Source organism: Saezia sanguinis, assembly GCF_963921665.1.
GTDB classification, from domain to species: domain Bacteria; phylum Pseudomonadota; class Gammaproteobacteria; order Burkholderiales; family Burkholderiaceae_C; genus Saezia; species Saezia sanguinis.
In genome coordinates this window covers 1-115343 of sequence record NZ_CAWUGC010000014.1, presented here as the reverse complement: position 1 = coordinate 115343, position 115343 = coordinate 1, and the positions used below count along the sequence as shown (strand labels likewise).

The 115343-nt window shown below is 53.3% G+C and carries 106 protein-coding genes and 2 tRNA genes (1 of these 108 running past the window's edge); 68 read left to right on the top strand and 40 right to left on the bottom strand.

The genetic code is table 11. The features are described from left to right. A protein-coding gene (locus AACY98_RS08950) for a YifB family Mg chelatase-like AAA ATPase (RefSeq protein WP_339804217.1) crosses the window boundary here: on the bottom strand, positions 1–1116 show its 5' portion. The gene continues 429 nt to the left of window position 1, outside the view; the window shows 1116 of its 1545 coding nt (coding positions 1–1116); it begins with the start codon at positions 1114–1116; its stop codon lies off the left edge, out of view. 311 nt (positions 1117–1427) lie between these two features. Here AACY98_RS08950 and glnK point away from each other — a divergent pair, with 311 nt between their 5' ends. Next, entirely contained in the window at positions 1428–1766 is a 339-nt protein-coding gene (glnK, locus tag AACY98_RS08945) for a P-II family nitrogen regulator (RefSeq protein ID WP_339804464.1), read from the top strand. Between the two features lie 20 nt (positions 1767–1786). Beyond that, positions 1787–3091, top strand: coding sequence for an ammonium transporter (locus tag AACY98_RS08940; RefSeq protein ID WP_339804462.1), 1305 nt, complete (start codon positions 1787–1789; stop codon positions 3089–3091). A 113-nt stretch (positions 3092–3204) separates the two neighbouring features. Here the strand turns inward: AACY98_RS08940 and AACY98_RS08935 are convergent, their stop codons facing one another. Together AACY98_RS08935 and AACY98_RS08930 are read right to left on the bottom strand one after the other, a co-directional pair. Beyond that, positions 3205–4047 (bottom strand): carbon-nitrogen hydrolase family protein, encoded by an 843-nt coding sequence (locus tag AACY98_RS08935; protein ID WP_339804214.1) that lies wholly within the window; start codon positions 4045–4047, stop codon positions 3205–3207. Between the two features lie 121 nt (positions 4048–4168). After that, complete coding sequence (locus AACY98_RS08930) at positions 4169–8329, bottom strand: YhdP family protein (protein ID WP_339804212.1); 4161 nt, start codon at positions 8327–8329, stop codon at positions 4169–4171. 175 nt (positions 8330–8504) lie between these two features. Between AACY98_RS08930 and AACY98_RS08925 the strand changes: the two genes are divergently transcribed. From AACY98_RS08925 to folE2, 3 genes are all read left to right on the top strand, one after another. Beyond that, positions 8505–9263 (top strand): replication initiation protein, encoded by a 759-nt coding sequence (locus AACY98_RS08925; protein ID WP_339804209.1) that lies wholly within the window; start codon positions 8505–8507, stop codon positions 9261–9263. 247 nt (positions 9264–9510) lie between these two features. Then, positions 9511–12351 carry a bifunctional [glutamate--ammonia ligase]-adenylyl-L-tyrosine phosphorylase/[glutamate--ammonia-ligase] adenylyltransferase gene (glnE, locus tag AACY98_RS08920; RefSeq protein WP_339804206.1) on the top strand — a complete coding sequence of 947 codons (2841 nt, stop codon included), beginning with the start codon at positions 9511–9513 and terminating at the stop codon, positions 12349–12351. A 212-nt stretch (positions 12352–12563) separates the two neighbouring features. Further along, on the top strand, positions 12564–13391 hold the full coding sequence (gene folE2, locus AACY98_RS08915; RefSeq protein ID WP_404948028.1) for a GTP cyclohydrolase FolE2: 828 nt from the start codon (positions 12564–12566) through the stop codon (positions 13389–13391). A 273-nt stretch (positions 13392–13664) separates the two neighbouring features. On the opposite strand, the gene corA is transcribed toward folE2, so the two are convergent. After that, on the bottom strand, positions 13665–14651 hold the full coding sequence (gene corA, locus AACY98_RS08910) for a magnesium/cobalt transporter CorA (protein WP_339804201.1): 987 nt from the start codon (positions 14649–14651) through the stop codon (positions 13665–13667). 312 nt (positions 14652–14963) lie between these two features. Between corA and hpf the strand changes: the two genes are divergently transcribed. The 3 genes from hpf to hprK all read left to right on the top strand — a co-directional run bounded on the left by hpf (position 14964) and on the right by hprK (position 17068). After that, a complete protein-coding gene (hpf, locus tag AACY98_RS08905) occupies positions 14964–15302 on the top strand; it encodes a ribosome hibernation-promoting factor, HPF/YfiA family (RefSeq protein ID WP_126978791.1) in 339 nt (112 codons plus the stop codon). Between the two features lie 281 nt (positions 15303–15583). Continuing rightward, positions 15584–16054, top strand: a complete 471-nt coding sequence (gene ptsN, locus AACY98_RS08900) for a PTS IIA-like nitrogen regulatory protein PtsN (protein WP_126978793.1) — start codon at positions 15584–15586, stop codon at positions 16052–16054. Positions 16055–16099: 45 nt separating this feature from the next. Continuing rightward, positions 16100–17068 (top strand): HPr(Ser) kinase/phosphatase, encoded by a 969-nt coding sequence (gene hprK, locus AACY98_RS08895; RefSeq protein WP_126978795.1) that lies wholly within the window; start codon positions 16100–16102, stop codon positions 17066–17068. A 44-nt stretch (positions 17069–17112) separates the two neighbouring features. On the opposite strand, the gene fur is transcribed toward hprK, so the two are convergent. Further along, on the bottom strand, positions 17113–17541 hold the full coding sequence (gene fur / locus AACY98_RS08890; protein WP_126978797.1) for a ferric iron uptake transcriptional regulator: 429 nt from the start codon (positions 17539–17541) through the stop codon (positions 17113–17115). Between the two features lie 173 nt (positions 17542–17714). On the opposite strand from fur, the gene AACY98_RS08885 reads away from it, so the two are divergent. From AACY98_RS08885 to AACY98_RS08820, 14 genes are all read left to right on the top strand, one after another. Beyond that, on the top strand, positions 17715–18314 hold the full coding sequence (locus AACY98_RS08885) for an outer membrane protein assembly factor BamE (protein WP_126978799.1): 600 nt from the start codon (positions 17715–17717) through the stop codon (positions 18312–18314). 75 nt (positions 18315–18389) lie between these two features. After that, positions 18390–19214 carry a 4-hydroxy-tetrahydrodipicolinate reductase gene (gene dapB, locus AACY98_RS08880; RefSeq protein WP_339804195.1) on the top strand — a complete coding sequence of 275 codons (825 nt, stop codon included), beginning with the start codon at positions 18390–18392 and terminating at the stop codon, positions 19212–19214. A 104-nt stretch (positions 19215–19318) separates the two neighbouring features. Continuing rightward, on the top strand, positions 19319–21979 hold the full coding sequence (gene leuS, locus AACY98_RS08875) for a leucine--tRNA ligase (RefSeq protein ID WP_339804192.1): 2661 nt from the start codon (positions 19319–19321) through the stop codon (positions 21977–21979). A gap of 47 nt (positions 21980–22026) precedes the next feature. Beyond that, on the top strand, positions 22027–22521 hold the full coding sequence (gene lptE, locus AACY98_RS08870; protein ID WP_339804190.1) for an LPS assembly lipoprotein LptE: 495 nt from the start codon (positions 22027–22029) through the stop codon (positions 22519–22521). Positions 22522–22539: 18 nt separating this feature from the next. Further along, positions 22540–23658, top strand: coding sequence for a DNA polymerase III subunit delta (gene holA / locus AACY98_RS08865; RefSeq protein ID WP_339804187.1), 1119 nt, complete (start codon positions 22540–22542; stop codon positions 23656–23658). Positions 23659–23775: 117 nt separating this feature from the next. After that, positions 23776–24324, top strand: coding sequence for an ATP synthase subunit I (locus AACY98_RS08860; RefSeq protein ID WP_162615256.1), 549 nt, complete (start codon positions 23776–23778; stop codon positions 24322–24324). Beyond that, positions 24314–25216: a F0F1 ATP synthase subunit A gene (gene atpB, locus AACY98_RS08855; protein ID WP_126978811.1), complete on the top strand. Its 903-nt coding sequence runs from the start codon at positions 24314–24316 to the stop codon at positions 25214–25216. Before AACY98_RS08860 ends, atpB begins: the two co-directional genes overlap by 11 nt. A 77-nt stretch (positions 25217–25293) precedes the next feature. Continuing rightward, positions 25294–25542, top strand: a complete 249-nt coding sequence (atpE, locus tag AACY98_RS08850; RefSeq protein ID WP_126978813.1) for a F0F1 ATP synthase subunit C — start codon at positions 25294–25296, stop codon at positions 25540–25542. Positions 25543–25626: 84 nt separating this feature from the next. Further along, positions 25627–26097: a F0F1 ATP synthase subunit B gene (locus AACY98_RS08845; RefSeq protein ID WP_126978815.1), complete on the top strand. Its 471-nt coding sequence runs from the start codon at positions 25627–25629 to the stop codon at positions 26095–26097. 15 nt (positions 26098–26112) lie between these two features. After that, positions 26113–26655, top strand: coding sequence for a F0F1 ATP synthase subunit delta (locus AACY98_RS08840; RefSeq protein WP_339804183.1), 543 nt, complete (start codon positions 26113–26115; stop codon positions 26653–26655). Positions 26656–26689: 34 nt separating this feature from the next. Further along, positions 26690–28243: a F0F1 ATP synthase subunit alpha gene (gene atpA, locus AACY98_RS08835; protein WP_126978819.1), complete on the top strand. Its 1554-nt coding sequence runs from the start codon at positions 26690–26692 to the stop codon at positions 28241–28243. A gap of 48 nt (positions 28244–28291) precedes the next feature. After that, on the top strand, positions 28292–29173 hold the full coding sequence (gene atpG, locus AACY98_RS08830) for a F0F1 ATP synthase subunit gamma (protein ID WP_126978821.1): 882 nt from the start codon (positions 28292–28294) through the stop codon (positions 29171–29173). Positions 29174–29202: 29 nt separating this feature from the next. Beyond that, positions 29203–30603, top strand: coding sequence for a F0F1 ATP synthase subunit beta (atpD, locus tag AACY98_RS08825; RefSeq protein ID WP_126978823.1), 1401 nt, complete (start codon positions 29203–29205; stop codon positions 30601–30603). 102 nt (positions 30604–30705) lie between these two features. Next, complete coding sequence (locus AACY98_RS08820; protein ID WP_126978825.1) at positions 30706–31131, top strand: F0F1 ATP synthase subunit epsilon; 426 nt, start codon at positions 30706–30708, stop codon at positions 31129–31131. Between the two features lie 185 nt (positions 31132–31316). Here AACY98_RS08820 and AACY98_RS08815 read toward each other — a convergent pair whose 3' ends face one another. From AACY98_RS08815 to AACY98_RS08805, 3 genes are all read right to left on the bottom strand, one after another. Next, on the bottom strand, positions 31317–31553 hold the full coding sequence (locus AACY98_RS08815) for a hypothetical protein (protein WP_126978827.1): 237 nt from the start codon (positions 31551–31553) through the stop codon (positions 31317–31319). Between the two features lie 289 nt (positions 31554–31842). Further along, positions 31843–31918 (bottom strand) — tRNA-Arg (locus AACY98_RS08810). Between the two features lie 151 nt (positions 31919–32069). Beyond that, positions 32070–32714 (bottom strand): TetR family transcriptional regulator, encoded by a 645-nt coding sequence (locus AACY98_RS08805; RefSeq protein ID WP_339804177.1) that lies wholly within the window; start codon positions 32712–32714, stop codon positions 32070–32072. Positions 32715–32984: 270 nt separating this feature from the next. On the opposite strand from AACY98_RS08805, the gene AACY98_RS08800 reads away from it, so the two are divergent. From AACY98_RS08800 to AACY98_RS08790, 3 genes are read left to right on the top strand one after another with little or no spacing between them, the layout of a single operon-like run. Next, positions 32985–34340 (top strand): efflux RND transporter periplasmic adaptor subunit, encoded by a 1356-nt coding sequence (locus tag AACY98_RS08800; protein WP_339804175.1) that lies wholly within the window; start codon positions 32985–32987, stop codon positions 34338–34340. A 12-nt stretch (positions 34341–34352) separates the two neighbouring features. Further along, positions 34353–37703, top strand: a complete 3351-nt coding sequence (locus AACY98_RS08795; RefSeq protein WP_239442051.1) for an efflux RND transporter permease subunit — start codon at positions 34353–34355, stop codon at positions 37701–37703. A gap of 28 nt (positions 37704–37731) precedes the next feature. Further along, the gene (locus tag AACY98_RS08790) at positions 37732–39300 is read left to right on the top strand and encodes an efflux transporter outer membrane subunit (protein ID WP_275427134.1); all 1569 of its coding nucleotides are present in this window, start codon (positions 37732–37734) and stop codon (positions 39298–39300) included. Positions 39301–39363: 63 nt separating this feature from the next. Here the strand turns inward: AACY98_RS08790 and ptsP are convergent, their stop codons facing one another. Then, positions 39364–41124, bottom strand: coding sequence for a phosphoenolpyruvate--protein phosphotransferase (ptsP, locus tag AACY98_RS08785; protein WP_339804165.1), 1761 nt, complete (start codon positions 41122–41124; stop codon positions 39364–39366). 398 nt (positions 41125–41522) lie between these two features. Between ptsP and uvrA the strand changes: the two genes are divergently transcribed. Both uvrA and AACY98_RS08775 read left to right on the top strand, forming a co-directional pair. After that, on the top strand, positions 41523–44417 hold the full coding sequence (uvrA, locus tag AACY98_RS08780) for an excinuclease ABC subunit UvrA (RefSeq protein ID WP_339804162.1): 2895 nt from the start codon (positions 41523–41525) through the stop codon (positions 44415–44417). Between the two features lie 97 nt (positions 44418–44514). Next, positions 44515–45660 (top strand): 2Fe-2S iron-sulfur cluster-binding protein, encoded by a 1146-nt coding sequence (locus AACY98_RS08775; protein ID WP_339804159.1) that lies wholly within the window; start codon positions 44515–44517, stop codon positions 45658–45660. Between the two features lie 39 nt (positions 45661–45699). On the opposite strand, the gene pyrF is transcribed toward AACY98_RS08775, so the two are convergent. The 4 genes from pyrF to tsaB all read right to left on the bottom strand — a co-directional run bounded on the left by pyrF (position 45700) and on the right by tsaB (position 48739). After that, a complete protein-coding gene (gene pyrF / locus AACY98_RS08770; protein WP_339804157.1) occupies positions 45700–46548 on the bottom strand; it encodes an orotidine-5'-phosphate decarboxylase in 849 nt (282 codons plus the stop codon). 102 nt (positions 46549–46650) lie between these two features. Continuing rightward, a complete protein-coding gene (locus AACY98_RS08765; RefSeq protein ID WP_339804154.1) occupies positions 46651–47538 on the bottom strand; it encodes a uracil-DNA glycosylase in 888 nt (295 codons plus the stop codon). Further along, positions 47532–47975, bottom strand: coding sequence for a ribosomal protein S18-alanine N-acetyltransferase (gene rimI, locus AACY98_RS08760; protein WP_339804151.1), 444 nt, complete (start codon positions 47973–47975; stop codon positions 47532–47534). The genes AACY98_RS08765 and rimI overlap by 7 nt, the downstream gene beginning before the upstream one ends. A gap of 92 nt (positions 47976–48067) precedes the next feature. Continuing rightward, positions 48068–48739 carry a tRNA (adenosine(37)-N6)-threonylcarbamoyltransferase complex dimerization subunit type 1 TsaB gene (tsaB, locus tag AACY98_RS08755; RefSeq protein ID WP_339804148.1) on the bottom strand — a complete coding sequence of 224 codons (672 nt, stop codon included), beginning with the start codon at positions 48737–48739 and terminating at the stop codon, positions 48068–48070. 158 nt (positions 48740–48897) lie between these two features. On the opposite strand from tsaB, the gene dacB reads away from it, so the two are divergent. Together dacB and AACY98_RS08745 are read left to right on the top strand one after the other, a co-directional pair. Further along, entirely contained in the window at positions 48898–50385 is a 1488-nt protein-coding gene (dacB, locus tag AACY98_RS08750; protein ID WP_339804145.1) for a D-alanyl-D-alanine carboxypeptidase/D-alanyl-D-alanine endopeptidase, read from the top strand. Positions 50386–50443: 58 nt separating this feature from the next. Further along, complete coding sequence (locus AACY98_RS08745) at positions 50444–50704, top strand: DUF4404 family protein (protein WP_339804143.1); 261 nt, start codon at positions 50444–50446, stop codon at positions 50702–50704. Positions 50705–50707: 3 nt separating this feature from the next. Here AACY98_RS08745 and queF read toward each other — a convergent pair whose 3' ends face one another. Together queF and AACY98_RS08735 are read right to left on the bottom strand one after the other, a co-directional pair. After that, a complete protein-coding gene (gene queF / locus AACY98_RS08740) occupies positions 50708–51547 on the bottom strand; it encodes an NADPH-dependent 7-cyano-7-deazaguanine reductase QueF (protein ID WP_339804140.1) in 840 nt (279 codons plus the stop codon). A 150-nt stretch (positions 51548–51697) separates the two neighbouring features. Next, positions 51698–53698: a carbon starvation CstA family protein gene (locus AACY98_RS08735; protein ID WP_339804137.1), complete on the bottom strand. Its 2001-nt coding sequence runs from the start codon at positions 53696–53698 to the stop codon at positions 51698–51700. Positions 53699–54063: 365 nt separating this feature from the next. On the opposite strand from AACY98_RS08735, the gene AACY98_RS08730 reads away from it, so the two are divergent. After that, a complete protein-coding gene (locus AACY98_RS08730) occupies positions 54064–54567 on the top strand; it encodes a pyridoxamine 5'-phosphate oxidase family protein (protein ID WP_339804135.1) in 504 nt (167 codons plus the stop codon). Positions 54568–54626: 59 nt separating this feature from the next. On the opposite strand, the gene ychF is transcribed toward AACY98_RS08730, so the two are convergent. From ychF to alr, 5 genes are all read right to left on the bottom strand, one after another. Further along, entirely contained in the window at positions 54627–55709 is a 1083-nt protein-coding gene (gene ychF / locus AACY98_RS08725; protein ID WP_339804133.1) for a redox-regulated ATPase YchF, read from the bottom strand. A 92-nt stretch (positions 55710–55801) separates the two neighbouring features. Further along, positions 55802–57169, bottom strand: a complete 1368-nt coding sequence (gene radA, locus AACY98_RS08720) for a DNA repair protein RadA (protein WP_339804130.1) — start codon at positions 57167–57169, stop codon at positions 55802–55804. A 36-nt stretch (positions 57170–57205) separates the two neighbouring features. After that, positions 57206–57586, bottom strand: coding sequence for a hypothetical protein (locus AACY98_RS08715; RefSeq protein WP_339804127.1), 381 nt, complete (start codon positions 57584–57586; stop codon positions 57206–57208). Between the two features lie 107 nt (positions 57587–57693). Continuing rightward, positions 57694–58149 carry an acyl-CoA thioesterase gene (locus AACY98_RS08710; protein WP_339804125.1) on the bottom strand — a complete coding sequence of 152 codons (456 nt, stop codon included), beginning with the start codon at positions 58147–58149 and terminating at the stop codon, positions 57694–57696. 108 nt (positions 58150–58257) lie between these two features. Further along, the gene (gene alr / locus AACY98_RS08705) at positions 58258–59346 is read right to left on the bottom strand and encodes an alanine racemase (protein WP_339804122.1); all 1089 of its coding nucleotides are present in this window, start codon (positions 59344–59346) and stop codon (positions 58258–58260) included. A gap of 272 nt (positions 59347–59618) precedes the next feature. Here alr and lplT point away from each other — a divergent pair, with 272 nt between their 5' ends. From lplT to nsrR, 6 genes are all read left to right on the top strand, one after another. Beyond that, the gene (gene lplT, locus AACY98_RS08700; RefSeq protein WP_339804119.1) at positions 59619–60914 is read left to right on the top strand and encodes a lysophospholipid transporter LplT; all 1296 of its coding nucleotides are present in this window, start codon (positions 59619–59621) and stop codon (positions 60912–60914) included. Between the two features lie 156 nt (positions 60915–61070). Further along, the gene (locus AACY98_RS08695) at positions 61071–61568 is read left to right on the top strand and encodes a glutathione peroxidase (RefSeq protein WP_339804117.1); all 498 of its coding nucleotides are present in this window, start codon (positions 61071–61073) and stop codon (positions 61566–61568) included. A gap of 72 nt (positions 61569–61640) precedes the next feature. After that, complete coding sequence (locus tag AACY98_RS08690) at positions 61641–62837, top strand: amino acid aminotransferase (protein ID WP_339804114.1); 1197 nt, start codon at positions 61641–61643, stop codon at positions 62835–62837. A gap of 247 nt (positions 62838–63084) precedes the next feature. Further along, positions 63085–64755, top strand: a complete 1671-nt coding sequence (gene hcp, locus AACY98_RS08685; RefSeq protein ID WP_339804111.1) for a hydroxylamine reductase — start codon at positions 63085–63087, stop codon at positions 64753–64755. A 65-nt stretch (positions 64756–64820) separates the two neighbouring features. Continuing rightward, entirely contained in the window at positions 64821–65870 is a 1050-nt protein-coding gene (locus AACY98_RS08680; protein ID WP_339804109.1) for a hybrid-cluster NAD(P)-dependent oxidoreductase, read from the top strand. Positions 65871–66015: 145 nt separating this feature from the next. Beyond that, complete coding sequence (nsrR, locus tag AACY98_RS08675; protein ID WP_339804106.1) at positions 66016–66504, top strand: nitric oxide-sensing transcriptional repressor NsrR; 489 nt, start codon at positions 66016–66018, stop codon at positions 66502–66504. A gap of 29 nt (positions 66505–66533) precedes the next feature. Here the strand turns inward: nsrR and AACY98_RS08670 are convergent, their stop codons facing one another. Further along, positions 66534–68264, bottom strand: a complete 1731-nt coding sequence (locus AACY98_RS08670; RefSeq protein ID WP_339804104.1) for an AMP-binding protein — start codon at positions 68262–68264, stop codon at positions 66534–66536. 170 nt (positions 68265–68434) lie between these two features. Here AACY98_RS08670 and AACY98_RS08665 point away from each other — a divergent pair, with 170 nt between their 5' ends. The 7 genes from AACY98_RS08665 to AACY98_RS08635 all read left to right on the top strand — a co-directional run bounded on the left by AACY98_RS08665 (position 68435) and on the right by AACY98_RS08635 (position 75235). Next, complete coding sequence (locus tag AACY98_RS08665) at positions 68435–68947, top strand: NUDIX hydrolase (protein WP_126978876.1); 513 nt, start codon at positions 68435–68437, stop codon at positions 68945–68947. 65 nt (positions 68948–69012) lie between these two features. Then, positions 69013–70143 (top strand): tRNA 2-thiouridine(34) synthase MnmA, encoded by a 1131-nt coding sequence (gene mnmA / locus AACY98_RS08660; RefSeq protein WP_339804101.1) that lies wholly within the window; start codon positions 69013–69015, stop codon positions 70141–70143. A gap of 514 nt (positions 70144–70657) precedes the next feature. After that, entirely contained in the window at positions 70658–71872 is a 1215-nt protein-coding gene (locus AACY98_RS08655; protein ID WP_239442057.1) for an amino acid ABC transporter substrate-binding protein, read from the top strand. Between the two features lie 28 nt (positions 71873–71900). Next, positions 71901–72764 carry a branched-chain amino acid ABC transporter permease gene (locus AACY98_RS08650; protein WP_126978880.1) on the top strand — a complete coding sequence of 288 codons (864 nt, stop codon included), beginning with the start codon at positions 71901–71903 and terminating at the stop codon, positions 72762–72764. Beyond that, positions 72761–73777 (top strand): branched-chain amino acid ABC transporter permease, encoded by a 1017-nt coding sequence (locus tag AACY98_RS08645; RefSeq protein WP_126978882.1) that lies wholly within the window; start codon positions 72761–72763, stop codon positions 73775–73777. Before AACY98_RS08650 ends, AACY98_RS08645 begins: the two co-directional genes overlap by 4 nt. Then, positions 73774–74526: an ABC transporter ATP-binding protein gene (locus AACY98_RS08640; protein ID WP_126978884.1), complete on the top strand. Its 753-nt coding sequence runs from the start codon at positions 73774–73776 to the stop codon at positions 74524–74526. Before AACY98_RS08645 ends, AACY98_RS08640 begins: the two co-directional genes overlap by 4 nt. Then, entirely contained in the window at positions 74504–75235 is a 732-nt protein-coding gene (locus tag AACY98_RS08635; RefSeq protein ID WP_339804094.1) for an ABC transporter ATP-binding protein, read from the top strand. The genes AACY98_RS08640 and AACY98_RS08635 overlap by 23 nt, the downstream gene beginning before the upstream one ends. Positions 75236–75338: 103 nt before the next feature. Here the strand turns inward: AACY98_RS08635 and minE are convergent, their stop codons facing one another. The 9 genes from minE to AACY98_RS08590 all read right to left on the bottom strand — a co-directional run bounded on the left by minE (position 75339) and on the right by AACY98_RS08590 (position 83017). Continuing rightward, positions 75339–75617 (bottom strand): cell division topological specificity factor MinE, encoded by a 279-nt coding sequence (gene minE, locus AACY98_RS08630; protein ID WP_126978888.1) that lies wholly within the window; start codon positions 75615–75617, stop codon positions 75339–75341. A 6-nt stretch (positions 75618–75623) separates the two neighbouring features. Then, complete coding sequence (gene minD / locus AACY98_RS08625; protein WP_126978890.1) at positions 75624–76436, bottom strand: septum site-determining protein MinD; 813 nt, start codon at positions 76434–76436, stop codon at positions 75624–75626. A 208-nt stretch (positions 76437–76644) separates the two neighbouring features. After that, positions 76645–77373 (bottom strand): septum site-determining protein MinC, encoded by a 729-nt coding sequence (gene minC, locus AACY98_RS08620; RefSeq protein WP_339804089.1) that lies wholly within the window; start codon positions 77371–77373, stop codon positions 76645–76647. A 101-nt stretch (positions 77374–77474) separates the two neighbouring features. Continuing rightward, a complete protein-coding gene (locus tag AACY98_RS08615) occupies positions 77475–78035 on the bottom strand; it encodes a phosphatidylglycerophosphatase A family protein (RefSeq protein ID WP_423817560.1) in 561 nt (186 codons plus the stop codon). 187 nt (positions 78036–78222) lie between these two features. After that, positions 78223–79203, bottom strand: a complete 981-nt coding sequence (gene thiL, locus AACY98_RS08610; RefSeq protein WP_339804082.1) for a thiamine-phosphate kinase — start codon at positions 79201–79203, stop codon at positions 78223–78225. Positions 79204–79269: 66 nt separating this feature from the next. Further along, entirely contained in the window at positions 79270–80226 is a 957-nt protein-coding gene (locus AACY98_RS08605; RefSeq protein ID WP_339804080.1) for a Ppx/GppA family phosphatase, read from the bottom strand. A gap of 80 nt (positions 80227–80306) precedes the next feature. Beyond that, positions 80307–81590 carry a sensor histidine kinase gene (locus AACY98_RS08600; protein WP_339804077.1) on the bottom strand — a complete coding sequence of 428 codons (1284 nt, stop codon included), beginning with the start codon at positions 81588–81590 and terminating at the stop codon, positions 80307–80309. Between the two features lie 19 nt (positions 81591–81609). Continuing rightward, the gene (locus AACY98_RS08595; RefSeq protein ID WP_204250829.1) at positions 81610–82305 is read right to left on the bottom strand and encodes a response regulator; all 696 of its coding nucleotides are present in this window, start codon (positions 82303–82305) and stop codon (positions 81610–81612) included. Between the two features lie 79 nt (positions 82306–82384). Continuing rightward, the gene (locus AACY98_RS08590) at positions 82385–83017 is read right to left on the bottom strand and encodes a Spy/CpxP family protein refolding chaperone (RefSeq protein ID WP_126978902.1); all 633 of its coding nucleotides are present in this window, start codon (positions 83015–83017) and stop codon (positions 82385–82387) included. 218 nt (positions 83018–83235) lie between these two features. On the opposite strand from AACY98_RS08590, the gene AACY98_RS08585 reads away from it, so the two are divergent. The 17 genes from AACY98_RS08585 (at position 83236) to tatC (ending at position 95749) form a co-directional block, all read left to right on the top strand. Further along, on the top strand, positions 83236–84183 hold the full coding sequence (locus AACY98_RS08585; RefSeq protein WP_339804073.1) for an ABC transporter ATP-binding protein: 948 nt from the start codon (positions 83236–83238) through the stop codon (positions 84181–84183). Continuing rightward, positions 84180–84941: an ABC transporter permease gene (locus AACY98_RS08580; RefSeq protein ID WP_126978906.1), complete on the top strand. Its 762-nt coding sequence runs from the start codon at positions 84180–84182 to the stop codon at positions 84939–84941. Before AACY98_RS08585 ends, AACY98_RS08580 begins: the two co-directional genes overlap by 4 nt. Further along, positions 84938–85189 carry a BolA family protein gene (locus AACY98_RS08575; protein ID WP_126978908.1) on the top strand — a complete coding sequence of 84 codons (252 nt, stop codon included), beginning with the start codon at positions 84938–84940 and terminating at the stop codon, positions 85187–85189. The genes AACY98_RS08580 and AACY98_RS08575 overlap by 4 nt, the downstream gene beginning before the upstream one ends. Before the next feature lie 93 nt (positions 85190–85282). Beyond that, positions 85283–86557 (top strand): UDP-N-acetylglucosamine 1-carboxyvinyltransferase, encoded by a 1275-nt coding sequence (gene murA, locus AACY98_RS08570; protein ID WP_339804068.1) that lies wholly within the window; start codon positions 85283–85285, stop codon positions 86555–86557. Next, entirely contained in the window at positions 86557–87216 is a 660-nt protein-coding gene (gene hisG / locus AACY98_RS08565) for an ATP phosphoribosyltransferase (protein WP_339804459.1), read from the top strand. Before murA ends, hisG begins: the two co-directional genes overlap by 1 nt. Further along, positions 87213–88538, top strand: coding sequence for a histidinol dehydrogenase (gene hisD / locus AACY98_RS08560; protein ID WP_339804065.1), 1326 nt, complete (start codon positions 87213–87215; stop codon positions 88536–88538). The genes hisG and hisD overlap by 4 nt, the downstream gene beginning before the upstream one ends. Positions 88539–88766: 228 nt before the next feature. Next, positions 88767–89357, top strand: a complete 591-nt coding sequence (gene hisB / locus AACY98_RS08555; protein WP_339804062.1) for an imidazoleglycerol-phosphate dehydratase HisB — start codon at positions 88767–88769, stop codon at positions 89355–89357. A gap of 74 nt (positions 89358–89431) precedes the next feature. After that, positions 89432–90079, top strand: coding sequence for an imidazole glycerol phosphate synthase subunit HisH (gene hisH / locus AACY98_RS08550; protein WP_339804059.1), 648 nt, complete (start codon positions 89432–89434; stop codon positions 90077–90079). Positions 90080–90126: 47 nt separating this feature from the next. Then, a complete protein-coding gene (gene hisA / locus AACY98_RS08545; protein ID WP_339804056.1) occupies positions 90127–90888 on the top strand; it encodes a 1-(5-phosphoribosyl)-5-[(5-phosphoribosylamino)methylideneamino]imidazole-4-carboxamide isomerase in 762 nt (253 codons plus the stop codon). A 61-nt stretch (positions 90889–90949) separates the two neighbouring features. Further along, positions 90950–91729 carry an imidazole glycerol phosphate synthase subunit HisF gene (hisF, locus tag AACY98_RS08540; RefSeq protein ID WP_339804053.1) on the top strand — a complete coding sequence of 260 codons (780 nt, stop codon included), beginning with the start codon at positions 90950–90952 and terminating at the stop codon, positions 91727–91729. Between the two features lie 99 nt (positions 91730–91828). After that, complete coding sequence (gene hisI, locus AACY98_RS08535) at positions 91829–92245, top strand: phosphoribosyl-AMP cyclohydrolase (RefSeq protein ID WP_339804051.1); 417 nt, start codon at positions 91829–91831, stop codon at positions 92243–92245. A gap of 1 nt (position 92246) precedes the next feature. Continuing rightward, positions 92247–92702, top strand: coding sequence for a DIP1984 family protein (locus tag AACY98_RS08530; protein WP_126978924.1), 456 nt, complete (start codon positions 92247–92249; stop codon positions 92700–92702). Between the two features lie 284 nt (positions 92703–92986). Continuing rightward, positions 92987–93343 (top strand): phosphoribosyl-ATP diphosphatase, encoded by a 357-nt coding sequence (locus tag AACY98_RS08525; protein WP_126978926.1) that lies wholly within the window; start codon positions 92987–92989, stop codon positions 93341–93343. Between the two features lie 105 nt (positions 93344–93448). Further along, a complete protein-coding gene (locus AACY98_RS08520; protein ID WP_339804046.1) occupies positions 93449–93817 on the top strand; it encodes a histidine triad nucleotide-binding protein in 369 nt (122 codons plus the stop codon). A gap of 98 nt (positions 93818–93915) precedes the next feature. Continuing rightward, positions 93916–94179 (top strand): Sec-independent protein translocase subunit TatA, encoded by a 264-nt coding sequence (tatA, locus tag AACY98_RS08515; protein WP_339804045.1) that lies wholly within the window; start codon positions 93916–93918, stop codon positions 94177–94179. A gap of 64 nt (positions 94180–94243) precedes the next feature. Continuing rightward, positions 94244–94825: a Sec-independent protein translocase protein TatB gene (gene tatB / locus AACY98_RS08510; protein ID WP_339804042.1), complete on the top strand. Its 582-nt coding sequence runs from the start codon at positions 94244–94246 to the stop codon at positions 94823–94825. Between the two features lie 114 nt (positions 94826–94939). After that, positions 94940–95749 carry a twin-arginine translocase subunit TatC gene (tatC, locus tag AACY98_RS08505; protein ID WP_339804039.1) on the top strand — a complete coding sequence of 270 codons (810 nt, stop codon included), beginning with the start codon at positions 94940–94942 and terminating at the stop codon, positions 95747–95749. A gap of 62 nt (positions 95750–95811) precedes the next feature. On the opposite strand, the gene AACY98_RS08500 is transcribed toward tatC, so the two are convergent. Then, positions 95812–96996, bottom strand: a complete 1185-nt coding sequence (locus AACY98_RS08500; RefSeq protein ID WP_339804037.1) for a S1C family serine protease — start codon at positions 96994–96996, stop codon at positions 95812–95814. A 13-nt stretch (positions 96997–97009) separates the two neighbouring features. Between AACY98_RS08500 and AACY98_RS08495 the strand changes: the two genes are divergently transcribed. Then, positions 97010–97765 carry a Nif3-like dinuclear metal center hexameric protein gene (locus AACY98_RS08495; RefSeq protein ID WP_339804035.1) on the top strand — a complete coding sequence of 252 codons (756 nt, stop codon included), beginning with the start codon at positions 97010–97012 and terminating at the stop codon, positions 97763–97765. 130 nt (positions 97766–97895) lie between these two features. On the opposite strand, the gene AACY98_RS08490 is transcribed toward AACY98_RS08495, so the two are convergent. Further along, positions 97896–98957 carry an Ldh family oxidoreductase gene (locus AACY98_RS08490; RefSeq protein WP_423817559.1) on the bottom strand — a complete coding sequence of 354 codons (1062 nt, stop codon included), beginning with the start codon at positions 98955–98957 and terminating at the stop codon, positions 97896–97898. A 10-nt stretch (positions 98958–98967) separates the two neighbouring features. Next, a complete protein-coding gene (locus tag AACY98_RS08485) occupies positions 98968–100554 on the bottom strand; it encodes a DASS family sodium-coupled anion symporter (RefSeq protein WP_339804030.1) in 1587 nt (528 codons plus the stop codon). 598 nt (positions 100555–101152) lie between these two features. On the opposite strand from AACY98_RS08485, the gene AACY98_RS08480 reads away from it, so the two are divergent. The 3 genes from AACY98_RS08480 to AACY98_RS08470 all read left to right on the top strand — a co-directional run bounded on the left by AACY98_RS08480 (position 101153) and on the right by AACY98_RS08470 (position 102462). After that, positions 101153–101767, top strand: a complete 615-nt coding sequence (locus tag AACY98_RS08480) for a glutathione S-transferase N-terminal domain-containing protein (RefSeq protein WP_126978942.1) — start codon at positions 101153–101155, stop codon at positions 101765–101767. A 56-nt stretch (positions 101768–101823) separates the two neighbouring features. After that, complete coding sequence (locus tag AACY98_RS08475; protein ID WP_339804027.1) at positions 101824–102357, top strand: ClpXP protease specificity-enhancing factor; 534 nt, start codon at positions 101824–101826, stop codon at positions 102355–102357. 29 nt (positions 102358–102386) lie between these two features. Continuing rightward, positions 102387–102462, top strand: a tRNA-Thr gene (locus tag AACY98_RS08470). A gap of 92 nt (positions 102463–102554) precedes the next feature. Here the strand turns inward: AACY98_RS08470 and AACY98_RS08465 are convergent. The 3 genes from AACY98_RS08465 to AACY98_RS08455 all read right to left on the bottom strand — a co-directional run bounded on the left by AACY98_RS08465 (position 102555) and on the right by AACY98_RS08455 (position 104934). Then, positions 102555–103382: a hypothetical protein gene (locus AACY98_RS08465; protein WP_339804024.1), complete on the bottom strand. Its 828-nt coding sequence runs from the start codon at positions 103380–103382 to the stop codon at positions 102555–102557. A gap of 102 nt (positions 103383–103484) precedes the next feature. After that, entirely contained in the window at positions 103485–104525 is a 1041-nt protein-coding gene (locus tag AACY98_RS08460; RefSeq protein ID WP_339804021.1) for a YheT family hydrolase, read from the bottom strand. A 16-nt stretch (positions 104526–104541) separates the two neighbouring features. After that, a complete protein-coding gene (locus AACY98_RS08455; protein ID WP_339804018.1) occupies positions 104542–104934 on the bottom strand; it encodes a MerR family transcriptional regulator in 393 nt (130 codons plus the stop codon). Positions 104935–105024: 90 nt separating this feature from the next. Between AACY98_RS08455 and AACY98_RS08450 the strand changes: the two genes are divergently transcribed. Next, positions 105025–105408 carry a carboxymuconolactone decarboxylase family protein gene (locus AACY98_RS08450; protein WP_339804015.1) on the top strand — a complete coding sequence of 128 codons (384 nt, stop codon included), beginning with the start codon at positions 105025–105027 and terminating at the stop codon, positions 105406–105408. Between the two features lie 225 nt (positions 105409–105633). Here the strand turns inward: AACY98_RS08450 and AACY98_RS08445 are convergent, their stop codons facing one another. Continuing rightward, the gene (locus AACY98_RS08445) at positions 105634–106050 is read right to left on the bottom strand and encodes a YidB family protein (protein ID WP_126978952.1); all 417 of its coding nucleotides are present in this window, start codon (positions 106048–106050) and stop codon (positions 105634–105636) included. A gap of 132 nt (positions 106051–106182) precedes the next feature. On the opposite strand from AACY98_RS08445, the gene hemE reads away from it, so the two are divergent. Then, a complete protein-coding gene (gene hemE, locus AACY98_RS08440) occupies positions 106183–107292 on the top strand; it encodes a uroporphyrinogen decarboxylase (RefSeq protein WP_339804010.1) in 1110 nt (369 codons plus the stop codon). Between the two features lie 308 nt (positions 107293–107600). Continuing rightward, positions 107601–109733, top strand: a complete 2133-nt coding sequence (priA, locus tag AACY98_RS08435; RefSeq protein ID WP_339804007.1) for a replication restart helicase PriA — start codon at positions 107601–107603, stop codon at positions 109731–109733. Between the two features lie 154 nt (positions 109734–109887). Here the strand turns inward: priA and AACY98_RS08430 are convergent, their stop codons facing one another. Further along, a complete protein-coding gene (locus tag AACY98_RS08430) occupies positions 109888–110778 on the bottom strand; it encodes a DUF1444 family protein (RefSeq protein ID WP_339804004.1) in 891 nt (296 codons plus the stop codon). A gap of 291 nt (positions 110779–111069) precedes the next feature. On the opposite strand from AACY98_RS08430, the gene AACY98_RS08425 reads away from it, so the two are divergent. After that, positions 111070–112083, top strand: a complete 1014-nt coding sequence (locus tag AACY98_RS08425) for a zinc-dependent alcohol dehydrogenase family protein (protein ID WP_339804001.1) — start codon at positions 111070–111072, stop codon at positions 112081–112083. 58 nt (positions 112084–112141) lie between these two features. Here the strand turns inward: AACY98_RS08425 and AACY98_RS08420 are convergent, their stop codons facing one another. Then, positions 112142–113770, bottom strand: coding sequence for a gamma-glutamyltransferase family protein (locus tag AACY98_RS08420; RefSeq protein ID WP_339803999.1), 1629 nt, complete (start codon positions 113768–113770; stop codon positions 112142–112144). A gap of 39 nt (positions 113771–113809) precedes the next feature. Beyond that, the gene (locus AACY98_RS08415; protein WP_339803996.1) at positions 113810–115096 is read right to left on the bottom strand and encodes a THUMP domain-containing class I SAM-dependent RNA methyltransferase; all 1287 of its coding nucleotides are present in this window, start codon (positions 115094–115096) and stop codon (positions 113810–113812) included. Positions 115097–115343: the final 247 nt, after the last annotated feature.

Genomic DNA, 115343 nt, shown 5'->3' with positions numbered 1-115343 from the left:
ATGGTGTGTGGTATCGCCAAGGTAGCCACAGGGGCAGGGATTCATGGCAGCAATCAGTTGAAACTGGGCGGGGTACCGTGCCCGCTGAGCCGCCCTGACGATGGTGATCTCACCGGTTTCAAGCGGCTCACGCAGTGCTTCCAGCGCATTGCGCGGAAATTCGGGCAATTCATCCAGAAAAAGCACGCCATGGTGTGCCAAAGAAATTTCACCTGGTCTGGGGGGAATGCTGCCACCAACCAGTGCGACGGCAGAGCATGAGTGATGCGGCGATCTGAAAGGCCGCTGGCGCCAGTGTTTTAAGTCCAGATGGCCATCCACACTGGCAATGGCTGCGGTTTCCAGCGCCTCTTCAATGCTCAGTGTTGGCAAAATGGTGCACAAACGCTGCGCCAGCATCGATTTGCCGGTGCCTGGCGGCCCTACCAGCAGTAAAGAGTGCCGCCCCGCAGCGGCGATTTCCAGTGCCCGTTTGGCGGTCGTTTGTCCGCGCACTTCGCTCAGGTCAATGCCATAGTCTGGTGTTATCGGCGCATGCTCTGGTTGTATGCGGGTGCATCCGACCGAGGCCGAAGCGTCTGAAGCCATATCTTGACGGCATCCAGAAATAAGAAACTGCACCACATCTGTCAGATGTTGGGCCGCATAAACCTCAATATGGGTGACCAGCGCGGCTTCATGTGCACTGTGGGCAGGCAGTATCAGGGCGCGCTGCTGCTGTTTGTGTTGCTGCAGTGCCATGCTCAAGGCACCTCGGATCGGGCGCAATTCGCCCCCCAGCGAGAGTTCGCCAGCAAATTCATAACCGTCGAAAACAGCGGAGTCTAGTTGCCTTGATGCTGCCAGAATGCCGAGCGCGATCGGCAGGTCAAACCGCCCGGAATCTTTGGGAAGGTCTGCCGGAGCCAGATTCACGGTTATTCGTTTATTGCTGGGGAATTCAAAACCACTATTGATCAGTGCCGAGCGCACACGCTCCCGGGCTTCTTTGACTTCTGTATCTGCCAGGCCCACCAATGTGAAGCTGGGCAAGCCGTTGGCCAAATGAACTTCAACGGTGACTTCAGGTGCCTGAATGTCAATAACTGCACGACTGTGGAGGATTGCAAGACTCATGTTTGCACCAATTCTGGGAGGTTTGTGTGAGTGGCATGCACATGATTTGTGCATTGCAACATATTGGAGATATCTGATTTTAACGTCTGCAACACAGATAAAACTGTTGGATTCATTTTCACGCACATTCTGATAAAGAAAGAACACGGGCGTTTGGGCAAGGTGAAATTTCAGGCTGGCATGATTTCTGCAAAACGATACTCAGAATATCTTTTTGAAGGTTAACGCCTCTTATGCTTTCAGCGGCGGAATGCCCTTCAGAAAGAAGCAGATGAAGTATGTGTGCATTTCAACAAACGAGGATCACTATGATGAAAATGATCACCGCCATCATTAAACCATTCAAGCTCGACGAGGTTCGGGAAGCGCTGTCAGACCTGGGTGTGCAGGGAATTACGGTTTCCGAAGTCAAAGGGTTTGGCCGCCAGAAGGGACATACCGAACTGTATCGGGGTGCCGAGTATGTGGTTGATTTTCTCCCGAAAGTAAAGATTGAAGCGGCTGTCAGCTCTGACATGCTGGAGCAGGTCATTGAAGTGATCGAGGGGGCTGCCCGAACCGGCAAGATTGGTGATGGCAAAATTTTTGTGTACGACCTGGAGCAGGTCGTGCGCATTCGAACGGGTGAAACGGGTAAAGACGCTTTGTGATGGAAGTGGGGATTGACATGATGAATAAACGATGTGCTTTAGTGGGATTGGGTGCTTTGCTGAGCGTGTTTGCAACCGGTGCAAGTGCGCAGGAGGCGGCTCCTGTATTAAACAGTGGTGATACAGCATGGATGCTGACTTCCACCATGCTGGTGATTTTGATGATCATTCCCGGTCTGGCTTTGTTTTATGGCGGTATTGGGCGTGCAAAAAACATGTTGTCGGTATTGATTCAGGTGTTTGCCACGTTCTCGCTGATTTCCGTGTTGTGGGCGATTTATGGCTATACGCTGGCATTTGGTGCAGAAGGTGCGGTCTTTGGAGACTTCAGTAAAGCATTTTTACTTGGAATTACACCGGATTCTCTGGCTGGCAGGGCTTTTCCTGAACTGGTGTTTGTATCATTCCAGTTGACATTTGCCGCCATCACCTGCTCGCTGATTGTGGGCGCGTTTGCAGAACGCATGAAATTTTCTGCGGTGCTGATTTTCATGGTGATCTGGTTCACGTTCTGTTATGTGCCGATTGCCCATATTGTGTGGGGTCCCGGCGGCTTTCTGGCAAAGGACGGCGCGATGGATTACGCAGGCGGTACCGTGGTGCATATCAATGCGGGCGTTGCGGGCCTGGTGGGCGCCTATCTGGTGGGAAAACGCATTGGTTTTGGGAAAGAAGTGCTGGCACCCCATTCGGTTACGCTGACGATGGTGGGCGCAGCACTGCTGTGGGTGGGCTGGTTTGGTTTTAATGCCGGCTCGGCCACTGCGGCCAATGGTGGCGCTGGACTGGCGTTTCTGAATACCATCTTAGCCACCAGTGCGGCAACACTTTCCTGGCTGGCTGTGGAAGGGCTGCTGCGGGGCAAGGCTTCCATGCTGGGTGCTGCCTCCGGCTGTGTAGCGGGTCTGGTTGCGGTCACGCCTGCCGCCGGGTTTGTCGGCCCGATGGGTTCTATTGTCCTGGGCCTGATTGCAGGTGCTGCCGGATTCTGGGGGGTAAATGGCTTGAAACACATGTTGCGTGTTGACGATGCGTTTGATGTGTTTGGCGTGCACGGTGTGTGCGGAATCATTGGCGCCATTCTGACCGGTGTTCTGGCTGCACCTGCTTTAGGGGGATATCCGCTGGATGCCGAAACGTATTCAATGGGCGGACAGGTTTGGATTCAGGTGAAAAGCGTGCTGGTAACGATTGCCTGGTCCGCAGTGGTGGCTTTCATTGCCTATAAAATCGCGGACATGATCGTTGGTTTGCGCGTTGGCGAAGAGGCCGAGCGCAGTGGGCTGGACCTGGCGCTGCATGGCGAAGTGGCCTACCGCGATTAGTATCAGTTGTCTACGCTATCTCTTCTGAGATGGATATTGGCCCGGCACATGCCGGGCTTTTTTTATGAATTTGTGATGCGGCTGAAACTCACGGGTAGGCCATTGCGGGCAGCTTAGTCCACCAGCATGCGGTGTTTCAGTGCCGGTAACTGGGTGCGGATGGTATGAATATACTGGCGATCCATGTCTGCAAAAATAACGCCGGCACCCTCGGCCTGCATTGACAATATCTGCCCCCATGGGTCGACGATCATGCTGTGTCCCCAGGTCCGGCGCCCGGTCGGGTGTATTCCGCCCTGTGCGGCTGCCAGGATGTAACACTGGTTTTCAATCGCACGTGCGCGCAGCAGAATTTCCCAATGTGCCTGGCCGGTATGGTAAGTGAATGCCGAGGGTATCAGCATGAGGTCACAGGGCATGCTGCCGGGAGCCGATAACTGGCGGTACAACTCTGGAAAACGCAGGTCATAGCAAACGCTTAAGCCGATTTTCAGTGTGGCACCGTCCGCTGTTGGCATGGTGAATGTTTTGGTGGTGGTGCCTGCTTCATGAACAGTGGATTCATCATAATGTTCTGAACCGTTGTCGTAACGGAACAGATGAATTTTGTCATAGCGTATCACCAGCTCGCCTTTGGGGTCATAGACCAGGCTGCTGCTGCGCACCAACTCAGAGGAGTCTTCACTGCGCAGGGGGATGGTTCCCCCCACAATCCAAATGCCTAAATCTTTAGCGGCTTTGGACAATGCCGATTGTATCGGGCCATGCTGAAGGTCTGCTTCGTATTCTGCATACTGCAATTTGTCATGATCTTTGAATCCCATGGCGCAGAAATATTCGGGTAAAACGGCAAGCTGAGCGCCCCCTTGTGCGGCGGTTTGCAACAGCCTGAGTGCGGTTTCGATATTTTCGGCGACCCGTGGGGTGCTGACCATCTGGATTGCAGCAATTTTCATGTACGATACCTCCTATGAGTTTCAATCATCCCTGAAACGGGCATTTTTGGCTAGTATGACCACATGCTCTGGTGAAGTGTTATGGCTGAACCATGTGACCACTTCCTGCGAAAAGGGATGGTTATTTCCGGTTGTCTGGCGCCAGATCGGGCACTGCTGGCGCAGGGTTGGCTGGCTCGGGCGACTGGTCCGTTACATCCGGTTCTTCCCAACTGCCCGAAATGTAATAGACTTTTGTAGCCATGCGGCGCAAAGGCTCGCGCAATACCAGCTGTGCAGCCAGTGAGCCAATGCCTACGGCAGGGTTGACCGCAGTCAATGCCAGCGAGGCTGCGCCGGCATTGATTTCAGGTGCTACCGTAACTTGAAGCTGCTGGGTTTGGTTGCGCAGGTCAATTTTCCCTGTGGCGTGAACCAGCGCATTAACGCCATTGAGCTGCAGCGTATGGATTTGCATGAGACCGTTGTCTATCAGGAAATGCCCATCCAAAGCGTTGAATGCGAGCCCGTCTTTAAACACATCCCGAAAGTCCAGTGACAGGCGGTTGGGCAATGATTGCAGGCTTAAAACGCTGAGCAGGCGGCTGGCCCGCGGGTTGGCAACCAGCAGTTGCCCTTTGCCCAGTTGCAGCGTCAACTGGCCATGTAGGGTGTTCAAGTCAAAATGATACGGCGCGGCGTGCCAGCTCAGTTCTCCTTTCAGCGTACCAGGTGCATTGGCAATGGAGTGAGACAGGTCAAGCTGTGTCAGCAGTTGCCCTGCATCGGGCGTGTTCAATGCCAGTTCAAGTGAAGTGGTCGGTGCCGGGGTGTTGGCCCAGTAGCCTTTGGCCTGCAAGGTGGACGCGCCGGTTGTCAGGTTAAGCTGGTCGATTTGCCAGCGTGGCGGAACCACGGTACGGTCAGTATGGGCGGTGAATGCCAGTTTGCCTAAATCAAGAGCGCCGATGGAAAGGTGATCGATATCCATCTGAACATCGGGCAAAAGCGTGAAAATATGGTCTGGCGAAGCAGCAGTGGTTTCATCTGAACCGGCAGTGCTTTCCAGATCCAGTTCAGGCAGCTTCAGGCGCGAAAGCCGAACACGCAATAAGCCTAAAGCCGTATCGCTTGTGGCAGCCTGCCAGTCCAGTTGTCCGGCTGCTTCCCGGGTATTGATTTTGGCGCCCCAGTCCCGGTTCTGGCGCTGCATTTGAATCTCGGCCTGATGAAGTGTCAAATTCGGACTGATGATGATTTGATCGATCTGGGCTTTAACAGACTGGGGCCACCAGCTCGGCAACGTTAGCGTGGTTGAGCGTGATGTGCCTGTTGTCGCCGCCGGCTGTTTTGAAAGCTCGGCTAAAAATGCCTGCCATCCGGAAATATCCAACTGTTGAAGCTGAATCTGGGCAGTTGTGCCGGCAATCGGCATGACCGGTTCCTGATTGATGCCGATGCTCCCTTGCGTGACCGTGATACCGTTGGTGCCGGAGTCTAAAACATAGTTGGCGTGGATGGTAGGAAGCTGTTGGGTGGCAGGGCGTGTCAGCAGCTCTATGCTTAAGGGCCAGAAGGTGCCGTTCTGGGCCAGCGGCGTCAGTGTGATCAGCAGTGGATATGCATCCTGTTCAGCCTTGTCCAGGGGGGATGGCAGTTTCAGTTGCATGCCCACCAGATCGCTTTGAATCTGAAGGATCTGCTGCTGATTTTCGGTCCGTGCCTGAATGGTGAAACCGGTTGAGCCTGCCAGCCACTGCTGGACAAACGGCAACTGGTGACGCCAGTTCGGGTCATTCAGCAGGCCTTGTGCGGTCAGCCGGCCGCTGGCTTGAATGCTGAGGCCTTTGTCGATGGTCCATTGGGCTTTGCCATGTAAGGCACCCCCTAACGTTTGGGCCTGTATCTGGTCGATGAAAAAGCCTTTTCCCGTAAAGTTCAATTGCCCTTTGACCTGCTGGAGCTGCGGCATGAATGGCCACAATGACAGCGTGTTATCGGCAAAGGTGATTTGTCCTGATACGGTGGATTCATGTACTTTTTCAATACTGATGTCCAGTTTGAGTTGCGTATCTGTTTTTCCCGAGGCGGTGGCTGATGCCAGAACGCCATCCAGCAAATGACCAATGGCTGACTGGTTAATCGCGCGCAATTGCTCGCTCAGGGGGCCACTGACTGTACCGCTGACGCGAACATGCGTATCGTTGTGGTTCCAGTCTTCGATGGACGCCTCTTGTGCGGATAGCTGGATGTCCGGTGCATCCCGTACCTGGCCCGTCACATTTTGCAGCAGCATGCCCTGACTGGTGAAACGAAGCTGGCCATTGACGTGAGATAAAACCGGCCAGGGGCCTTGACCGGCGGAGCGGATCACCTCCGGGGCGTAATCAAAGGTGACATCATGGCCTTGCCCTTCAATCAGGAATGTGCCGGTTCCCGGCAGGTGGAAGGGGAAGTCTTTGAGCGGCCCTTCAATATGAAAATGCCCGTCAGAAGCGGTTCCTGCAATCAGTGCGGATTTCAGATAATCACGAATTTCCTGCGGAATGGACAGTGGCAGATAACGGTAAACGTGGGTGGCATTGCCCTGTTCCAGCGTGCCGGTCAGTTGCAGGTAACCGGCCTGATCGTCAGGGTGTTCTGCAGAAGGGCGTTTCCAGTCAATTTGGGCATGAACTTTTGCACTGTCATTGAGCAGGTCGAAGACGGGGGCGCTGACGTGCATTTCGCCATTGGCCTGTTGTTCCCAGTGAATTTCGGCGAAGGCCTGTTGCACCTGGATGTCGGGTTGTTCGAACAGTCCCGGGAGGGAAACGCTGCCGTCATTGATGCGAAGTTGTGCCTGCCCATCTTTTTCGTTGAATGCAAATTCTGCACTGAGCCGGCTGACGCCCGGGCGCGCAATATCCATCTGGTGTGTATCGGGTGGCTGCGGCCTGGCGGTTCCTGGAGCCAGGTCCAAACGGTTGATTTGCCCGGAAACGTTGTAAGTCATGGCATGCGCTGCATGCTGTTGCCATTGCGCATTGAGGTATTCAACCTCACCCTGGGGGTTGGCTGAACTGAGCAGTGTTTGCACTTTTTGTGGCAGTGGCAGCCGGCGTGCCAGTTGGGCCAGCAGCCCCAGGTTGACCTGGCCGGTTTTGATGATGCCGCCGTCCAGGTTGCCTTCTGTGTCGAATTGCCAACTGATGTCCAGATGACTGGGGTTCCATACCTGCGTATCGACAGCGCTGTGATCGGGCTGAGTCTGGCTGGCTGTGCGAAATGTGAGGTCATCCGTTTGCAGGCGGTACGTGCCTTGTTGCCACGATCCTGTCACTGTGCCTTTAAAGTCCTGCAGGTGCAAAACAGGTAGTTCCGGCGCTGTTTGCAGTTCTACTTCTGTCAGGTTCAGTTTGGCGCGGGTTTCGGCAAGCTGTCCTTCCTGGTTGTACTGGGCCCATATTTCAACAGCGCCGTGGCCTTGGGTCAGTTCGATTGGAAGTGCAATATAGTTTTGCAGTTGTTCAATGTTGGCTTCAGGAAAGCGGGCGTAGGCAGCACCCTCCCAATGTTGCAGTTGCTGGGCGGAAGATGCATGCGGCTGAATAAAATTGCCCTGCAACAAAAAGCGGGTGCCCCAACTGGTAGGGGGCGTCGCTTCAATTTGAATATGGTGGTTACGTCCCTGGCGGCGTATGGATATATCGGTTTCGGTCAGGTTGAAAACAGGCACATCCAGCAGATGGTCTGTCCATCGGACCTGCCCGTTTTGAATAACCAGTTCAGGTTGTTCCAGTAACCACAGAACACTTTCCGGCAACAGGGCAGTACCGGTTTCGCTCTGACCGGAAGGGGGTGTATCAAGCATAGCTGAAATATTGATGCCGGCAATTGAGATCTGCCCATTGCTTTGGCGTTCGATGTCCAGTACCGGATTTTTCAAAATAATTTTTGAAAACTGAAGATCGAACAAAAGAAATGCTTTAAAAGATGGCACAACAGCAATTTCATTCAATGATAAAGCTGCCTGCCCGGTTGGATTCAGTACGCGGACGCCGTGCAATGTCACCACTGGCCACAAACCCTGGCGCTGTGCGGAGATCTGCTCAATCAGAACGGGGGCGCCCAAGTGTGTGCTGGCAAGGCGCTCAATATCTTCGCGGTAGTGGTCAATCCGGGGCACAACCCAGAAGTTCAGTACAACCCAGGCCGTGATAAGCAGCACAGCAACCGCAATGAGGGCGCCCGTGATCATCCGTTTCAGCAGGCGCAGTCGTTTTGTTGTGTTGGAAGCGGGCGGAGCGGATGGCGGCGTCATGCAAAAAAGTTTTAAGTTATATGGCTATGATAGTGCACAATGATAAAGGTTCTCATTATTGGATGCCTGACGATACCATTTTATCTCCCAAAAGTTTGACAGGGATGGTGCGGTGAATGTCTGTTGAATCAGTGTTTGTGGAGAGCTGGGGTGAGAGATTGGGGGATGTTGAAAGATGCACATTGAAGGTGTTTTAGCGGTGAAGGGCGTGGGAATGCGCATACGGCATGCGTTCAAATGGCTTGGGATTACATTTTTGGCAGCAGTGCTTGCATTGGTTTTATTGCTGTGCATGCGCCCTTTATTTGCCGAGCAGATCAATCTGGCGGGCTACAACGCACAAACAGATGCTGAGCATTATCTTTCGTTGCCTTTTTCGGGAGCAAATTTTCGCGCCAATTCTGCAATTGGCTATGGGGCCGGACGCTACTACCTGAGAGGGAAGGCTGCGGCCACTGTGGTGGCTGCTTATGAAAAGCTGTTGCACCGTTTTCCGCATATGCGCTATGTGTATGGTGAGATGGGGTGGAATGGTGGTGGGCGTTTCTGGCCACACCGGACGCATCGCCAGGGCATGAGTGCAGATTTTATGACCCCTGTTTATACCCTGGATTATGCGGGAAACAGTGTGCCGGCCGTTTTGCCAACAAATGTCTTGAACCTGTGGGGCTACCATATCCGCCTGGATGAGCAGGGCCGTGTTACCTCTTATCAGCTGGATACGGCTGCCATGATCGCCCACCTTGTGGCGCTGAAAGAGGCCGGGGCCATTTATGGGGTACGCATTAAACAGGTGATTTTTGATCCGCCTCTTTTGAGGCTGTTGCGTGCAGATCCGGCATTTTCAGCATTAAAAGGCGTGTCTTTTATGGAGCGGCAGGCATGGTTTCCCCATGACGGACATTACCATGTGGATTTTGAAAGTGTGCGTTAGCCGGTTGTTTCGGTGTTGCTGTGACGCAGGGGTGTTTTTCAGCCTGACAGGGGCAGTATATTTATCTGCAAAAGGGGTATCCTAATCCCAGGAAAACAATGAACTACTAAGGGGCGATGACGGCAATAAACGGGTTTTTAAATTAGTGTTACATTATTTAAATAATTAGTTATAAAACGCTGGGTGGCCTTGACCTTGCGGCCAAGGATTTAAGGGCAAAAACACTCGCATCACTCTTGTTTAGACAATGCAACTTGAAACGGATTCGGCTTTTCCTTCGTCCCTGTCTGATACCGTACAGGATGCCCCTGATTCGCGTTTAATGATGATAGACGCTCAGGCGGATTATTCGCGTTTTGTGCAGCGGATAAGGCGGCGTTATGGCTATGAACTGGGGTTATTGAGTCCGGGCGTGCCAAATGCCCAAAGTATCCGGGAGGTTATTTCAAAGCTGCAGGATGCCGGCAATGCCTTGCCGGTTGCGTTGCGCATTGCCCGCCAGTTGGTGCTGGAGCGGCTGGTGGTGATGGATGTCGAACACCATGTGCCATTGACGGACGTCACGCATACCATGACCGATCTGGCTGAGGTGATGATGGATGTCGCGCTGGGGCAGGCGCATGAAGAGCTGGATGCACAATACGGCGCGCCGCTGTGTGCCGATGGCAGCCGCTGCGCTTTCTGGGTTATCGGCATGGGCAAGCTGGGCGGGCGGGAACTGAATGTTTCGTCTGATATTGATCTGGTGTATGTCTATGAAGAGGACGGGCATACTGCCGGTATCGAAAGCGACCCTAAATATACCCAGCGCAGCAACCATGAGTATTTTGCTTATCTGGCCAAGCGCCTGTACGCACTGATTGGAGAAACCACGGAGCACGGGTTTGTGTTCCGGATGGATCTGGCGCTTCGCCCGAATGGCGAATCCGGCCCCCCGGCAGTCAGCCTGCCCATGCTGAAAACCTATTTCCATATGCAGGGGCGCGAGTGGGAGCGTTTTGCCTGGATGAAGGGGCGTGTCATCGCTTCGCTGGGCGACCCGTTGCAGAGCAAGGAAAGCAAGCTGTGGGAGATTGTGCAGCCGTTTGTGTTCCGGCGCTATCTGGACTACAGTTTATTGGATGCGCTGCGCCAGACGCACCAGAAGATTCGCCAGCACGCGGTGCAAAGGGCTGCGGGGCGGCCTGAGAGAGCCAATGACGTTAAACTGTCGCGTGGCGGTATCCGGGAAATTGAATTCATTGTCCAGTTGTTTCAGGTGATCCGTGGCGGACAGTATCCGGAAATCCGGACTCGCTCAACGCTGCAGGCACTGGATCGGCTGCGAGATGCAGGCTTGTTGAGCGCCGAGCGTGCCAGCCAGTTGCAGCAGGCCTACATTTTCCTGCGCCGGCTGGAGCACCGTATTCAGTATCTGGATGACCAGCAGACGCATATTCTGCCGGAGCGCGATGATGATTTGTGCTGGATTGCTTCCAGCATGGACATGGTGGTCGGGCAGGAGCACGATATGGGCTGTTTTGCCGGACTGTTTTCCGTGCTGGGGCAAAGCAGGGAATGCATTGCGGCCGAATTTGACGACCTGTTGCAACTCAACGACCAAATGGTGGATGGCGTCTGTGCCAGCGGCAATTGTTCTGCGCCAGCGGCAATGCTGGGGGAGGAGGCCTTTGAGGCGATGCTGCCGCCAGCTTTGCAGGAACGGGTGCATAACTGGGCGAGCAGTTCGCGCATGCGGGACTTGAAGGACAGCACCAAAAACAATCTGACCTACCTGATATTGCGGACCGCGCAATGGCTGGTCGATGGCATGATCACCGAAACTGCCGCACTGCGCTTCATCGACTGGCTGGATACGATTCTGCGGCGTGAGAGCTATCAGGTTTTGCTGCTTGAGCGGCCCTTGATCCACCAGCGTGTATTGCGTTTGCAGGGCATGGCTCGTTGGGCAGCGCAGTATCTGGCGCGTTACCCGGGCGTGATTGATGAACTGGCCAGTGCCAAGGTTTATAAAGAGCGCTTTGATGGCGAGGCCTATGAGCTGGAGTTGCAGATACGCCGTCAGGCACTGCAGGAGTCGGGCGAGGAGGATGAAGAGGCCCTGCTCAATATGCTCAGGCGGGCTCACCATGCCGAGCTTTTCCGCACCTTGACGCGCGATGTGGAAGGGTACCTGACGGTTGAGCAGGTGGCGGACGATCTGTCATTGCTGGCGGACATCACGCTGAAAATCTCTCTGAACTGGTGCTGGGAGTTTTTGAGCAAGCGGCACCAGGCGCATCCGAACCTGGCTGTTATTGCCTACGGCAAGCTGGGCGGAAAAGAGCTGGGCTATGGCAGCGATCTGGATATTGTTTTTATCTATGACGATGAGCATGAGCGCGCCAATGAAATTTATGGTGCGTATGCGCGCAAGCTGATTCAATGGCTAACGATTAAAACCGCCGAAGGTGATTTGTTTGAGATTGATACCGCATTGCGTCCAAATGGCAATTCGGGTCTTTTGGTGACCTCTGTGGAATCTTTTGAGTCCTACCAACTGGGCCGCGGCAGCAATACAGCGTGGACATGGGAGCACCAGGCGTTGACTCGTGCGCGCTGTGTGGTCGGCTCTCCTGAACTGATCAGTCGCTTTGATGTGGTGCGGCATCAGGTATTGAGCGCCAGGCGGGATGCGGTGGCGTTGCGGGAAGAAATTTTGAAGATGCGGGAAAAAGTCCGGCAGGCGCATCCGGTACGCGGCGGGAAAATTGATGTGAAGCACAGTGCCGGCGGAATGCTGGACATCGAGTTTTGTGTTCAATACCTGATACTGGCTTATGCCTGTGATTATCCCCAGCTCGAAGACGATGTCGGCAACATTGCGCTGCTTTTGCGCGCCGAGCAGGCAGGCTTGTTATCGGTGCCATTTGGGCAACAGGCGTCTGACAGCTATCGTCTGTTGCGCCAGATCCAGCACCGTTCCCGCCTTGACGACGCTTCGGTGCTTTCAGATGAGCAGTTGCATGCCGCTTGCGAGGCCGGGGTGCGGCTATGGCATCAGGTTTTTGAAGGTGGCCATAACGCGAATTTATCACATGATATATAATTTGTGGTGAAGAACACGCTGAAAGCGGCTTTTTAACGTAGAAGTATCACCCTACAATCAGGCAAGGATTCTCAAACCTGCAACAATTTCACTTTGGGAGAATGTTGAATGAGATGTTTTCCTGATCTTTGCCGGGTGGGCGTGTTGATTAAAAAATGCAGAAATATGCCCATGCCGCGTCATCAAGCGGAAATTAAAAGGTATAACCACAAGTGAATGGATTTGATAAATTGATGATGTTGCCAGATGTTCAAGCCAGTGCAGACCCCCGCCATATTGCAATTGACAGGGTAGGGGTGAAGTCTGTGCACTATCCGGTGACGATTTTGGGCGCGGATAACCAGGCCAAGCCTTCTATTGGGCTTTTTGATCTGTATGTGGCCTTGTCGGCCGAGGTCAAGGGCACGCACATGTCGCGCTTCATTGAGCTGCTGGACAGCCAGTTGGAGCCATTGTCCGTTGCTTCCATGCGCTCGTTACTGGACGTGATGCTTGGACGCCTGGAAGCGCAGGGTGGCTCGATCCATGTCAAAGCCCCGTTTTTTGTGCATAAAAAGGCGCCGGTTTCAGGGGTTGGCAGTCTGATGGACTATGAAGTCAGTTGGGATGCCCGGCGCGACCAAGGGACCCAAACCACATCTGTTGTACAAACTGTACAGGTGCCGGTGAAAAGCCTGTGTCCTTGCTCGAAGGAAATTTCGGATTATGGCGCCCATAATCAGCGTTCTCATGTTACGATCAGCGTGGAGTTGGCTGAGAATAGTACGTTGAGTCTGGAAGAGCAGATCCGGTTTGCTGAGGATAATGCGTCCTGTGAATTGTGGGGTCTGCTGAAGCGGCCTGATGAAAAGTATGTAACCGAGCGGGCTTACGACAACCCCAAGTTTGTGGAAGATATGGTGCGCGACGTGGCCGTGAGTTTGAATCAGGACGCACGCATTGTGGCTTACAAGGTGACATCCGAGAATTTCGAGTCAATACACAATCATTCGGCTTTTGCGTGTATTGAGCATCGTAAAAAAAATGATGGCGAATTGTGAGAAAAAGTTGTTAAAATGAACAAGTATTAAAAATAGATTAATATGGTAAAAGTTTTTTACTGTGGGGCCTGCCCAGGATTTCCTGGCTGATAAATCTGGAGCGATTTTCCTCCCTCCCTCGCTCGCTTCCTCTTCGCCCAGGTTGCCCCATGGTTTTTTATTAAAAAATGCCCTGTACTCAAAAAGTGCAGGGCATTTTCATATTGCCGACCTGGCATTTTAAATGCCCAGATGTATTCGCATAAAAGCAGATTCAGAGCCTTCTGAAGGGGGTTATTTCAACCAGCCTTTGCGCCAGAAAATGATAAAAGGTGCAGCTACCGTCAGTATCATCAGGCCCAAAGCAAACGGATAGCCATATTCCCAGTGGATTTCAGGCATGATGTCAAAGTTCATGCCGTAAATGCTGGCAATCAGTGTGGGCGGGAGCAGTGCAACGGAAACCACGGAAAAGATCTTGATGATCTTATTTTGGTTGATGTTGATGAAACCCACGGTGGCATCCATCAGGAAATTGATTTTTTCAAATAAAAATGCCGTATGAGAGTCTAACGAGTCGATATCTCGCATGATCTGCCTGGCATCTTCAAACTGTTCTGCATTCAAAATGCGCGAGCGCATCAGGTAGCCCACGGTACGGCGGGTTTCCATCACGTTGCGGCGAATGCGGCTGTTCAAGTCCTCCTCCAGTGCAATGGTGGAGAGGATTTCGCCAGCCAGTTGATCGCTCATGGTGCTGGTCAATACGTTGCGGCTGACCTTGTCCAGGTCGTCATATATGCCTTCGAGTGCCTCGGCCGAATATTCCACCTCTGTGGCGTACAGCTCTAACAAGACCTCTTTGGCGCCTTCTATCAGGCCGGGCATGCGCCGGGCACGCAACCGCAGCAGCCGGAAAACGGGCAGATCTTCCGTATGAATGGAAAACAGGCGATCGGGTTGCGAGCCGTCTTTGGAGAGTTGCAAAATAAAGACAACAGGGACGTTGCGTGGCTGTTTGTCGTCATCAATCAGGAAATTGCAGCGGATATGAAACGCCCCGTCAATTTCGTCTTCAAAAAACCGGGCGGATTCTTCTAGGTCGTCATTTTCCAGGTCGGTTGGCAGGCGGACCCCATATTTTCGGGCAACCCATTGTTTTTCTTCTATGGTGGGAGCTTCCAAGTCAACCCAGATCGGGAGCAGTTGTGCCAGTGCTTCCTGATGTTCAATTTCTTCTTGGTGAAGACGGCCATTGGTTAAAGAAAAAACATTGAGCATGTAAGCACTCCGTTCATGTCTTGCGAGTCATCCGAGGTCCGAGCGCAATGTGACCCTTTGTGATTATCGCATCACCCTGAGGGAAAAGTGTGAATTGATGTTATATAAAGTGATACAAAGTGCGTTGGCCGGATGCACCGAGCACAAGGATTGACTTGACACAAGAGAATCCATCTTTTTAAAGGGCTTTCATTGCGCTTATCAGGGAACCAATGCACACTGTTACTTATCTGAATTAATAAGACACGAGCGGTAGTATGCAAATTAATTCAGATCGGTAATTGTATCCTTGATGGAGTCAGGAGGTTATATATGAATTTGACGATCAGTGGACATCATGTGGAAGTGACACCTGCACTGCGTGAATATGTCAGCAATAAGCTGGAACGGGTCATGCGCCATTTCGATCAGGTGGTTGAAATTATCGTGGTGCTCTCAGTTGATAATTCTAAAGAAAAGGATCGTCGCCAGAAAGTCAGTTGTACTGTGCGTGTCAAAGGACGTGACATTTTTGTTGAAAATACGGATGCTGACTTGTATGCAGCCATTGACATCCTAGTGGACAAGCTGGATCGCCAGGTTGGAAAATACAAGGAAAAACAAACCATGAAAAAAGGGGCTGAATCAGTCAAATACATGGAAAAGGAATAATCTTCTTATAAGAGCATAGTCTCTTCAATTTAGATTGAAAACAGGCGTACCTTTTATTCCACCAGTCTGGAATTCGGGTACGCTTATGTATTTTGAGCGTAACTATTTGTTATGCGTAGAGTTTTTGCGCCGTATGCTGGTTTGCAGCCAGCCGGTGCAGGTTACTTGAGTGAGCAGGGAACTCCAATTGGGCAAGGCCGCAACATGGCTTTGTTCAATGTTCCTTATAATGCTCTTTTGTATTGGATGTGCCGGGGTGGCAACGCCCTGGGAGTAAAGTTATGAATCGTTTTGCAGCCATTTTGTCTCCCGACCATGTTCAGGTAGATGTGAGCGCAACCAGTAAAAAACGTGTGTTTGAATATATTGGGTTGTTGTTTGAGCGGCTCAACGGCATCGCACGTGCGGATGTTTCCGATAATCTGTTTGCACGTGAGCGGCTAGGGTCTACCGGACTGGGGCATGGTGTGGCTATTCCGCACGGGCGTATCAAAGGGTTGACACAGCCTTTGGCAGCGATACTGCGTTTGCAGCAGCCTATTGGTTTTGATGCCCCTGACGAGCAGCCCGTTGGCCTGCTGTTTTTTTTGCTGGTTCCCGAAGCCGCAACCCAGCAGCATCTGGAGATTCTCTCCGAGATTGCAGAAATGCTTTCCAATCGGGAATTGCGCGAACAACTGTTCCAGACAGGTGATGCGCAGCAGTTATACGATATGATTGCCCAATGGGCTCCGATGCCGTCGGCAACCTGAGCTGCCATGGTTTGTTATCCACTTCTATAAGGCCGATAAAGGCGTATGCAATTTGCAGATGTCACCATTGATATGCTTTTTGAAGCCCATCGCAGTATGCTGCGCTGGCAATGGCTGGCCGGGCAGAGCGCTGCCGAGCGGAAGTTTGCGCCACAGGCCATCGAGCGGGCCAAGTCCAGTGCCGATCTGGCAGGGTATCTGAATTTTATCCATCCGCACCGGGTGCAGGTGCTGGGTGAGCAGGAAATCGCTTATCTCCAAAGTAAACCCCAGGATGAACTGGTCCAAAGTCTGAATGCCATTGTGCCTTTGGAGCCACCGGTATTGATTGTCGCCGATGCGCAACAGGTGCCCGAGCATCTGGTGCTTTTGTGCGAAAGAGCACCCATCCCCTTGTTTACCACCAACGAATCTGCGGCCTATGTGATTGATGTGCTGCGGGCTTGGCTTTCCAAACGCTTTGCCCAGCGCACCAGTGTTCATGGCGTATTCATGGATATTTTTGGCATGGGCGTTTTGCTGGTGGGCGAGTCCGGCCTGGGCAAAAGCGAACTGGGGCTGGAGCTGATCTCCCGTGGGCATGGACTGGTGGCGGATGATGTGGTGGATTTTGCGCTGGTTGCGCAGGGCATCATTGAAGGGCGCTGCCCGCCGCTGCTGGAGAATTTGCTGGAAGTGCGCGGAATCGGCCTGCTGGATATCCGGACCATTTTTGGTGAAACTGCCATGCGGCGCAAAATGCGCCTCAAGCTGATTGTGCATCTGGTTCGCCGGGAGGTTCTGGAACGTGATTTTGAACGCCTGCCGCTGGAGCCTTTGGAGCAGGACGTGCTGGGCGTCGCGGTACGCAAGGTGATGATTCCGGTGGAGGCTGGCCGCAACATTGCCGTGCTGGTGGAAGCGGCAGTGCGCAATACAGTATTGCAACTGCGCGGGATTGATACATTCAGTGAATTTTTAAGCCGCCACCACCGGGCCATGGACGATGGCGGACAGACTGAAAGCTCAGAGTAGGTTACGCTGACGCCCTGTGTTCAGGGCGGTTTTCTAAACCATGGTTATGGATTTTTCGCAGCACAGCTAGCACACAGGCCATACATGGCCAGCGCGTGCTCCTGCAACTGGAATTTATATTTTTTGGCAATTTCATATTGCCGTTTTTCAATTTCTGAATCGACAAACTCTTCCACTTTGCCACAAGAGAGGCACACCATATGGTCATGGTGTTCGCCCTCATCAAGCTCGTAAATGGATTTACCCGGCTCGAAATTGCTGCGGCGTAACAGACCGGCATGTTCAAACTGGGTCAAAACCCGGTAGACAGTCGCCAGCCCAATGTCAGAGTGGTCATTGATTAAAACGCGAAACACGTCCTCAGCCGACAGATGGCGCTGATTGCTGGTTTTGAAAATCTCCAGAATTTTCAGTCTGGGCAGCGTTGCCTTGAGACCATTACTTTTCAGGTTGTCAATGTTGTCAGAGCTCATGTTGTCCTAATCAGCGTTACAGCCAAGCCATTTCATGAAAACAGCTGCTAAGTTGAAGGGGAATGATGGGGTAAGTTTCAGGGTTTAAACCAATATGAGATGATCTGATCTTACCCAGATTGTATCTTCCCTATTACAATAGACCATTCATCATATAAGGTTTGTGCAACTTTATGTATAAACAACAGTGTATTCCACCATTATCTGTACGTCTATTTGCCGGCGGCGTTTTTTCGCTGTGCCTGCTTTTGCTTGCAGGATGCAGTGGCGTTGACAAGGCCTCCAATTCGCTGGTTTCTGCTTTATCCCCCTATAAAATGGAGGTGGTGCAGGGCAATTTTGTTTCCAAAGAGCAGGCAGCCCTGATTCAGCCCGGGATGTCCCGTAACCAGGTGCGTACCATTTTAGGCACCCCCTTGCTGGTGGATATTTTCCATCCTGAGCGCTGGGACTATGTGTTTTCCATCAACCGTCAGGGGGTAGATCCCCTGGAGCGACGCTTTACAGTCCATTTCAGCGGTGACACCGTGGCAAGTGTGGAAGCGTCAGGCGAACTTTTGAGCGAAGAAGAGTTTGTCCGCCATCTGGATGCGGTTGTGGAAGATGATGATGAAGTCGAAATTCCTGTACTGCAAGCCACGCCAGAGCAACTGGAAGAGGCGTCCAAAGCGGCACAGGCTTATCGCGACAGAATGCAGCAGATGCAAGGCGAGGCTCCGGATTCGGCAGCCAGACCTGCGGGATATTATCCGCCACTGGATTCCAACTACTGATCTGATTTCGGGCGGTTGCTGTACCACCGGGCTTGTTGCCCTGAACGCGAGTTGAAGTTGAAAAGGTAAGATGTCATGGGTGCTCCATCCACACAATTGCGTATTGCCATTGCCGGCGCTTCCGGGCGCATGGGCAAAATGCTGGTTGAGGCGGTGCTGGCCGCACCCGATTGTGAGCTGGCTGCTGCGTTGGTTCCTGCGGGCGAAGCGTTGATTGGTCAGGATGCGGGTGCCTTCCTGGGGCAAACCACAGGCGTGCTGGTTCAGGCCGATACCCAGCAAGCGTTGGCGGCGTCCAAAGCACAGTACCTGATTGACTTTACCCGCCCTGAAGGTTCGATGGTGCATGTACAAAGCTGCGCTGCGCTGGGTATCAAAATGGTTATCGGAACAACCGGGTTCAGCGATAGCCAGAAACAAGAAATTGCTGCGGCAGCGCAGAAGATTGCACTGGTACTTTCGCCCAACATGAGTGTGGGCGTGAATGTGACGTATAAGCTGCTGGAGCTGGCGACGAAGGCGCTGCAGCCTGGGTATGATATTGAAGTGATTGAAGCGCACCACCGTCATAAAGTGGATGCCCCTTCGGGGACTGCCATTGGGATGGGGGAGGTGATTGCCCGGACTTTGGGGCAGCCGCTGGAAGATATTGCGGTGTATGAGCGCTACGGGCATACCGGTGAGCGCAAGCCGGGCAGTATCGGGTTCGCCACCATTCGGGGCGGCGATATTGTGGGCGACCATACGGTGATGTATGCCGGAACGGGTGAGCGGATTGAGATCAGTCACAAGTCCTCCAGCCGTGCTACCTATGCACAAGGCAGCCTGCGGGCTGTGCGGTACCTGGCGCAGAAAGCCGCCGGGCTATATGATATGCAGGATGTGTTGGGTCTGAAATAATATTTCAACGCTCTGACACATCACAAAGTGCTGTGACAGGCACTTTGTTTGTTTTTTAGCCGAATTAATTCAATAACCTAACCTTAACCAATAAAGTCAGCATCATGGAAGAGAAGTTTTCACCCAGCGCCATTGAACAGCAAGCCCAGTCCTGGTGGCAGCAGGGTGACGTTTACCGGGTAACAGAAGACCAGAGCAAACCTAAATTTTATGCCTGCTCCATGCTGCCCTATCCATCGGGGAAGCTGCACATGGGGCATGTGCGCAATTACACCATCAATGACATGCTGACGCGGCAGTTGCGGATGAAGGGCTACAACGTTCTGATGCCGATGGGGTGGGATGCGTTTGGCTTGCCGGCAGAAAATGCCGCGATGAAAAGCAAGGTGCCGCCTGCTAAGTGGACGTATGACAACATCGCCTATATGAAAAAGCAGATGCTGGCGATGGGGCTGGCGATTGACTGGTCGCGTGAAATCACAACCTGTTCGCCGGACTACTATCGCTGGAACCAATGGCTGTTTTTGAAGATGCTGGAAGCTGGTGTGGCAGAACGCCGTACCCAGGTAGTGAACTGGGATCCGGTGGATCAGACGGTGCTGGCTAACGAGCAGGTGATTGAAGGGCGCGGCTGGCGTTCCGGCGCACTGGTTGAAAAACGTGAAATTCCGGGCTATTACCTGAACATCACGAAATATGCCGAAGAGCTCAATACCTGTGTGGCCGATCCTGAAAATCCCAATTACCTGAAAGACTGGCCGGCACCGGTGCGGCTGATGCAGGAAAACTGGATCGGTAAAAGCCAGGGCGTGCGCTTTGCGTTTACGCACGGTATCAAAGGTGCTGATGGCCGGTTGATACAGGATGGCCGCATGTACGTGTTTACAACGCGTGCTGATACCATCATGGGAGTAACATTCTGTGCAGTGGCGCCTGAGCACCCCTTGGCACAACATGCGGCACAGGGCAATCCGGAACTGGCCACGTTTATTGAAGAATGCCAAAAAGGCGGCACAACAGAGGCTGAGCTGGCACTGAAGGAAAAAGAAGGCAAGCCAACAGGGCTGCATGTGGTGCATCCGGTGACTGGTGAACAGGTGCCTGTGTGGGTCGGCAATTACGTGCTGATGAGCTACGGTGATGGCGCTGTGATGGGGGTGCCCGGACATGACGAACGTGATTTTGCCTTTGCGCTGAAATACGGCCTGCCGATCAAGCAGGTGATTGCGGTGGAAGGTGAAACATTCAGCAACACGGCATGGCAGGAATGGTACGCTGACAAGCAGCGTGGAGTCTGCGTGAATTCGGGCATACTGGATGGGTTGGGGCTTGAGGCCGCCGTGGATAAAGTGGCTGAATTGCTGCAGGCCAAAGGCCTGGGCGAAAAGAAAACCACGTTCCGACTGCGCGACTGGGGTATCAGCCGCCAGCGTTACTGGGGCACACCGATCCCCATCATTCACTGTGAAAGCTGTGGTCCGGTGCCGGTGCCGGAAAAAGATTTGCCGGTGGTGCTGCCCGAAGATCTGGTGCCTGATGGTTCGGGTAATCCGCTGAACAAGAGTGAAGCCTTCCTGAAAGTGAATTGCCCATGCTGCGGCAAACCGGCACGGCGCGAAACCGATACCATGGACACGTTTGTGGATTCGTCGTGGTATTACATGCGTTACTGTGATGCGCACGACGACACACAGATGGTCGGCGCTGGCACCAAGTACTGGATGCCGATGGACCAGTACATTGGTGGCATTGAGCATGCCATTTTGCACTTGCTGTATTCGCGTTTCTGGACGCGTGTCATGCGTGATCTGGGGCTGGTGTCGTTTGATGAACCGTTTACCCGCCTGCTGACGCAGGGCATGGTGCTCAACCATATTTACCGGCGTAAAACAGCCGCAGGCGGCATAGAATATTTTTGGCCCAAAGACGTAGACAATGTCTATGACGAAGGCGGCAAGATTATTGGTGCCAAATTGAAGTCGGATGGCTCGGAGATTGAATATGGTGGCATTGGCACCATGAGCAAATCCAAAAACAACGGGGTAGACCCGCAGGATCTGATTGAACGCTATGGCGCAGATACGGCGCGTTTTTACACCATGTTCACATCGCCTCCGGATGCGACGCTGGAGTGGAATGACGCGGCCGTGGAAGGCTCGTTCCGCTTCCTGCGCCGGGTGTGGGCGTATGTGTACCGGCAGGTCGGTGTCATCTCTCAGGCCGGCAATGATTTTGCGGGCGCTGGCGCAGTGGTGAAAGCTTTGCGCTATGAAGTGCACAGTGTGTTGCAGCAGATAGACTTTGACTACGGACGCATGCAATACAACACAGTGGCTTCTGGCGCGATGAAGCTGCTCAATGCGCTGGAAGGGTTTAATCCCGATCAGGTCGCAGTCGCCGAACAGCCAGCCGCTACAGCAGCGATGCGCGAGGGAACCAGTATTTTGCTGCGCACGCTGTATCCGGTTTGTCCGCATGTCTGCTGCGTGTTGTGGCAGGAACTCGGGCTGGACAAGCAATGGGGCAGCCTGCTGGATGCACCGTGGCCGCAGGTTGATGCTGCAGCATTGGTGCAGGATGAAGTTGAACTGATGGTGCAGGTCAGTGGCAAGCTGCGTGGCAAAATTACGGTGAGTAAAGATGCAGATCGGGCGACCATTGAGGCTGCGGCACTGGCCAGTGAGGCGTTCCAGAAATTTGGCGGTGATGCTGCACCAAAAAAAATCATCATTGTGCCAGGGCGTCTGGTCAATGTGGTGGTGTAAAGTTAACGTGTGTTGAGTGCGATGGAATCAGAGTAAAGGCTGCAAGTATGCAAAAACAAAACCGCCGTTATTTTCTTGGAGGGCTGGCTGGCACCGTTGCTATGCTGAGTGGCTGTGGTTTTCAGTTGCGCCAGGCACCGGAATTTCATTTCCAGAGATTGTGGCTGGGAGGCACTTCGGAGGTGCTGGTGTTTTTGCGGCGTGAGCTGGCGCGTGTAAGCAGCGTCAAGATTGTCAGTAACCCGGCAGAGGCAGAGGTACTGCTGGAGATTATGTCTGACGTGCGGCGTGATTTCGCGGTCGGGCAAACGCCTTATGGCGAAGTGCGGGAAATCCAGATGCGTTCAACACTGACATTCCGCTTGTGGGCGCAGGGGCAGGATCCGCTGGCAACTGAGGATGAGCTGGAACAGTACCGCGAATACAGCTATTCAGAAACACAGGCGCTGGCTAAAGGCGATGAGCAGGACCTGCTGTTCCGGGATATGAGCCAGAGCATGGCGCAGTTGCTGTTGTGGCGTCTGGCCTCCATGCGGCCCTGATACTGACCGGAGCAATACATGGCCCAGGTTGCAGCCCGTCAATTGTCGAGTCTCTTGTCGAAAGCGCTGGGCCGGCTTTATGTCTTGGTGGGCGAAGAGCCTTTGCAGCAGTTGGAAAGCGCCGATGCTATTCGAGCGGCGGCACGTACGACGGGGTTTACCGAGCGCACGGTATTTACGGTAACTGGCGCGCGGTTTGACTGGTCTGAAGTGCTGGCCGCAACCAGCGCACAAAGTTTGTTTGCCGACAGGCAGATCATTGAAATCCGCATTCCATCGGCTAAGCCCGGGCGTGAAGGCGGGGTTGCGTTGCAGCAGTTAGCACAGCAGACAGATGCCAACGGCGATACGTTGGTGCTGGTTTCCTTGGGAGACCGGATGGACCGCTCAGCCAAAAATACCGCCTGGTTCAAGGCGTTGGAGCAGCATGGCACGGTTGTGGCATGTGATCCTGTTGACAGGGCAGCGTTGCCGCAGTGGATCACGCAACGTCTTGCTGCGAAAGGGCTGCAACTGCAGCCTGCGGAGGAAGGCAAGAGAGCATTGTCTTTTTTTGCCGACCATGTCGAAGGTAACCTGCTGGCTGCACACCAGGAGATTGAAAAACTATCATTGCTTTACCCGGCAAGCGGGCAGGCCTCGCGGATATTGAGTTTTGAAGAGGTTGAGTCTGCCGTCATGGATGTGGCGCGCTACGACCTGTTTCAGTTAACGCAGGTGATTTTGTCCGGGCAGGCGGAACGTTCTATGCGCATGCTTGACGGACTGCTGCATGAAGGGCAGCCGGCAGTGCGTATTCACTGGGTCTTGTCTGACGAAATTGCCACATTGTGGCGGGTGCGCCAGTCGCTGGAGCAGGGGCAGCCGATGCCTTTGGCGTTGCGTGAAAACAGGGTCTGGGGCGTGCGCGAGCGGCTTTATGAGCGGAGCGTTGGCCGTATGACAATACAGACGTGTCAGCAGTTGCTGGTCAGTGCACACATTTGCGATGGGCTGGTCAAAGGGCTGCCTTATCCTGGCTGGCCTTCCAGTGTGATGGAGGCATTGAGGCGGCTGGTGCTGGAGATGCTCGACGCTTTGTCTGTCCGCGAAAAAGCAGGGGGCGGCATGACCGGCAAACTGGCTTTGCATGGATGAGGATGACGCGGGGTTTTTGCAGATATCTGTTGGAATGAGAAATTTTTCACGTATAATCCCGCTTTTATGCACAGTAGCTCCTCTGCGGAGGGTGCAAGAAGGCAGGTATTTGTATCCATGAATCAGGTTGCTGGCACCATGGGCACAGGACAGAGTAAAAGCGGAGTGATTGGGATGCCCTTTTATGACGCAAACAATGATGATGAGGCGCAGGAATTCAAAGTACTGAGCGCTCAGGAGGCACAAGTTTTACAGGCAGGAATGCCCAAACTATCGTTGTGGTCTGTTTTGTGGCTGCAGTTAGTGGCGGGATTTACAGTCATTGCAATAGCTTCGTTTTGGAGCGGCTATGCTGGCGTGATGTCTTCCGCGCTGGCTGGCGTGATGGCTGCATGGGTGCCGTCGGCGGTTTTTGTTTGGCGCATGGCTGCGCAGGCAGATAACAAAGCCGGGGCTCTGATTCCTTTGGCGCGTTTGTTGTTCTGGGAATTCGTCAAAATCGGATGTGCAGTTGTCTTCTTGGTGATGGCTGTGTTATGGGTTCATCCTCTGGTCTGGCAGGCATTGCTGGCAGGGTTTGTGGTGACAGTCAAAGCATACGGTATCGCATGCTGGCTGTTGTTGAATAGGAAACAAACAGGTAAAGAGTTGATCAATGGCTGCTGAAGGCGAAGCTCAAACCGCAAGTCAATATATCCAGCATCACTTGCAACCTTGGCAGGTTCACTGGGATTTGTCCCCGGCGCACCAGACTGCTATCGTTGATTTCAGTGTGATTAACCTGGACTCTGTCATTTATTCGCTGCTGATCGGCGTTATTGGCTGTTTTGTTTTATGGCGCGCTGCCCGCAAGGCGACCTCTGGTGTGCCCGGACGGTTTCAGGCCGCAGTTGAGTTTCTGGTTGAAATGGTGGCCAATCAGGTCAAAGACACCATCAGTGTTGAGAAGAGTCGCAAGCTGATTGCACCTTTGGCATTGACGCTGTTTGTGTGGATTTTCCTGCTCAACGCGATGGACTTGCTGCCGGTGGATTTGTTGCCCTGGCTGTGGGCCAAGTTCTATGGCGCCATTGGCGGAGACCCTGCGCATGCTTATATGCGTGCTGTGCCGACAGCAGATTTGTCGGTGACTTTGGGCATGTCCATTTCCGTACTGATTTTGTGTTTCTTCTACAGTCTGAAGATCAAGGGCCTGGGTGGCTGGACGCATGAATTGCTGACAGCGCCCTTTGGCATGAGCAAAAATCCGATTTTTGCCATTATCTTGGCTGTAGCAAACTTATTCATGCAGATTGTGGAGTACCTTTCCAAGACTGTTTCCCACGGGATGCGGTTGTTCGGAAATATGTACGCAGGTGAACTGGTGTTCATGTTGATTGCATTGATGGGCGGTGCCTGGGCCTGGAGTCCTGTTGAAGCGGGATTCTGGCTGGGTATCGGGCATGTCATTGCCGGCTTTGCCTGGGCAGCATTCCACATTCTGATTATCACGTTGCAGGCGTTTATTTTTATGACGCTGGCGGTGATTTATCTGGGACAGGCGCATGACCATCACTGATGATTGTGAATGGTTCTGACTGCTGATTTTTGTTTTAATTTTTTAACTAACACGCTTTTTCTCTCAAAGGAGTTATCATGGAAAACATCCTCGGCCTCGTCGCTCTGGCTTGTGGTCTGATCGTTGGTCTTGGGGCCGCTGGCGCATCTATCGGTATTGCACTGATGGGCGGCAAGTTCTTGGAATCATCTGCTCGTCAGCCTGAATTGATGAATACCTTGCAAACCAAGATGTTCATTCTGGTGGGTCTGATTGACGCTGCCTTCCTGATTGGTGTTGCGATCGCTCTGCTGTTTGCATTTGCTAATCCCTTTGCGCTGGCTTAAGAATTATTGTCAGTGCATGAGTTTGAAGGCCCGACAAACCAATATGTTTGTAGGAACATCAACTGAACGAGGAAAGGTGTTGTTGTGAGTATCAACGCAACCCTTATCATCCAGATCATTGTTTTTGCGCTGCTTGTGTGGTTCACGATGAGTTTCGTGTGGCCACCAATTGCCAAAGCCCTGGATGAACGCGCAAAGAAAATTGAAGAGGGGCTGGCAGCAGCAGACCACGCAAAGGCAGAATTGAATGATGCCAACAAGCGTGTGGAAGAGCAGCTGGCCCATACACGTGAAGAGTCCACCCAGCGGATTGCCGATGCAGACCGCCGTGCTCAGGACATCGTCAACGAGGCGAAGTCGCGTGCTGTTGAAGAGGCCAACAAGATCATTGCTGCAGCCAAGGCTGAGGCAGATCTGCAGGCAACGCAGGCGCGTGAAGCCTTGCGTGAGCAGGTCGCCGCATTGGCAGTTAAAGGCGCAGAACAGATTCTCAAGCGTGAAGTGGATGCCAAGGCGCACTCACAAATGCTTGAGCACCTGAAAGCTGAGCTGTAAAAGGGGTAAGGTGCTATGGCTGAACTTGCAACGATTGCCCGCCCTTACGCAGAAGCCATATTTCAGGTGGCTAGCGACCAAAAGCAGTTTGCCCAATGGGGCGAGGTGCTTAACAATCTGGCGCTTGCCTGCGATACAGATGAGCTCAAGCTGCTTGCCAACGACCCTAAAGTTTTGGGGGAGCAGTTGGTGGGTTTGCTGATGTCTGTGACCAAGTCCGATGCTGTGCCGACTGAAGCGGTCAAGCGCTTTTTGGCAGAGCTGGTTGATTATGGTCGTTTATCTGCGTTGTCAGAGGTGGCTAAGCAATACCGTGTATTGTGTGATGCAACCAATGATGTCACGGAAGTGCTGATTTACAGCGCTTACCCGATTGGCGATGCAGAACTTGCGCAGCTTTTACCTGTACTGGAAAAACGGTTTGGCAGAAAACTGAAACCACAAGTGCAAATTGACGAGTCTTTGATTGGTGGTATCTGTGCAGTGGTGGGTGATGACACATTGGATATGTCTGTCAAGGCCCGTTTGGAACAAATGAAAGTGGCGTTGATGGCCTAAACAGGCCATGCGCAAAAGGAATTAGGGGAACCCCATGCAACTCAATCCCGCAGAAATTTCTGAGCTGATTAAAAGCCGGATCGAAGGTCTGACACCCAGTGCAGACATTCGCAGCGAAGGAACCGTGATCTCCGTCTCTGACGGTATTTGTCGTGTTTATGGCCTGTCTGAAGCCATGCAGGGCGAAATGTTGGAGTTTCCGCCTGCACCGGACGGCACACCGACTTTTGGTTTGGCACTGAACCTGGAGCGTGATTCGGTTGGGGTCGTGATTCTGGGGGCTTATGAGCATATTTCAGAAGGCAATACGGTTAAATGTACTGGCCGCATTCTGGAAGTGCCGGTAGGCCCGGAACTGATTGGCCGTGTGGTTAATGCGCTGGGGCAGCCGATTGACGGCAAAGGCCCGATCAACGCCAAAATGACCGACGTGATTGAAAAAGTGGCGCCTGGCGTGATTGCACGTCAGTCTGTTGATCAGCCGCTGCAGACCGGTTTGAAGGCGATTGACTCCATGGTGCCAATTGGCCGTGGTCAGCGCGAATTGATCATTGGTGACCGCCAGACCGGTAAGTCAACCATTGCCCTTGATACCATCATCAATCAGAGGGGCCAGGGCGTTACCTGTATCTACGTGGCGATCGGGCAGAAGTCCTCATCCATTAAAAACGTGGTACGCACCCTGGAAGCCAATGGCGCGATGGACTATACCGTTGTGGTTGCTGCGCCTGCTTCAGATTCTGCTGCTATGCAGTATGTATCTGCTTATGCTGGCTGCACCATGGGCGAGTATTTCCGTGACCGCGGTCAGGATGCATTGATCATTTATGATGACCTGTCCAAACAGGCTGTAGCCTACCGCCAGGTTTCTTTGCTGTTGCGCCGTCCTCCAGGCCGTGAAGCGTTCCCTGGTGATGTGTTCTATTTGCACAGCCGTTTGCTGGAACGTGCAGCGCGCGTGAACGCTGAGTATGTTGAGAAGTTCACCAACGGTGAAGTCAAGGGTAAAACAGGTTCACTGACCGCTTTGCCAATCATTGAAACACAGGCTGGTGACGTGTCCGCATTCGTGCCAACCAACGTGATTTCTATTACCGATGGACAGATCTTCCTGGAAACCAACCTGTTTAACAGCGGTATCCGCCCTGCGATTAACGCCGGTATTTCGGTGTCCCGTGTGGGTGGTGCGGCTCAGACCAAACTGATCAAAGGTTTGTCTGGCGGTATCCGTACCGATTTGGCGCAGTATCGTGAACTGGCTGCATTCTCACAGTTTGCTTCAGATCTGGACGATGCGACACGCAAACAGCTGGATCGCGGTGCACGTGTGACTGAAATGCTCAAGCAGCCGCAGTATTCTCCACTGCCAATTTCCTTCATGGCAGCTTCGCTGTTTGCCGTGAACAAAGGCTACCTGGATGGCGTGCCGGTGGAAAAAGTGCTGGAGTTTGAAACCGGTTTGCACCAGTTGCTGAAAACCAGCTATGCCGGCTGGATTGAGAAAGTGGAAGCCGCCAAAGTCATGGATAAAGATGCTGAAGCTGAGCTGACTGCAGCGCTTGATTCATTCAAGAAAAGCTTTACCTGATGGATTGTGAGATTGTGATCAGCAGGCATCAATTCAAAGGAGCTGGGCATGGCATCAGGTAAGGAAATTCGCGGCAAGATCAAATCGGTGGAAAACACCAAGAAGATCACAAAAGCGATGGAAATGGTGGCCGCCTCCAAAATGCGCAAAGCACAGGATCGCATGCGCATGGGTCGGCCGTATTCGGATAAGCTGCGTAACATTACAGCCCATTTGTCGCGCGCTAATCCGGAATACAAGCACCCGTTCATGGTTGCACCAGCCACGCCAACCAAAAAAGTGGGGCTGATTGTGATCAGTACCGATAAAGGGTTGTGCGGCGGCTTGAATACCAACATGTTTCGCGTTTTGACCAATAAGTTAACGGATTGGGACAAACAGGGCATTGAAGCACGGGCGGTGACCATCGGTGCGAAAGGTTTTGGCTTTTTGGGGCGTATCAAGGTGAAGGTAGAGGCGCAGGTTTCTCAACTGGGGGATGTTCCCCAGGTGGATAAACTGGTGGGGCCATGCAAAGTGATCATCAAAGACTTTATTGATGGCAAGCTCGATGAAGTCTACCTTTGCTACACACGTTTCATCAACACCATGAAGCAAGAGCCGATCGTAGAGCAGTTTTTGCCTTTGGCTGAAAGCCGTTTTACTCAGACAGATGAGGAAAAGCGCTCGCACGCATGGGACTATATTTATGAACCGGACGCACCGACCGTTATTGACTTTTTGATGCGGCGCTATGCTGAGGCGCTGGTTTATCAGGCAGTGGCTGAAAATATGGCCTCTGAACAGTCGGCACGTATGGTAGCCATGAAAGCGGCAACCGACAATGCAGGTAATCTCATTAACGAATTGAAGTTGGTCTATAACAAGACCCGACAGGCTGCAATTACAACCGAATTGACGGAAATTGTGGCAGGTGCTTCAGCAGTGTAACGAATAAGCGTAATCAGAAGGAACCAATCATGGCAGAAGGCAAGATTGTTCAATGTATCGGTGCAGTGGTTGACGTGGAGTTTCCACGTAACGCAATGCCTAAAATTTACGAAGCATTGAAAATGGAAGGCTCTCCGCTGGTGCTGGAAGTTCAGCAGCAGTTAGGGGATGGTATTGTTCGCACCATTGCTTTGGGCTCGTCTGACGGCCTGCGTCGTGGCATGAAAGTGCAAAATACGGGTGATGGCATTACCGTGCCGGTGGGCAAAGCCACACTGGGCCGCATCATGGACGTGCTGGGCAACCCGATTGATGAACGTGGTGATATTGACTCCTCTGAAAAGGCGATGATTCACCGCAAGGCTCCGGCTTATGAAGAGCTGGCTCCTTCCACTGAACTGCTGGAAACCGGGATCAAGGTGATTGACTTGATCTGCCCGTTTGCCAAGGGTGGTAAAGTCGGCCTGTTCGGTGGTGCCGGTGTGGGCAAAACCGTGAACATGATGGAGCTGATCAATAACATTGCAAAAGCGCACTCAGGTCTGTCTGTGTTTGCTGGTGTGGGCGAACGTACCCGTGAAGGTAATGACTTCTATCATGAAATGATGGATGCCGGTGTTGTAAATAAAGACAACTTGTCCGAATCCAAAGTGTCCATGGTGTACGGTCAGATGAATGAGCCTCCGGGCAACCGTCTGCGCGTGGCGCTGACCGGGCTGAGCATTGCTGAATCTTTCCGTGATGAAGGCCGTGACGTTTTGTTTTTCGTCGATAACATTTACCGTTTCACGCTGGCCGGTACCGAAGTATCTGCGCTGCTGGGTCGTATGCCTTCAGCGGTGGGTTATCAGCCGACTCTGGCAGAGGAAATGGGTAAACTGCAGGAGCGTATTACTTCAACCAAAGTGGGCTCCATCACCTCGATCCAGGCAGTGTATGTGCCAGCCGATGACTTGACTGACCCGTCACCTGCAACCACATTTGCTCACTTGGATTCCACCGTGGTGCTTTCCCGTGATATTGCTGCTTTGGGTATTTATCCGGCAGTGGATCCGCTGGACTCCACCAGCCGCCAGCTTGACCCGCACGTGGTGGGTGAAGACCACTATACCGTGGCACGTCAGGTTCAGGGAACATTGCAGAAGTACAAAGAACTGCGCGATATTATTGCGATTCTGGGTATGGATGAATTGTCACCGGAAGACAAACTGGTTGTGGCCCGTGCCCGTAAGATCCAGCGCTTCCTGTCACAGCCGTTCCATGTGGCTGAAGTGTTTACAGGCTCTCCTGGCAAATACGTTCCTCTGGCAGAAACCATTCGTGGTTTCAAGATGATTGTCAGCGGAGAGTGTGATGCGGTTCCTGAGCAGGCATTCTACATGGTGGGTACCATAGACGAAGCTCTGGAAAAAGCCAAAAAGATTCAATAATTCGGCTTCTCAGCAACTGGGCTGAAAAGCATATTGCAAACGCATGGCTGACTGCTGGTAGATTTGAAACAGTAAGCTGTGTGTTTGTTAGAGGAATAAATAATGGCGACTTTGCATGTGGATGTTGTCTCTGCCGAAGAGTTGATTTTTTCTGGAGAGGCTAAATTTGTGGCTTTACCTGGGGAATCAGGTGAGTTGGGGATTTTGCCGCACCATATTCCGTTGATTACCCGCATTAAGCCGGGTGCTGTGCGTATTAGGCGTGCCGATAACGATAAAGAAGAACTGGTGTTTGTTGCCGGAGGCGTGCTGGAAGTCCAGCCGAATATGGTTACAGTATTGGCTGACACAGCGATTCGTGGTGCCGACCTTGACGAAGCAAAAGCGCTTGAAGCACAGAAAGCGGCTGAAGAGGTGCTGAAGAATGCGCAAGGGGGCATGGAGCTTGCCAAAGCGCAATCTGAACTGGCATTCATGGCGGCTCAACTGTCGACCATCCGGCGCTTTAATAACAGCAGCCGAAAATAAAACTTGTTTTATTTTTTTGCGGATAAAGAAAAAGCCATCTGAAGATGGCTTTTTTAATGGGTGGCTTATTTTAAAGATACAGCTTTTCTATACAGCGCTATCCCATGCAGGATGGTTGCAGATGTTATCCAATGTATCTGTTGAATCTTTCCAAATGAAAAGTGCAGAGCCTTACATCAACAAAATTATTTAGCTTCTTCTTCGTTTTCCAGCGCTTTGCATGAAGGTGCACAGACGAACTGCATTTGCCCCAGCAGTTTGCGGGCTTTCAGTTGCGCACGTGGACGATGTTTGCCGCATAGAAAACAGGACATGGTTGCGGCACCAAAAGAGCCGGAAGAAACGAATGGTGAGCCATTGACTTTTGAACGATAGCGCAAACCGTCATCTGCGACTTGGGTTTTGGTAGGTGCTTTAGACATGGATGATCAATAGTTCCAGTATCAAGTTGAAAACGCTCAAACAAAAATAGGGACTTCCTTTTAGCGTTAATCAGGAAATCCTGTACAAAGGAGATGGTATTTCAATTTAATGAATTAACCATGACATCTGCATTTCCGTTACCAGATCTGGTGTATTTCAAACGTCCTGGTATTGACGGTTTGACCACACAGATAAAGCAGATGCTTTCTTCCTTTTGTTTCTTCTTGTCTTCACTCCCGCATGACATCAGACCCAGTAATATTCAAGTGTCCGAATTTTCTATTTGTTTGGTGCGGCTGGCGGGGATCGAACCCACGACCCTTGGCTTCGGAGGCCAATACTCTATCCACTGAGCTACAGCCGCAAAACAGATTCAACCTATGCTGTGTTCAGTGAAGATACATCAGCGTTACATTAAATATAAGCTACTTATTATACGCTAAAAGCAGCCTAAAAAGAGCTATTCGCATTAAGCGCATGTTAAATATATGCGTATTATGAAAATATCTGTGTGATCAGGCTGAGGGCTGAACAGAAGAGGAAGGATGTTTAAGCCCCTGCAAGTAAGTTTTCACGCTGTACAGGGTAATTTCACGCAAGTCGAAAGATTCAGAATCGTGCATCCAGTTGTGAAACAGCCCATCACTTAAAGCCTGCAGGCCGCGTGCCGCCCAATGCACCTGAGCTTCTGTGATGTGAATTTCTTTTGCCTGGTTTGCCAAAAGCAACAGGCGTGTAAATGTGCCTAAAGAGCGTTGCAGATGCCGAAGATGCCGCTCACTCATGACCGCAAATTCGTCAACCAGCTCAATTTTATGAAACACAATATCTAAAACATTACGGATTTGCGAATTCTCATTGACCAGGGAGGTCAATTCAGAAATTAATGCAAGAATGCGGTTCAGAGGCGAGATGTCATTTTGCTTTTCGATGCGTGTGAAAATTTCGTCTGCAGATAATGTGGCACGGTCTAAAAGGGCCTGAAACAAAGCCAGCTTATCGCTGAAGTGCCAATAAATCGCGCCGCGCGTTACATTGGCTGCCTGGGCAATTTGCTGTAAAGAGGTACGTGAAACACCCTGTTGCTGAAACAATGTTTCAGCAGCGTCTAAAATGATCTGCCGTGTTTGAAGTGCTTCTTCTTTGGTTTTGCGTGCCATAATAGAGGGCTCTGTGAAAAGCTTTGTAAAATTATGTAAAGAATCCTTATTCTATCTTACATACATTCAGAAATGTATATATACTATGGGCTTCGTACAGAAATAAGCACAGATTCCGGGATTATTTGTCTATCTGTTTATACCTGATCACACTGGGTATGGCGCGACGCCTGATACAGATAGTAGCGTTTCGTTGTCATTATGTTTTGGACAGTTTTATCGATTTCATGCTCCCACCAGAAGGAGCGGTTAGGGCTATTAAGGAAGATCATGTCGGCACAATCAGCACAGACTCAAAAGAATTCAGATCAGGGAAAGCGCCAGCCTCTGTTATGGCTGTTTGCGCCATTGGCAGTTGCACTGGCGCTTACGGCGTGTGGCAAAGATGAACAGGCGGGTGGGGCAGGGGCTCCGCCATCGGTTGGATATGTTACGGTGAAAGCGCAGAATATTGGCTTGACCACAGAGTTGCCTGGGCGTCTGCAAGCGTATCGGGTGGCCGATGTGCGTGCGCGTGTGCCGGGGGTGTTGCAGCGTCGGCTTTTTGAAGAAGGCTCTGACGTGAAGGCCGGACAGCAACTGTTCCAGATCGATGATGCCCCCTATCGTGCCTCTTTGCAAAGCGCGCAGGCTTCGCTGGCGCAGGCACAGGCCAACCTGATGCAGACCAAAGCACTGGCAGAGCGGTATCAGCCGCTGGTGGCGATCAATGCAGTCAGCAAGCAGGATTATGACAATGCCGTAGCAGCTCAGAGAGCCTCTGAAGCCAATGTGCTGGCGGCTCAGGCTTCTGTTGCAACGGCCAAAATCAACCTGGGTTATGCCGCGGTGACAGCACCGATTTCGGGCCGTATTGGCCAAGCATATGTGACAGAAGGCGCTCTGGTCGGGCAGACAGACATCACATTGTTAGCGACTGTGCAGCAGATTGACACTCTATATGTCAACTTCACCCAGTCGGCAACAGAAGTGATCAAATTGCAGCAGGATGTACGCTCGGGACGTTATAAGGTGGCCAGTGATGGTTCCATTCCGATTACCGTCATCCTGGATAATGGGCAGCCTTACAGTGAACCAGGGCATTTGATGTTCACGGACTGGACTGTTGACGAAACAACGGGTCAGGTCACCTTGAGAGCGACTGTGCCTAACCCTGAAAAGTTGCTGCTGCCTAATTTGTATGTCCGGGTCCGCTTGGAGCAGATTCAGGCTGAAAATTCTTTCCTGGTGCCACAGCAGGCGGTTACCCGTGCTGCCACGGGCGATACTTTGTATGTTGTGACCCCGGAAGATACGGTTGAGCCTCGCCAAGTCGTTGTTGGCGGGCGTAATGGACAGAATTGGGTCATAACTTCCGGTTTGAACGATGGTGACCGCGTCATGGTGGATGGTTTCCAGAAGTGGCAAATGGCTGTGAGTGGCGCCATGCAGGCTGCTGCCGCACAAAAATCGGAGGAACCTGTTGTTGTGAAGGTACAGCCGGTGCCATTGGATACGCAGCCAAATCCCGCACCAGCAGGAAATGGACCGGCTGCTCAGCCAGCGTCAGGAACGCCGTCAGCGGATGCTCAATCCCCTTCAGACGCGGCTGCACCAGCAGCAGCAACTGAAGAAAACAAGTCGTAAGGAGCACGGCAGATGGCCAAGTTCTTTATTGATCGCCCTATTTTTGCGTGGGTGGTGGCAATCGTCATTATGATTGCCGGAGCCGTATCCATTACGCAAATGGCAATTGAACAGTACCCACCGGTGGCGCCAACGCAGATCACGGTGAATGCAACTTATCCCGGAGCTACTGCCCAGACGCTGGAAGAGAGTGTGCTGGCCGTTATCGAGCGGGAAATGAACAGCGCCAAAGGTCTGGCGTACATGGAAACGGTGAGCAATGCCAATGGTTCAGGTTCCATTACACTGAATTTTGAGCCGGGCATTGACCCCGATATGGCACAGGTGGACGTGCAGAATCTGTTGTCCCGGGCCACTCCACGCCTGCCTGCATCTGTGACGCAGCAAGGCGTGATTGTTCGCCAGTCGCGCTCCAACTTCCTGATGATGGTGGTGGTTACCTCCACCAATCCTAACTACAGATCGGCTGAGCTGAATGACTATGCAGCGCGCAATGTGGTCGATGAGTTGAGCCGTCTCAATGGTGTCGGACAGGCGATGCAGTTCGGTGGTGAACGTGCCATGCGTATCTGGGTTGATCCTACGTTGTTGAAGGGGTACAACCTCTCAATGACCGATGTGAGCAGCGCCATTTCATCGCAGAATGCGCAGGTATCTGCCGGTACCGTGGGCGATGTGCCGATTGAAGAGGGGCAAACAACCTTTTCTGCCATTGTGGTGGATGGTCAGTTGAGCACCGAGGAACAGTTCAAGAATATTGTGCTGCGGGCCAATCCGGATGGTTCTACTGTCCGTTTGGGTGATGTTGCACGCGTTGAACTGGGCACACAGAGTTATAACTTCAGCTCGCTATACAACGGGCAGGAAACTGCCGGTATCGGTATACAGCTGTCTTCCAATGGTAACGCGCTGGCGACCGCCAAGCTGGTACGCGACAAGATGCAGGAGCTGTCCCGCTATTTCCCGGAAGGTGTTGAATTCCAGGTGCCTTATGACACCACGAAATTCATCTCGACCTCCATTGAAAAAGTGGTGCATACACTGTTTGAAGCCATTGCGCTGGTGTTTGTGGTGATGTTCATCTTCCTGCAGAATGTGCGCTACACCGTCATTCCAACCATTGTGGTGCCGATTGCCTTGCTGGGGGCTTTTGCCGCGCTGTATGCGATGGGGTTCTCCATCAACGTGTTGACCATGTTTGCCATGGTGCTGGTGATCGGGATTGTGGTGGACGATGCCATTATTGTGGTGGAAAACGTCGAGCGTATCATGAGCGAAGAGGGCCTTCCGCCGCTACAGGCAGCCCGAAAAGCCATGGGGCAGATTTCCGGCGCGATTATCGGCGTGACGGTGGTGCTGGTTTCGGTGTTTGTACCGCTGGCGTTTTTCAAAGGGTCTACCGGCAATATTTACCGGCAGTTTTCCGCGACCATGGCAACGGCTATCGGTTTCTCGGCATTTCTGGCGTTATCGCTGACACCGGCGCTTTGCGCAACCATGCTCAAACCGGTTCAGGCAGGCCATCATGCAGAGAAGAAAGGCTTTTTCGGCTGGTTCAACCGTAACTTTACAAAGACGGCCAAGGGCTATGAGAGCATTCTGGCCAGGCTGTTGCAGCGCAGCGGGCTGATGATGCTGGTATATCTGGCGATTACGTTTGCAGCAGGGTATCTGTTTTTACAGATGAAAACCTCTTTCCTGCCCAATGAAGACCAGGGGGTGGTTATCGCCATGGTGCAGTTGCCAGCAGGTGCGACATCCGAGCGTACGGAGTTGGCATTGGACCAGTTTTCTTTGTATATGCGGGGGCGTCCGGATGCAGAGCTGACGGTACAAGGTAAACCGGAAATGATTCGGAACATGGATCCGAAGAATCCGGCACATTGCTCGGCATTGCAGGCCTATGTGGGTGACAATCAGGCGTTGTTTGATGGTCTGGTGAAACCGGCAGACCGCCAGAACTGCGATGTGATTTATGCACTGTTGCGGGGTAAACCTGAAGTGGCTGACATCGTGACGGTGCGCGGTTTCAGCTTTGCCGGACAAGGGCAGAATGCGGGCTTGTCTTTTGTGCCACTGATCGATTGGAGTGACCGTACCAAACCCAACGAAACTGCACAGGCACTGGCCGGGCAGGCCATGGGAGAACTGGCTGGGATTCGCGATGCGTTCATCTACACGTTGAGCCCACCACCTATTCCCGAACTGGGGATTGCCGCCGGGTTTGAATTCCGCCTGGAAGACCGCGGTGCCAATGGACACGAGGCGCTGCTGAATGCACGTAACCAGTTGTTGGGGATGGCCGCGGGAAGCAAGATATTGTCTGGCGTGCGTCCCGATGGCCTGGAGGATTCTCCGCAGATTTATCTGAATATTGACCGCGATGCAGCGCAGGCGCAAGGGGTTGATTTCAGCATGATCAACGCGGCACTTTCCACGGCGTTTGGTTCCAGCTATGTCAATGACTTTCTGAACCGGGGCCGCTTGCAGCGTGTGATTGTGCAGGCTGATGCGCCCCAGCGTATGCAGGCAGATCAGATATTGCAGTTGACGGTGGTGAACTCCAGCGGCAAAGTGGTACCGTTCTCGTCTTTTGCGACGGTGGAGCCTACCACCGGGCCGGTGCAGACGGTGCGCTTTAACGGCTACCCTGCCATGAAAATTGCAGGTAATGCGGCCGAAGGGTACAGTACAGGCGATGCCATGGCGGAGATGGAGCGGTTAGCTGCTCAATTACCGGAAGGGTTTGCCTATGAGTGGACCGGCCAGTCGCGCGAAGAAAAACAGGCTGGCTCGCAGGCGTTCATTGTGTATGCGTTTGCTATTCTGGCAGTGTTCCTGTGCTTGGCAGCGCTGTATGAAAGCTGGTCAATCCCATTCTCGGTGATGCTGGTGGTGCCGCTGGGCGTGCTGGGTGTGATTCTGGCGACGTTGCTGCGAGGCATGGAAAATGATATTTACTTCCAGATCGGGTTGATTACCATCATTGGTTTGTCGGCGAAGAATGCCATTCTGATCGTCGAGTTTGCCAAGGATCTGCAGGCGGAGGGCAAGAGCCTGATGCAGGCGGCGCTGGAGGCGGCACATCTGCGGTTCAGGCCGATTCTGATGACTTCGCTGGCATTTACGTTCGGGGTCTTGCCCTTGTACTTTGCCAGCGGGGCCAGCTCGGCGAGCCAGCGTGCTATTGGTACCGGCGTGACTGGTGGTATGATTACAGGGACGGTGCTGGCAATTATCTTTGTGCCGGTCTTCTTTGTGGTGATTCGCAGCATTTTCAAAGGGGACCAGGATACGTCTAAAGATGAAAAGCAACCGCAGGCAGCCGATGGAAGCCAGCCTCAGCAAACACCTTCTGTATAAGGGGTGTGTCATGAAAAAGAGTGTAAACATGGCAAAACTACGTACAAATATGATTTTGACCCGTGTCGGGGTGTCTGCTGCAGCGCTGATGCTGGCAGGCTGTACACTGGCGCCCAACTATGAGCGTCCGCAGTCTCCGGTATCAGGCGCATGGCCTGACATGAGGATTGGTGTTCCGCCGGAGGACCAGCAGGGGCTGATTGCCAGCGACTTGTCGTGGCAGCAGTTCTTTGGTGATGAGCGGCTCAAGCGGTTGATTGAGGTGGCACTGGAGAATAACCGTGATATGCGCGTTGCAATCCTCAATATTGAGAGGGCGCGGGCGCAGTATCAGGTTCAACGTTCTGACCTGTTGCCCAGCGTTGGCGCAAGCGGCAGCATCAACCGCCAGACGACCGGTTCGGGCGGGAGGTCTGTGCTGACAGATTCTGCGGGCAATGTGATTTATAACCCGTTGTCCGAGTCGGCGCAGAATGCCAGCAGTTACAACACGTACCAGGCGGCCATCGGCATTACCTCATATGAGTTGGATCTGTTTGGCCGTGTTCGCAGTCTGAGTGCGGCTGCGCTGTCCAACTATCTGAGCACTGTGGAAACCCGTAAAGCCACCCAGATCAGCCTGATCGCCAGTGTGGCAACAGGCTACTACACGCTGCTGGCTGACGATGAACTGCTCAAACTGACGGAAGAAACGCTGAAGACGCGTGAAGAGTCTTTGCAACTGACACAACTGAAGTTTGACCATGGCGTTTCTTCAGAGCTGGATGTTCGTCAGGCAGAGACGCTGGTGGAAAGCGCCCGTTCAACTCTGGCACAATTGCGCCGCCAGCGTGCACAGGATGAAAACGCCTTCATGCTGCTGATCGGCGGGCCGTTGCCTGCGGATCTGCCGCAGGGCGTATCATTTGCCCAGCAGATGACAAGCCTGCCCGAACTCAGGGCCGGGGTGCCGTCTGATGTGCTGGTGCGGCGGCCGGATATTCTGGCTGCAGAACAGCAACTGGTTGCAGCGAATGCCAATATTGGCGCAGCGCGTGCAGCGTTTTTCCCGAGCATCAGTTTAACCGCGTCGCTGGGCAAGGCGAGCGGAGATCTTGATAACCTGTTCAGCAGTGGACATGTCTGGACATTCATGCCGCAGATTACGCTGCCGATCTTTACGGGCGGACGCAACATTGCCAATCTGGAAGTTGCCAATGTGGACCGCGATATTGCTGTGGCGCAGTATGAGAAGGCGATTCAGTCTGCATTCAGGGATGTCTCCGATGCACTGGCAGGGCGTGCCACCTATGATGACCAGTTGACTGCCATGCGGGCGCTGGTTATGGCGACCCAGAAAACGTATCAGTTGTCTGACCTGAGGTACCGCAATGGGGTATCCAGCTACATGGACTTGCTGGATTCTCAACGTGCACTGTTCGATGCGCAGCAGCAGGAAATTACGGCACAACTGGCGATGCTGAACAACCAGATTACTTTGTATAAAGTGCTGGGTGGGGGCTGGAGCCAGCAGGATGAAGAAAGAATGTCTGAAGAGATGAACAATGCCGGGCGCTCTTCATCCGATGGAGATCAGCAGAGCGCTCAAACGAACTGATCAATGAATCAATAAAAATATGCTGATGAATAAAAGGCCGCTTTATAAGCGGCCTTTTATCATTCAGGCATTGTGAAGTGCCTGCATGGCATCATTCAACTGCTCTGTATCTTCGGCCTGAAGGACTTTTTGTGCCAAGGGCGCCAGTTGCTGTGTGTCACTGTGGAGAATTTCCTTTTTGACTGCCAGAATCTGCGAGGGGTGCATGGAAAAACTTCGCAACCCCAGCCCCAGCAAAAGCCGGGTCATGGTTGTATCCCCTGCCATCTCTCCACATACACTGACCGCTTTGCCGGCAGCATGGCTTTGGGCAATGGTATCTGCCAGCAAGCGCAGCACTGCGGGGTGTAATGGGTCAAACAGGTGGGCAACGCTTTCATCTGCGCGGTCAATGGCCAGCGTGTACTGGATCAGATCGTTGGTGCCGACAGAAAGAAAGTCAAAATAGCGCAGAAACGTGGGCAAAATCAGTGCCGCCGCCGGCACTTCGATCATGGCGCCGATTTTGGCGTTGCCATAAGGAATACCTTCGCTGTTCAGGGCTTCCCTGGCCCGTTCCAGCAACGTCAGCGTCTGGCGTATCTGCCAGGTATGCGTGAGCATCGGGATCAGGATGTGCAACTGGCCATGAACCGCTGCGCGCAGTAAGGCACGCAACTGAATCAGGAAAATATCGGGTTCGCTTAGGCTCCACCGGATGGCGCGCAGCCCCAGTGCCGGATTCAGTGCATGGTTGTTTTCACCATAATCGAGTGGCTTGTCTGCACCGATATCAATGGTGCGGATGACAACCGGCTTGTCAGGCATGGCTTCCAGTGCCGTTTTGTATGCCAGATACTGTTCCTGCTCGTCTGGCATTTGCTGTTGCGAGCCGGTGCGGTTCATGAACAGAAATTCCGTACGGAACAGCCCAATGCCTGCAACAGCGGCTTCATTGGCTTTGACGGCATCTTGCGGTTGTTCAATGTTGGCCAGAATTTCAATATCCTGGCTGTCCAGTGTAATCGCTGGCGTATGGCGCAGGCGGTTGAGTTTTTCACTTTCAATGGAAAACTGGCGTTGCCGGAACTGGTATTCTTCTAACAGCAAAGGGGTAGGGTCAACAAGGACCACGCCGGCATCTCCGTCAATGACAATCCAGTCATCCTGGCGGATCAGGCGGCTGGCATAACGTGAGCCTACCAAAGCAGGAATACCCAGGCTGCGCGCGACAATAGCGCTGTGCGATGTTTTGCCGCCCACATCGGTGATAAAGCCGGTAAAAACGCTTTGCTTGAAGTGCAGCATATCGGCTGGGGAGATGTCATGCGCAACCATGATCAGCGGGTCTGTACCGGCCTCAGAGGCCCCTAGCGCGGCACAGGCAGGCTGGTTGCCGTACTTCTGCCCGGTCAGCGCATTTTGCAGTAAATTGGCGATCTGCTCCAGATCTGCACGGCGCTCGCGCAGGTACTCGTCCTCCATTTTTTCAAACTGGCGGGTCAGTGTTTTAAGCTGCGTATCGAGCGCCCACTCGGCGTTGTAGTGGCGCTCTTCAATCCAGTGCTGTATGCCATCGGTCAGCATGCTGTCGTGCAGCATCATGATGTGCACATCCAGAATGGCGGCAACTTCCGCCGGCGTGTCTTTCGGCATTTGCGTGCGCAGTGTCTGCAACTCTTCTAAAACCGCGTCACGGGCGCGCAACAGGCGTTGCAGTTCCTGCTGCTCCTGCCCGGCGTCAATGAAGTAGTGATCGATATCATGGCTGCGTGATGACAGCACGACAGCACGGCCGATTGCAATGCCTCGTGAGACCGGAATGCCAAAAAGAGTGAAGGCCATATATTACTTTGCAGTGGTTTTCATGACAACAAGACAGGCCAGCAACCGGCTGTACCTTGAATGTGGACATGAAACGTTAAAACCTGACGAATTGACAAAAGGCCGTTTTATGAATGGCCTTTATACCCAACCCTGCATGTTGCGTTGGCAATGCAGGCTGCCTATCTGTATGGGTGGATACTTTCGGTGAGTGAAAAGTTTCACGGTTGTCAGGAATTGTACCTTTCTTGAAAAAATCATAAAGATTTATTGGTAAGGATGGCACCAGCGGCCAATTGCTTTCTATCTTAAAAAAGATATGGGAAGTGATGCGAAATCTGCTGATACAGGTTACTATGTAGGGTTTGGCAGATACTGGCACGAAAATGGCGCAGATTCCGGATAAAACAGCATTGGCAATGAAACAGATTGAGACAAAACCACCCTTAATCAGTGTGCGCGGTGCACGTACACACAATTTGAAGAACATTGATCTTGATATCCCCCGCTACCAACTGGTGGTGATTACGGGGCTGTCAGGTTCGGGAAAATCCAGCCTGGCGTTTGATACCCTGTATGCCGAAGGGCAGCGGCGTTATGTGGAAAGCCTTTCAGCGTATGCCCGGCAGTTTTTGCAGATCATGGACAAGCCGGACGTGGACCTGATCGAGGGGCTGGCACCGGCGATAGCCATTGAACAAAAGGCCACCAACCACAATCCGCGTTCGACGGTGGGAACGGTCACAGAAATTCATGATTACCTGCGCCTGCTGTTTGCCCGTGCCGGAACGCCTTATTGCCCTGAGCATGATCTGCCGTTAACGGCGCAGACGGTCACTCAGATGGTGGATGCTGTGATGGCGTTGCCTGCGGAAGCCAAACTGATGATACTGGCGCCTGTGGTGCGGCACCGCAAAGGCAGCTACACAGAAATGTTTGCCGACCTGCAGACCCGTGGTTATGTCCGCTTTCGGGTGGATGGGCAGGTTTATGATGCAGAGAGTCTGCCTGCGCTGGAAAAAAATACCTATCATGATATTGATGTGGTGATTGACCGGTTGCGGGTACGTCCCGAAATGCGGCAGCGGCTGGCAGAAAGTTTTGAACAGGCATTGCGTCTGGCCGATGGTAAAGCGCTGGCGCTGGACATGGACAACGCCGAGGAACATCTGTTCAGCGAACGCTTTGCCTGCCCGCAATGTGATTACACACTGGCCGAGCTGGAGCCACGGCTGTTTTCCTTTAATTCACCCACAGGGGCCTGTCCCCGCTGTGATGGTCTGGGCGTGGCGGAGCGTTTCGAACCACAGCGGATTGTGGCATTTCCGTCGTTGAGTCTGGCCAGCGGTGCCATCAAGGGCTGGGACAAACGCAACGGCCTGTATTTCTCCATGATTGAGGCATTGGCCAAACATTATGGTTTTGATGTGAATACGCCTTATGAAGATTTGCCGGAGAAGGTCCGGCAGATTGTTCTGTACGGGTCCGGCGAAGAGGAAATTACCTTTGTGTACCACATGGGGGGCAAAGGCAATAAGGTGGTGCAGAAAACGCATCCGTTTGAAGGTATTTTGCATAACTTTGAGCGCCGCTTTCATGAAACCGAATCAGATGTGGTGCGTGGCGAGCTCGGCCAATACCGGGTTTTGCAGTTGTGTTCGGATTGTGGCGGCAGCCGCCTGCGCAAAGAAGCCCGCTTTGTGCGGCTGGGGCAAAACAGCCAGATGCATAATTTGCCTGAAATCAACCAAATGACTTTGCATGAAGCGCAGGATTATTTTGAAAAGCTGCAACTGGAAGGCGCAAAAGCGGCGATTGCAGAAAAAGTGGTCCACGAGGTACAGGCACGGCTGCGGTTTTTGAATGATGTTGGGCTGACATACCTGACATTGGCCCGCAGTGCCGATACTTTGTCTGGCGGCGAATCGCAGCGTATCCGTCTGGCCAGCCAGATTGGCTCAGGGCTGACGGGCGTCATGTATGTACTCGATGAGCCCAGTATCGGGCTGCACCAGCGTGATAATGACCGGCTAATTCATACGTTGCGGCATCTGCGTGATCTGGGCAACAGTGTTTTGGTTGTTGAGCACGATGAGGATGCCATCCGTTCAGCCGACTATGTGCTGGATATGGGGCCGGGTGCGGGTGTGCATGGCGGCGAAGTGATGGCGCAGGGCACGCCGCAGCAGATCATAGATAATGCAGCATCGCTTACCGGCAAGTACCTCGGCGGTGTGCTTAAAATTCCGGTGCCTGCCAAACGTGTGCCATGGCAAAAAGAACCCGGTGAAACCTATACCGCAGAGGCACCCGGGCGCTGTGTGTGGGTGAAAGGTGCTTCAGGAAACAACTTGCAACATGTGAATGTGGCGTTCCCGGTTGGGCTGATTACCTGCGTTACCGGGGTGTCCGGTTCGGGCAAATCCACACTGGTCAATGAAACGCTGTATGCGGTGGCCGCGCATGAGTTAAACCGCGCCCAGACAGAACCGGCACCGTATGAGGCAATTGAAGGGCTGGAACAACTGGACAAGGTGATCAGCGTAGACCAGTCGCCCATTGGCCGTACGCCCCGATCCAACCCGGCCACCTATACCGGTTTGTTCACGCCGATCCGTGACCTGTTTTCACAGGTGCCGGCTGCGCGTGAGCGTGGTTATGATGCAGGCCGTTTCTCGTTCAACGTCAAGGGCGGGCGTTGCGAAGCATGCCAGGGGGACGGCATGATCAAAGTGGAAATGCACTTTTTGCCGGATGTCTATGTGCCGTGTGATATCTGTCATGGCAGACGCTATAACCGCGAAACGCTGGATATCCGCTATAAAGAAAAAAACATTGCAGATGTGCTGGACATGACGGTAGAAGAGGCGTGCGAGTTTTTCTCTGCGGTGCCGCTCATTGCCCGCAAGCTGCATACGCTGCTGGATGTGGGTTTGGGGTATATCACGCTGGGACAAAGCGCGACGACGCTCTCAGGTGGCGAAGCGCAGCGCATCAAACTGGCGCTCGAATTGAGCAAACGGGATACCGGCAAAACCCTTTATATTCTCGATGAGCCGACAACCGGCCTGCACTTTGCCGATATTGAACTGCTGCTGAAAGTGATCAACCGGCTACGCGATGCAGGCAATACCGTGGTGATCATTGAGCATAACCTGGATGTCATTAAAACGGCGGACTGGATCATCGACATGGGGCCGGAAGGCGGTGCAGGCGGCGGCGCGGTGGTGGCAACAGGCGTTCCGGAAGCTATTGCAGCCTGTGAGCACAGCTATACCGGGCAGTACCTGCGTTCGGTATTAAGCAAGCGGTGAGCCTGCTGCGGTTTATAATTGAAGCTTGTGCAGTGGTACAGCCTGCGCCATGCATGGTGCGGGTATGGCATGGCAAATAAAAATCAGAGCATAAACGATGAGTACAGACAATAAAGAACATGTGATTTATTTTGAATCAGGTAAATACACGGTGCGTGCAGATGAAACGGTGCTGGATGCCTTGTTGCGGCAGGGCGTGAATGTGCCTTTCTCATGCAAGGGCGGTGTGTGCCAGGCCTGCATGATGCGCTGTGTGGAAGGTGAAGTGCCTGAAAGAGCGCAGCGCGGGCTGGTGCCGGAGCAGCAAAGAAGAGGCTGCTTGCTGGTGTGCGTGTGTGAACCCCAAACTGACATGAGCCTGTTGCGCGGCACGCCGGAAGACCATGTCACAGAATGCATGCTGCATGAGGCGACACCTTTGGCAGAGGCGGAAAATACTTTTAAAGTGAAATTTGAGCTGGCACGGGCCTGCCCGATGACCGTTGGCGACAGGCTGCGTGTCGTCAGCCCTGAGGGTTCGGTTGAGCCGTTGATGGAAGTCACAGCGGTGGACAGTGACTGGGATGTGACGGCTACGCTTCGGCTGACTGAAAATGCACATCGGCCGGAATGGTTGAGCGGCGACCCGTTTGGGGTGATGTTTTTTGTGCGCGGCCCTTTTGTGGAAGGCTCGCGTGATGGCTTCCAGCCGGAGCAGCCACAGCCGCAGCCGCGACCGGAAGTCTGGCAGGCGCTGGGAGACGGTGCCAAAGTCAGGGTGGTGCTGGAGGACTTTTATGACCAGGTGTACGAAGATGAAAGGCTGGCGCCTTTTTTCCAGCATGTCACTAAAGAACGGCTGGTGGAAAAACAGTATTCATTCATGCACCAGTTGTTCACGGGCAAAAAGGTGTATTTTGGCAACCGGCCCCGCAATATTCACCACTGGATGGTGATATCGGATGGTCTGATGGATCACCGGCGCCGCATTCTGGATGCGGCCATGCTGCGCCATGGGGTTACCGATGAGCAGCGCCATGTCTGGCATGCGTATGAAGAGAACTACCGGCCCGATATTGTCAAAGACGAAGCGTGGCCTTTGAAAGTGGGTGAAAACGAGTACGTGGACCTGGAGTCGTTTGACAAAGAGGTTTTGCTGGAAGCCACTTTATGCGACTACTGCGGCAATGAAGTGCTGGCCGGTGAAGAGGTGATCTACCACCGGCGTACAGGCAAAATCAGCTGCCCGCGGTGCAGCAGTTGATGTTTTATCGCGCTTTATCTTTTGGGGGCTGAACGCTTTTTAAACCTGCATTTGCGGGCGTGCATGGTTCAGTTCATCGCGTAGTTGCAGTGCCTGCTGCCGTGCCGCCTGGGCAAATTTAGCATCTTTTCCGGCATACAAAATGGCGCGTGATGAACTGATGACCACCGGGCTGAAACGCCCGTCAGACCATGATTTCCATGCGGCCTGCACGGTCGCATGGGCATCTCCCCCTTGAGCGCCTATCCCCGGAATCAGCAGGGGGGCGGTAGGAGCCAGCTCGCGCACACGCGCCAGTTCGTCGGGATAGGTGGCGCCGACAACCAGCCCCAACTGCCCGTTGATATTCCAAGCCCCCTGGGCCTGTTTGGCGATGTGTTCATAAACACGGGGCTTGCCTTCAATTTCGAGGTGCTGGTTTTGCAGCTCGCTGCCACCGGTATTGGAGGTGCGGCACAGCAGAAAAGCGCCTTTTTCGTGGTGCCTGAGGTAGGGTTCAATCGTGTCAAAACCCATAAACGGTGACAACGTAACCGCGTCTGCACCATAGCGTTCAAACGCTTCAATGGCATATTGTTCAGCCGTGGAGCCGATGTCTCCGCGTTTGGCATCCAGAATCACCGGAACGCCGGGGGCATTGCGGTGAATGTATTCGATCAGTTGCTCCAACTGGGGCTCGGCGCGGCGGGCCGCAAAATAGGCAATCTGGGGCTTGAATGCGTTGACCAGATCAGCCGTGGCATCCACAATGGCGGCACAGAAGTCAAAAATACGGTCGGCCTGATTTTGGATGGGCTCAGGGAAGCGCGCCGGGTCAGGATCGAGTCCGACACACAGCAAGGAGTTGTTTTGGCGCGTGGCGCGGGTAAGCTGTTCAATGAAAGTCATAGGGATTTGAGGCTAGGGAAGTACTGGGTGAATTGTACCTTGTGCTGCAATACCGGCAGATTATTCTGTTGTGCGGCTTATTTGCCAGCGTAAAACGCCTGGTTACGGCTGGTTTTTGTCAAAAGTGTCCGCTGCCAGGCACAAATCTGCCCAGGCCTTGCGTTTATCGACCGGGTTACGCAGCAGATAGGCCGGGTGGTAAGTCACAATGACCGGAATATTTTTATAGTGGTGCACCTGCCCGCGCAGTCGGCCAATAGCCTCATGGCTGCCCAGCAGTGTCTGCACCGCAAAGCGGCCGGTGGCCATGATGAGTTTGGGTTGTATCAGCTCGATCTGCCGCTGAAGATAGGGCGCACACTGTGCCATTTCGGCCGGTTCCGGGTTGCGGTTTCGCGGCGGACGGCATTTCAGCACATTGGCAATGTAAACGGGAAGCTGGTCTTTTTCCGGCCTTCGGGCCAGGTTCAGGTACATTAGCATACGGTCCAGCAGTTTGCCGGCCTGGCCGACAAACGGCTCACCTTGTTTGTCTTCATTTTCTCCCGGTGCTTCTCCTACAATCATCCATTGTGCCTGCGGCTGGCCAACGCCAAAAACCGCCTGTGTCCGTGTTTTGCATAACTGGCAGGCGGTGCACTGGGAGACTGCTTGTGTCAGTTCGTCCCATGACATTTGTGCAATGGATTCACGGCTTTGCCGCTCTGCATCAGATAAGGATGAGGCTGTGGACGGATGTTCCGGTTTCGGATGTAGAGATGCCGGTGGTCGGCTGGCGGTTGTGGTGGGGGTAGCAGAGGCAGAAACAGGCTTAGGCTGCTGCTGCCTTTGAGCAGGTGCAGCAGGCGGGATGCTTGCCGCTACAGCTTGCCCAGAATGTTCAGAAGCAGCATGGCTGGTTTTTTCTGCTGGTGCGGTGGCTTGCTGCCAGGGTAAGTCAATGCCCATGGCTTTGAGCATGGCCTGTTGGTGCGGGTTGATATTCAGCATACGCGTAACGACATGAGCACAGCATGCTCATGCCCTCCATCAGAGGTTGGGTAATAGTTTTTCCGCCGGCCAACCTCTTTGAAGCCAAACTGCCGGTATACATGTAATGCCCGGGTATTACCTTGCCGTACCTCGAGCCACAGCCACGTCAGCTGCTGCGACACGGTCCATAAGCGCAGCGTTTCGAGCAGCATGCGGGCACAGCCCTGCTGCTGGTAAGCAGGGGCAACCGTCAGATTGAGCAAATGGGCTTCTTCCACGCCTTTCATGGCTACATAATAGCCCATGATGTCGCCTTTTGCATGGGTGAGCAGCGCCATCGCGTGGTAACCGGCATTCAGCGCGTCCATGAAATTGCCATACGTCCAGGGGTGTGAATAGCAGGCCTGCTCAATGGGAGCGACTTTTTCCAGCAGATTCATGGCTAAGGGGACCATGCATGGCTGCTGCAACGATGCATGCGTAGGGTCTGAATGGTCTGGGCAGGGGGAAAATGCTTTCGCACAATGCTTATTCATGGCGGCGCATCTCAGGCAGGCTCGCCTTGTTGTTTGCCGGCATGTAATGCAATGCGTTCTGCCGTGGTCAGGGCAACCTTGTTACGCAGATACAGTGGCAGTGCCTGCTCCGGGGTTATCAAGTCGTTTTTCTGCCATGCCTGTTCAGCCAGTGAAAGCATGCCGGTCATTTGCGGGGTGGTCATGGTCAGCAGGTGGAGCGGCTGATGCTGGTCCAGATAAGCCTGCAATTCCTGCGGTTGGGTCAGGCAGGCAGGGGTGCGGATATGCCAGGATAAATCTTTCCACTGGTAATGTGCCCAATACCATTCGTCCATACGGGCATCCAAACGCACCACCAGGTCAGCCGTGTCTGGCGAGGGGTGGCATTGCAGCCGGTATTGTTCGGCCGCAGCCAGCAGCGTAACGATAGAAATCAGCGGCAGGCCGGCGCCAAGCGCCAGTCCTTGTGCAACAGAACATGCAGTGCGCAGCCCGGTAAATGCCCCCGGGCCGCAGCCAAATGCAATGGCATCCAGATCGTTGATGCGTATGCCGTTATCTGCCAGTATCTGCATGATCAGCGGCAGCAGTGCGTCAGAAGCATGGGCGCCCCCTTCTGTTTCAACCACACGGGTCTGCCCGTCGCAATGCAGTGCGACGCCCAGCGTTTGGGTAGAGGTGTCAAAAGCCAGCAGTTTCATGGCAAGAATAATTGGAATTCAACCGGAATATACCAATTTAACATTGTCTCATTATCAGAGATGGCCTTGAAACTGCTCCAGTTTTTCCGTCAAAATGGGTATTTGCAAAGCCCATAGGGCTTTCATCTCTAGCCGTCTCGTTACATAATGGCAAACTTGTGGCTGATAATATTGAAGAATACATGATGATTCAGTTGTTGACGTTCAAAAAAATGCGGAAATTTCTGCTGGTATGTGCCGCGGCATGCCTGTACAGCGGTGCGGCTATGGCGCAGTTGTTGCTGCCCGAGAGTGTCAGTCAGGCACTGCAAAAAGCGGGGATTGATCAAAAAGATGTCGCCATTGTTGTGGTGGATGCTGAACCAGGGGGAAAGAGCTGGCTGCTGCACAATGAGCAGGCCATGATGAATCCGGCATCGGTGATCAAACTGGTAACCACCTATGCGGCACTGGACATATTAGGGCCGGGCTATACCTGGAAAACCGGTGTATTTGCCGATGGGCCGGTTGAGAATGGGGTGTTGCAGGGGTCTTTGTACATTCGAGGTTCCGGCGATCCTTCAATGACGGCAGACCGCTTGCGTGACCTGCTGTTGGAAGTGCGTGCCGCCGGCATCCAGAATATCCGTGACAATCTGGTGATTGACCGTTCGGTCTATGCGATTCCGGAAGTTGCCCCAGGCGCTTTTGATGGCGAGCCTTTCCGTCCGTATAACGTACGACCGGATGCTTTGCTGGTGAATTACAAATCCATTGTGCTGATTTTTAACCCGTCGCTGGCAACGGCTGGCGGGCAGATCCCGATTGTCAGTGATCCGCCGTTGACGGGCGTGCAATTGGATTCGCATGTCACGGTGGGGGACCAGCGCCAGTGTGGCGACTGGCAGAAGACACTGTCGGCAGATTTCAGTGACCCGCTGCACATTCGCATCAAAGGCACATTTCCATTGGTTTGCGGCAACAAGCGCTGGTATGTGGCGTATGCCGAGCCGTCAAGTTACGCGTTGCGCGTGACCGGTGGGCTTTGGCAGCAACTGGGTGGCGACGTGCAGGGGCGGGTCACCACCGGCACGGTACCGCCGGGTGCCAGGCTGGTGGCGGTGGGTGAATCCAAGTCGATGGCCGAAGTGGTGCGTGACGTCAATAAATTCAGCAACAATGTGATGGCGCAATCGGTATTTCTGGCGCTGGCTTTGCCGGACCAGAAGGGCTTGCTTTCATCTGCTGCGGTGAGTTCTCCTGCCACTTTGGAGCAGGCAAGGCAGCGTGTTGCCGCCTGGTGGAGCCAGCAACTGCCACGGCTGACACCACCGGTAATGGACAACGGTTCAGGATTATCCCGCTCAGAATCAATTGCGGCCATTTCCCTGGCTGGAATGCTGCAATCTGTCTGGCACAGTGCCGTGATGCCGGAATACGTCAGCTCATTACCGATTGCCGGGGTGGACGGTACCATGCGGCGCAGCAATGCGCAGGCCAGCGCCCACATTAAAACCGGCAGCATGAATGGTGTGGTCGCGCGGGCCGGCTACGTGGTGGGAAATAATGGGCAGCGGCGCGTGATTGTGTTTCTGATCAACAGCCCCAAATCTTATGCAGCCAAGGAAGCGCTGGATGCATTGATTGACTGGAGCGCCAGCTTCTGATGAAAAATGCCTGTCTGGGCTCAGGTAGAAGCGGCTTAACTTGAATGAAAAGGTTGATATGTTTGAACAATTGAAAGAACAGGCCAACAAGCTGGAGCAGGAAGTCAAGCTGAAAAAAGAGCTTGAGGCAGAAGACAAAGAAGTGCTCAAACAGCTTTCACTCGACTTGAATGCGCATGCGGCTGGTGAGAGTGCAGATCAGCGCGATGCACTGATTGAACGTCTGAATACATCATACGGAAAATTCCACGAAAAGCATCCGGAGCTTTCCGTGGTGCTGCAAAGCGCCATGCAGATTTTGCAGAATATGGGCGTTTGATTCTTATTGCCGGACCAGCCGCCGGTTGTGAAACACGCCATGGGCGTCCAGCGTGCGGTATGGGTTGATGTCCAGCCCGCCGCGTCTGGTGTAGCGTGCATACACCTCCAGTTGCCGGGGCGCCAGCAGTGTATACAGATCCATAAAAATGCGCTCTGCACAGTGCTCGTGAAAATCGGCATGCTGGCGGAAGCTGACGATGTATTGCAGCAGGCTGGCATGGTCCAACTTGTTATCTGCCTGGTAATTGATAAATACACTGCCCCAGTCAGGCTGTCCGGTCACCGGGCAGTTGGATTTCAGCAAATGACTGCACAACTGTTCAGTGGTGTCATGGCAGGCAGATGCTTTGAGCATGGATACGGATGGATGGCTGTATGAGGTCATCTGAACTTCCAGTGCATCAATGCATTGGGCATGCGGGGACGTTACCGCGTAAGCCGACGTGTCATGAATATCCGAGAGTCTGATAGCGACACGGCTGCCTGCGGCAGCACTCAGGTCGTGTTCGAGTATCTGCCGGATTTTTTCCATTGAATCAAAAGCTGTTTGATTGAACGAATTCAGGTACAGCTTGAACGATTTGGATTCAATGAGGTTTGGCGAATTGGCCGGAACCCTGAACTCCACCAGTGCAGCGGCCGGTTTGCCTGATGGGGTCAGCCAGGAAAATTCATAACTGTTCCAGATGTCAACGCCATAAAATGGCAGTGTAGCATTGTCTGCGATGCCAAGCTGCAACCGGTTGGTGCTTCTTGGAATGGGAAACAGAAGTTCGGGGCTGTAAGTGTCGCGGTATTCGCTGGATTTGCCCAGCGGCGACGATGCTGCAGAGTTGCTCATGATTCAAGGTGTAAAAAGATTCGGAATTGGTGACCGGGCCAAGCATGTATTGTACGTCAGTCGCAGTGTGTGCAGGGCGATGCCTGTGCGGTGTCAATAAAAAAGGCTGCCAGTCAAGGCAGCCTTTTAAAGTGATTCTTGCTGGTTTATTTACTCGGGAACCAGCTCTTTCACTTCATCACCATAAGGATCGGTCACCAGGGTTTTAATGCCCATCAGTTCTATCCATTTCTTGAATGCGCCGATGAAAACAATCACCATCAGCACCATCACCATCACCGCAAGGGATGACAGCAGATATTGCTGCTTGGGCCAGTACTGGGTGGTGACTTGCAGGTAACCGGCCCACAGGGTAACGGCGGCCATCAACACACCCGGAATCGCTGTGCACAGGCAGTATTTGCCCCGGTTCATGCGCAGCAGCATGGTGGTGCAGACAATGAGCGCACAGGCGGCGAGCAACTGGTTGCTGATACCAAACAGCGGCCAGATGCTGGAGATGTTGCCGGTGTACAGCAGGTAGCCCCACAGGAACGTGAAGATGGCGCTGGTCACAATAACACCGGGCATCCAGTCTTTGTCGCTGAATTTGGGGATAACACGCCCGACCATTTCCTGCAGGAAGAAGCGTCCGACACGGGTACCGGCGTCAATCGCGGTCAGAATAAAGACCGCTTCAAACATGACGGCAAAGTTGTACCAGTAGGCGATGAGCTGATCCATGTATGGAATTTTATGGAAGATATGTGCCATACCGACGGCCAGCGATACCGCGCCACCCGGCCGGTTGGCTAGGTTGATACCGATGTGCTCGGAATAGTAGGCCAGGTCGTGTGTCTGGCTCAGCGCTGCAGGTGCGGTCGCCAGGAATGCATCGTAGCCCGACTTGGCCGTGTTGATGGCAAAATAATCGCCCGGTACCAGCGTACAGGCGGCAATCAGGGCCATGATGGCGACAAAGCCTTCCATCAGCATGGCGCCATAGCCGACGAACAGGATTTCCCTTTCGTTGGAAACCATCTTGGGGGTGGTTCCGGTACCGATGATGGCATGGAAGCCGGAAATGGCACCGCAGGCAATGGTGATACAGATAAACGGCAGTACCGGGCCGTTGATGATCGGGCCGCCGCCGCTGATGAAGTCGGTCAGGGCCGGCATTTGCATGTCGGGCATTACAAAACAGATACCTACGGCAAGCATCAGGATGGTACCGATTTTCAGGTAGGTGGACAGATAGTCACGCGGCACCAGCAGCAGCCACACCGGCAGCACAGATGCGAAGAAACCATAAATAGGAATGGCCAGTGACAAAGAGTTTTGTGACCAGTCAAAGTAATAGCCCAGTCCGCCCTTGAACAGCGGGAAGTCTGCCAGGCTCAGTTTGCCCTGGACCAGTAGTTCCTGCATTTGCGGGGTCAGTACATCGTATTTGGCGGCCAGTGCCTGCGCCTGATCAGCCGGAACGGCAACGCCCTGGGTGATCAGTTCTCTGAGCTCCAGCGGAATCTGGGTAAACGGGTGCCCCAGCACGATGGCCAGGAACAGCAGGCCAATACCGATCAGGCTGGCCAGCAGCACATTGTGGCTTGCGCGCATGACCATGCCCATAATGATCGCAATCGGGATGGTGACCGCCACAATGAACAGCGACCAGGGGGCTTCATGCATCGCATTACGGCAGGCAATGGAAAGGCCTGCCAGCGTCAGTATCAGGATGAACAGCACTGCAAAGCCGGCAACGGAGCCGGTCAGCGGGCCGATTTCTTTGCGTGCGATGGTTGCCAGGCTTTGCCCTTTGTGCCGCACCGAGGCAAACAGCACAACCATGTCGTGTACTGCGCCACCCAGCACGCATCCGACCAGAATCCACAGCGCACCCGGCAGAAAGCCGAACTGTGCAGCCAGTACAGGGCCTACCAGGGGGCCCGCTGCGGCAATGGCTGCAAAATGGTGGCCGAACAGCACATTTTTATTGGTGGCAACGTAATCATGGCCGTCAGCGTATTTAACGGCCGGGGTTGCCCGGTTTCTGTCAAGTTTGAGAACCTTGTTGGCTAAAAAAATACCGTAAATACGGTAAGCGATTGCAAAAATACAAAGCGATGCAAAAACCAGCGTTAATGCATTCATTCCATCCAGTGCTTGAAACATAATATGATCCCACTTGCTAGGTGCTATATATGACATAGAAGCAGCAAAATGCGCCGGCTTGCTATTGACGCAGAAAAACCTGATAGCCAGGTGCCAGCAGGTTTGTCCCGATTTGTACAGATATGTTGCTCACTATAGCACTGCATTGCGGAACAAGAGAGGCGTTAGTTTGATTAGCATCAACATAATGCAGGAGAAAGTGCCATTCAGTTGTCTTCGTGCCATGCGATAAAAATGCATATATACTGGATTCAGCACTCTGGTTTCCATTTATTTAACCAGGGTCAAAGCTGTGCCTTGTATAAAGAGGATCATATGCAGCCATTGCAATTGTTTTAAATGCATATTTGGTTTTGGGGATATGGATGGGCGGTAAGTTTTCAGCGTTAGTTAAAACAAACCAGGCAACGCTGACAGACCGTGTCAAAAACTGCATTGAGCGCAGCATATTCTGCTGGCTGGCCACAGTAGACCGCAATGGTGAGCCGCATGTTTCTCCGCGGGAGATTTTTGCAGCGCATGAGGACACTTATTTTTTAATTGCCAATGTGTTTTCCCCCGGCAGCATCCGCAACATCAGGGGCAATCCAAAGGTCAGCGTCAGTTTTGTCGATATGTTTCTGCAGCAGGGGTTCAAGCTGCAGGGGCAGGCCATGGTCGTGAGCCCTGTGGATGCCGTGTTTAAAAACATCTCTCAACCCTTATTTCTGATGGCAAACAGGGAGTTCCCTATCCATAACATCATCTCAATACAGGTGGAGGATGTGACCCCGCTCATCGCGCCCAGCTACAAACTGATGCCCGAGGTGGTGCCTGAAGCGCAGGCCCGGTTACTCCCGGGCGAAGACAGTGTCGGTCATGCCGGCTAGCAAATGAAGCAAAAAGCAAGGCGGTCAGGCGCCAACCTGCCGCCGTAAATTCATTTGACTTACAGGAAGTGCATCACGTCGCCGTCACGCACCACGTAATCCTTGCCTTCAGCCCGCATTTTGCCGGCCTCTTTCGCGCCTTGTTCTCCTTTGTACTCGATGAAGTCCTCAAAAGAGATGGTCTGGGCACGAATGAATTTTTTCTCAAAGTCTGAGTGAATGACGCCTGCGGCCTTGGGGGCCGTGTCCCCTTCATGAATGGTCCAGGCACGCACTTCTTTGACGCCGGCGGTGAAATAGGTTTCCAGCCCCAGCAATTTGTAGGCAGCGCGAATCAGGCGGTTCAGGCCGGGCTCGGTCTGGCCCATTTCGGCCAGAAAAATTTCTTTTTCCTCATCGGCCATATCTGCCAGATCAGCTTCAATTTTGGCGCAGATGGCTACCACGGGCGCGCCCTGTTTTTCAGCGTATGCTTTCAGGCGGTCAAGCAGGGGGTTGTTTTCAAAACCGTCTTCTGCCACGTTACCGACAAACATGGCTTTTTTAACGGTAATCAGGCACAAGGGTTTGAGCAGCAGCAGTTCCTCTTTGGTCAGGTCCATGTTGCGCACCGGGGAGCCTTCATTTAAAGACGCCTGTACTTTTTCAAGCACAGCCACCAGTGCCTGGGCTTCCTTGTCACCTGAACGTGCCACCTTGGAATAACGCACAACCGCTTTTTCTACTGTAGACAGGTCTGCCAGGCACAGCTCGGTTTGAATGACTTCAATATCTGAAATCGGGTCAATTTTGCCGGCCACGTGCACAATGTTATCGTCTTCAAAGCAGCGCACCACATTCACAATGGCATCGGTTTCACGAATGTGCGATAGAAACTGGTTGCCCAGGCCTTCGCCTTTGGAGGCACCGGCGACCAGCCCGGCAATGTCCACAAATTCGACAATGGCCGGAACAACGCGTTCGGGCTTGACAATTTCGGACAGCTTATCGAGCCGCGGATCGGGCACCTCAACCACGCCCACGTTTGGCTCAATGGTGCAAAAAGGATAGTTTGCCGCTTCAATGCCCGCTTTGGTCAGCGCATTAAACAGGGTGGATTTGCCGACATTGGGCAGGCCGACGATACCGCATTGCAAACTCATGGTGTATGGACTTTCTGTGGTGCAAAATATTCTATTTTAATGCCTTCGTGCATATTTGGCCCGGCAATGCTGATCAGTTTTGGGGTGTTTGCCTATTCGGCCAGTGTCCGCATCAGGTCAACGGCCTGTTCGACCCGCTCGACCGGGTGAATGGTCAGGCCTTCAATCGGTTTTTTCGGTGCATTGGCTTTGGGGATAATCGCGACGGAAAACCCGAGCTTGGCCGCTTCTTTGAGGCGCTCCTGCCCGCGCGGGGCCGGGCGGACCTCACCGGCAAGCCCCACTTCGCCAAACGTGACAAAGCCTTTGGGCATGGCTTTGCCGCGCAGGCTGCTGTGTATGGCCATCAATACCGCCAGGTCGGCGGCCGGCTCGCCAATGCGCACACCGCCGACGGCGTTGACAAAAACGTCCTGGTCAAATGTCGTAATACCGGCATGGCGGTGTAAAACAGCCAGCAGCATCGCCAGGCGGTCGCGGTCCAACCCGACAGACAGGCGGCGCGGGTTGCTGCCGCTGGCATCGACCAGTGCCTGCACTTCAACCAGCAGGGGGCGGGTGCCTTCCAGCGTGACCAGAACGCAGGAGCCTGCAACAGGCTCACTGTGGGTGGATAAAAAGATAGCGCTGGGGTTGGACACACCTTTAAGGCCGTGCTCGGTCATGGCAAAAACGCCGATTTCATTGACTGCGCCAAAACGGTTTTTGACGGCCCGGATCAGCCGGAATGTGCTGTGCGTGTCCCCTTCAAAATAAAGCACGGTGTCAACCATGTGCTCCAGCACGCGGGGGCCGGCCAGGGCGCCTTCTTTGGTGACATGGCCTACCAGAATAATGGTGATGCCGTTGGCCTTGGCGGTGCGGGTCAGTTGCGCGGCGCATTCACGTACCTGCGCGACTGAGCCGGGGGCTGAACTGAGCTGGTCGGAATAAACGGTCTGGATCGAGTCGATAACGGCAATGGCGGGTTTTTCGGCCTCCAGCGTTCCCAGAATTTTTTCCAGTTGAATTTCTGCCTGAAGCCGTACCGCAGACTGGTGCAGTCCGAGCCGGCGGGCCCTGAGTGCAACCTGTGCGCCGGATTCTTCACCGCTGACATACAGTGTGGGCAACTGGCGCGCCAGGGCGTCGGTTGCTTGCAGCAGCAGGGTTGATTTGCCGATGCCCGGGTCGCCGCCAATGAGCACGACACCACCGGCTACCAGCCCGCCGCCGAGCACCCGGTCAAGTTCCTGAATTCCGCAAGGGGTACGGGTCACTTCCGAAGCTTCGATTTCTGCCAGTGTTGTCACCGGAGCGGTGGTTGAAAGTGCCGCAAAGCGGTTTTTGCTGGGGGCCGAAGTCTCGGCAATGCTTTCAACCAGGGTGTTCCATTGGCCGCAATGCGGGCATTTGCCCAGCCAGCGTGGCGTGGTGCCGCCGCAGGCATTGCAGACATAAACGGTTTTTTCTTTAGCCATGGTGTATTGTACTGGTTGGCTGTGAAAGCAAGGCAATCAGCTCCAGAGCAGGAGTTTTAAAAGCATCAGAAACAGCACACCGCAGGCGCATATCAGAATGCGTGAGCGGGTGCGCAGCTTATCCACGACCTCAACCAGACGCTGGTGCTGTTCGGCCATGGCGTTTACCAACTGGGCGGCTTCCAGCGCATTGGCCTGGGCCTGCGTACGTTCTTTTTCCAGCAGGGCGACCCTGGCCTGCAGGTTGGCTACCGGGTGGGCAGAAGCATCGGGTATCTGTTCAGGCTGGGTGGGCGCGGTATTATCCTTGCGGATGCTTTGCCACAATTGGCGCGCACCCATGACAACAGCAGGAGCGGCCTGGATCACGTCTTTCCAGGGAATGATTTTGAGTGCTGAAAGCCAGCCGATTGCCATAGCGAGTGCTCCTTGTCAGAGGTGTGTTGTGCATGCAGTGGATAGGGGAATGGCTACCGCATACTAGATACAGATGGTGCGAAGGAATGGCATTTCAAGGCATGCGGCTATTCTTTGGCCAGAATTTCAAGCGAACGTTTGGCGTATTCCTGTTGCAGTTCGCGGCGTAACTGGGCCGCACGGTAGCGTCTTTTTTCGTCTGGTGTGTTAGGTGTGAGCTTGGGAACGGCGGTGGGCTGGCCCTGAGCGTCTACCGCGACCATGGTGAAAAAGCAGCTGTTGACATGCCGTACGACTTTTTCTTTGATGTTTTCGGCAATGACTTTGATGCCGATTTCCATCGAGGTGTTGCCGGTGTAGTTGACGCTGGCGAGAAAAGTTACCAGTTCTCCGACATGGATCGGCTGCCGGAAAACGACCTGATCAACCGAAATGGTGACAACATATTCCCCGGCGTAACGCGACGCGCAGGCGAATGCGACCTGATCGAGCAGGCGCAACAGGTCGCCGCCGTGTACGTTGCCGGCGAAGTTGGCATAGTTGGGTGTCATCAGAACTGACATGATCAGATGATGGCTGGGTAATAGAACTTGGGAGGCGTCTTCAGGGTGCATGATGAATGTTCAAAGTGGTGATAGCTGTCATTGTATGCAACACGGGAAAATGTGTTTTTAATCAGTGACATGGACCGGCACGCGGGAAGCCAGCGCGCACATCAGCTCATATCCGACTGTATGGGCGGCCAGAGCCACCTCATCAATCGATAACAAGGTACCGTTTGGCGCCTGCCCCCATAACGTCACGCTGCTGCCAGGTTGGGCGGCAGGAATATGGGAGATGTCTGCAACCATCATGTCCATACTGATGCGCCCGACGGTGCCGGTACGTATGCCGTCTACCAGAATCGGGGTGTCGGAAGGGGCAATACGCGGATAACCGTCGGCATAACCGCAGGCCACGACCCCGATGCGCATGGAGTGCTGCGCAACAAATGTGCTGCCGTAACCCACCGTGTCGCCAGGTTTTAGCGTCTGTGTGGCAATGATCTGGCTTTGCAGGGTCATGGCCGGGCGCAGCCCCCAATCCTCGCTGGTATGGGCAGGGTAGTCAAAAGAGGCACCATACAACACAATGCCGGGGCGGCACCAGTCGCTGGGCGCTTCCGGGTGATCCAGGCTCGCGGCTGAATTACATAAGGTTCTTTCACCGGGCAGGTCTGCGGTCGTTGCCTGAAAGCTTGCTAGCTGGTCGGCAATGCCGCGTGGGCCATCTGCATCTGAAAAATGCATCATCAGCCCGATTTCTCCCACCTGCGGCAGGCTGTTCAGGCGCGCCCAGGCGGCGCGGAACCTTTCAGGTGTGAACCCCAGGCGGTTCATGCCGGCGTTCATTTTCAGAAAGACATGATGCGGTGCTGTGGTTTTATGCGAAGCCAGCCAGTCAATCTGCGCATCGCGGTGTACCGCGTGTGTCAGGTTCAGCCGGGAGCAGATTTCAAGATCGCGCGGCTCAAAGACCCCTTCCAGCAGTAGAATGGGGCCTCTCCAGCCGAGTTGGCGTATCCGCTGTGCTTCGGCCAGATCCAGCAGCGCAAAACCGTCTGCGGCCCTGAGCGCAGGAAAGACATTTTCAATGCCGTGTCCGTAAGCGTTGGCTTTGACGACTGCCCATAGGCGTGCGTCGGGCCGGGCCTGCCTGACCCGTTGCAGGTTGTGCGTCAAGGCCGTTGAATGGATCAGTGCTTGTATCGGGCGGGGCATGGTAAAACAATCCGGGTTGAGGGCTGGAATAGGTATGTTGAAATGGTCATGCAAGGTATGCAGGTTGATTGTACTGCGCGCAAAAGCATGATTTGTCAAATGGCTATGAATATATTTCCTTGGATTTTATATTTGTCTTGACCCAGGAGGATTCCGGATTACATAAACGTGATATAAAGAGAAGCTTTATCGGGCAAAAAGGTGATGTCAGGCGCATGGATCTAGATGGAATGTCATGGCACCTTGGTTTGGTCAATTGAATCCTCAGAAGTATGAAAAAAGGTTTTTACTGGATTATCTCTACGCAGTTTTTAAGCTCGTTTGCAGATAATGCGCTGTTGATTGTGGCAATTGCCTTGCTGCAGGAGTTGAGCGCTCCTGACTGGGCCACACCCATGCTCAAGTTCACGTTCACCATTTCTTATGTGCTGCTGGCAGCTTTTGTGGCAACCTTTGCAGATTCGCGCCCGAAAGGCCGGGTGATGTTTGTCACCAACCTGATCAAAATGGTTGGTTTGCTGACGATGCTGTTCTGGGTGCATCCGCTGCTGGCCTATGGCATCGTGGGTATCGGTGCGGCAGCCTATTCGCCGGCCAAATACGGCATTTTGACCGAGTTGCTGCCTGCTGAAAAACTGGTGGTTGCCAATGGCTGGATTGAAGGAACCACCGTGTCTTCCATTATTCTGGGAATGGGCGTTGGCGGTTTTCTGGTGAGTCCGACGATGTCGGAATTTTTATTGGGGCTGCATCTGCCCGGGGCAAAAACGGCAGCGCAGTCAGCGCTTTGGGTGGTGTTGTGCATTTATCTGATGGCCACGCTGTGCAATTTGCGTATTCCTGATACAGGCGCCCGTTATAAGAAGCCGGTCTGGCGGGTCGGTCCGATGCTGATGAATTTCAGCCGCAGTGTGCGTGTACTTTGGAGCGATAAGCTCGGCCAGATTTCGCTAGCGATTACCACGTTGTTCTGGGGTGCCGGGGCAACTTTGCAGTTTATTGTGCTGAAGTGGGCTGAAACAGCCCTGGGGCTGCCGCTGCATGATTCGTCATGGCTGCTGGGTGTGGTGGCAATCGGTATTGCTGCGGGTGCGATTCTGGCGGCAGCCACAGTGCCTTTGAAAAAGGCCTTGAACGTCATGGGGCTGGGCGTTGTGATGGGGCTGATGTGTGTGGTGCTGGCGTTTTATAATATGGATGCCATTCCTGAAGTCAGTATCGCCGGTATTCCTTTGTATCTGGTGATTGCAGCCCTGTTTCTGATGGTCATCGGCGGCCTGGCCGGCTTCTTTATGGTGCCGATGAATGCCTTGCTGCAGCATCGCGGGCATGTGCGGCTGTCAGCCGGGCATTCCATTGCGGTGCAGAATTTCAATGAGAACATTGGTATTCTGGTCATGCTGGCGATGTACGCCTTGCTGATCATGCTGGGGTTGTCCACACGGGTCATCATCATTCTGTTTGGCATATTCATGATGGGTGCCATCTATGCGGTTATATTGTGGAACAAGGCCAATATGCGCGAAAAGGACTGGACGCAGTTGATTGGTGAAGAAAAGCACTACTGACCTGTGTCTGTCTTGATCCAGCGCATAATGAAAATTCAAAAGAAAGTGCGCTGGTTGTGAATAGTGCATAGACAGCACTCCTGGCGTTAGACAAAACTTTTGTTTTCCATGGCTTGGCAGGCCATGGCCGGCTGTTCTCTACCGTGTGGAGTGTTTATGAGTTCCGTATACGATTTCTCTGTGAAAGACATCCGTGGCAATGAATTGGATTTTTCAAGCTACCGCGGGAAAGTGCTTTTGATTGTGAACACCGCCAGCCAGTGTGGCTTCACGCCGCAGTTTGCCGGGCTGGAGGCGCTGTATCAAAAGTACAAGGACCAGGGGCTGGTGGTGGTCGGGTTTCCATGCAACCAGTTTGGCCAGCAGGACCCTGGCAGCGCGTCAGAAATAGCGCAGTTTTGCCAGATCAATTACGGTGTGACATTTCCGATGATGGCCAAGGTGGATGTCAATGGCCCTGATGCATCGCCGTTGTGGGTATGGTTGAAACAATCTGCTTCCGGCGTGCTGGGGACCGAGGCCATCAAATGGAACTTCACCAAATTTCTGGTGGGCGGTGATGGCAAAGTGATCGATCGCTATGGTTCTGTCATCAAGCCTCAAAGTCTGGAGGCGGATATTGAGGCTGCACTGCAACAGTTGCCGGGGTTGTGATTTTGTGCGCCAGTGCTTAAATGGATGTATCATGCACAGTTGCCTTCGTAAAAAAATTTAATTTGATACACCATGTTTGAACACATTCCTGCCTATGCCGGCGACCCGATTCTGTCGCTGGTGGAACAATTTTTACGCGATGAGCGTGCCACCAAAGTCAATCTGAGTATTGGCCTGTTTTATGATGATGATGGCAATATCCCCCTGTTAGAGCCGGTGCAGGAGGCGGAAGACCGCTTGGTGGCGCAACACCGTGCGCGCAGTTATCTGCCGATGGACGGGGATGCCGAGTTCCGTGAGGCAGCGCGTGCCTATGTGTTTGGGGACAAACATGAGGCTGTGACCTCGCACCGGATTGCTTCGGTGCAGGCCATTGGTGGTTCTGGTGCGCTGAAGCTGGCGGCCGATCTGGTACACCGTTATTTCCCCCAGTCGGAAGTCTGGATCAGCCAGCCGACCTGGGACAACCACCGCGCCATTTTTGAAGCCGCAGGCGTCAAGGTGAATGAATATCCTTATTACGACCGCGAAAACAACCGGATCCGGTTTGACGAGCTGCTGGCCTGTATTCAGACCTTACCTGCCCGCAGCGTAGTGCTGATGCACCCGTGCTGCCATAACCCGACCGGGATGGACTTATCCCATGAGCAGTGGCAGAAGCTGATTACCGTGTTCAAACAAAACAACCTGATTGCTTATCTGGATATGGCGTACCAGGGGTTTGGGCAGGGCATTGAGGAAGATGCCTGGACGGTTCGCGCGTTTGCGGCAGCGGGGCTGTCCTGTTTTGTCGGCTCATCCTTTTCCAAAAGCTTTTCCTGGTATGGTGAGCGTGCAGGCGCTTTGCATGTGGTTTGTGCCAGTGCCAAAGAAGCCGATTGTGTGCTGGGGCAACTGAAAGCAATTGTGCGCCAGATCTATTCCAGCCCGCCGGTGCATGGTGCTGCGGTGGTTAATATGGTGCTGCGCGATCCGATTCTGCGTACCCGCTGGGAGCAGGATGTCAACCACATGCGTGCGCGTATCCAGGAAATGCGCCAGGTGCTGCAAAAAATCATCAGTGCCAAAGTGCCGGGGCGCAATTTTGATTACTTTACCCAGCAACAAGGCATGTTCAGCTATACCGGCCTGAGTGCTGAGCAGGTGGACCGGCTGCGCGAGGAGTTTGCCGTGTATCTGGTGCGTTCCGGGCGCATGTGCGTGGCCGGGCTGAATCATCACAATGTGGAGTATGTGGCGCAATCCATGGCGCAGGTGCTGCAAGAATGACATTTCCTTAGAGCAGCGCGACTTTACAAGCAGGCCCCGGCATCAGCCCGGGGCTTTTTTATGGCTGCTTTCCATATCCTCAATGTCCGAGCATCGTGAAGGTACTTGATTGTACTTTTTGTCTTTAACATGTATTATTTTTACATGTTTTGATGTCAGGCTGATTTTGAAACGAAATATCAAGACATGACGCATAGATGAAATGATGAGAACGTAACCATTCCAGACACAAGAGGAAGGAACCACGATGTTTTGTATACAGTGTGAACAGACAATCAGAGGCCCGCAGTCCAGCGGGTGCAGTTATGCGCAGGGCATGTGCGGCAAAACTGCTGACGTATCCGATTTACAGGATATTCTGATCAAAAGCATGCAGGGTGTTTCGTATTGGGCGTCATTAGGGCGGCAATACCAGATTGTCGATCCGCAGGTTGACCGCTGGTCCATACAGGCATTTTTTGCCACGCTGACCAATGTGAACTTTGATGCACAGCGCTTTTTTGAATATATCCAAAGTTCAGAGAATTTTAAAAAGAGGCTGCAAGAGCAGGTTACTCAGGCTGCAAAAGCAGCCGGTCAGGCTCTGCCGCCGTTGACAAAGGCCGCACAGATGAGCATGTCAGCAGCTCAGACAGAACTGCTGAAGTATGCGCCTGTTGCTGCCTTGAACCATGACCGTTCTGAAATCGGAGATGATGTTATGGGGCTGCGGTTGCTGTGTCTGTATGGACTGAAGGGGGCCGCCGCTTATATGGAGCATGCTGCGGTTTTAGGGCAGGAAGCCCCGGATATTTATGCCGAGTACCACCGCATCATGTCGTATCTGGGGGATGATCCAAAAGACATTGGCGCATTGCTGGACACCTCCATGCAGATCGGCGCACTGGGCTTTAAAGCACTTGAAATGCTCAACCGTGCCGAGACATTGACAATGGGCGATCCAGAGCCGACCACAGTCAATGTGAACCCGGTCAAAGGAAAATGCATTGTGGTTTCCGGGCACGATCTGGAAGATCTGCGCGAAATACTGGAGCAGACCCAGGGTAAGGGCATCAATGTGTATACCCATGGTGAAATGCTGCCGGCGCACTCTTATCCGGCGCTGAAAAAATATCCGCATCTGGTGGGCAACTATGGCGGCGCATGGCAAAAACAGCAAACAGAGTTTGCAGACTTCCCTGGCGCCATTGTGATGACTTCCAACTGCATCATTGACCCCAACGTCGGACGCTACGCTGACCGCATTTATACACGCAGCATTGTCGGCTGGCCTGGCGTGAAACATATTCAGGGCAATGATTTCAGCGAAGTGATCGAAAAAGCGCTGTCGTTGCCGGGCTTTGCGGAAAGCGAGCCGGAGCACCGGATCACCATTGGATTTGGTCACAAGGCATTGATGGCCGCAGCGCCGGCGGTGATTGAGCAGGTCAAGGCAGGTCATATCAAACACTTTTTCCTGGTCGGCGGCTGTGATGGCGATAAGCAGGAGCGCAACTACTACAACGAGTTTGCCTTGCAGGCACCGAAAGACAGTGTGATTTTGACACTGGGATGCGGGAAATACCGTTTCAACAAAGAGGAGTTTGGCGATATCAACGGGATTCCGCGCCTGCTGGATGTGGGGCAGTGTAATGACTCTTATTCTGCTGTTTTGCTGGCACTGGCGTTGAGCAAGGAGTTCAACTGTGGTGTCAATGAACTGCCGCTGACGCTGGTACTGTCGTGGTTTGAGCAGAAAGCCATTGTCATTTTGCTGACCCTGCTTTCTCTGGGGGTGAAGGGTATTTATGCCGGCCCGTCATTACCGGCATTCCTGACGCCAAACCTGGTCAAGGTGCTGCAGGAAAAATTCGATCTGCATCCTACAGGTGTGGTTAAAGAGGATATGGATACGATCCTGAACCGTAAGGCCGCTTAAACAAAGCAGTCATCGCAGGCGGTTTGATGGAGAGCCGCCTGCCAATTCAAATGGATAAGAGACCTATGATGGCAGATACCTGGAACCCGTCGCTCACGCCACTGGTATTGGTACGTAAAACGTTTGAGACGCAGGACACGGCCAATTTCTTTTTTGCCACGCCGCAGCACCACACTTTCACTTTCAAACCAGGGCAGTTTGTTACGGTGAAGGCAGACATTGAAGGGCAGACGTATGCCCGCTCCTACTCTATCAGCTCGTTGCCGGAAAAAGCGGAGTTGCAGCTCACTATCAAGCGGGTGGCGGGCGGTGTTGTTTCCAACTGGCTGATAGACCACCTGTTGCCCGGTGATTCGCTATGCACCTATGGCTTTGCCGGAGATTTCAATATTGTGGATTGCCCGCCGAAAGACAAAGTGCTGATGATCAGTGCCGGCTGTGGTATCACTCCGGTCATGGCCATGACCAGGCATCTGCTGAATGGGGCTGCGCAGCCTGTAGCAAAAGTGGATTTTCTGCACTGCGCCAAAGATATTGAAAATGTCATTTATCTGGACGATATGCGGCATATGGCCAAAACGCATTCCCGTTTTCAGGCGCATTTGCTGTTGGAGCAGATAGGCGATCAGTCGGGTTCTGAGCGGACGTATGAAGGACTGATCAGCCTGGTGCATTTGCAGGCCTGTTGTCCGGATTATCTGGCGCGTTCGGTTTATTTATGCGGCCCGGCCAAATTCATGGAGGTGGTTGAAGGCATTTTCCGTGACAGCGGTTTTGACATGGCCTGTTTTTTCAAGGAAAGTTTTCTACCGTCAAATACCTGTGACGCCACGGTGGCAGCCGATGCTGCACAGTGCACCGTGAATGTAGCTGATTTTCAGGTCAGCCAGCAAGTGGCTGCGGGTTCTGTTTTGCTGGACGTGTTGGAGCAGGCACATGTACCTGTCATCGGGGCATGTCGCTCCGGTGTGTGCGGTTCGTGCAAATGCAAAGTGACGCGGGGCAAAGTGGCGTCCAGCAGCCATGCCACATTGACCGAGCAGGAACAAGCGGATGGTTATGTGTTGGCATGTTCCAGTAAAGTGCTGGAAGATGTTGATGTGGCTTTGAAATGAATGCGGAAATGAATGCAGTTTTGTGGGTGAGATGGCGTATACATCGCAAACACGTATAGGGTCGTTTATAATATAGCCCAGACCCGCACAGATTGTGCTCTGACGGGACAAGAGTTGATTTTCATGCAACCTAGGCAAGATTACTGTGCAACTATCCAGATTCACTGACTACAGTATCCGTGTTCTGATTTATCTGGCGACATTACCGCCGGGGGAGTTGACGCGCATTAACGAAGTCAGTGAGTTGTATGACATTTCCAAAAACCACCTGGTCAAAGTGATTCATAAACTTGGGCAGTTGGGGCTGATCGATACCATTCAAGGCAAGAATGGCGGGATACGGCTCAAGCTGCCGCCAGAACAGATTGGAATTGGTCAGGCACTGCGCCAGTTGGAACCGTTGCACCTGTTGAATTGCAGTGTAGAAAGCTGCTGTATCAGCCCGGCGTGCCGTCTGAAGCGGTATCTGGTGGATGCCAAAGAGGCTTTTTTAAAAGAGTTGGATAAATACACGATACAGGATTTGCTGGTAGATAACCAAAAGCTGTATTCTTTTTTTCAAAAAGAAAAGCCGGGAAGCCAGTCTCCACCCAAAAAGCAGGCTAGGCGCATACGTATCAAAGAAAAAGCCTGAGACCACAGGCTTTTCTTTTTGAACCGAAATTATTGCTGCGGTGTTTTGTCAGCAGGTTCACTCAACAGCGCACGCAGTTCGCGGCGCAGAATTTTGCCGACAGTAGATTTTGGCAGGCTTTCGCGAAATACTACGAAACGCGGGCGTTTGTAGCCTGTCAGGCGTGTTTTACACCACTGTTTGACCTGCTCTTCTGTCAGTTCAGGATCTTTCTTCACCACCAGCACCATCACCGCTTCGCCGGATTTGGGGCTGGGTACGCCAATGGCAACGCATTCTTCTACCCCTTCCATCAGGGCCACCACATCTTCAATTTCGTTCGGGTAGACATTGAAGCCCGATACCAGAATCATGTCTTTTTTGCGGTCAACAATGCGGATCCAGCCGCTTTCATCCATCACGGCAATATCGCCGGTGCGGAAAAAACCATCTTTGGTCATGACCTTGGCGGTTTCTTCCGGACTGTTCCAGTAGCCGGCCATCACCTGCGGGCCCTGTACCGTGATTTCCCCCGGTGTGCCTAACGGAACCGGCTGGTCGTTGTCATCGCGCAATACGACCATGGTTGATGGAACCGGGTAGCCAATGCCCATACGCTGGTCATTCACATCTGTAATATCCACACGGCTGGCACAGATCACGGGCGATGTTTCAGACATGCCGTAACCTTCCACCATGCCGCAGCCGGTCAGCTTGTACCAGGCCTGTACCGTGGCCTGCTGCAATGCCATACCGCCACCGACCGACAGGCACAGCGAACTCCAGTTGACAGAGGATGCCTCCGGGTGATTGACGATGGCATTAAACAAGGTGTTCACGGCAGGCAGTACGTGGAAGGGCTGGCGCCGCAATTCGCGCAGCATGCTCGAGAGGTCACGCGGGTTGGGAATCAGGATGTTGTTGCCACCCAGGTAAAAGGTGATCAGCAGGTTTACATTAAAAGCGAAGATGTGATAAAGCGGCAATGCACCAACCAGCACAATCTGGTCTTTTCCTGACAGGTTGGTTTTCAGTGCGGGCAGAATCCAGGCGTATACCTGCAGCACGTTACTGACCAGGTTACGGTGCAATAAGGTGGCACCTTTGCTCACACCGGTGGTGCCGCCGGTATATTGCAGTATGGCAATATCATCAGGGCCGATTTCAGGCTGCTGGTAGTCTGGCAGCATGTATTCACCGCGCAGCAGCGCTTCTTTTAAAGAGATGCTGTTTGGCAAATCAAAGTTCGGTACCATGCCTTTGAAGCGGATGGCTTTGTTGATAAACCAGCCTTTCAAGCCGCCAATCAGGTCTCCGATGCCGGTGAGAATCACGTGCCTGACCGGGGTGGTGAGCATGGCTTCAGCCAGTGTATGGGCAAAGTTTTCGGCAATAAAAATGGCCTGCACATCGGCATCTTTGAGCTGGTGTTCCAGTTCACGTGCGGTATACAGGGGGTTGACATTCACCAGGATAAATCCGGCACGCAGTATGGCCGTAGCAATGACCGGATACTGCGGAATATTGGGCATCATGATGGCAACGCGATCGCCTTTTTTCAACCCGACAGACTGCAGGTAAGAGGCAATGTTCATAGAGAACTGGTCAATCTGCGCATAGCTGAATTTTTTACCCATGAACGTTTGCGCGGTGCGGTGCGGGTAGGTCTTAAAACACTGCTCAAACAGTTCGGCCAGAGAGGAAAAACGTTGCGAATCAATTTCCGCCGGCACTTCTGCGGGATAGTTTTTGAGCCAAATACGATCGGTTTTCAAAGTCATTCTCCGTAACAGGAATGATGTCAGTTTAGCGATCAACTGCACCTTCCCGGGTATAAATTCTACGAGTAGCCGAATACAGTACTTTTAGTATCAGATGCCTATCCCGTCATTTATTTACATTGTATTCAAAGCGGAGGATAAAATACCTGCTGTAAACGAGAATTCAGGCTATGAATAAGAAATTAGTGCGCTGGTCCCCCCGAACCACCGTTGCAGCTATTATTGAGCGCGAAGGTCTTTTTTTGCTGGTTGAAGAGGATACCGTTGATGGTCTGCGCCTGAACAACCCTGCCGGGCACCTGGATCAGGGGGAATCGCTGTTGCAGGCGTGCACACGCGAAACGCTGGAAGAGTCCGCCTGGCAGTTTACGCCTACGGCGCTGGTGGGTATTTATATGCACCGTTTTGTTGCCAGCCGGGGTGGCGATATGACGTATTTGCGTTTTTCTTTCTGCGGAAGCCTGGGCGAGCACGAGCCTGACAGGGTATTGGATGAAGGTATTGTGCGTGCGGTATGGATGAGCTATGAAGAGATTCAGGCCTGCCCTGAACGGCACCGCACGCCATTGCTGATGCAGGGGCTTGATGATTACCGGCAGGGGTGCCGTTATCCGCTGGAGATTCTGACAGCCAATGCCAGTATTTACCGGCAGCAACCCGATACGTTTGTTGCCAGTGTGTAGGTGAGTGTAGGCAGAGTATTTGTGAAGCAGGAAGTTGAGCCGTTGAACAGAAAAGAGAGATGTGTGTGGCACCAAAGCGTGTGATTGTCGGCCTGTCTGGCGGCGTTGATTCCGCAGTGAGTGCCTATTTGCTGAAAAAGCAGGGTTATGAAGTCATCGGGCTGTTCATGAAGAACTGGGAAGATGATGATGACTCTGAATACTGCTCGTCCCGGCAGGACTGGCTGGATGCTGCCAGCGTGGCCGATGTGCTGGGCATTGATATTGAATTTGTTAATTTTGCGTCAGAATATAAAGACCGGGTGTTTGCCGAGTTCTTACGCGAATACCAGGCCGGGCGCACACCCAACCCGGATGTGTTGTGCAATGCCGAGATCAAGTTCAAGGCGTTTTTAGACCATGCCATGCGGCTGGGTGGCAGCAAAATTGCCACTGGCCACTATGCGCGCGTTCGCGAACGTGAGGGCCGGTTTGAGCTGCTCAAGGGGCTGGACCCGGCCAAGGACCAGAGCTATTTTTTGCACCGCCTGAATCAGGAACAATTGTCGCGCACGCTGTTTCCTGTGGGAGAGTTGGAAAAAACGGAAGTACGGCGCATTGCCGCAGAAATCGGCTTGCCCAATGCCGGTAAAAAAGATTCAACCGGCATCTGTTTTATTGGCGAGCGGCCATTCAGAGAGTTTTTAAACCGTTATCTTGCACACCAACCCGGCCCGATCCGCGATGATCGCGGGCGTTTGCTGGGAGAGCATGTCGGCTTGAGTTTTTATACGCTGGGCCAGCGTAAAGGTATTGGTATTGGCGGTATCAAGGAAAAAGGTGCTTCGCGTGGCGGTGGCGAGCATGCGCCCTGGTTTGTTGCCCGCAAAGATATGCAGGCCAATACGCTGTATGTGGTGCAGGGGCATGATCACCCATGGCTGTTGTCGACACAACTGGTCAGTGACCAGGCATCGTGGGTGGCAGGCATCCCGCCCGAACCCGGGTCGTATGCGGCCAAGACGCGTTACCGTCAGGCAGATGCGGCATGTACGTACGCGCCAGTACAGGCACAGGATAATTCACCAGAGCATCGTTTTGCGCTGAAGTTTGACGCCCCCCAGTGGGCTGTCACACCAGGCCAGTCTGCCGTTTTATATGATGGCGAGGTTTGTCTGGGTGGCGGTATCATTGATCAGGTTCTGGCTCTGGCATGATGACTGCCTATAAAAACATCTGAGCGGACAGGCTGTTCATCAGATCATTTAAAAGAGTATGGGTAGCCAGCACCGGTCGGTATGTATCTGTTTTTGTTTTTAAATGACTGTTTTGGTCAAGTGGGTATCAGCTTAATTCCCATGGAGTGGTAATCAAGATTTGCCAACGTGGTCATAGACAACCCCCGTTTTGTATACAGCGCCTGTGTGCCTTCTGTGAGAGAAGGCATTTGTTTCTTTTGCAAAAATTGTTGCATGAGGTGGCCGGCCTGCAAAATACACCCATGCGCATCGGGGTTGAGCATAAGGGTTTGTGCTAGGTCCGCGCCCTAGCCGGAAGTCTACAATCATTCAGGATATGGCGGCATGATACCCAGTGGTATTGTGCCGAGATGACCGTATAGAAAGGGATTCCACGAAGAAGTAAATACGGCTGAATGACATTCCAGATAGATATAAGTACAACGCGTTTTAGTTTCTAAAGCGCTATTTCAGTAAATGCAGGAGACAAATTATGAAACGAGGTTTTGCCGGGCTTTTCGGGGCTGCAGTCGTTGCATTGAGCATGATGACTGCGGGTGTAGCTGCATATGCGCAGCAAAAGATTGTGTTGGGCGCTTCGGTACAGTTGACCGGCCCGATCGCCAACACGGGGCGCTACTACCGGGATGCGTATCAACTGACGGTTGATCGTATCAATGCAGCCGGTGGTGTGACGGTGGATGGCAAGCCTTACCAGCTTGAACTGAAGATTTATGACAACCAGTCTGACGTGGGCTTGAGCGTGCGCCAATATACACAACTGGTGTCACAGGATAAAGTTAACTTCCTGCTTGGCCCGTTTGCCAGCAATTTTGCTCTGGCTGATTCTGTGGTGTCTGAACGCTACAAAATCCCGATGGTGCAGGGCGGCGGGGCTTCGGACCAGATTTTTACCCGTGGCTTCAAGTACATTTTCGGCACATTGCCGCCAGCCACGCACTATTACAGCAGTACGGTCGATTTGATGAAGACGCTGCAACCCCCGATCAAAACCGTGGCGCTGCTGTATGCGGACGACTCGTTTGATGTTTCTGTGGCCGAAGGTACGCGTCCACTGCTGACCAATGCCGGGTTTCAGATTGTGATGGATGAAAAATTCAGCACCAATGCGACTGATTTCAGCTCCTTGCTGACCCGGATCAAAAGCCTGAACGCAGACGCTGTTTTTGTGGCCGGGCATGAAACCGAGATTCTGAACTTTATCCGTCAGGCCAAGAGTCTGGCTGTTTCTCCCAAGCTGTATTCGTTTACGGTGGGGGTTCCCAGTGAGGATTTCCGCAAAGCGCTGGGGGCTGATGCCAACTACGCTTTTGGCATGACCGCCTGGTTGCCCACGCCCGATATGAAAGACCGCTGGTTTGGTGATGCGGCTGAATTTGCCAAGGTGTATACAGCCAAGTTTGGTTATGACCCTGATTACCATGCAGCCTCAGGTGCGGCAGATGTTCAGGCGCTGGTAATGGCTATTGAAAAAGCCAATTCGCTGGATCCTCAAAAGGTGCGCGATGCACTGGCCACAATCAAGTTTGACAGTCTGTATGGCCCGATTGCGTTTGACGAACGCGGTCAGATTGATCTGCCGCAGATTGTCGTGCAGGTACAGGATGGCAAGGTGGTTGAAATCCATGGCCCCAAAGGTCCTGTGAATCCGCCCAAATATCCTATGCCGGCCTGGAACGCCCGCTAAATAGAACGTATAAATACAGCGAGATCATATGAATATTTTTATTCAGACGTTAATCAACGGCATTTTGCTGGGCGGCTTATATGCTGTCATGGCACAGGGGCTGGCGTTGGTGTGGGGTGTGCTGAACATTGTGAACCTGGCGCATGGTGCTTTCATCATGCTGGGCGGTTACCTGACATGGACGCTATTTACATACTGTGGCATCGATCCTTTTGTAGGGTTGGTGCCCACAGCCATCATCATGTTTGTTTTGGGTTACCTGATCCAGCGCGGATTGCTCAATTTTGTGGCGCGCGGTCCCATGTTCAATACGCTGCTGATTACTTTCGGTCTGGAAGTGATTCTGGCTGATGTGGTGCAGATTATTTATTCTGCCGACTTTCAGGCCATTAATCCTTCCTATGCCGGCAGCAGCATCTCGCTGGGTGAAATTGCGGTGCCTAAGGTCAACCTGGCCGCTTTTGCGGTGGCGTTGGCAATCAGTATTGCGATGTGGATGTTCTTGCTGCGAACCCGGCTCGGGCGTGCCATTCGCGCCACGGCGCAAAATCTGGTTGCAGCCCGCCTGTACGGGGTGGAGCCGCGCCATCTTTATGCCGTGACTTTCGGTATCGGCTTGGCACTGGCCGGGGCTGCCGGCGGGTTGTATGGCATGGTGTCCCAGATCAATCCGTACATTGGCGTGTATTTAACGGCCAAGTGCTTTGCCATTACCATCATCGGCGGGCTGGATAATCCGCTGGGCGTGATTGTCGGTGGGCTGCTGCTGGGCGTGATTGAGCTGATGACCATGCAGTATGTCGGCGCCACTTACCAGAACGTTGTTAGTTTTGGGGTGCTGATCCTGGTACTGATTTTGCGGCCAAGCGGTCTTTTGGGGAAAACAGCATGAATAATTCACGTAAAACGGTGATTCAGGGGGCTGTTGCCTTGATTGTGCTGGTGATTGCTGCAGCATTGCCCTGGATCGGTGCTCAAACACTGGCGCTGTTCGGGTTCAGTATCCGCTCTGATGTGTTACTGGAGTTTGGTTTTAATGCGCTGATTCTGGCAATTCTGGCACAGGGCTGGAATGTGATCGGCGGCTTTACCGGCTATGCGTCTTTTGGTAACGCGGTGTTCTTTGGGCTGGGCGCTTATGGCGTTGGCATTGCCATGGTTCAATGGGGGCTTTCATTTGGCACCGGCATGTTGTTTGGCGTGTCCATGGCGGTGATTTTTGCGTTGCTGCTGGGCATTCCCATTCTGCGTTTAAAAGGCCATTATTTTGCCATTGCAACGCTGGCGCTTTCGCAGGTGATGGCGGCCATCATTTCCAATATTGATCTGGCCGGGGCCAATCAGGGGTTGCCCTTCCTGTCATTCCTGGATGTGTCTTTTATCAGCACGGAAGCGGCATTTTATGAAATGGCATTGGTTGTGCTGGCGTTTGCAACCGCGGTGGTCTTTTGGCTCAAGCGCAGCCGCTTGGGGTTTGGTCTGATTGCCATTCGTGAAAACGAGGATGGCGCTGCGGCGATGGGTGTGAATACAACGCTGTATAAAGTGCTGGCGCTGACTCTGGCTGGTATTTTCAGTGCCATGGCGGGCGGTATTTATGCCTACAAGATGGCGTATATTGACCCGGACCAGGTGTTTAATGCCAGTTGGAACGTCAAGATGATCATCATGGCGGTGTTTGGCGGCGCCGGTACGGTATTTGGTCCGATTTTCGGGGCGGTAACGTTGTCTGCCATCTCTGATATTCTGGCCAGCGTGCTGACCAATGTGGCAGGGCTGTTCTTTGGCGTTGTGATTATTCTGGCCGTGTTGCTGACACCACGCGGGCTGACCGACATGCTCATCGGGGTGAAGAGATGCGGCTTGAGGTATTTCATCAATAACATAAGGGCAACCAAGCTATGACAGCGATTCTTGAATTGCAGAATGTCACGCGCCGGTTTGGCGGGCTGGTTGCTGTCAGCGATGTCAGTTTCAAGCTCGAGAAGGGTGAAATTCTGGGGCTGATCGGCCCTAATGGTGCGGGTAAAACCACACTGGTGAGCCTGATCAGCGGTACGGTGGAGCCCAGCTCAGGAGAGGTGCGTTTTCAGGGCAACTCCATTCACAGTTTGCCAGCGTATAAAAGAGCACGCCTTGGCATCGGGCGCACGTTTCAGATCATGAAACCTTTCCCTGGCCTGAGTGTGCTGGACAATGTGGCCGTTGGTGCCTTGTTTGGCCGCGCCAAGCATGGTACCGGCCTGAAGCAGGCACGTGAGCAGGCTGCGCATTATCTGGAGTTTGTGGGGCTGGCTGCGGCCATTGGCAAGCGTGCAGAAAATCTGGGCGGGCCTGACCGCAAGCGGCTTGAACTGGCCAAAGCGCTGGCCATGCAGCCTACGCTGCTGCTGTGCGACGAAGTGATGGCAGGGTTGAACCATGTCGAAATTGACGAGGTGATTGAGGTGATTCGCAAAGTGCGTGCCGAAGGCATCAGTATCCTGGTCATTGAGCACGTGATCAAGGCGATTAAGAGCCTGTCGGACCGCCTGCTGGTATTGCATCATGGTCAGCAGATTGCCGAAGGCGCGCCTGACAAAGTGCTGTCCGATCCGGCAGTGGTTGAAGCCTATCTTGGAAAGAAGAGACATGAATCAGCCGAACAACAATAAACAAGCATTGCTCCAGGTGGACAACCTGAGTGCCGGCTATGGGTCGGTGCTGGCGATACAGGGCATCACAATGTCGATTTATGAATCTGAAATTGTGGCGCTGGTGGGCAGCAATGGTGCCGGGAAAACCACTTTTCTGCGAGCCCTTTCCAGGGTGATTCTCAGTTCCGGTTCTGTCACCTACAAAGGGCAGGATCTGGAGCAAATGACGCCGGAAGAGGCATTCGCTCATGGCATTGTTCAGGTGCCTGAAGGGCGTCAGTTGTTTGATCACATGACGGTGCAGGATAACCTGCTGATGGGTGCTTACAAGCGCCGGGATAAAGCGGGGATCAAGCGCGACCTGGATATGGTGTACGGCATTTTTCCTAAAATGGCCGACCGGCGCAAGCAGATTGCAGGCAGCATGTCTGGCGGAGAGCAGCAGATGTGCGCAATGGCACGGGCGCTGATGGCTGCTCCGACGCTGTTGCTGGTGGATGAAATGAGCCTGGGGCTTGCCCCTGTGGTGGTCGACCAGTTGATGGATGTGCTTAAGCAGATCCGCAGCAACGGTGTAACCGTGCTGCTGGTGGAGCAGGATATTTATCTGGCGCTCGAAGGCTCAGACCGGGGCTATGTGATGGAAACCGGACACATTGTGCATAGCGGCGAGTCGCATGCACTGATCAACGATCCCGAGGTCCAGCGCGCCTACTTGGGTGTATAGCACTCAGAGCCGGGTGGTTGTTGGCTGCTCTGGCAGACCGGCATAAAAAAACAGACCCGCCCTGAAAAGGCGGGTCTGTTTGCAAGAAGCAATACAGGCCGTGTTACACAGCTTCACGCTGGTTATCCGGCAATTCAATTTTGACTTCCAGCACCTCCAGATCGTCCTGCCGTTCCAGATGGACTTTGATATCTTCCGGATTGATCGGAATGTATTTGGAAATCACGGCAACCAGCTCTTTTTGCAGCGCAGGCAGATAGTCGGGACTGGTGCCCGCATTATGGCCGCTACGCTCATGTGCCAGAATAAGCTGCAAACGTTCCTTGGCGACGCTGGCAGTCGATTTTTTCTTCTCGCCCAAAAAGAATGAGAGGAAAGACATGGTGTGTTACCTCCCGAAAATACGTTTAAAGAAGCCGGGCTTTTCCGCGTCAATGAAACGCAGAGGTTTATCTTCGCCCAGAAAGCGGTCAACCACGTCAGCGTAAGCCTGGGCTGCTGTGCTTTCTTTGAGGTTAATCACGGGAGTTCCCTGGTTGGATGCCTGCAAAATGGCTTCGGACTCCGGGATCACGCCGATCAGCGGAATGCGCAGAATGTCCTGAATGTCTTCCAGTGACAGCATATGGCCGCCTTCAACCCGTGTCGGGTTGTAGCGTGTGATCAGCAGGTGCTCTTTAATCGGTTCGGCACCGTCAATGGCTCGCTTGGTTTTTGAACTCAGCATGCCCAGAATACGGTCGGAGTCACGTACGGAAGATACTTCGGGGTTGGTCACAATCAGCGCTTCATCGGCATAATGCATGGCCAGCAGTGCGCCGGTTTCAATGCCTGCAGGGGAGTCGCACACAATGTATTCAAAGCCCATTTCACCAAGCTCTTTGAGCACGCGCTCGACGCCTTCTTGTGTCAGCGCATCTTTATCGCGTGTCTGGGAAGCGGCCAGGATGTACAGTTTGTCGCAGCTTTTATCTTTAATCAGCGCCTGGTTCAGGGTGGCTTCCTGATGGATAACGTTGATGAAGTCATACACGACCCGGCGTTCACAGCCCATGATCAGATCCAGATTGCGCAAGCCGACATCAAAATCAATGACAGCTGTTTTGTGGCCTTTAAGCGCCAGACCGGCTGCAAAACTGGCGCTGGTTGTTGTTTTGCCTACGCCCCCTTTACCGGAGGTCACTACGACAATCTTGGTCATTGGAGTCCCGTTTCTTTGATCAACAATCAATAAATTTCAAACGCAAAAGCAATATGCCCCAGGTCAACCCCGGTATATACCTTGTAAAACAGCTGATAATCATAGCATAACAGGTATTCAAGGGCGGAAAACCATGCTGGCTTTTGCCTGTATCAGCACAGGCACATGCAGCAAGCAGAATGGCAGGTGATGCATGTCAAAAATCAATTCAGCGATGGCTGATCTGAATCGGTGTCATCACGAGTGATTCGCCCTGCAATTGCACCATGGTGGGCTTGCCGAAAATGTCTTTAGGCAGCGCTTTCTCAGTGGTCTGGTAAATGCCGGCAATGGAAAGCAGTTCAGGTTCAAAGCAGGTGGCATAAATGCGGGCATCCGTATTGCCCTGTGCGCCTGCAATGACACGCCCGCGCAATGGCGCGTACACATGGACATTGCCGTCCGCGATGATTTCAGCGCCAAAACTGACCAGCGATGTCACAATCAGGTCGGCGCCGCGGGCATATATCTGCTGACCAGAGCGCAGCGGCTTGTCAATTACCAGGGTGCCAACGGAAACCGGGACTTCCTTGATGATCTCCTGCATGGCGTGTTCTGTGCGTGGTGCCATCGGGGCGATATCAGGAGCATGCAGCAGCCCCGCAGCCAGTGCGGCCTGCATCTGTTCGCCGGAGCCGCCGCGCACTGAAAAAGGCTGTATGCGCAGGCTTTTCAACAGCTTGAGTAGTACAGCAAAATCAATCGGTGGGTTTTCAGCCGCGAGTTCGCTTAAATCGATCACCGCCAGGTCATTGTCAAAATAGTCCGGCTGGCTGCCATACTGGCTGGTCAGTTCTGAGGCCAGTGTTTCCAGGTTGGCACTTTTGAGGATAAAGGAAATCAGCGGCAGGTTGGCGCTTTTCACGTCAAAAGTGGTTCGGGTTTGTCTTGTGGCCATGGATAGATGTTGATGCGGCTAAAGAAGCTATTCTAGTGAATGTTGTAAATCATGGCGCACCGGGTATGCAATTCAGCACCAAATCCGTGAAGACAGAAGCGTTAAAAAAAGAAACGCCAGATGGCAAAAATGAGCAGGGTCAAGAATGCAGCAACCAGGTCATCCAGGATGATGCCGATGGCGCCTTTATAGCCCCAGCCTTTGAATGCTTTGTCTGCCCAGCGTACCGGCCCCGGTTTTAACGCGTCAAACAGGCGAAACAGCGCAAATGCGGCGCATTGCCCCCAGAATGTGGTGGGCATGATAAGCCATAAAACAAGCCAGAATGCAATGATTTCGTCCCAGACAATGCTGCCCGGATCCTGCACCTGCAGGTCAGTTGCTGTGCGCTGGCAGGCCCATACGCCGACCAGTAAAGAAAGCAAAAGCAGAATACCCCAGGCCAGGTCATTGAGCCAGGGGTAGAGCAGTGCAAAAATGGCCCAGGCAAACAGGGTGCCTGCAGTACCGGGTGCTTTGGGACTGAGGCCGCTGCCAAAGCCGATGGCGATCATGTGGGCGGGGTGCTGGCGCAGAAACAGCCAGTCAGGTTTTCGAGCAGAAGCGTGCTCCTCCGGTGGTGGGGGAGAAGAGGGTTCAGTGAAATGCTCGTTGTGGGTCATATTGTCAAACACGGCTAAAGCTGCTTGCAGATTCGATTCATACGGTCAATGCTGTTTTTGCGGGTATTATCAGTACCGCGGCAATGGCAATCAGCTGTATTGCTGACAGCCTGACCATCAGGCATAGGGCATTATCGGTCAACTGGGAAAAGGGTGCAAAGTACCATGCCAGGGCCAAGCTTTGCCCTTAGTTTTTGAAATGGTCAAATGAATGGTACGAGTTGGAAACATGATTGCCGCGCGCATCATACAGGCGAACGCCGGATTGCATTTCGATGCGGCCGATGGGGGTAACTGCCAACTGGCAATGATGCGCGGCAGTCAATACCTGTGCACGTCTGGCGATGGGAGCGGTAAATATGAGCTCATAATCATCACCCCCGGACAGTGTGCACAGACGTTGTATGGCGACCGGCTGGTTATGCAGCGCATGGCTGCGTGGCACGCTGTCGACTTCGATGCTGGCACCCATCTGGCTGGCTTTCAGAATATGCCCGAGATCACCCAGCAAACCGTCTGAGAGATCGATGACTGATGTGGCAATATTGCGCAAAGCCATGCCCAGTGCGACGCGGGGGGTAGGTTGCTCCATGCGCTGCAGCGTTTGTTCAAATGCATCGGCGGACTGGTGCGCCTGAGAGCGCAGTGTTTCCAGTGCAAGCCGTGCGTCGCCGATGCCGCCCTGAATGGGATGGCTGACGTAAATGTCATCTCCTGCCTGCGCGCCCGAGCGGCGCAATGCCAGATGGTGCGGTATTTCACCAAAGACAGTGATGGAAATACACAGAGGGCCGGCGGTGGTGTCGCCCCCGATCAACGTGCACTGGTGTTCGTCAGCCAGTGCAAACAAGCCTTTGGCAAAGTCTTCACACCATGCAGGATCGATGCGTGGCAAAGCCAAAGAAAGGGTGAAGGCCAGCGGTTTGGCGCCCATGGCGGCCAGATCGGACAGGTTGACCGCCAGGGATTTATGGCCCAGACGCTGAGGCGCGATGGTAGGCAGAAAATGCCGGCTTTCCAGCAGCATGTCCGTCGAAATGGCCAGCGACATGCCGGGTGAAGGCGCCAGCAACGCACAATCGTCTCCAATACCCAGTTGCACATGCGTGGCGTCTGCGGGCGTTGTGGTGCGTTGAAAATAGCGGGTAATAAAGTCGAATTCACCCATAAAAGCCGGGTCCGTATTCAGAGTCAGAAGGTGATGGTAACAAGTTATGAAAAAAATGGATCGGTATCAAGGATTTTCGATCATTTTATACAGAACACCCTGGCGAAGTGCGCCCCGGGCTGGCGCCAGTGTGCGCAGGTTCGGGAACGTATCGAACAAAGCCAGCATGACTGAAAGTCCGCCGCCAATAACGTCTTTACGGTCTCCCAGCCCAGTCATCTGGAGTGCATCAATTGAGCCGGCGCGAATAAGCTGCTCATAAATCCAGTCCAGTCCCGGACGGGTAATCTGGCCATCGCTTATCTGGTTGTTTTTCAGTACGCTGCTGATAGCACCAATGGTGCCTGACGCGCCATAAGCCTGCTCCCAGAGCAGTGGCGCGTTGCTGTCATGCTGCATTTGCTGAGCCGCCTGTTCGAAATAGGTGTGGGCATGGGCAACAGCCTGGCTGAACTGAGGCGGAGTCAATTGGTTATCTGCAAAATAATCCATCGAAAGCCCTACACTGCCGACCGGGCACGACTGGGCGGCCAGGGCCTGCATGTCCTGCCCGATGATTACTTCTGTAGAGCGGCCGCCGACATCCACCACAAACCTTTTTTCGGGGGACAGTGAATCGTCGGGTGTTTTGTCTTCATTCAGTACGGCGGATACACCCAGGTAAATCAGGTGCGCTTCTTCCTGGCCTGAAATGACTTCTATCGGACAGCCCAACAGCTTTTGCCCCTGTTCAATGAATTCCATTCGGTTATTGGCCTGGCGCAACGTCTGTGTTGCCACGGCGCGCACGTAGCGGACTTTTTGTTTGTGCAAAATGTCTTTAAAGTTTTTCAGGCAATTCCAACCGCGCTCCATTGCGCTGTGGTCCAGCGAGAGGTCTTCATGAAGTCCCCTGCCTAAACGCACAGGTTCTCGGATGTAATCTTTGCGCAGCAGGCGGCCTTTGTAATACCGGTCAATTTCCAGCCGAAAACTGTTGGACCCTAGGTCCACAGCCGCTAACAAACAGCTCTTTGGCAACATGCAGTGTTCTATATGATGTTGATTCTGGCTGTAAGCATACCATGTTGCAGTAAACCACCTGTCTATCTGAGGATTGGTGGTTATGCGGTTTGGTAATTGGCAGTAACCGGATGAACAGGAATGCGCAGTTCAAAACGGCTGCCTCCGCCTTCGCGCGGCAGACAGACGACAGACCCGCGATGGCGCAGCGCAATTTGCTTAACCAGTGACAAACCAAGGCCGGTGCCACCGGGGACGGCATTTTTCACCCGGAAAAATGGCTCAAAAATACGCTCACGATCAGCATCAGAAACACCAGGCCCCCGGTCTGAAACGCTGAAACATACCTGTGACGGTTGCCCCTGGCGTGCTGCTTCGTAAGTAATATGCAGCTCTATGAGGGTATCAGGCGCATAACGCTCGGCATTGATCAGCAGGTTGCGCAACGCCCGGCGCACCAGGGCTTCATCGGCCTGGACTTCAACGCTCTGCCCGTGCAGCTCAGCATTGGTGCGTGAGGCTTCTTCTGCAGCCAGAGCCAATGCGTCAAAAGAAGTGATGTGAAGAGCATCCGGAGCGGCATCCAGCCTGCTGGCCAGTAAAATTTCACCGACCAGTTCGTCCAGCTCTTTGATATCTGTTCTCAGGTCGTCTGCGATTTGCGGCATTTGTTCGGCGGCAAGCTCGGTGCTCATGCGCAGCCGGGCCAAAGGTGTGCGAAGCTCATGCGAAACCTGCGCCAGCAGTTGCTTGTGCTGGCTGACCAGGGCTTCAATATGCTGCGCGCTGATATTAAAGCTGTGCGCGAGCAAAGAGACTTCATCATGTCCGGTAATATCGACCCGGGTTTTCAGGTTGCCGGAGCCAAAATTCTCAACCCCCCGCTGTAATTTTTCCAGCCGCCTTGTCAGTTTGCGAGCAATCGGGTAGGTGGCAGCACCCATGACAATGACCATCAGTCCCAGCCAGATCCAGGGTTTGAAAATGCCGGGGGGCTCATTGTTGTGCATTTCACTGCCGGGGCCTCTGCCTCCGTGTCCAAACCGGGCCGGGCGCTCAAAGTCAAATGCAGGCACAGGCGTTCCGGGGGGGGCGTGTTCACGCCATTCCTGCAACTGCCGGTAGTAACTGTCGCGCTGTTCGCGGATGTATTGATGGTACTCCTGCCGGGTTTGTTCGTTTTCCATCCGTATGGCTTCGCGCTCCGCAATGATGCTGGGCGCAACCAGAAAACGGAAAATCAGTGCGGTTGTAATGCCGTAAATAAAAACCGTGGCAATCAGCGTGATCCAGATGCTCCACCATAAACCTCGGTACCAGGGCAGGGATTTGCTGGGCGGTGGGGTTTGAGATGCCGTGGTTGCTGATCTGGAAAATAAAACCATGTTGTGCCCTATGACAGCGTTAGTCCTGCGCCTTGGCAAATACATAGCCCACGCCGCGTACAGTCACAATGCGTCGCGGGTGTTTGGGGTCATCCTCAATGGCGGCACGGATACGGGACATATGCACATCAATTGAGCGGTCAAACGCTTCAAGCGATTCCCCTTTGACTTCGTCCATCAGGTATTCGCGTGAAAGCACGCGGCCAGGGTGTTGTGCCAGTGCATTCAACAAATCGTATTGGTAGGAAGTTAATGTTTTTTCTTCGCCGTCCAGGCGCACGGTTCGGGCATCATGGTCGATCTCAAGCCTGCCAAAGCGGGAAATGGCTTGCGGAGCCGATGAAGCGGTTTGTCTTCGCAGAATGGCGCGCAGCCGTGCCAGCAGTTCCCGGGGTTCAAAGGGTTTGGGCAGATAGTCATCAGCCCCCATTTCCAGGCCGATGATGCGGTCTGTGGGGTCTCCCCGAGCCGTCAGCATCATGATGGGAATGTGCTGCGTGGATGACTGACCGCGCAACTGGCGGCACACATCCAGCCCGTCGCCATCAGGCAGCATCAAGTCCAGAATAATGGCGTTCAACGGTGTGGACTGGGCAAGCGCCAGCGCTTTCTGTACCGTTGGCGCATGGCTGACGCTGAAGCCGAATTGCTCCAGGTAGCTTATCGTCATACGGGCCAAACGCTCGTCGTCTTCAACCAATAAAATCTGCGGCATAGTGCGGTGTGTCCATCCATGGTAAAAGAGGTAAGTGCCTTTTCTGTCTGAGTTCAGGCACTTACCTTATGAGGAAGTATCAGCGCATGGGCATGGGTACCAGTAGCCAATTGTAGTTGGCCTGCGGATTGGGGCCTGCTCCAGGGCCACGAGGCGCGTTCGGCGCGGCTGACCACTGTTGACGCCACGCTTCAACCTGTTGGTTCAGGGTGGTGCGTTGCTCAACCGTCAATACTTCGGCAGCCTGAATGCGTGCTTCGAGTGTACGGGCCGAGAGCTTTTGGGTCAGATCGGCCTGCTGAGCCTGCAGTTTGGCGATGGCGGCCTTGTCCAGTTGGGGCTTGATCAACTCGAGGTTAAGCTGGACACGGGTTTCATGCAACTGGGTTCTCAGTGCCTGGGCATCGGTAAAAGAAGCCTGTGCAATGCCGCTCAGTTGTTCTTTCTGGGCGTCGGTGAGGTTCAGCGATTCAATGGCCTGATAATTCCAGTATCCGCCACGGTGGCCGCCTCCCCAGTGATGGCCACGCATGGGTCCGGGGCCTGGGCCTTGGCAAGGCGCATAAGTGGCGCCATCACCCTGCATGGGAGCGCCTTGGGCGCAGGGGCCATAGCCCATCGGCTGGGCATAAACGGTTGCGGCAACCAGCAGTCCGCCCAGGGCCACGCCAACACGGGCCAGTGGGGATGAAATTTGCGTTTTTTTGAACATGAATGTCCTCCTTTGAGTATTGGGTTGATGTCAGTGTAGGGCCAACACATTGGGGGAAGGTGTCTGAAATGCAAAGATTTGTAAAGACGATTATGGTCCTTTCAGCGTAACGCATCAACCTGTATGGGTAAGCCGGATATGCGGCATAAAAAGACGAAGGGGCCAAGGGGATGCGTTAAATAAATTACAATAGCAGACTGTTTATTTTATTGTCTCCCATGTCATTATCCGTTACGCCCGCTTTGTCGTTTCAATCGGTCAGTAAAGTGTATACCACTTCGCGGGGGCCGTTTCAGGCGCTGGATGGTATTTCATTTGAAATTCAGCCCGGAGAGTTTTTTGGTTTGCTGGGGCCTAACGGGGCCGGTAAAACGACGCTGATCAGTATTCTGGCCGGCTTGTCAAAGGCGTCTTCAGGGGCGGTACAGGTTCTGGGACATGATGTGCGGGCCGATTTTGCTGTGGCCCGCCGTAATCTGGGCGTGGTACCGCAGGAACTGGTGTTTGACCCGTTTTTCAGCGTGCGGGAGACTTTGCGGCTGCAATCTGCGTATTTTGGCATTACCCACAATGATGGCTGGATTGATGAATTGCTGGCCAATCTGGGGCTGCTGGATAAGGCGGATCTGAATATGCGTCAGCTTTCCGGCGGCATGAAGCGGCGTGTGCTGGTAGCGCAGGCGCTGGTCCATCGTCCTCCTGTCATTGTGCTGGATGAGCCTACTGCCGGGGTGGATGTTGAATTGCGCCAGACCTTGTGGCAGTTTATCTCGCGGCTCAATCGTGAGGGGCATACCGTATTGCTGACCACGCATTATCTGGAAGAGGCCGAAGCGCTGTGCGGGCGCATTGCCATGCTGCGGCATGGCAAAGTGGTGGCCCTGGATACAACCAGCGCATTGCTGCAGTCTTCCGCCAGCAATGTATTGCGTTTTAAAGTGGATGCGCCGCTGCCTGTCGATCTGGCCGAGCGCGCGCGGGTGACCGGTCGTATTGTCCAGTTGAATGTACGCGATGCGCAGGAGGTGGAGCGTATTTTGGCACGCCTGCACGAAGAGGGTTATGTGATACAGGATATGGAAGTGCGTAAATCGGATCTGGAAGATGTGTTTTTGCATTTGATGGAAGATCCGCTGGCCGGCGAGGCAGGGGAGGTGCAGCCATGAATTGGACCGGTTGGCAGGCCTTGCTCTATAAAGAGGTATTGCGGTTTTGGAAGGTGGGGTTTCAGACGGTGGTAGCACCGGTGCTGACCGCGTTGCTGTATATGCTGATTTTCAGCCATGCCATGGGCGACCGCATCCGGGTCTACGAACATGTGGAGTATGTTGCATTTCTGGTGCCGGGGCTGGCGATGATGAGCCTGCTGCAAAACGCGTTTGCCAATACCTCTTCTTCATTGATTCAAAGCAAAATCACCGGGAACCTGGTATTTGTGTTGTTGACGCCTTTATCCTACCGGGACTGGTTTGTGGGGTATGTGGGTGCGGCTGTGGTGCGTGGTGTGCTGGTTGCCGTAGCTATTATTGCAGCCACGGCATTTGTTGTTGTGCCGCAGTTCAGCCAGCCGCTGTGGATTTTGGTTTTTGGCTTCTTGGGGGCCATGCTGCTGGGGGCATTGGGTTTGATTGCCGGTCTTTGGGCCGATAAATTTGACCAACTGGCGGCATTTCAGAATTTCATCATCATGCCGGGTACTTTCCTCTCTGGCGTGTTTTACTCCATTCCGTCGTTGCCGCCGTTCTGGCGGGCGGTGTCGCATGCCAACCCGTTCTTTTATCTGATTGACGGGTTCCGGCATGGTTTTTTTGGCGTGTCTGATGTCTCGCCCTGGCTCAGCCTGAGTGTGGTCAGCGTCAGCACATTGGTGGTGATGGTCATTGCCATGCACCTTCTTCGCATTGGGTACAAAATACGCTCATGACAAACTATCCTACACCTGAACAGGTCCGCGGTTATATTGCCGCAGGTTTAAATTGCACACAGCTTGAAGTCGATGGCGATGGCCAGCACTTTGAGGCAACCATTGTTTCGGCTGAATTTGAGGGTTTGCGTCAGGTAGCGCGACATCAGCGTGTTTATGCGGTGCTTGGCGATAGAATGAGGGAAGAAATTCACGCATTGTCAATGAGAACCTACACGCCGGCTGAATACGAGGCCATGCTTGGCTGAAAAGGCCTGTTTGCACGCACAGAAGCAGCCTGAAAATGGTGACGGCTTTGGTGGCAGGTGCTTTTGCCCGCCACAGTAAAAAGATAGAAACAGATGGATAAACTGAAAATTCAAGGTGGCCGCCGCCTGCAAGGCGAAGTTGCTATTTCGGGCGCTAAAAATGCGGCATTGCCGGAGCTGTGTGCCGCACTGCTGACGGGCGATGCGGTAACGCTGCAAAATGTGCCGCGCCTGCAGGATGTGAACACAATGCTGAAGCTGTTGCGCAGCATGGGAATGCGCGCAGACTGGCTTGCAGACGTGGGCAGCCCCGGCGCTTATACCGTGCATTTGCAGGCTGGCGAGCTGAGCCATCTGGAGGCGTCTTATGACCTGGTGAAAACCATGCGTGCTTCTATTTTGGTGCTGGGGCCGCTGCTGAGCCGTTTCGGGCAGGGGCGGGTGTCTCTGCCAGGCGGCTGTGCCATTGGCTCACGCCCGGTGGATCAGCATATCAAAGGGTTGCAGGCCATGGGGGCGGAAATAGAGGTTGATCATGGTTATATTGTGGCCAAAGCCAAGCGGCTGAAAGGCGCACGCATTACGACCGATATGATCACCGTGACCGGAACCGAAAATCTGCTGATGGCGGCAACTTTGGCGCAAGGCGAAACGGTGCTGGAAAACGCCGCGCAGGAGCCCGAGGTTGTTGACCTGGCCGAAATGCTGATCGGCATGGGCGCGCGTATTGAAGGGCATGGCACCAGCAGTATCCATGTGCAAGGTGTTGATGCGTTAAATGGCTATACCCATACCGTGGTGCCGGACCGCATCGAAGCCGGTACTTTTCTGTGCGCGGTTGCCGCAACTGGCGGTACGGTGGTGCTGAAGCAGGCACGTGCTGAACATCTGGACGCTGTTATTTCCAAACTGCGGGCCGCTGGTGCGCAGATTGAGGCGGGGGCAGATTTTATCCGTATCCGTGCTGCAGGGCGTATGCAGGCGCAGAGCTTTCGCACCGCAGAATATCCCGGCTTTCCAACCGACATGCAGGCACAGTTCATGGCTTTGAACAGTATTGCCAAAGGGCGGGCAACGATCACGGAGACTATTTTTGAAAACCGTTTCATGCATGTGAACGAGCTGCTTCGCCTGGGCGCACAAATTCATGCGGATGGCCGTGTTGCCGTGGTTGATGGTGTAGAGCACCTTTCAGGAGCAACAGTGATGGCCACGGATCTGCGCGCATCTGCCAGCCTGGTGATTGCCGGGTTGGTGGCGCAGGGGGAAACACTGGTGGATCGGATCTACCATCTGGATAGGGGCTATGACTGCATGGAAGGCAAGCTGCGTGCGTTGGGGGCCAAAATTGAAAGGGTCAAAGCATGATGAGCGACACGATCACGCTGGCCCTTTCCAAGGGGCGAATTTTTGATGAAACACTGCCTTTGCTGCAGGCTGCGGGCATTGAAGTCACAGAAGACCCGGAAAAATCGCGCAGGCTGATTTTGTCGACCAACCAACCCGGTGTGAAGGTGGTGCTGGTGCGTGCGACCGATGTGCCTACCTATGTGCAGTATGGCGGCGCTGATATGGGGGTGGCTGGCAAAGATGTTTTGCTGGAACACGGCGGAGAAGGTTTGTACCAGCCGCTGGACCTTAACATTGCCCGCTGCCGGATGAGTGTGGCAACGCAGGCCGGGTTTGATTACGCCGGCAAGGCCCAACAAGGGGCGCGTATTAGGGTGGCGACCAAATACCCCGCAATTGCGCGTGAGCATTTTGCGCACAAAGGGGTGCATGTGGATATCATCAAGCTGTATGGCTCGATGGAACTGGCCCCGCTGACAGGGCTGGCCGATGCCATTGTGGACTTGGTGTCCACGGGCAATACCTTGCGTGCCAACCATCTGGTGGAAGTGGAAAAAGTCATGGATATTTCATCGCGGCTGGTTGTGAACCAGGCGGCGCTGAAACTCAAGACAGAAAAGGTACGCCATCTCATTGACACATTTGCCAAGGCCTCTTCTCAGGAGGAAAATGAATGAGCACACAACAAGAGCAACTGGTGCGCTGCCTGCGCACAACCGACAGTGATTTTGAAGCGGAATTTGCCAGGCTGCGGCATTGGTCGGCTGAAACCGACAATGCCATTGAGCAGCGCGTAGCCGATATTTTGGCCGATGTGCAAAAACGCGGTGACGCGGCTGTGCTGGAATACACGGAACGTTTTGACGGGTTGAAGGCGGCTTCTATGCAGGCGCTGGAGTTGCACCCGCAGGAGCTGGAAGATGCGTTTAAAACACTGCCGGCCAAACAGCAGGATGCATTGCAGTTTGCCACAGAACGTATCCGGCGCTACCACGAAGCGCAAATGGAAGCTTGCGGACGCAGTTGGCAGTACCGGGATGAAGACGGTACGCTGCTGGGGCAGAAGGTTACCCCGCTGGACCGGGTGGGCGTGTATGTGCCTGGCGGCAAGGCGGCATATCCTTCCAGCGTGCTGATGAATGTGGTGCCCGCGCATGTGGCCGGTGTCAAAGATATTGTGATGGTGGTACCCACCCCGCGCGGTGAAAAAAACGCACTGGTACTGGCTGCTGCCCACGTGGCTGGTGTGACGCGCGGCTATGCCATTGGCGGCGCACAGGCAGTTGGCGCTTTGGCGTATGGTACGCAGCACATTGCCCCGGTAGACAAGATTACCGGGCCGGGCAATGCCTATGTCGCATCAGCCAAGCGGCGGGTGTTTGGCACCGTGGGTATTGACATGATTGCCGGGCCCAGTGAAATTCTGGTGGTGGCTGACGGTTCTACTAACCCTGAGTGGGTGGCGATGGATTTGTTCAGCCAGGCCGAACATGATGAACTGGCACAGTCGATTCTGCTGTGCCCCGATGCGGCGTATATTGAACAGGTGCTTGGGCATCTGGAGCGTTTGCTGCCGGCCATGCCGCGTGCGGAAATTATCCGCAAATCGCTGACAGGCCGTGGCGCGCTGATTCAGACGCGCAGCATGGAAGAGGCGTGTGAAATCTCCAACCGCATTGCACCGGAGCATCTGGAAATTGCGTCGCAAGAGGCCAGTCTCTGGGAGCCTTTGCTCAAACACGCTGGCGCCATATTCATTGGGGCCTATACCAGCGAATCGCTGGGCGACTACTGTGCAGGGCCCAACCATGTGCTGCCAACATCCGGCACAGCGCGTTTTTCGAATCCGCTGGGTGTGTATGACTTTACCAAGCGCAGCAGCCTGATTGAGGTGAGTGCAGATGGTGCTCAGAAAATGGGTGTGGTGGCTGCCGAACTGGCGTACGGCGAAGGCCTGCAGGCGCATGCGCATTCGGCAGAACTGCGGCTTAAAAAGTAAAGCAGCTTGTTACAGAGCCGTAAGCATGGGACGGTGTGGTCTGGCGTGAAATGGAATCAGCCGGGAAAGCAGGCAGGGGAAAGTAAGCCCTGAGCCCGTTATAATGCGGCAAATGATTGAAAAACAACAGATAATAGCATTCCAAGTTGCTGCCAAAGCAGCTTAAATGACACAATTATTATTTCTTATGGTTTATATAACGGTGCTCAGACAAGCACGGCGTGAAAAATGACTCGAACAGCGCAAGTAACCCGCAATACCCGCGAAACCCAGATCCGTGTTGCATTGGATCTGGATGGCAGTGGCCAGTCTGAACTGCATACCGGAATTGGTTTTCTGGATCATATGCTGGATCAAGTGGCTCGCCATGGTCTGATTGATCTGGAAGTACAGGCACAGGGTGACCTGCATATTGATGGACACCATACGGTAGAGGATATTGGCATTACACTGGGGCAGGCGGTTGCGCAGGCGGTGGGCGATAAAAAGGGCATTTGCCGTTATGGCCATGCTTACGTTCCTCTGGATGAAGCGCTTTCGCGCGTTGTGATTGATTTCTCCGGCCGTCCGGGGCTGGTGATGGATGTGCTTTTTACCGCGCCGGTGATCGGTACGCTGGATACGCAGTTGATCGCGGAGTTTTTCCATGGTTTTGTGAACCATGCCAATGTCACGCTGCACATTGACAATCTGCGGGGCGAGAATGCGCACCACCAGTGTGAATCTGTGTTTAAGGCATTTGCGCGTGCCATGCGTATGGCACTGACGCCTGATATGCGTATGCAGGGCGTTATTCCTTCGACCAAGGGGGCTCTGTAAGCCTGCCTGATCCATTCCACTCATGATTTGTAAAATGAGACTTCCATGCCTAACTGCCTGATGATTCTGCCGGTATGAGAACTGTTGCCATCATTGATTATGAAATGGGGAACCTGCGCTCGGTCGCACAGGCTGTGCTGCATGTAGCTGCTGGCGAAAACGTGCAGGTTATTACAACAGATGATCCGGAGCAGGTCAGGAAGGCAGAGCGCATTGTGCTGCCGGGCCAGGGGGCTATGCCTGACTGTATGCACAAGCTGCAGGATGCCGGGCTGCAGGAGGCGGTGCTGGAAGCCGCACGGAACAAGCCTTTGTTTGGTGTGTGTGTGGGCATGCAGATGCTGCTGGATGGCAGCGAAGAAGGGGGTTATACACCTTCTCTGGGGCTGATTGCCGGCACTGTGAAAAAGTTTGAGCTGGACGGGCAGTTGCAGGAGGATGGCAGCCGCTACAAGGTACCGCAAATGGGCTGGAATCAGGTCAGGCAGACCTGTGCGCATCCTCTGTGGCAGGCGGTACCGGATGATTCCTGGTTTTATTTTGTGCACAGCTACTATGCCCGACCACACGATGCCCGGCACAGCGCAGGCGAAACGGATTATGGACAGCCGTTTACTTCCGTGATTGCACAGGACAATATTTTTGCCACGCAGTTTCATCCGGAAAAAAGTGCCGAGATGGGGTTGCAGCTTTATCGTAACTTTTTACACTGGGCCCCCTGAGCGGGGGTATTTTCTCACTTAACCAACTTCACTGATACCGAACCATCATGCTTCTGATTCCAGCTATCGACCTGAAAGACGGTCATTGTGTACGCTTGCAGCAGGGTGATATGAATGCCGCAACAACGTTTTCTGAAGAGCCGGCGGCCATGGCCGCACACTGGTTGAACCAGGGAGCCAGGCGTTTGCATCTGGTTGATCTCAACGGCGCTTTTGCCGGCAAGCCGGTCAATGGCAAGGCGATCAAGGCCATTCTCAAAGAGGTGGGTGGAGAGATTCCGGTGCAGATCGGGGGCGGTATTCGCTCGCTGGACACGATTGAGTTTTATGTGGACGCCGGTATTTCCTATGTGATTATCGGTACGGCAGCCATTAAAAACCCGGGTTTTCTGCAGGACGCCTGCAGCGCTTTTGGCGGACATGTCATCGTTGGGCTGGATGCTCGCGAGGGTATGGTTGCAACCGACGGCTGGAGCAAGCTGACCAAGCACAGCGCCATTGATCTGGCACGCCGGTTTGAGGATTACGGTGTGGAAAGCATCATATACACCGATATCGGACGCGATGGCATGCTCACCGGCATCAATATTGAAGCCACTGTGCAGTTGGCTCAGGCGGTTTCCATTCCGGTGATTGCTTCGGGAGGGCTGAGCTCCATGGCCGATATTGAAAAGCTGTGCGAAGTACAGGATGAAGGGATTGAAGGCGTTATCTGCGGGCGGGCGATTTATTCGGGCGATCTGGATTTTGCCGCGGCCCAGGATCTGGCCGATGAGTACGATGATGTGGATGAAGCAGATGACGCGTAAAGTGGAGTACCCGGCGTGCTGATGCGGAGGAAACAGGCTTTTTATATACATTGGGGCTGCCATGCTGGCTAAACGCATTATTCCTTGTCTTGATGTGACCGGCGGGCGGGTGGTCAAGGGCATTAATTTCGTTGGGCTGCAGGACGCTGGCGATCCGGTGGAAATTGCGGCCCGCTATAACGAACAGGGCGCCGACGAACTGACTTTTCTGGATATTACGGCCACCAGTGATGACCGTGGCATGATTCTGGAGATGATCGAGGCGGTGGCTTCGCAGGTGTTTATTCCACTGACAGTGGGCGGTGGCGTGCGAACCGTGGCTGATGTGCGCCGGCTGCTGAATTCGGGGGCCGATAAGGTCAGCTTTAATTCTGCTGCAATTGCCAACCCGGATGTGATCAAGGAAACCTCCGACAAATACGGCTCCCAGTGCATTGTCGTGGCCATAGACGCCAAGCGCCGCCAGGGGGAGGATCTGGCGGCCCGTGGCCCGGGTTGGGACATCTATACACATGGCGGGCGTAAAAATGCGCAGATTGATGCGCTGGAATGGGCGCGCCGGATGAATGCGTATGGTGCCGGAGAGATTTTGCTGACCAGCATGAACAAGGACGGCACCAAAAGCGGGTTTGACCTGGAGCTGACCGCAGCGGTCAGTGATGCCGTCAGCATTCCCGTCATTGCCTCTGGCGGTGTCGGAACGCTGGAGCACATGGTCGACGGCATTCAAAAAGGCAAAGCAGATGCCGTGCTGGCTGCCAGTATTTTCCACTACGGAGAATATACGGTGCGCCAGGCCAAGGAATATATGGCAAGCCGGGGTATCCCGGTACGGCTTTAATATATCTCACAACACCATATAGAGTTGCCCATCATTTGTAAATAAGCCAGCGTGTATTGAAATACCAGGCTTATGGGGCAGGCCGTTTACAATAGTGCCATGGAACAAACAGATCAGACATGGTTAGATGCAGTCAAATGGGATGAGCATGGACTTATCCCGGTGATTGCGCAGGAAGCTGGCAGCAATGACGTACTGATGTTCGCGTTCATGAACCGGGAGGCGTTGCAGCGTACAGTGATTTTGGGACAGGCTGTTTACTGGAGCCGCTCACGCAAAAGACTCTGGCATAAAGGCGAGGAGTCAGGCCACTTTCAGCAGGTGCATGAAATCCGGCTGGATTGTGATAACGATGTGATTTTGCTGAAAGTGACCCAGTTGGGGCATGAGCCCGGCATTGCCTGCCATACAGGGCGGCACAGTTGTTTTTTCAAAAAATTGGAAAACGGGCGCTGGAAAGAGGTCGATCCTGTGTTGCAGGACCCGGCCGCAATTTATCAGAACAAAAGGGGCTGAAATGAAACTGGCAGAAGCTCTGTTGTTACGCGCCGAGTATCAGCAGAAAATTGTGAATTTGCAGGGACGTCTGGCACAGAACCTCAAGGTACAGGAAGGTGAGCAGCCACATGAAGACCCTGAGCAACTGCTGCAGGAACTGCTTTCGTTGAATGATAAGCTGGTTGAGCTGATTAAAAAGGTCAATCTGGCCAATATGCAAACGCCATTTGACGAGCGCAGAACATTGGCAGATGCTTTGGTTGAGCGGGAAATTCTGGCTAAAAAGAGGCAGATATTGACAACTGCCGTTAGCAATGCCAATCAACGGGATTATCGGTTGACGCATGCCGAAGTGAAGCTGGTGGTGACGGTGGATATTGCCCGGTTGCAAAAGCAGATTGATCAGTTATCGAAAGAGTTCAGAGAGCTTGACACGGCGATTCAGGCAAGGAACTGGACAGTGGATCTTGAATAGCTTTGACGCAGAGTTAAAGCGTGTAGCCAGAAGAGTAAAAGCGGGTATATTCAACTTAGAGCTTTTTAAAGTTCAACAGTAGTCTTGGAAGCAGGCGTTTTGATAACATCTCAGGCCCAGTACAAGTCACAGTTGTACGATTAAAATTTGACACATTATGACCACATACCGGTTTATTCTGACGGTGAGGGCTGGGTTTGGGGATTTTGAGTTCACTGTCATGAAATATTCATCTGGATATGCGATAAAGCATATGGATATCTTAAAAATACAGGAAACAGGTTATGTCTGGAAATGATATTCTTGAGCGCCTGGCGGCGGTGATTGAAACACGCAAGCCTGCACAGGGCGGAGACCCGGAAACCTCTTACGTGGCAAGGCTGTTTGCCAAGGGGGAAGATGCGATTTTGAAGAAGGTCGGTGAAGAGGCCACTGAAACCGTCATGGCAGGTAAGGACGGAGACCCTCAGAAGATTGTTTATGAAATGGCTGATTTGTGGTTTCATTGTTTGGTGGCATTGGCAAATTATGATTTATCGCCTGCCGATGTTTTGAATGAAATGGCACGACGGGAAGGGATGTCCGGCTTGGAGGAATTTGCCATGCGCAAAGTGAAGCAGCGCGAGGCAGGGCAGATCTGAAACAGGGGTACTCGGGCACAGGTGGCGGTTTAACCTTTTGACGTCCGGCAAAGTTAAAATAGCATATAGTCGCTATGATGGAATTTCCTGACAGGAGAAATGTGCATGCAGCATGATCATGACCCGGACTGTATTTTTTGCAAAATTGTGGCTGGCGATATTCCCAGCAAAAAAGTGTATGAGGATGATGATCTGCTGGCTTTTCATGACATCAGCCCATGGGCGCCGATCCATCTTTTGATCATTCCCAAAACCCATATCCCTTCGATGGCACAGGTTCAGCCGAAGCATGCGCCGTTGCTGGGGCGGATGATGGTTTTGGCACCGCAGCTGGCCAAAGAGCAGGGGTGTGAGCCTTTTCCAGAAGGCGGATTCAGGCTGGTGGTGAATACCGGGGATGAAAGCGGGCAGGAAGTGCATCACCTGCATTTGCATGTGGTGGGCGGGCCGCATCCATGGAAGCAGATTTTGTAAGAATATGGTCGTGACAGGGGCGCTGTACGGGCGTAACCCACGCAGAGACGATACGTTGTATATTTATAGTGCTAGAGACAGAATTGCGGGAGTAGTATATGGGTTCATTTAGTATTTGGCATTGGCTGATTGTGCTGCTGATTGTGGTACTGGTTTTTGGTACCAAAAAAATCAAGAACATCGGCCAGGATTTGGGCAGTGCTGTTAAGGGTTTCAAAGACGGCATGAAAGATGGTACCACTGCTGAAGAGCAGGCTGCACAACAACAGCAACAGGTCACCGTGGATAAAGCGGCTTCGGCAGTTGACGCAGGCAAAACCATTGATGTGCAGGCCAAAGACAACCAGGACAACAAGGGCTGATGACAGCAGTCTGGAGCCGGGCGAGACGTTTTGCCTTTAAGCTGCGGGCAGGATTTGTGCTGAAATGATAGATATTGGATTATCCAAGCTGATGCTTATCGGTGTAGTGGCTCTGGTGGTCATTGGGCCGGAGAAGCTGCCGCGCGTGGCGCGTACGGCTGGGACATTGCTTGGGCGTGCTCAGCGCTATGTCAATGATGTCAAGGCAGAGGTCAGCCAGCAAATGGATATAGATGAGCTGAAGCGGGTTAAAACGCACATTGAGGATGCGGCCCGGAATGTGGAATCTACGGTATCCAAAAATCTGCACGAAACCAGTCAGGAGATTAATGCCACCTGGAAAGGCGATGATGCAACGGCCGGTTCTGCTTTGTCTGCGGACGCTGCAGGGCTTCCCCCGGCGATCAGCGACAACGAAAAACTGCCTACCGTAGTACAAACACCTTCAGTGTTGCAGTTGCATGCACAGGAGAAACTGCGTGAGCAGAATCGTCAGGCACAAAAGCAGAAAAAGGCTGATGAAGGGTCGCTGCAGAAAAACTGGCGTGCGCAACGTTATGCCATGCCCTTGTGGTACCGGCGGCGCACGCGGATGCGGTGTTCGTTACGCTCCAGCGCGGCAAGGCATGCCAGACAGTCGCATTAGCGATGCGGGTTTGTCGGATGCGGGGCAAAGTCAAAGTGGCATTTGCATGATGAGGTCTCAAATCTGTTCGATAATGGTGCCGTAGCAGGCAATTGGCCGCTTTTGAAGAAATACATGAGTTCAACACCTTCTCCCAACAATCAGGATGACGAACTGGCTGGTACAGAACAGCCGTTTATGGAGCACCTGATTGAACTGCGCACCCGGCTGATTCGTGCGGTATTGTCGATTGCTGTGGTGGCGATTGCATTGGCCATCTGGCCGGGAGCCAATCAACTGTTTGACTGGCTGGCTTGGCCACTGGTGTCGCATTTGCCCAATGGCGAAAAGATGATTGCCATTGGCGTTATTTCCCCTTTCATGACACCCCTTAAAGTTATGCTGATGACCGCACTGGTTATTGCATTGCCTGTTGTGCTGTATCAGGTATGGGCTTTTGTGGCCCCTGGGTTATACCGCAGTGAAAAACGGCTGGTGCTGCCGTTGGTTATCTCCAGTACATTGCTGTTTTTCCTAGGCATGGCGTTTTGTTACTTCTTTGTTTTTGGCAAAGTGTTTACATTTATTTTGCATTTTGCCCCGCAAAGTATTACTTATGCGCCGGATATCGACCAGTATTTGAGCTTTGCATTGACGCTGTTTCTGGCTTTTGGCATTGCGTTTGAGGTGCCTATCGTGGTCGTGGTGCTGGTGAGTCTGGGCGTGGTTTCGGTGGAAAAGCTCAAGGAAGTGCGTGGCTACGTGATTGTGTCTTCTTTTATCGTTGCCGCGATTGTGACGCCGCCAGACGTCATCTCACAATTGTTACTGGCAATTCCGATGTGTTTGCTGTATGAGATCGGAATATGGGTATCCAAGCTGGCCCGCACCAAATCTGTTGATGAGCAAAGTGCTCCAGAGCGTTCAGAAAAAGAGTCTGCATGAGCGTATAAGCATGGCGTAAGCGCTCTGCCACGCTTTTCAGCGTGAGGACGAACATGGAGCGCTTAGCGGTTGGATGGGACCGCAGTGGGGCGGGTGCCAGGTACAACGGTAAGAAATACTTCCTGATCGCCGCGTTGTACGGTGATTGGGGTTTTTTCTCCGGGGGTTAAGGAGGCTACCGCATTAAGCAACTGGGGCGTGTTGCTGATTTGCCGCGTACCCAGGCGTCGCACAATGTCTCCCGGGCGTATGCCCGCGATTGAAGCCGGGCTGCCATCCAGCACACCGGTTACCAGCACACCAGAATCGACTGGAGAGCGCATGACATGCAGCAACTCCGGGGTCAGGTCACGTGGTTCAATGCCGATCCAGCCGCGTACCACTTTGCCATGTTCCAGCAGGCTTTCCATGACCAGTTTGGCGGTAGAGGAGGGAATGGCAAAACCTATGCCTTGAGAGCCGCCGGTGCGGGAATAAATGGCTGTGTTGATGCCGATCAGTTCGCCGCTGGTATTGATGAGCGCTCCGCCGGAATTGCCGGGGTTGATGGCAGCATCGGTTTGAATGAAGTTCTCAAATGTGTTCAGTCCAATGCGGTTGCGCCCGACAGCGCTGATAATGCCGGAGGTCACGGTCTGGCCGACACCAAAGGGGTTACCGATGGCCAGTACCACATCGCCAACATGGGTCTGGTCAGAGTCGCCAAGGATGATCACCGGAAGGTTGTCCAGATCAATTTTCAGCAAGGCCAGGTCGGTTTCCGGATCGGTTCCGATGACTGTTGCGGTGGCTTGCCTGCCATCGGTGAGTGCGACCCGGATTTCGTCGGCCGAAGCGACCACATGGTTGTTGGTCAGAATATAGCCATCAGCACTGACAACCACTCCTGATCCGAGTCCTTCCTGTGAAGGGCGGGTATCCGGATTGCCGAAATAATAGCGGTACCACATGTCTTCACGGCTGCCAAAACGGTTCAGCGTTTTGCTGGTGCTGATGCTGACAACCGCAGGTACGGCGCGGCTGGCGGCAATGGCGTAACTGTCAGGAGCGGCAGGGGCGGTGTTAGATGTGTCTTCTGATGCATCTGTGGAAGGGGCAACAAACGAAATCGGTGTGATCAGCCGGGGATTATTGGCAGCGTTGACTGGAGAGCGCGACATCCATTCCGGTTTCAACGTGGCGACAACAAAAAATATAGCCACTAAAATGGTGACAGACTGAGCGAAAATGAGCCAGGTTTTATGCATAAGGGGCAGTACGATGGTACATCGCAATGAGCTGACAGCTTATATGGATACATTGCTTGAAATTGAGCGATTTAAGGATTATGGCCCCAATGGGCTGCAGGTTGAAGGCCGGGCGCAGATAAACAGAGTTGTCTGCGGTGTTACTGCATCGCTGGCGCTGATTGAACAGGCAATTGCAGCGCAGGCAGATGCTGTCATTGTGCATCACGGGTTGTTCTGGCGCGGGCAGGATGGCCGTATCGTTGGCTGGATGAAGCAGCGGTTACAACGCCTTCTGGTGAACGACGTGAGCCTGTACGCCTACCATTTGCCTTTGGATGCAGCACCGGTACTCGGAAATAATGCGGTACTGGGGCAACGCCTGGGATTGAAGGTCAATGAATACATTGGTGATCAGGGCCTGATTGCACTGGGTGAGCCTGACGGAGGGGTGTCTTGGACACTGGAAGAGATACAGCAAAAAGTTGCGCAGACATTGCAGCGTGACCCTTTGGTGATTGCAGGGGACGGCAGGCCGCTGAAACGCATTGCCTGGTGCTCAGGCGGCGCGCAAGGTTATTTTGAAACCGCGATTGCAGCAGGTGCCGATGTGTATCTGACCGGAGAAATTTCTGAGCCACAAATGCATTATGCGCGTGAAACCGGGGTCGCGTTTCTGGCCTGTGGGCACCATGCAACCGAGCGCTATGGCATTCAGGCGCTGGCACAGAATGTATCCGATCATTTCGGTATTGAGTGCCAGTATATTGAGGTGGATAATCCGGCCTGAGTCCATGTGCTGAAACGCCGTGTATGGCAGTTTGATCAAACGGAAAATGCAGGGGCAAAAGTAAAAAAGCCATATCCCCGAAAGGATATGGCTATCAGAATAACCCCCACTTAAGGAGTTGTATGGAATCTCAAATAGGTTTCACCTCCGGTATAGATACCTGCAATTCAGTGCCCATTTTCTGAAGCGCCTGCCAGGAGGCATCATCTAGCACGATGGTTTGCGAGTTTTTGGCTTTGTTGGCCGCCTCATATTCACCCGGATACTGTACACCGCTTGAGCCGGGCTGCGGCGGGCAGCTCTTCAGATACTCGACGAAAGTTTCCGCTTCGCTTGCCGCCCATGCCTGTGTGGCAAACCGGTCAATGTTGACGATCAGAGCAAATATGTTGTTGACAGCCATGCCTTTGGTGCCATGGTTCGCTTTATGAATCGTGCCACCACCTGAAAGAATGCCGGCGAACAATTCAACCGCTACCCCAAGCCCGTAGCCTTTGTGCGCACCGAAGGTGAGCAATGCACCCGGCGGGTCTTGCAACATGACATTGGGGTCTGTGGTTGGATTGCCTTGCGCATCAATCAGGGCATCAGGCGGAGCCTGTTTGCCCTGGGCTGCCAGTACCCGCGCTTTATTGAGCGCGATGGCACTGGTCGCCAGATCCAGCAGGAAGGGTGGTCTACCGTTGGGCATCGGCCAGGCAAAGCACACCGGGTTGGTTGTCAACCGGGCTTTTGCTCCGCCAAAAGGTGCCACAGTAGGTTTGCGTTTCACAATATTGGTAAAAGCCAATAAAGCCATGCCTGCCTTGGTGACCATTTCACCATAAAAGCCGGTGCGGCCAATATGGTGCGCATAGCGCAGCGTCAGCGCACAGATACTGAATTCGTGTGCCTGTGCAATGGCGTTTTGAAATGCCACTTTGGCGGCATGCTGACCAAACCCCAGGTGTGCGTCGTACCCCAGTGAAGCGGTACGGTCACGTATGCATTCCAGAGGGGCATCTGCTTTGAGCGTGCCCATCTTTAATGCATTCTGATAGCTTGGCAGGATGGAAATACCATGACTGGCATAACCTACTCTATCCGATTCAACCAGATGTTCTGCCACATCATATGCGACATTTTCTGGTACGCCCTGCGCCATCAGCAGGCTTTTTGCCATGCTGAGCGCAGTACCGATGTCCAGTTGGATACTCATTTTTTTAGATCCATCCCAACAGCGGCCAGTAGGTTTTCGCCAGGATCAGCATCAGCACGTAGCCGATGATGGTCAGAGGAATACCGACTTTGGCGAATTCACGTGCATTGAATGTTTCCGTACCGAGTGCCACCATGTTTTGCGGCGCATTGATTGGCAGGATGAAGCCGTAGCTCACCACGAAGCCAAGCAACATGCTCAGACCCAACTGGATTTGTGGGGTCAGCGCGGTGTTGGTGTTACCAATGGTGTGAAGCATCGCGATCATGATGGGCATGAACAGCGCGCACAAAGCGGTTGCACTGGCAAAGCCCAAGTGAATTACGATCAGGAACAATGCAAGGATGGCGAAAATCATGAACGGGGTCATGGTGGTCAAACCTGCGCCGAAAACGACGAGGTCACCCAGCCAGCGGCCGGCACCTGTTGTGAGCATGGCTCCACCCAGACTGATACCGACCCCAAACACGAGGATGGTACCCCAGGGAGCGCGTTTTTGCACTTCTTTCCAGTTGATCACGCCAATGCCGGGCAGCATCATGATTGCTAGGCCGAAAGTGGTGGATGTGGTGGTGTCAATCCTGTGTAGCTTGCCGCCGGTTGCCCAGAATGCGAGCAGTACGCAGGTAATAATGAACAGACGCAACTGGGGGCCTGGGATAGGACCGAGGTCTTTGAGCTCTTTGGCAACTGCTTCTTTACCGCCAGGAATGTTGTCTGCTTCAGGCGGCATCAGTTTGATGATGACGAAGAACAGCACAATAGACATCAGAACAGACCATGGGCCACCAGCAATAAGCCAGTCAATCCATGAGATAGCAGAGATGTCTATACCAGCAGCCTGGAACGGCTGAATAATCAGTTTGTCCATGAAGCCCACGGTGTTCAGGTTCTGTGCTGCGGCAGTTTGAATACCAACGTTCCATACGCTGGTTGCCTGTGCAACCATGATCATGATACCTACGGCAATACGGGAGCGTTTGTCAACCCCGTAAGCAGCCACAATACCGCTCATGATCGGGATAATACAGGCCACACGTGCTGTTGCACTGGGAACAAACAAGCTGAGCACGATGGTCACAACGATCACACCAACCAGAATGCGTTTGGTACTGGTACCAATGGTATTCAAAATAATCAGCGCGATACGGCGATCCAGTCCGGTGAAAGTCATGGCTGCAGCCAGGAAAGTGGCCCCTGCAACCAGTGCCCATGCACTGCTTGAGAATCCTGTCAATGCCAGACCAATAGCTTTGCCGGTGCCCATCATGGTGGTGGCAGCCGGGTTGGCCTCTGTGGGCGCTGGAACCGGTGCGAAACCGACTAAAAGCGCAATCAAGGCGATGATCATAATTGAGCTGACTTCATACGAAACCGATTCAGTCAGCCACACAATCACCGCAAATGCCAAGATGGCCAGCATGAACTTACCTTGCATGGTAAGGCCTGCCATTTGTATGCCTTCCCCTTGAAGTACATAGCCGTCAATTGGTAGAAACATGACGACAACCATCGCAATAAGGCCAACAATCAATCCAATGGGAATCGGGAATTTGGATTGAGTGCCGGGTGCAGCATTAGTTGCTCCCATAACAAACTCCTATAAAAATAATATGCGGTTTAAATATAAGGGTAAACACCTACGAAGTTATTGATGGATCGCAAGGTATTTCCCAATCGTGTTCGCATGATGAGCACGAAATTGCATGTCTAGTATCCTGCGAATGCCACAAAAAGCATACATCCGGGGTGTTTGTCCCCTATTAGATCAAGGGCTTGATCAATGGTGTTATAAAGGCAGGGTGCAAGCTGGGTTGAGAACGGCATAAAAAGTGTGTGCACTGCATAAACCGTGTTCCAATGCGGGTTTCCCCATGAAGGCGGGGGCTTTTACAATCAAAAATTTTTGCATTGCAGCAAATGGTTTGAGAGGAAAAATTTTTACTCTGGCGTGGTTGATTTCAACGAATACACGACTAAAATGGACAGTGGGTAAAAATCTCCAGAGATGAGGCTGTTGCATATATCAAACAAAAAGACAGTCCTGAAGACAGCATTTTCTCTGCCCAAAAATGAGGCAGGGGCTTGAAATTGGGTGCCACAAAATAGTAAGGTAGAGGCCTTGTGCAAAAATCCGGTGGATTTTGCGCTGTTTTTACATCTTTAACGCTTAATTTGGAGCCCCCACTATGATGGTGCTTTATTCAGGGACAACCTGCCCTTATTCACATCGTTGCCGTTTTGTTTTATTTGAAAAAGGCATGGATTTTGAAATACGCGATGTGGATCTGTTCAACAAGCCTGAAGACATCGCATTGATGAATCCCTATGGGCAGGTGCCGATTTTGGTCGAGCGGGATCTGATCTTGTACGAATCCAACATCATCAACGAGTATATTGATGAGCGCTTTCCCCATCCGCAGTTGATGCCGGGCGATCCGGTAGCGAGGGCTCGGGTACGTTTGTTTTTGCTGAACTTTGAAAAAGAGCTGTTTACCCATGTCAGCTTGATTGAAGGGTGTGACGGATCCAAGTCGGGCGAAAAAACACTGGAGTCATCGCGCACGCAGATCCGTGACAGACTGACACAACTGGCGCCGATATTTGTGAAAAACAAATACATGCTGGGCGAAGAGTTTTCCATGCTGGATGTTTCCATTGCACCACTGCTGTGGCGTCTGGACTATTACGGTATTGACCTGTCGAGAAATGCCGCACCGCTGCTGAAATATGCGGAGCGTATTTTCTCCCGTCCGGCATTCATTGAAGCACTGACGCCTTCTGAAAAAGTCATGCGCAAATAAGCAAGGGACACTATGTACTTGGATAATACCGATACAGCATCGCGGAGCAGCGGGGTATGAGCCAGTTGGAATCGAGTTCTACACGCCCTTATCTGATTCGTGCCATATATGAATGGTGCACCGATAACGGATACACGCCTCACCTTGCGGTGGTGGTGGACCAGACCGTGCAGGTACCGCTGGAATATGTGAACAATGGTGAAATTGTTCTCAATGTCGGGTTTGATGCCACGTCCGGTCTGGACATGGGCAATGACTACATTCGCTTTCAGGCCAGGTTTGCCGGGGTGGTGCGCGAGATTATCGTGCCGGTAGACCATGTGATCGCTATCTATGCACGGGAAAACGGGCAGGGCATGGCATTTCCACCACCTGTTATAGCCGGGGAGCCGTTATCAGATATGGTGGATGGCAGCGTGCTGCTTTCAGAGCGTGACATGCAGGGCAGCATTGCCGGGCGCGACAGCGCCCCGGCGCTGCATCTGATAGAAGACGAAGCCAGCACGGATGACGAGCCACCAGAGCCGCCTTCCACAACGCCCGAGAGTGGGGGTAAATCGAAAAAACCTGCACTGCGGATAGTGAAATAGGCTATAATCACCTTTTTTAAAAATCCAGTGCCGGTTTAGCTCAGTTGGTAGAGCACCCGCCTTGTAAGCGGAAGGTCGTCAGTTCAAGTCCGACAACCGGCACCAGATAACCAATTATTAAGCAGCCTTGAAGGCTGCTTTTTTATTGGCCTGCTGTCAAAGGGCTAATCCAGTTGCTATGGTTTTGTCTACGGGTATCAACAGCCGTATGCGCTATAGCAGCCGGCATGTCTGAACATGTGGCCGGGTGGCGGGTTGTCAGATAAGAAAAGGCACAGATAGGTTTCGTTATAGCTGTCAAACTTCACAATCAGGTCAGGACGGCCGTCGCGGTTAAGGTCTGCGATCCACAGCGCTGCGATGCTGCGTGTGGTTTCGTCTTCGGGGGATGTGTTGAGCGGTGGTGATGTCTGGCCGGTGCTCAGGTTGGTGATGGTGAGGGTGTCGCTGGGATAAACGTCATTGCTGCTGTCATAACGCTCCAGTTGCAGGCGGTACGTGGTGCCGGCCATTTCAATGTCGTATTCAAATACGGCGTGAAAGTTGTTCGGGGGTGGGTCGCTGCGCGGAGGCGTCCAGCTTGCGACTTCAGGAGCCTCAATCGGGCCGGCGATGAGGCTGTGGTCGCGCAGCAGCACCAGGGCATCAGGCACGGTCGTGCTTGAGATGAGGTGGCCGACGGTGGCACCGTTGACGTCTTCGCCTTCCAGGGGAGCTTCTTTAATCTGGATGGCTGTTTCGTGCAGTTCCCATACGTCATTGCGATAGGTCAGCGCCATCCAGCCGAGGCCTGCATGAGTTGGAATATCTGATGTGCTGGAATAGGGCGCGTACCTGTCGTTTTCTGGATAGGTGTATTGTTGTAAAGCGGGGAAAGACTGGCCGTTAGGAACCACGATGACATGCTGGCCGTATGTGTCAGCGGAGTTCTGTGTTTCTGTTTCGTTTGTTTGTGCATGAGCGCACAGCATTGTGCCTGCTACAGCCAAAGTCCAGATGCATTTGCCGATAGTGTGTGTTGTCATGTGCATAGTGTATAAAAAATAGTCTTGTTGTGTTTTTAAGTTGCCGGGGTCTTTATGGGGGGCAGGCAAACGGGATGTGCGGCTGTGTGCTGCTGATCTGTTTTACAGATGTGCTGAGAAGTATGTGCCAATGGCTTGTGTAAAAGCCTGCATGTGGCCAGGGAAGCGTCCGTTTGTAAAACCCAGGTGTCCACCGTTTTGGGGAAACCAGCAGGTCAGGTATTTATTGTGCAGGGCTTGTGGCAGGCAGTCTTGCGGAATAAACGGGTCGTTACGGGTGTTCAGAATGAGCGCAGGGATGCAGATTTGATCAAGTCTGGATTTGACCGAACTGCGGGTCCAGTAGTCAAGGTTGCTTTTGAAACCGTGTACCGGTGCGGTAAATGCGGCATCAAATTCAGCAAATGATTTTGCTTGTAAGGTGGCTTGCATATCGAACAGGCCGGGGTATTGTCTGTGTTTAATGACCACTTTTTTCTTCATGCTGCGCAAAAACATGCCGGTGTAAGCCCACCGGCAAAACCCACGATCCATGTTCACCGCATTGGCTACCAGGTCCAGCGGCGTGCAAACACTGGCAATGGCGTTAACGGTCTGCTGTGCCTGCGTTTGGGCCTCCTGTGCCCAGCGCACCAGGGCATTTCCTCCCAGCGAAGATCCCATGGCAAATACAGGGCCAGGATGGCGCTTTCGCATACGCTGCAAAATCCAGTCAATTTCGCTGTAGTCTCCCATGTGGTAAAAACGCGGGGCGCGGTTGATTTCGCCAGAGCAGCTTCTGAAATGCGGCACGGCATAGTCCCAGTTGTGTTGCGCACACCAATCTGCCATGGCGAGCGCATAGTGGCTTTGAGAGGAGCCTTCCAGGCCATGAAAGGCAACCAGTAACGGCCTGTGGCTATTTGCGGTATTGGCGGCGTTGGCAGTATTGGGGTTGTCTGTGTCTGTATCGAGCCAGTCAATGTCGATGAAGTCCTGATCCGGGGTGAGCCAGCGTTCGCGCCGATAAGTTGGATGGGTACCTGAGCAGGGCTTGGCGTACAGGGCGGTCCAGATAGTCTGTGCATGGCCGGCCCATGAGCCTGAACCGCGCAGCCACCAGGGCGGTGCAGGTAACAACGGTGTGCTTGAACTTGAAGGCAAGGTATGGCGCCTCTGGTCAGCGGGTGGAAGATGAATGGGTGGCATTGCCTTGCTGCAGAATTTCTGTCTGATAAAGCGCTATTTTATGGTCCAGATTATCCATATGAGCCTGCCATGAAAGAAGTGTTTGCTGAATGTGAGCACGGTGCTCTTGCAGCATTTGCATTCTTTGTTTGAGAGTCGATGCTCCCTGTGCGCGCAACTGCGCATACCGCTGTATGCTTTTGATCGGCATGCCTGTATCTTTCAGGCGTTTGATGAATTCAACCCAGGCTACATCCTGCTGGGTATAGACACGTCTGCCATTGTGCTGGCGTACAGGGCGCAGCAATTGTTCTTTTTCGTAGTAACGCAGCGTATAGGCACTGATGCCGGTTTTGCTGGAAAAGGCGCCAATAGAGTAAGTCATTTTGGTGATGAAGCCATAAAAAGTGCTTGACTTAGAGTTCACTCTACATTTTACAGTTTGTCCATTCTTCATACAAATGGGAGTTTTGAAATGGATAACAAGCGCTATGAAAATGGTCTGGCCAGATTGGCTGAGGTGGATGGTCAGGCCGGGGAACATGTCATTCAATCATTGCAGCATGTTGCGCCGGATCTGGGGCGTTACATCATTGAATTTGCATTTGGTGATATTTACAGGCGCCCTCTGTTGACGCTGGAGGAACGGGAAATTATCACCTTGAGCAGCCTGCTGACCGCCGGAGGGTGTGAAGCCCAATTGGATGTGCATATTCAGGCGGCACTGAATGTGGGTATCAGCCGGGAGAAGGTGATTGAAGTATTTATGCAGTGCATTCCTTATACCGGGTTTCCCAGGGTTCTGAATGCGGTTCATGTGGCTAAGCAGGTATTTGCCCGGCAGGCAGCAGAAGCATAACCATAACCATAACCAGTGAGGAACTGCGCCTGTGCGGGTGTGAGTCCCTGTGCAGGGCAAGCAGGTAGGTGCGCGGACATGCTGCACTTCATGCCCATGCGTTGCAGAACAGGGGGATGGATGTGTAAAAAGTTTACTGTCACAAAAATAAACGCCTGTAATCAAGGTTGTCAGGCAACGCTTGGTTTCAGGCGGGTATCAGAAATCAGTAAGTAGTTGAGCTGATCAGGAGAAGATTTTCCCGATGAGTTCCTGTATTTTGTCCTGGTCAATATGGGTAACCTGCTCGGGGGTCTGGCCTTCCGGCGTCAGGGCATTCACCAGCTTGGGCAGGCCTTTGGCCAGCAGGGTGTCAAACAGTTCAGCGTCAACACCAGATTTTTCTGCCAGGTTTTTAATCAGGTCGGTTCCAATAACCTGATGCAACTGGTCTTCGGTAATCGGCAGGTTATCCTCTTGTCCGACCCAGGATGCAATCAGTTTGCTCAAGCCGTTTGCCTGAAATTTCTGCACCAGACCGGGCAAGCCGCCAACCTGGTCAAAGAACTGGCTGATCATGCCTGAGAGTTTGTTTTGCAAGTCGGAGTTGTCTTTCAATAAAGTGCTGGCAGCGGCACTGATGACAGAATCAAGTAAGCCCATTTGGTACTCTCCAATGCGGGTAGGGAATCAAATTTTAGCTAAGTTTACCGCAAACGGTCTCCTTTATTCATGCGTGCCGGCTTTTTCTCTGACAGGTGCACGGTTGATGACATGCTGCGACAATAGGACACCATGGAAAAACAGAATTCAGCCTTCCCGTCTGGTTACGATGATACTTTTTTGCGTGCATTGCGCCGTGAAGCCACCGACTACACGCCTGTATGGCTGATGCGGCAAGCCGGGCGTTATCTGCCGGAGTATCTGGCCACGCGCCAGAAAGCCGGAAGTTTCATGGGGCTGGCAACCAATCCGGACCTGGCAACCGAAGTGACGCTGCAGCCGCTGGAGCGTTTCGGGCTGGATGCGGCTATTTTGTTTTCGGATATTCTGACGGTGCCCGACGCGATGGGGCTGGGGCTGAGTTTTGCCCCGGGAGAAGGGCCGCGTTTTGCCCACCCGGTTCAAAGTGAAAAAGAGGTGGCTGCACTGCAGGTGCCTGATATGGCCAAACTGGACTATGTTTTTGCTGCGGTTAGGCAGATCCGTACCGCGCTGGCGTCAATGAGCCGGCCGGTGCCTCTGATTGGTTTTTCCGGCAGTCCCTGGACGCTGGCCTGTTATATGGTGGAAGGAGGCAGTTCCTCTGATTATCACCGTGTTAAGAACATGCTGTACTCCCGTCCTGACCTGTTGCAGCGGATTCTGGATGTCAATGCCCAGGCCGTGGCGGCCTATCTCAACGCGCAGATTGAGGCCGGTGCCCAGGCGGTGATGATTTTTGACAGTTGGGGGGGCGTACTGGCCGATGGAGCTTACCAGCAGTTCAGTTTGGCGTCTGTGCGGCAGGTGGTTGCCTCTTTGCATCGTGAATATGAAAAACAGTCTGTTCCCGTGATTGTGTTTACCAAAGGCGGGGGACTGTGGCTGGAAGATATTGCAGCCTGTGGCGCTGATGCCGTCGGGGTGGATTGGACGGTGAATCTGCAACAGGCCCGGCAGCGTGTGGGGGGGCAGGTTGCCCTGCAGGGCAATTTGGACCCTGCGGTATTGTTTGCATCTGAAAAAGCGGTTCGCGCAGAGGTCAGACGGGTTCTGGATTCCTTTGGGCATTTGCATGGTGCCGGGGCCGGTCATGTGTTCAATCTGGGGCATGGAATCAACCAGCATACCCCCCCCGAATCGGTGGCTGCGCTGGTGGATGAGGTCCATAATTATTCGCGCCAGTTCCACCATGTGGATTAACCCACTCGGGCATCTCTGAATTATGAGAATTGCTTGACTTGTACACAGATTCACGCATGGGGTGTGTATATGAAGATACAAGTCATTTATATGACAATGCATCTGAATTGGCTTGTAACTCATTGAAAATAAACGTGTAATATATTTGTCATCATAATGAAGGCCATGCTGCTCAAATTGTCGTTTAGAAATGACTTTTTTGTCTTGTGTTTCTCCACAAAGTTATCCACAGCCTGATAAGCTATTGAAAACAGACATGATTTAGATAGAAGTGTCAGGTGAAAATACCCGGGAACGAATAGAAAGATATGGCAGCCTTCATCGTAGATGTCATTGTTGATTTGCCTGCTCACAGTGCTGTTGAAGGAGCGCTCAGTTATGCTTGTGATTTGGCCCTTGCCCCTGGGGGGCTGGTTCGTGTACCTTTGGGTAAAAAAGAGGTATTGGGCATTGTCTGGAATGTGCGTGATTCCGTTGCCGAGTCAACGGTAAATACGTCATCGCAATCGATAGAACTGAAGCCGGTGATTCAGTATCTGGATGAGATACCGCCCTTGTCTGGCGCATGGAGAGACTTGACTGCTTTTACCGCGCAGTATTATCAGCGCTCTTTAGGAGAGGTTGCGCTGCAGGCATTACCACCGGAACTGCGTAAACTGGATGCCGTTCAACTGCAGCGCAGGCTGAAGCGGTTACAGGGTAAACAGGAGGGCGAAGTTAATGAGGTACCTCTTGCATTGCCGGAGCTCACATATGAGCAGCACAATGCGGTGCAGCAGATTACACCGGCCTTGTATGCAGCAGAGCCACTTGCCCAGCAAGGGAAAAGCGAAGCCACATCTGCAAAAGCGGCGGTTTTTTTGCTGGAGGGGGTTACCGGCAGCGGCAAGACGGAAGTGTATATGCGTGTGGTGCAGGCGGCGTTGGCTAAGAACCCACAGGCACAGGTGCTGATTCTGGTGCCTGAAATTAACCTGACGCCACAACTGGAAGCACGCTTTGCCCAGAGGTTTCCCGAGGAACAGATGGTGTCAATGCACAGCGGTCTGACCGCGGCGCAGCGTCTGCGCTCCTGGTTGCTGGCGCATACGGGGCGTGCACGCATTGTGCTGGGAACCCGTATGGCGATTTTTGCGTCTATCCCGCAGCTCAGCCTGATCGTGGTGGACGAGGAGCATGATCCTTCCTATAAACAATATGAAGGGGCGCGCTGGTCTGCGCGTGACCTGGCTGTCTGGCGTGGCTGGCACGAAAAAGTCCCGGTCATTCTGGGCTCGGCGACCCCTTCATTGGAAAGCTGGCGCCATGCGCAGCAGGGGCAGTATCAACTGCTGGAAATGCCGCTGCGCATTGGCCAGGGGGGAATGCCCAAAGTCCGCATGGTGGATATGCGGCAGATACCACGGCAGACGGTTCTGGCGCCGGCACTGCTGCAAGCCATGCAGCAGAGAATTGCGCGTGGCGAACAAAGCCTGGTATTGCTCAACAGGCGTGGTTATGCGCCTGTGCTGCACTGTGTGTCCTGCGGCTGGCAAAGCCAATGCCCTTATTGCACGGCATGGCGGGTTTATCATCGGATCGACCGGACGCTGCGCTGCCATCATTGCGGTTTTACCGAACCGGTTCCGAAAGCCTGTCCGCAGTGTGGAGACCCTGATCTGCAGCCGATTGGCCGGGGAACCGAGCGACTGGAAGAGCAGTTGAATGCATTGCTGCAGCGGCCTGACGGCTCTGCCGCCCGGGTTTTGCGTATTGATGCGGACAGCACCCGCCATGCAGGATCGCTGGTGGCGCATTTGAAGCAGGTACATGACGGCGATGTTGACGTGCTGCTGGGCACGCAGATGATTGCCAAGGGACATGATTTTCGACTTGTGACACTGGTTGCAGCAGTCAATCCGGATACCGCATTGTTCTCCAATGACTTCCGTGCCGGAGAGCGTCTGTTTTCGCTGCTGTTGCAGGCCGCGGGCCGGGCTGGTCGCGATGCACGGTTGTCAGAGCAGAGTGAACTGTGGATACAGACCACGCAGCCGGAGCATCCTTTGTTCAAAGCGCTGAAAACATATGATTTTTCTGCGTTTGCGCGGGCAATGCTCGAGGAGCGCGAAATGGCGGCCATGCCGCCTTTCATGCACCAGGCTTTGGTACGAGCCCAGGCACGTACGCAGGAAGCAGCGCAGGAGTTTTTAAACCAGATACATCAGCAAGGACAGGAGATCATTCAGTCAATGCAACTGGCTGACTACCTGACCTTGTATCCGCCGATTCCGGCGGCAATGCAGCGGGTTGCCGGCATTGAGCATGCGCAGATGTTGCTGGAGTCGCGCTCCAGACAGGCGTTGCAGCAGTTTCTGAACGCCTGGCGCGGTGTGTTGCATCAGGTGCGCGTGCGAGGCATGGTGCGCTGGGCGATTGATGTGGACCCGCAGGTCATTTAGGGCGTGTTAACGCTCCCTCGTTTTCAGCTTATCCGGTAGTAGGTGCATGCCTAAGGTCGGATTGCATGGCGTCAGGGAGTTGTATAAGTACCTAAGTACCGGGCGCGGTTAAAAGGCACGTAAAAGGCGTGCAAAACAACCATTCAAGCATGTGTTAGCTGGGTGCTGTGTCTGCGCTGAATATGCTTAACTGTTCATCCTTAATGGTAAACAGCAATGGTGACAGGCTGTAGGCAACGGTGGGAAATATATCCTGAACAAATTTGCGCAGATCATGAATCTGCTTTGCATTATCACTGTCGGCAATGATCAGTGTGCCACGCGCGACAATGGCAATCACCGGGTCGCCCCTTAAGGCAATGCGCTCTTTCCATTGGTCATACAGCAAAATCATGCTGGCATCATAGTTGGAGTCCACATGTACGGTATAGCCCAGTGGAGAGGCTTTGATTTTCATGCCCGGAATATGCGTTTTGAGGTTTTCCAGCGCCTGTTGATAAACTTCCTGGATATCGTCAGTCGCAGAAAAGTCATGCAGTTGTTCGTTGAAGACATAACTCATATGGTGCGGGGTATCCAGCGCAAAAACAATGGACAGATCCGCAACCAGTGGAATGTGTGCCAACTGCCGGCCATACTGCTGGCTGGTGGTGTGGAAAAAGGAGGAGTCTTTTTCCTGCTGTGGCGTGTGCTGAACGCGTTCAATCCAGCTCTGGTTTTTGATGGCAGGCAACAGCAGGGGGCGTACCTCATCGGTATTTAAAAGCAGGCTGTCTACAGTGGTGAGCATGTTTTCACAGAACTCTCCCAGCCGGCTGGGGTCTCCCAGATAGGTCGAATACAGGCTGTCAACATAGCAGGAGAATGTATGCCCGTCGGTACCGGTGATGTCAATGCGTACCTCATCCGGTTGGTGGGGGTTGATAACGGTGAACCGATTTTTTTTGTATCTTTCACGCATTTTCTCGCATAGCTTTTGTGCCACTTCACACTTGCTCAGTGTCAAATTGCTGTTGCGGGAAAAAATCTGCGAGAAAATTTTCATGACGGGACATCCAGGGCAAATGAAAAGGTCAGCGGGTAAGCATTGCTGCCTTTGCTGTTGTCATGCTGTTTTCATCACAACATATGGCGAGAGTTTATCATTTTGCTGTGCAGTTGTTAGGGGCTGGAGAAGAAGCGGCAGGCGTAACATAGGGATTACAGAACCTGTCTGGGCACCGTTGGTGTTAGTATGCCTATCGCGTACTGCATGTGTTGTCTGGCCTGACTGTGGCCGCAAAGAGTTCATTTGTTGAAAGACGTCTGAAAATGTGGCGGACAAAGGAGATGTTTCATGAGATATGCCTATTTTCCCCGGACCGGAACGGCTGAAAGCCTGGCATTTGCCCAGGCAGATATTCCACGCCCGCAGCGCGGCCAGGTTTTGGTCAAAATGCATGCAGCTTCGTTGAACTACCGTGATTTGATTGTTGCCAAAGGCGGATTGCCTGCGGGCAAGCAGCACAATCTGATTCCACTTTCAGATGGTGTCGGGGAGGTCGTTGATGTCGGGGATGATGTCAGCCGTGTCAAGGTTGGGGAGCGGGTGGCCGGATTGTTTTTTCAAAAATGGCAGGCGGGTGCCATGACCGCCAGGGATGCGCGTTATGCATTGGGAGGAACGATAGACGGTGTTTTAGCGCAGTACCGTTTGTTTGATGAAGATGGTGTTGTGGCCATTCCCGATTATTTAAGTTACGAGCAGGCCGCGACCCTGCCTTGTGCAGCATTAACCGCCTGGCATGCTTTATTTGGCGGTGTGCAGACATTGCGCCCAGGGCAGACGGTGCTGTTATTGGGCACGGGCGGGGTTTCGATGTTTGCGCTGCAATTTGCAAAACTTGCGGGGGCACGTGTCATTCTCATTTCTTCCAGCGATGAAAAGCTGGACACAGCGCATCAGCTTGGGGCAGATGTATGCATTAACTATCGGCAGTTGCATGACTGGCATCTGGAGGTGCTGAAGCATTGTCATGCCGGTGTGGATCATGTGGTGGAAGTCGGAGGGGCTGGCACCCTGGCACGTTCTGTGCGCGCAACCCGGCCGGGGGGCGCAATTCATTTGATTGGTGTGCTGACGCAGGGGGAAGTGAATCCGGCGGCCATTATGCAGCGGGGGCTGACGCTTGAAGGTATTCATGTCGGCTCACGTGCCATGTTTGAAGCCATGAACCAGGCCCTGTGTTTACATCAATTGCAGCCGGTGATTAGCCAGGTGTACCGTTTTGATGAAGCCGTGCAGGCGTATGAAGATCTGGCGCAGGCCAGGCATCTGGGCAAACTGGTGATCAGTCTGGCAGATGCATAGATGCGTAGATTCATACATGCATAAAGGTATCAATGGGCACGCCTGATAAAGGCGCTGCTTAAAAACCGACGGCCTGTCCGTCGCGCCGGCTGTCACTGGCAGCGACATAACCGAGCCCGGCATCTGAGCCGGATAGCTTCCAGATAAACTGACCGGCGCCAAAGTCCATATAGGAGTCTTCAAAAGACAGCATGCGGTGCCCGAGCCGCTTGAGCCCTTCAATGGTGTCTGGTGGTACGCCCTGTTCAATATCCAGTGAGTAATCCCGGTTGACTTTCCAGCGTGGTGCACAACAGGCGGTCTGGGGCTGCTGGTCATAATCAATCATGCGTACGAGTGTTTGTACATGCCCCTGGGGCTGCATGTCGCCGCCCATCACCCCGAAACTCATGACCGGTTGCCCGTTCTGGGTCAGAAACCCTGGAATAATGGTGTGGAAAGGGCGCTTGCCACCCATCACCGCATTGGCTGATTTCGGGTCCATGGAAAATCCCACGCCGCGGTTTTGCAAACTGATACCGGTACCTGGCACCACCACGCCAGAGCCAAAGCCCATATAGTTGGACTGGATGAAAGACACCATCATGCCGCTGTCATCCCCGGTGGCAAGGTAAATGGTGCCGCCGGCATAAGGGCGCCCGGCCTGAAACTGGGTTGCCCGGTGCGGTGCAATCTGGCTTGCACGCTCGGCCAGATAAGCTTCGCTGAGCATTTGCTCAGGCGTTACTTCCATGCGGGCGGGGTCAGCGACATATTGATAAACATCGGTAAAAGCCAGTTTCATGGCTTCAATTTGCAGGTGCTGTGATTCAGGAGAATCTACCGGCAGGTTGCGCAGGTCAAAGTGGTTCAGAATGCCCAGCGCAATCAATGCGGCAATGCCTTGCCCGTTGGGCGGGATTTCATACAGTTCATAATCACGAAAGCGCTGTTTGATCGGGGCGACCCATTGCGGGCGGTAGTCTCCCAGGTCATACAGGTTCAGCGCGGCATTTTCTGCACGGCTGAAAGCCACAATTTTTTCTGCAATGTCTTCTTCGTAGAATGCCCGGCCTCTGGTCTGGACAATCCGGCGCAAAGTCTGTGCTGCAGCAGGGAGCCGGAACAGTTCTCCAATGTTGGGTGCACGGCCATCAGGCAGAAATGCCTGTGCAAATCCGGGTTGTCCATGCAATTCTCTGGCGGCAGCGGCCCACTTGTGCGCAACCATGGGCGGGACGATATAACCTTTTTCTGCCATGTCGATGGCCGGTATCAATAACTGTTCAAACGGCAGGCGACCAAACTTTTCATGCAGAGCCACCCAGCCTGCCACTGCACCGGGCACGGTGACGGTGTCCCAGCCGCGTAATGGGCGCTGCGCAAATCCGCGTTCATCCGTTCCGTAGCGGCGTGCGAAATAGTCAGGGTTCCATGCGGCTGGTGCCGGGCCGGATGCATTGAGGCCGTGCAGCTGCTGACCATCCCATATGATGGCAAAACAGTCACTTCCCAAACCATTGGAGACAGGCTCCACAATGGTCATGCAGGCCGCAGTGGCAATGGCGGCATCCACCGCATTACCACCCTGTCTGATCATATGCAGCCCGGCCTGGGCTGCCAGTGGATGCGAGGTGGAGACAATGTTGCGGGCAAAGATCGGGGTGCGGGCGGAAAGGTAAGGGTTGTGCCAGTTAAAAGACTTCATGAATGGAGTATAGGTAGAAAATAAAGTCTTTATAACTGCTTAATCAGACGGGGCGTTGTCGGTGTGGTTATGGGAATCGGCAGCGGGGTTTTCTTTTGACGGCTTGGGGGTACGGGCAGAACCGGCAACAATGTCAAACCGCATCAGGCGGCATTCGATCGGGCCGTTCCACATGGGAATGCGGCGGCTGGCTTTCAGCCGCATCAGTTGCGGCAGCTTCATGTCTGGGGTCAATACCCAGGCGGTCCAGCCATCAAAAGCACGTTTCCAGTGGCTGGCAAGTAACGGGAAAAAGTCATCGTCAGCGGCAGTTTGTGAGGTGGGTATCGAAGAAGGCCTTCTTTCTGCCCCTGATGCTCTGGCGTGGATGCTTCCACGTGGGCTGATACGCTCTCCATAAGGCGGGTTGATCAGCATCATGCCTTTGGCGACCGGAGCAGGCCGCTGCAATGCGTCACCGCCATGGAAGTCAATCGCGTGTGTGACCCCGGCGCGTTCTGCATTGCGCCGCGCGAAGTCAACCATGCGGAAAGAAACATCGCTGGCAAAAATAGCGGCAGTAGGGGAGTGAACCTGTTGCTGGGCCTGCTGTTTGATCTGGGCCCATGCCGCAGGTTTATGCGGTTTCAGATTTTCAAAAGAAAAGCGGCGCTGCAAACCGGGTGCAATGCCACAGGCAATTTGTGCGGCCTCGATGGCAATGGTGCCGGAGCCGCAGCATGGGTCCAGCAGTGCTTCACCCTGCTGATAAGCCCAGTCACTGGCGACCAGCATGGCGGCTGCCAGTGTTTCTTTGAGCGGGGCATCGCCCTGGTTCTGGCGCCAGCCGCGTTTAAACAGCGGTTCGCCGGAGGTGTCCATATACAGCGTGATGGTCTGCTCATCAAAGTGCGTGAGAATCTGTACATCGGGCTGGCGGGTATCGACATTGGGCCGCTCACCGCTCATGTCACGGAAACGGTCAGCAATCCCGTCTTTCACGCGCAGCAATGCAAAGTTCAGGCTGTGCAGGGGGCTTTTGCGTGAGGTGGCGTCAATGCGGAATGTGGAAGTGGTGTTGAACCATTTTTCCCAGGGCGTTTCACGTGAGATTTTGTATACATCGTGTTCGCTTTGGTAGCGTGCGTGGGCAACCTGCAGCAATACCCGCTGTGCCAGGCGGCTGTGCAGGTTCAACTGCATGCACAGATCCCAGGGGCCGCGTACCGCCACACCACCATGGCGCACAGTGCATGATGCAGCAGAAGCCAGTTTAGCAACCTCCTGCTCCAGATAAGGTTCAACACCTGCGGCACAGGGCAAAAAATAGTGGTAATTGGTATGCATTGAGGTCACAATAGAAAGCTGACAAGAATAATGGCCTTGTTGGAAGACCAGGCCGGTTTGGATACGACCATTTTATATGAGGATGGCCGTGTTGGCGGCGAAAACAAGGCAAGCGGTATGTCTAAGAACCTGTTCACGATTTTTTATAGATAGTGCATACTGTGGGTATGAAAAGGAAAACCTACCCCAGTGATATCAGCCGTGAGCGGTTTGAGAAGATACGCCCTATTTTGGAGCAAGCGCGTAA

Excerpts from the sequence above, each read along its gene's own strand:
- glnK (WP_339804464.1), top strand. The coding sequence starts at position 1,428 with ATGAAAATGATCACCGCCATCATTAAACCATTCAAGCTCGACGAGGTT.
- AACY98_RS08940 (WP_339804462.1), top strand. The coding sequence starts at position 1,787 with ATGAATAAACGATGTGCTTTAGTGGGATTGGGTGCTTTGCTGAGCGTG.
- AACY98_RS08935 (WP_339804214.1), bottom strand. The coding sequence starts at position 4,047 with ATGAAAATTGCTGCAATCCAGATGGTCAGCACCCCACGGGTCGCCGAA.
- AACY98_RS08930 (WP_339804212.1), bottom strand. The coding sequence starts at position 8,329 with ATGACGCCGCCATCCGCTCCGCCCGCTTCCAACACAACAAAACGACTG.
- AACY98_RS08925 (WP_339804209.1), top strand. The coding sequence starts at position 8,505 with ATGCACATTGAAGGTGTTTTAGCGGTGAAGGGCGTGGGAATGCGCATA.
- glnE (WP_339804206.1), top strand. The coding sequence starts at position 9,511 with ATGCAACTTGAAACGGATTCGGCTTTTCCTTCGTCCCTGTCTGATACC.
- corA (WP_339804201.1), bottom strand. The coding sequence starts at position 14,651 with ATGCTCAATGTTTTTTCTTTAACCAATGGCCGTCTTCACCAAGAAGAA.
- hpf (WP_126978791.1), top strand. The coding sequence starts at position 14,964 with ATGAATTTGACGATCAGTGGACATCATGTGGAAGTGACACCTGCACTG.
- ptsN (WP_126978793.1), top strand. The coding sequence starts at position 15,584 with ATGAATCGTTTTGCAGCCATTTTGTCTCCCGACCATGTTCAGGTAGAT.
- hprK (WP_126978795.1), top strand. The coding sequence starts at position 16,100 with ATGCAATTTGCAGATGTCACCATTGATATGCTTTTTGAAGCCCATCGC.
- fur (WP_126978797.1), bottom strand. The coding sequence starts at position 17,541 with ATGAGCTCTGACAACATTGACAACCTGAAAAGTAATGGTCTCAAGGCA.
- AACY98_RS08885 (WP_126978799.1), top strand. The coding sequence starts at position 17,715 with ATGTATAAACAACAGTGTATTCCACCATTATCTGTACGTCTATTTGCC.
- dapB (WP_339804195.1), top strand. The coding sequence starts at position 18,390 with ATGGGTGCTCCATCCACACAATTGCGTATTGCCATTGCCGGCGCTTCC.
- leuS (WP_339804192.1), top strand. The coding sequence starts at position 19,319 with ATGGAAGAGAAGTTTTCACCCAGCGCCATTGAACAGCAAGCCCAGTCC.
- lptE (WP_339804190.1), top strand. The coding sequence starts at position 22,027 with ATGCAAAAACAAAACCGCCGTTATTTTCTTGGAGGGCTGGCTGGCACC.
- holA (WP_339804187.1), top strand. The coding sequence starts at position 22,540 with ATGGCCCAGGTTGCAGCCCGTCAATTGTCGAGTCTCTTGTCGAAAGCG.
- AACY98_RS08860 (WP_162615256.1), top strand. The coding sequence starts at position 23,776 with ATGAATCAGGTTGCTGGCACCATGGGCACAGGACAGAGTAAAAGCGGA.
- atpB (WP_126978811.1), top strand. The coding sequence starts at position 24,314 with ATGGCTGCTGAAGGCGAAGCTCAAACCGCAAGTCAATATATCCAGCAT.
- atpE (WP_126978813.1), top strand. The coding sequence starts at position 25,294 with ATGGAAAACATCCTCGGCCTCGTCGCTCTGGCTTGTGGTCTGATCGTT.
- AACY98_RS08840 (WP_339804183.1), top strand. The coding sequence starts at position 26,113 with ATGGCTGAACTTGCAACGATTGCCCGCCCTTACGCAGAAGCCATATTT.
- atpA (WP_126978819.1), top strand. The coding sequence starts at position 26,690 with ATGCAACTCAATCCCGCAGAAATTTCTGAGCTGATTAAAAGCCGGATC.
- atpG (WP_126978821.1), top strand. The coding sequence starts at position 28,292 with ATGGCATCAGGTAAGGAAATTCGCGGCAAGATCAAATCGGTGGAAAAC.
- atpD (WP_126978823.1), top strand. The coding sequence starts at position 29,203 with ATGGCAGAAGGCAAGATTGTTCAATGTATCGGTGCAGTGGTTGACGTG.
- AACY98_RS08820 (WP_126978825.1), top strand. The coding sequence starts at position 30,706 with ATGGCGACTTTGCATGTGGATGTTGTCTCTGCCGAAGAGTTGATTTTT.
- AACY98_RS08815 (WP_126978827.1), bottom strand. The coding sequence starts at position 31,553 with ATGTCTAAAGCACCTACCAAAACCCAAGTCGCAGATGACGGTTTGCGC.
- AACY98_RS08805 (WP_339804177.1), bottom strand. The coding sequence starts at position 32,714 with ATGGCACGCAAAACCAAAGAAGAAGCACTTCAAACACGGCAGATCATT.
- AACY98_RS08800 (WP_339804175.1), top strand. The coding sequence starts at position 32,985 with ATGTCGGCACAATCAGCACAGACTCAAAAGAATTCAGATCAGGGAAAG.
- AACY98_RS08795 (WP_239442051.1), top strand. The coding sequence starts at position 34,353 with ATGGCCAAGTTCTTTATTGATCGCCCTATTTTTGCGTGGGTGGTGGCA.
- AACY98_RS08790 (WP_275427134.1), top strand. The coding sequence starts at position 37,732 with ATGGCAAAACTACGTACAAATATGATTTTGACCCGTGTCGGGGTGTCT.
- ptsP (WP_339804165.1), bottom strand. The coding sequence starts at position 41,124 with ATGGCCTTCACTCTTTTTGGCATTCCGGTCTCACGAGGCATTGCAATC.
- uvrA (WP_339804162.1), top strand. The coding sequence starts at position 41,523 with ATGAAACAGATTGAGACAAAACCACCCTTAATCAGTGTGCGCGGTGCA.
- AACY98_RS08775 (WP_339804159.1), top strand. The coding sequence starts at position 44,515 with ATGAGTACAGACAATAAAGAACATGTGATTTATTTTGAATCAGGTAAA.
- pyrF (WP_339804157.1), bottom strand. The coding sequence starts at position 46,548 with ATGACTTTCATTGAACAGCTTACCCGCGCCACGCGCCAAAACAACTCC.
- AACY98_RS08765 (WP_339804154.1), bottom strand. The coding sequence starts at position 47,538 with ATGCTGAATATCAACCCGCACCAACAGGCCATGCTCAAAGCCATGGGC.
- rimI (WP_339804151.1), bottom strand. The coding sequence starts at position 47,975 with ATGGTCCCCTTAGCCATGAATCTGCTGGAAAAAGTCGCTCCCATTGAG.
- tsaB (WP_339804148.1), bottom strand. The coding sequence starts at position 48,739 with ATGAAACTGCTGGCTTTTGACACCTCTACCCAAACGCTGGGCGTCGCA.
- AACY98_RS08745 (WP_339804143.1), top strand. The coding sequence starts at position 50,444 with ATGTTTGAACAATTGAAAGAACAGGCCAACAAGCTGGAGCAGGAAGTC.
- queF (WP_339804140.1), bottom strand. The coding sequence starts at position 51,547 with ATGAGCAACTCTGCAGCATCGTCGCCGCTGGGCAAATCCAGCGAATAC.
- AACY98_RS08735 (WP_339804137.1), bottom strand. The coding sequence starts at position 53,698 with ATGTTTCAAGCACTGGATGGAATGAATGCATTAACGCTGGTTTTTGCA.
- AACY98_RS08730 (WP_339804135.1), top strand. The coding sequence starts at position 54,064 with ATGGGCGGTAAGTTTTCAGCGTTAGTTAAAACAAACCAGGCAACGCTG.
- ychF (WP_339804133.1), bottom strand. The coding sequence starts at position 55,709 with ATGAGTTTGCAATGCGGTATCGTCGGCCTGCCCAATGTCGGCAAATCC.
- radA (WP_339804130.1), bottom strand. The coding sequence starts at position 57,169 with ATGGCTAAAGAAAAAACCGTTTATGTCTGCAATGCCTGCGGCGGCACC.
- AACY98_RS08715 (WP_339804127.1), bottom strand. The coding sequence starts at position 57,586 with ATGGCAATCGGCTGGCTTTCAGCACTCAAAATCATTCCCTGGAAAGAC.
- AACY98_RS08710 (WP_339804125.1), bottom strand. The coding sequence starts at position 58,149 with ATGTCAGTTCTGATGACACCCAACTATGCCAACTTCGCCGGCAACGTA.
- alr (WP_339804122.1), bottom strand. The coding sequence starts at position 59,346 with ATGCCCCGCCCGATACAAGCACTGATCCATTCAACGGCCTTGACGCAC.
- lplT (WP_339804119.1), top strand. The coding sequence starts at position 59,619 with ATGAAAAAAGGTTTTTACTGGATTATCTCTACGCAGTTTTTAAGCTCG.
- AACY98_RS08695 (WP_339804117.1), top strand. The coding sequence starts at position 61,071 with ATGAGTTCCGTATACGATTTCTCTGTGAAAGACATCCGTGGCAATGAA.
- AACY98_RS08690 (WP_339804114.1), top strand. The coding sequence starts at position 61,641 with ATGTTTGAACACATTCCTGCCTATGCCGGCGACCCGATTCTGTCGCTG.
- hcp (WP_339804111.1), top strand. The coding sequence starts at position 63,085 with ATGTTTTGTATACAGTGTGAACAGACAATCAGAGGCCCGCAGTCCAGC.
- AACY98_RS08680 (WP_339804109.1), top strand. The coding sequence starts at position 64,821 with ATGATGGCAGATACCTGGAACCCGTCGCTCACGCCACTGGTATTGGTA.
- AACY98_RS08670 (WP_339804104.1), bottom strand. The coding sequence starts at position 68,264 with ATGACTTTGAAAACCGATCGTATTTGGCTCAAAAACTATCCCGCAGAA.
- AACY98_RS08665 (WP_126978876.1), top strand. The coding sequence starts at position 68,435 with ATGAATAAGAAATTAGTGCGCTGGTCCCCCCGAACCACCGTTGCAGCT.
- AACY98_RS08655 (WP_239442057.1), top strand. The coding sequence starts at position 70,658 with ATGAAACGAGGTTTTGCCGGGCTTTTCGGGGCTGCAGTCGTTGCATTG.
- AACY98_RS08650 (WP_126978880.1), top strand. The coding sequence starts at position 71,901 with ATGAATATTTTTATTCAGACGTTAATCAACGGCATTTTGCTGGGCGGC.
- AACY98_RS08645 (WP_126978882.1), top strand. The coding sequence starts at position 72,761 with ATGAATAATTCACGTAAAACGGTGATTCAGGGGGCTGTTGCCTTGATT.
- AACY98_RS08640 (WP_126978884.1), top strand. The coding sequence starts at position 73,774 with ATGACAGCGATTCTTGAATTGCAGAATGTCACGCGCCGGTTTGGCGGG.
- AACY98_RS08635 (WP_339804094.1), top strand. The coding sequence starts at position 74,504 with ATGAATCAGCCGAACAACAATAAACAAGCATTGCTCCAGGTGGACAAC.
- minE (WP_126978888.1), bottom strand. The coding sequence starts at position 75,617 with ATGTCTTTCCTCTCATTCTTTTTGGGCGAGAAGAAAAAATCGACTGCC.
- minD (WP_126978890.1), bottom strand. The coding sequence starts at position 76,436 with ATGACCAAGATTGTCGTAGTGACCTCCGGTAAAGGGGGCGTAGGCAAA.
- minC (WP_339804089.1), bottom strand. The coding sequence starts at position 77,373 with ATGGCCACAAGACAAACCCGAACCACTTTTGACGTGAAAAGCGCCAAC.
- AACY98_RS08615 (WP_423817560.1), bottom strand. The coding sequence starts at position 78,035 with ATGACCCACAACGAGCATTTCACTGAACCCTCTTCTCCCCCACCACCG.
- thiL (WP_339804082.1), bottom strand. The coding sequence starts at position 79,203 with ATGGGTGAATTCGACTTTATTACCCGCTATTTTCAACGCACCACAACG.
- AACY98_RS08605 (WP_339804080.1), bottom strand. The coding sequence starts at position 80,226 with ATGTTGCCAAAGAGCTGTTTGTTAGCGGCTGTGGACCTAGGGTCCAAC.
- AACY98_RS08600 (WP_339804077.1), bottom strand. The coding sequence starts at position 81,590 with ATGGTTTTATTTTCCAGATCAGCAACCACGGCATCTCAAACCCCACCG.
- AACY98_RS08595 (WP_204250829.1), bottom strand. The coding sequence starts at position 82,305 with ATGCCGCAGATTTTATTGGTTGAAGACGACGAGCGTTTGGCCCGTATG.
- AACY98_RS08590 (WP_126978902.1), bottom strand. The coding sequence starts at position 83,017 with ATGTTCAAAAAAACGCAAATTTCATCCCCACTGGCCCGTGTTGGCGTG.
- AACY98_RS08585 (WP_339804073.1), top strand. The coding sequence starts at position 83,236 with ATGTCATTATCCGTTACGCCCGCTTTGTCGTTTCAATCGGTCAGTAAA.
- AACY98_RS08580 (WP_126978906.1), top strand. The coding sequence starts at position 84,180 with ATGAATTGGACCGGTTGGCAGGCCTTGCTCTATAAAGAGGTATTGCGG.
- AACY98_RS08575 (WP_126978908.1), top strand. The coding sequence starts at position 84,938 with ATGACAAACTATCCTACACCTGAACAGGTCCGCGGTTATATTGCCGCA.
- murA (WP_339804068.1), top strand. The coding sequence starts at position 85,283 with ATGGATAAACTGAAAATTCAAGGTGGCCGCCGCCTGCAAGGCGAAGTT.
- hisG (WP_339804459.1), top strand. The coding sequence starts at position 86,557 with ATGAGCGACACGATCACGCTGGCCCTTTCCAAGGGGCGAATTTTTGAT.
- hisD (WP_339804065.1), top strand. The coding sequence starts at position 87,213 with ATGAGCACACAACAAGAGCAACTGGTGCGCTGCCTGCGCACAACCGAC.
- hisB (WP_339804062.1), top strand. The coding sequence starts at position 88,767 with ATGACTCGAACAGCGCAAGTAACCCGCAATACCCGCGAAACCCAGATC.
- hisH (WP_339804059.1), top strand. The coding sequence starts at position 89,432 with ATGAGAACTGTTGCCATCATTGATTATGAAATGGGGAACCTGCGCTCG.
- hisA (WP_339804056.1), top strand. The coding sequence starts at position 90,127 with ATGCTTCTGATTCCAGCTATCGACCTGAAAGACGGTCATTGTGTACGC.
- hisF (WP_339804053.1), top strand. The coding sequence starts at position 90,950 with ATGCTGGCTAAACGCATTATTCCTTGTCTTGATGTGACCGGCGGGCGG.
- hisI (WP_339804051.1), top strand. The coding sequence starts at position 91,829 with ATGGAACAAACAGATCAGACATGGTTAGATGCAGTCAAATGGGATGAG.
- AACY98_RS08530 (WP_126978924.1), top strand. The coding sequence starts at position 92,247 with ATGAAACTGGCAGAAGCTCTGTTGTTACGCGCCGAGTATCAGCAGAAA.
- AACY98_RS08525 (WP_126978926.1), top strand. The coding sequence starts at position 92,987 with ATGTCTGGAAATGATATTCTTGAGCGCCTGGCGGCGGTGATTGAAACA.
- AACY98_RS08520 (WP_339804046.1), top strand. The coding sequence starts at position 93,449 with ATGCAGCATGATCATGACCCGGACTGTATTTTTTGCAAAATTGTGGCT.
- tatA (WP_339804045.1), top strand. The coding sequence starts at position 93,916 with ATGGGTTCATTTAGTATTTGGCATTGGCTGATTGTGCTGCTGATTGTG.
- tatB (WP_339804042.1), top strand. The coding sequence starts at position 94,244 with ATGATAGATATTGGATTATCCAAGCTGATGCTTATCGGTGTAGTGGCT.
- tatC (WP_339804039.1), top strand. The coding sequence starts at position 94,940 with ATGAGTTCAACACCTTCTCCCAACAATCAGGATGACGAACTGGCTGGT.
- AACY98_RS08500 (WP_339804037.1), bottom strand. The coding sequence starts at position 96,996 with ATGCATAAAACCTGGCTCATTTTCGCTCAGTCTGTCACCATTTTAGTG.
- AACY98_RS08495 (WP_339804035.1), top strand. The coding sequence starts at position 97,010 with ATGGTACATCGCAATGAGCTGACAGCTTATATGGATACATTGCTTGAA.
- AACY98_RS08485 (WP_339804030.1), bottom strand. The coding sequence starts at position 100,554 with ATGGGAGCAACTAATGCTGCACCCGGCACTCAATCCAAATTCCCGATT.
- AACY98_RS08480 (WP_126978942.1), top strand. The coding sequence starts at position 101,153 with ATGATGGTGCTTTATTCAGGGACAACCTGCCCTTATTCACATCGTTGC.
- AACY98_RS08475 (WP_339804027.1), top strand. The coding sequence starts at position 101,824 with ATGAGCCAGTTGGAATCGAGTTCTACACGCCCTTATCTGATTCGTGCC.
- AACY98_RS08465 (WP_339804024.1), bottom strand. The coding sequence starts at position 103,382 with ATGACAACACACACTATCGGCAAATGCATCTGGACTTTGGCTGTAGCA.
- AACY98_RS08455 (WP_339804018.1), bottom strand. The coding sequence starts at position 104,934 with ATGACTTACTCTATTGGCGCCTTTTCCAGCAAAACCGGCATCAGTGCC.
- AACY98_RS08450 (WP_339804015.1), top strand. The coding sequence starts at position 105,025 with ATGGATAACAAGCGCTATGAAAATGGTCTGGCCAGATTGGCTGAGGTG.
- AACY98_RS08445 (WP_126978952.1), bottom strand. The coding sequence starts at position 106,050 with ATGGGCTTACTTGATTCTGTCATCAGTGCCGCTGCCAGCACTTTATTG.
- hemE (WP_339804010.1), top strand. The coding sequence starts at position 106,183 with ATGGAAAAACAGAATTCAGCCTTCCCGTCTGGTTACGATGATACTTTT.
- priA (WP_339804007.1), top strand. The coding sequence starts at position 107,601 with ATGGCAGCCTTCATCGTAGATGTCATTGTTGATTTGCCTGCTCACAGT.
- AACY98_RS08430 (WP_339804004.1), bottom strand. The coding sequence starts at position 110,778 with ATGAAAATTTTCTCGCAGATTTTTTCCCGCAACAGCAATTTGACACTG.
- AACY98_RS08425 (WP_339804001.1), top strand. The coding sequence starts at position 111,070 with ATGAGATATGCCTATTTTCCCCGGACCGGAACGGCTGAAAGCCTGGCA.
- AACY98_RS08420 (WP_339803999.1), bottom strand. The coding sequence starts at position 113,770 with ATGAAGTCTTTTAACTGGCACAACCCTTACCTTTCCGCCCGCACCCCG.
- AACY98_RS08415 (WP_339803996.1), bottom strand. The coding sequence starts at position 115,096 with ATGCATACCAATTACCACTATTTTTTGCCCTGTGCCGCAGGTGTTGAA.